This is a genomic window from Demequina subtropica (genome assembly GCF_000971235.1).
Taxonomy (GTDB): domain Bacteria; phylum Actinomycetota; class Actinomycetes; order Actinomycetales; family Demequinaceae; genus Demequina; species Demequina subtropica.
Genome location: NZ_BBMB01000006.1, coordinates 115,690 through 226,736 on the forward strand (window position 1 = coordinate 115,690; position 111,047 = coordinate 226,736).

Annotated in this window: 101 protein-coding genes, 3 tRNA genes and 1 pseudogene; 29 read left to right on the forward strand and 76 right to left on the reverse strand. The window is 72.2% G+C overall.

Annotated features, from left to right (window positions below):
* Positions 1 to 158: 158 nt before the first annotated feature.
* Positions 159 to 1,625, forward strand: a complete 1,467-nt coding sequence (locus AOM06_RS06535) for a glycoside hydrolase family 43 protein (protein ID WP_062303946.1) — start codon at positions 159 to 161, stop codon at positions 1,623 to 1,625.
* A gap of 58 nt (positions 1,626 to 1,683) precedes the next feature.
* Here the strand turns inward: AOM06_RS06535 and AOM06_RS06540 are convergent, their stop codons facing one another.
* From AOM06_RS06540 to AOM06_RS06565, 6 genes are all read right to left on the reverse strand, one after another.
* Positions 1,684 to 6,597: a LamG-like jellyroll fold domain-containing protein gene (locus AOM06_RS06540; RefSeq protein ID WP_169747729.1), complete on the reverse strand. Its 4,914-nt coding sequence runs from the start codon at positions 6,595 to 6,597 to the stop codon at positions 1,684 to 1,686.
* A 90-nt stretch (positions 6,598 to 6,687) separates the two neighbouring features.
* Complete coding sequence (locus AOM06_RS06545; RefSeq protein ID WP_062303947.1) at positions 6,688 to 8,634, reverse strand: glycoside hydrolase family 127 protein; 1,947 nt, start codon at positions 8,632 to 8,634, stop codon at positions 6,688 to 6,690.
* 3 nt (positions 8,635 to 8,637) lie between these two features.
* Positions 8,638 to 9,456: a carbohydrate ABC transporter permease gene (locus AOM06_RS06550; RefSeq protein ID WP_062303948.1), complete on the reverse strand. Its 819-nt coding sequence runs from the start codon at positions 9,454 to 9,456 to the stop codon at positions 8,638 to 8,640.
* Complete coding sequence (locus tag AOM06_RS06555) at positions 9,453 to 10,436, reverse strand: carbohydrate ABC transporter permease (protein WP_228372879.1); 984 nt, start codon at positions 10,434 to 10,436, stop codon at positions 9,453 to 9,455. The genes AOM06_RS06550 and AOM06_RS06555 overlap by 4 nt, the downstream gene beginning before the upstream one ends.
* A 49-nt stretch (positions 10,437 to 10,485) precedes the next feature.
* Complete coding sequence (locus AOM06_RS06560; protein WP_062303949.1) at positions 10,486 to 11,751, reverse strand: sugar ABC transporter substrate-binding protein; 1,266 nt, start codon at positions 11,749 to 11,751, stop codon at positions 10,486 to 10,488.
* 41 nt (positions 11,752 to 11,792) lie between these two features.
* Positions 11,793 to 12,821, reverse strand: a complete 1,029-nt coding sequence (locus AOM06_RS06565; RefSeq protein ID WP_062303950.1) for a LacI family DNA-binding transcriptional regulator — start codon at positions 12,819 to 12,821, stop codon at positions 11,793 to 11,795.
* Positions 12,822 to 13,005: 184 nt separating this feature from the next.
* Between AOM06_RS06565 and AOM06_RS06570 the strand changes: the two genes are divergently transcribed.
* A complete protein-coding gene (locus AOM06_RS06570; RefSeq protein ID WP_228372880.1) occupies positions 13,006 to 13,842 on the forward strand; it encodes an HAD hydrolase family protein in 837 nt (278 codons plus the stop codon).
* A gap of 3 nt (positions 13,843 to 13,845) precedes the next feature.
* Here the strand turns inward: AOM06_RS06570 and AOM06_RS06575 are convergent, their stop codons facing one another.
* From AOM06_RS06575 to AOM06_RS06655, 18 genes and pseudogenes are all read right to left on the reverse strand, one after another.
* Positions 13,846 to 14,202 (reverse strand): GntR family transcriptional regulator, encoded by a 357-nt coding sequence (locus AOM06_RS06575; protein ID WP_062303951.1) that lies wholly within the window; start codon positions 14,200 to 14,202, stop codon positions 13,846 to 13,848.
* Positions 14,186 to 15,184, reverse strand: coding sequence for an SdpI family protein (locus AOM06_RS06580; protein ID WP_062303952.1), 999 nt, complete (start codon positions 15,182 to 15,184; stop codon positions 14,186 to 14,188). The genes AOM06_RS06575 and AOM06_RS06580 overlap by 17 nt, the downstream gene beginning before the upstream one ends.
* Before the next feature lie 72 nt (positions 15,185 to 15,256).
* Positions 15,257 to 15,688 (reverse strand): DUF1801 domain-containing protein, encoded by a 432-nt coding sequence (locus AOM06_RS06585; RefSeq protein WP_062303953.1) that lies wholly within the window; start codon positions 15,686 to 15,688, stop codon positions 15,257 to 15,259.
* 105 nt (positions 15,689 to 15,793) lie between these two features.
* Positions 15,794 to 15,866: transfer RNA gene (locus tag AOM06_RS06590), tRNA-Ala, on the reverse strand.
* Positions 15,867 to 15,932: 66 nt separating this feature from the next.
* Complete coding sequence (locus AOM06_RS06595; RefSeq protein WP_062303954.1) at positions 15,933 to 16,562, reverse strand: histidine phosphatase family protein; 630 nt, start codon at positions 16,560 to 16,562, stop codon at positions 15,933 to 15,935.
* Positions 16,559 to 17,179, reverse strand: coding sequence for a histidine phosphatase family protein (locus AOM06_RS06600; RefSeq protein ID WP_062303955.1), 621 nt, complete (start codon positions 17,177 to 17,179; stop codon positions 16,559 to 16,561). The genes AOM06_RS06595 and AOM06_RS06600 overlap by 4 nt, the downstream gene beginning before the upstream one ends.
* Positions 17,176 to 17,538 carry a ribosome silencing factor gene (rsfS, locus tag AOM06_RS06605; RefSeq protein ID WP_062303956.1) on the reverse strand — a complete coding sequence of 121 codons (363 nt, stop codon included), beginning with the start codon at positions 17,536 to 17,538 and terminating at the stop codon, positions 17,176 to 17,178. Before rsfS ends, AOM06_RS06600 begins: the two co-directional genes overlap by 4 nt.
* Positions 17,535 to 19,136, reverse strand: a complete 1,602-nt coding sequence (locus AOM06_RS06610) for a hypothetical protein (RefSeq protein ID WP_156163606.1) — start codon at positions 19,134 to 19,136, stop codon at positions 17,535 to 17,537. The genes rsfS and AOM06_RS06610 overlap by 4 nt, the downstream gene beginning before the upstream one ends.
* Complete coding sequence (nadD, locus tag AOM06_RS06615) at positions 19,129 to 19,725, reverse strand: nicotinate-nucleotide adenylyltransferase (protein ID WP_062303958.1); 597 nt, start codon at positions 19,723 to 19,725, stop codon at positions 19,129 to 19,131. The genes AOM06_RS06610 and nadD overlap by 8 nt, the downstream gene beginning before the upstream one ends.
* A 1-nt stretch (position 19,726) precedes the next feature.
* Positions 19,727 to 19,873: a hypothetical protein gene (locus AOM06_RS14935; RefSeq protein WP_169746829.1), complete on the reverse strand. Its 147-nt coding sequence runs from the start codon at positions 19,871 to 19,873 to the stop codon at positions 19,727 to 19,729.
* Positions 19,874 to 19,940: 67 nt separating this feature from the next.
* Positions 19,941 to 21,224 carry a glutamate-5-semialdehyde dehydrogenase gene (locus tag AOM06_RS06620; protein ID WP_062303959.1) on the reverse strand — a complete coding sequence of 428 codons (1,284 nt, stop codon included), beginning with the start codon at positions 21,222 to 21,224 and terminating at the stop codon, positions 19,941 to 19,943.
* A 191-nt stretch (positions 21,225 to 21,415) separates the two neighbouring features.
* The gene (locus tag AOM06_RS06625; RefSeq protein ID WP_062303960.1) at positions 21,416 to 24,163 is read right to left on the reverse strand and encodes a cation-translocating P-type ATPase; all 2,748 of its coding nucleotides are present in this window, start codon (positions 24,161 to 24,163) and stop codon (positions 21,416 to 21,418) included.
* 111 nt (positions 24,164 to 24,274) lie between these two features.
* Entirely contained in the window at positions 24,275 to 25,597 is a 1,323-nt protein-coding gene (locus AOM06_RS06630) for a DUF2252 domain-containing protein (protein ID WP_062303961.1), read from the reverse strand.
* Between the two features lie 68 nt (positions 25,598 to 25,665).
* Complete coding sequence (gene proB, locus AOM06_RS06635; protein WP_062303962.1) at positions 25,666 to 26,781, reverse strand: glutamate 5-kinase; 1,116 nt, start codon at positions 26,779 to 26,781, stop codon at positions 25,666 to 25,668.
* A 34-nt stretch (positions 26,782 to 26,815) separates the two neighbouring features.
* Positions 26,816 to 28,342, reverse strand: coding sequence for a GTPase ObgE (obgE, locus tag AOM06_RS06640; RefSeq protein ID WP_062303963.1), 1,527 nt, complete (start codon positions 28,340 to 28,342; stop codon positions 26,816 to 26,818).
* Between the two features lie 130 nt (positions 28,343 to 28,472).
* Positions 28,473 to 28,724, reverse strand: coding sequence for a 50S ribosomal protein L27 (gene rpmA, locus AOM06_RS06645; RefSeq protein WP_062303964.1), 252 nt, complete (start codon positions 28,722 to 28,724; stop codon positions 28,473 to 28,475).
* A 14-nt stretch (positions 28,725 to 28,738) separates the two neighbouring features.
* On the reverse strand, positions 28,739 to 29,047 hold the full coding sequence (rplU, locus tag AOM06_RS06650) for a 50S ribosomal protein L21 (protein WP_062299802.1): 309 nt from the start codon (positions 29,045 to 29,047) through the stop codon (positions 28,739 to 28,741).
* A 348-nt stretch (positions 29,048 to 29,395) separates the two neighbouring features.
* Positions 29,396 to 31,804, reverse strand: a pseudogene (locus AOM06_RS06655) (Rne/Rng family ribonuclease); the annotation flags it as partial.
* Between the two features lie 449 nt (positions 31,805 to 32,253).
* Here AOM06_RS06655 and AOM06_RS06660 point away from each other — a divergent pair.
* Genes AOM06_RS06660 through AOM06_RS06680 form a run of 5 tightly spaced genes read left to right on the forward strand, consistent with a single transcriptional unit; the run spans position 32,254 to position 39,624 of the window.
* A complete protein-coding gene (locus AOM06_RS06660; protein WP_062303966.1) occupies positions 32,254 to 33,726 on the forward strand; it encodes a cytochrome ubiquinol oxidase subunit I in 1,473 nt (490 codons plus the stop codon).
* 13 nt (positions 33,727 to 33,739) lie between these two features.
* Positions 33,740 to 34,762 carry a cytochrome d ubiquinol oxidase subunit II gene (gene cydB / locus AOM06_RS06665; protein ID WP_062303967.1) on the forward strand — a complete coding sequence of 341 codons (1,023 nt, stop codon included), beginning with the start codon at positions 33,740 to 33,742 and terminating at the stop codon, positions 34,760 to 34,762.
* 8 nt (positions 34,763 to 34,770) lie between these two features.
* On the forward strand, positions 34,771 to 36,363 hold the full coding sequence (locus AOM06_RS06670; protein ID WP_062303968.1) for an ABC transporter ATP-binding protein/permease: 1,593 nt from the start codon (positions 34,771 to 34,773) through the stop codon (positions 36,361 to 36,363).
* Positions 36,360 to 38,003 carry a thiol reductant ABC exporter subunit CydC gene (gene cydC / locus AOM06_RS06675; protein ID WP_228372882.1) on the forward strand — a complete coding sequence of 548 codons (1,644 nt, stop codon included), beginning with the start codon at positions 36,360 to 36,362 and terminating at the stop codon, positions 38,001 to 38,003. Before AOM06_RS06670 ends, cydC begins: the two co-directional genes overlap by 4 nt.
* A gap of 25 nt (positions 38,004 to 38,028) precedes the next feature.
* Entirely contained in the window at positions 38,029 to 39,624 is a 1,596-nt protein-coding gene (locus AOM06_RS06680; protein ID WP_169747730.1) for a GAF domain-containing sensor histidine kinase, read from the forward strand.
* Here the strand turns inward: AOM06_RS06680 and AOM06_RS06685 are convergent.
* From AOM06_RS06685 to AOM06_RS06720, 8 genes are all read right to left on the reverse strand, one after another.
* Positions 39,621 to 40,238 (reverse strand): response regulator, encoded by a 618-nt coding sequence (locus tag AOM06_RS06685; RefSeq protein WP_062299823.1) that lies wholly within the window; start codon positions 40,236 to 40,238, stop codon positions 39,621 to 39,623. The two genes, AOM06_RS06680 and AOM06_RS06685, sit on opposite strands and share 4 nt — an antisense overlap.
* Positions 40,239 to 40,259: 21 nt before the next feature.
* Positions 40,260 to 41,189: a bifunctional DNA-formamidopyrimidine glycosylase/DNA-(apurinic or apyrimidinic site) lyase gene (mutM, locus tag AOM06_RS06690; RefSeq protein ID WP_062303970.1), complete on the reverse strand. Its 930-nt coding sequence runs from the start codon at positions 41,187 to 41,189 to the stop codon at positions 40,260 to 40,262.
* Positions 41,190 to 41,213: 24 nt separating this feature from the next.
* Positions 41,214 to 41,912: a ribonuclease III gene (gene rnc / locus AOM06_RS06695; protein WP_062303971.1), complete on the reverse strand. Its 699-nt coding sequence runs from the start codon at positions 41,910 to 41,912 to the stop codon at positions 41,214 to 41,216.
* Positions 41,913 to 41,941: 29 nt separating this feature from the next.
* On the reverse strand, positions 41,942 to 42,136 hold the full coding sequence (gene rpmF / locus AOM06_RS06700) for a 50S ribosomal protein L32 (protein ID WP_062288819.1): 195 nt from the start codon (positions 42,134 to 42,136) through the stop codon (positions 41,942 to 41,944).
* A 2-nt stretch (positions 42,137 to 42,138) separates the two neighbouring features.
* Positions 42,139 to 42,696 (reverse strand): YceD family protein, encoded by a 558-nt coding sequence (locus tag AOM06_RS06705; RefSeq protein ID WP_062303972.1) that lies wholly within the window; start codon positions 42,694 to 42,696, stop codon positions 42,139 to 42,141.
* Between the two features lie 175 nt (positions 42,697 to 42,871).
* Positions 42,872 to 43,351 carry a pantetheine-phosphate adenylyltransferase gene (gene coaD / locus AOM06_RS06710; protein WP_062303973.1) on the reverse strand — a complete coding sequence of 160 codons (480 nt, stop codon included), beginning with the start codon at positions 43,349 to 43,351 and terminating at the stop codon, positions 42,872 to 42,874.
* Complete coding sequence (rsmD, locus tag AOM06_RS06715; protein WP_062303974.1) at positions 43,348 to 43,929, reverse strand: 16S rRNA (guanine(966)-N(2))-methyltransferase RsmD; 582 nt, start codon at positions 43,927 to 43,929, stop codon at positions 43,348 to 43,350. Before rsmD ends, coaD begins: the two co-directional genes overlap by 4 nt.
* A 28-nt stretch (positions 43,930 to 43,957) precedes the next feature.
* Complete coding sequence (locus AOM06_RS06720) at positions 43,958 to 45,202, reverse strand: AGE family epimerase/isomerase (RefSeq protein WP_062303975.1); 1,245 nt, start codon at positions 45,200 to 45,202, stop codon at positions 43,958 to 43,960.
* A 127-nt stretch (positions 45,203 to 45,329) separates the two neighbouring features.
* On the opposite strand from AOM06_RS06720, the gene AOM06_RS06725 reads away from it, so the two are divergent.
* Positions 45,330 to 47,117 (forward strand): cellulase family glycosylhydrolase, encoded by a 1,788-nt coding sequence (locus AOM06_RS06725; protein WP_062303976.1) that lies wholly within the window; start codon positions 45,330 to 45,332, stop codon positions 47,115 to 47,117.
* A gap of 220 nt (positions 47,118 to 47,337) precedes the next feature.
* Here the strand turns inward: AOM06_RS06725 and AOM06_RS06730 are convergent, their stop codons facing one another.
* Together AOM06_RS06730 and AOM06_RS06735 are read right to left on the reverse strand one after the other, a co-directional pair.
* Positions 47,338 to 49,575, reverse strand: coding sequence for an ATP-dependent DNA helicase RecG (locus AOM06_RS06730; protein ID WP_062303977.1), 2,238 nt, complete (start codon positions 49,573 to 49,575; stop codon positions 47,338 to 47,340).
* Positions 49,572 to 51,086, reverse strand: coding sequence for a DAK2 domain-containing protein (locus tag AOM06_RS06735; protein WP_062303978.1), 1,515 nt, complete (start codon positions 51,084 to 51,086; stop codon positions 49,572 to 49,574). Before AOM06_RS06735 ends, AOM06_RS06730 begins: the two co-directional genes overlap by 4 nt.
* Positions 51,087 to 51,308: 222 nt before the next feature.
* Between AOM06_RS06735 and rpmB the strand changes: the two genes are divergently transcribed.
* Positions 51,309 to 51,500 carry a 50S ribosomal protein L28 gene (gene rpmB, locus AOM06_RS06740; protein ID WP_042216526.1) on the forward strand — a complete coding sequence of 64 codons (192 nt, stop codon included), beginning with the start codon at positions 51,309 to 51,311 and terminating at the stop codon, positions 51,498 to 51,500.
* A gap of 132 nt (positions 51,501 to 51,632) precedes the next feature.
* Here rpmB and AOM06_RS06745 read toward each other — a convergent pair whose 3' ends face one another.
* The 6 genes from AOM06_RS06745 to AOM06_RS06770 form a co-directional block, all read right to left on the reverse strand.
* Positions 51,633 to 52,574 carry a thiamine-phosphate kinase gene (locus AOM06_RS06745; RefSeq protein WP_062303979.1) on the reverse strand — a complete coding sequence of 314 codons (942 nt, stop codon included), beginning with the start codon at positions 52,572 to 52,574 and terminating at the stop codon, positions 51,633 to 51,635.
* 87 nt (positions 52,575 to 52,661) lie between these two features.
* Positions 52,662 to 53,636: an NAD(P)-dependent alcohol dehydrogenase gene (locus AOM06_RS06750; RefSeq protein ID WP_062303980.1), complete on the reverse strand. Its 975-nt coding sequence runs from the start codon at positions 53,634 to 53,636 to the stop codon at positions 52,662 to 52,664.
* Positions 53,633 to 54,349, reverse strand: coding sequence for a DUF4386 domain-containing protein (locus AOM06_RS06755; RefSeq protein ID WP_062303981.1), 717 nt, complete (start codon positions 54,347 to 54,349; stop codon positions 53,633 to 53,635). Before AOM06_RS06755 ends, AOM06_RS06750 begins: the two co-directional genes overlap by 4 nt.
* Before the next feature lie 79 nt (positions 54,350 to 54,428).
* The gene (locus tag AOM06_RS06760; RefSeq protein WP_062303982.1) at positions 54,429 to 54,653 is read right to left on the reverse strand and encodes a helix-turn-helix transcriptional regulator; all 225 of its coding nucleotides are present in this window, start codon (positions 54,651 to 54,653) and stop codon (positions 54,429 to 54,431) included.
* Positions 54,653 to 55,099: a hypothetical protein gene (locus AOM06_RS06765; RefSeq protein ID WP_062303983.1), complete on the reverse strand. Its 447-nt coding sequence runs from the start codon at positions 55,097 to 55,099 to the stop codon at positions 54,653 to 54,655. Before AOM06_RS06765 ends, AOM06_RS06760 begins: the two co-directional genes overlap by 1 nt.
* 93 nt (positions 55,100 to 55,192) lie before the next feature.
* On the reverse strand, positions 55,193 to 56,548 hold the full coding sequence (locus tag AOM06_RS06770) for an MATE family efflux transporter (RefSeq protein WP_169747732.1): 1,356 nt from the start codon (positions 56,546 to 56,548) through the stop codon (positions 55,193 to 55,195).
* Between the two features lie 99 nt (positions 56,549 to 56,647).
* Between AOM06_RS06770 and AOM06_RS06775 the strand changes: the two genes are divergently transcribed.
* The 3 genes from AOM06_RS06775 to AOM06_RS06785 all read left to right on the forward strand — a co-directional run bounded on the left by AOM06_RS06775 (position 56,648) and on the right by AOM06_RS06785 (position 59,580).
* Complete coding sequence (locus tag AOM06_RS06775) at positions 56,648 to 57,814, forward strand: GGDEF domain-containing protein (RefSeq protein WP_062303985.1); 1,167 nt, start codon at positions 56,648 to 56,650, stop codon at positions 57,812 to 57,814.
* Positions 57,815 to 57,912: 98 nt separating this feature from the next.
* Entirely contained in the window at positions 57,913 to 59,109 is a 1,197-nt protein-coding gene (locus AOM06_RS06780) for a GGDEF domain-containing protein (RefSeq protein ID WP_156163609.1), read from the forward strand.
* Positions 59,110 to 59,118: 9 nt separating this feature from the next.
* Positions 59,119 to 59,580, forward strand: coding sequence for a DUF3515 family protein (locus AOM06_RS06785; protein ID WP_062303987.1), 462 nt, complete (start codon positions 59,119 to 59,121; stop codon positions 59,578 to 59,580).
* A gap of 124 nt (positions 59,581 to 59,704) precedes the next feature.
* Here AOM06_RS06785 and AOM06_RS06790 read toward each other — a convergent pair whose 3' ends face one another.
* From AOM06_RS06790 to murA, 4 genes are read right to left on the reverse strand one after another with little or no spacing between them, the layout of a single operon-like run.
* A complete protein-coding gene (locus tag AOM06_RS06790; RefSeq protein ID WP_062303988.1) occupies positions 59,705 to 60,793 on the reverse strand; it encodes a D-alanine--D-alanine ligase family protein in 1,089 nt (362 codons plus the stop codon).
* A complete protein-coding gene (locus tag AOM06_RS06795; RefSeq protein WP_062303989.1) occupies positions 60,793 to 61,794 on the reverse strand; it encodes an NAD(P)H-dependent glycerol-3-phosphate dehydrogenase in 1,002 nt (333 codons plus the stop codon). The genes AOM06_RS06790 and AOM06_RS06795 overlap by 1 nt, the downstream gene beginning before the upstream one ends.
* Entirely contained in the window at positions 61,791 to 62,513 is a 723-nt protein-coding gene (locus AOM06_RS06800; protein ID WP_062303990.1) for a lysophospholipid acyltransferase family protein, read from the reverse strand. Before AOM06_RS06800 ends, AOM06_RS06795 begins: the two co-directional genes overlap by 4 nt.
* Positions 62,514 to 62,516: 3 nt before the next feature.
* Entirely contained in the window at positions 62,517 to 63,827 is a 1,311-nt protein-coding gene (gene murA, locus AOM06_RS06805; RefSeq protein ID WP_062303991.1) for a UDP-N-acetylglucosamine 1-carboxyvinyltransferase, read from the reverse strand.
* 64 nt (positions 63,828 to 63,891) lie between these two features.
* On the opposite strand from murA, the gene AOM06_RS06810 reads away from it, so the two are divergent.
* A complete protein-coding gene (locus AOM06_RS06810; RefSeq protein WP_062304047.1) occupies positions 63,892 to 64,764 on the forward strand; it encodes a PfkB family carbohydrate kinase in 873 nt (290 codons plus the stop codon).
* Between the two features lie 31 nt (positions 64,765 to 64,795).
* On the opposite strand, the gene AOM06_RS06815 is transcribed toward AOM06_RS06810, so the two are convergent.
* The 4 genes from AOM06_RS06815 to leuC all read right to left on the reverse strand — a co-directional run bounded on the left by AOM06_RS06815 (position 64,796) and on the right by leuC (position 68,429).
* Positions 64,796 to 65,404: a nucleoside/nucleotide kinase family protein gene (locus AOM06_RS06815; RefSeq protein ID WP_062303992.1), complete on the reverse strand. Its 609-nt coding sequence runs from the start codon at positions 65,402 to 65,404 to the stop codon at positions 64,796 to 64,798.
* Complete coding sequence (locus tag AOM06_RS06820; protein WP_062303993.1) at positions 65,401 to 66,237, reverse strand: CPBP family intramembrane glutamic endopeptidase; 837 nt, start codon at positions 66,235 to 66,237, stop codon at positions 65,401 to 65,403. The genes AOM06_RS06815 and AOM06_RS06820 overlap by 4 nt, the downstream gene beginning before the upstream one ends.
* Before the next feature lie 108 nt (positions 66,238 to 66,345).
* Positions 66,346 to 66,987, reverse strand: coding sequence for a 3-isopropylmalate dehydratase small subunit (gene leuD / locus AOM06_RS06825; protein ID WP_062303994.1), 642 nt, complete (start codon positions 66,985 to 66,987; stop codon positions 66,346 to 66,348).
* Between the two features lie 17 nt (positions 66,988 to 67,004).
* Complete coding sequence (gene leuC / locus AOM06_RS06830) at positions 67,005 to 68,429, reverse strand: 3-isopropylmalate dehydratase large subunit (RefSeq protein ID WP_062304048.1); 1,425 nt, start codon at positions 68,427 to 68,429, stop codon at positions 67,005 to 67,007.
* Positions 68,430 to 68,485: 56 nt separating this feature from the next.
* Between leuC and AOM06_RS06835 the strand changes: the two genes are divergently transcribed.
* From AOM06_RS06835 to AOM06_RS06845, 3 genes are all read left to right on the forward strand, one after another.
* Complete coding sequence (locus tag AOM06_RS06835; RefSeq protein ID WP_062303995.1) at positions 68,486 to 69,208, forward strand: IclR family transcriptional regulator; 723 nt, start codon at positions 68,486 to 68,488, stop codon at positions 69,206 to 69,208.
* A gap of 60 nt (positions 69,209 to 69,268) precedes the next feature.
* On the forward strand, positions 69,269 to 69,796 hold the full coding sequence (locus AOM06_RS06840) for a flavodoxin family protein (RefSeq protein WP_062303996.1): 528 nt from the start codon (positions 69,269 to 69,271) through the stop codon (positions 69,794 to 69,796).
* Positions 69,797 to 69,963: 167 nt separating this feature from the next.
* Positions 69,964 to 72,033 carry an acyltransferase family protein gene (locus AOM06_RS06845; protein ID WP_062303997.1) on the forward strand — a complete coding sequence of 690 codons (2,070 nt, stop codon included), beginning with the start codon at positions 69,964 to 69,966 and terminating at the stop codon, positions 72,031 to 72,033.
* A gap of 198 nt (positions 72,034 to 72,231) precedes the next feature.
* On the opposite strand, the gene AOM06_RS06850 is transcribed toward AOM06_RS06845, so the two are convergent.
* The 5 genes from AOM06_RS06850 to AOM06_RS06870 form a co-directional block, all read right to left on the reverse strand.
* Positions 72,232 to 73,290 carry a hypothetical protein gene (locus tag AOM06_RS06850; RefSeq protein ID WP_062303998.1) on the reverse strand — a complete coding sequence of 353 codons (1,059 nt, stop codon included), beginning with the start codon at positions 73,288 to 73,290 and terminating at the stop codon, positions 72,232 to 72,234.
* Between the two features lie 30 nt (positions 73,291 to 73,320).
* Positions 73,321 to 73,884, reverse strand: coding sequence for an RNA polymerase sigma factor (locus tag AOM06_RS06855; RefSeq protein WP_062303999.1), 564 nt, complete (start codon positions 73,882 to 73,884; stop codon positions 73,321 to 73,323).
* Between the two features lie 206 nt (positions 73,885 to 74,090).
* Complete coding sequence (locus AOM06_RS06860) at positions 74,091 to 75,131, reverse strand: hypothetical protein (RefSeq protein ID WP_062304000.1); 1,041 nt, start codon at positions 75,129 to 75,131, stop codon at positions 74,091 to 74,093.
* Positions 75,132 to 75,178: 47 nt separating this feature from the next.
* The gene (locus tag AOM06_RS06865; protein ID WP_062304001.1) at positions 75,179 to 75,730 is read right to left on the reverse strand and encodes an RNA polymerase sigma factor; all 552 of its coding nucleotides are present in this window, start codon (positions 75,728 to 75,730) and stop codon (positions 75,179 to 75,181) included.
* A gap of 171 nt (positions 75,731 to 75,901) precedes the next feature.
* Positions 75,902 to 75,974 (reverse strand) — tRNA-Glu (locus AOM06_RS06870).
* A gap of 184 nt (positions 75,975 to 76,158) precedes the next feature.
* On the opposite strand from AOM06_RS06870, the gene AOM06_RS06875 reads away from it, so the two are divergent.
* On the forward strand, positions 76,159 to 77,073 hold the full coding sequence (locus AOM06_RS06875) for an aminoglycoside phosphotransferase family protein (protein WP_062304002.1): 915 nt from the start codon (positions 76,159 to 76,161) through the stop codon (positions 77,071 to 77,073).
* Positions 77,074 to 77,207: 134 nt separating this feature from the next.
* Positions 77,208 to 79,361, forward strand: coding sequence for an ATP-dependent Clp protease ATP-binding subunit (locus AOM06_RS06880; protein ID WP_062304003.1), 2,154 nt, complete (start codon positions 77,208 to 77,210; stop codon positions 79,359 to 79,361).
* A gap of 55 nt (positions 79,362 to 79,416) precedes the next feature.
* On the opposite strand, the gene AOM06_RS06885 is transcribed toward AOM06_RS06880, so the two are convergent.
* The 3 genes from AOM06_RS06885 to AOM06_RS06895 form a co-directional block, all read right to left on the reverse strand.
* Positions 79,417 to 79,488: transfer RNA gene (locus tag AOM06_RS06885), tRNA-Gln, on the reverse strand.
* Positions 79,489 to 79,548: 60 nt separating this feature from the next.
* Positions 79,549 to 79,989, reverse strand: coding sequence for a hypothetical protein (locus tag AOM06_RS06890; RefSeq protein WP_062304004.1), 441 nt, complete (start codon positions 79,987 to 79,989; stop codon positions 79,549 to 79,551).
* A 117-nt stretch (positions 79,990 to 80,106) separates the two neighbouring features.
* Positions 80,107 to 80,628, reverse strand: a complete 522-nt coding sequence (locus tag AOM06_RS06895) for a MarR family winged helix-turn-helix transcriptional regulator (protein ID WP_062304005.1) — start codon at positions 80,626 to 80,628, stop codon at positions 80,107 to 80,109.
* Positions 80,629 to 80,727: 99 nt separating this feature from the next.
* Here AOM06_RS06895 and AOM06_RS06900 point away from each other — a divergent pair, with 99 nt between their 5' ends.
* Positions 80,728 to 81,354 (forward strand): NADPH-dependent F420 reductase, encoded by a 627-nt coding sequence (locus AOM06_RS06900; RefSeq protein ID WP_062304006.1) that lies wholly within the window; start codon positions 80,728 to 80,730, stop codon positions 81,352 to 81,354.
* A 63-nt stretch (positions 81,355 to 81,417) separates the two neighbouring features.
* On the opposite strand, the gene AOM06_RS06905 is transcribed toward AOM06_RS06900, so the two are convergent.
* From AOM06_RS06905 to AOM06_RS06935, 7 genes are read right to left on the reverse strand one after another with little or no spacing between them, the layout of a single operon-like run.
* Positions 81,418 to 83,136 (reverse strand): glycoside hydrolase family 3 N-terminal domain-containing protein, encoded by a 1,719-nt coding sequence (locus AOM06_RS06905; RefSeq protein WP_062304007.1) that lies wholly within the window; start codon positions 83,134 to 83,136, stop codon positions 81,418 to 81,420.
* Positions 83,133 to 84,158, reverse strand: a complete 1,026-nt coding sequence (locus AOM06_RS06910) for an ABC transporter ATP-binding protein (RefSeq protein WP_062304008.1) — start codon at positions 84,156 to 84,158, stop codon at positions 83,133 to 83,135. Before AOM06_RS06910 ends, AOM06_RS06905 begins: the two co-directional genes overlap by 4 nt.
* On the reverse strand, positions 84,155 to 85,162 hold the full coding sequence (locus AOM06_RS06915) for an ABC transporter ATP-binding protein (RefSeq protein ID WP_062304009.1): 1,008 nt from the start codon (positions 85,160 to 85,162) through the stop codon (positions 84,155 to 84,157). Before AOM06_RS06915 ends, AOM06_RS06910 begins: the two co-directional genes overlap by 4 nt.
* On the reverse strand, positions 85,159 to 86,019 hold the full coding sequence (locus AOM06_RS06920) for an ABC transporter permease (RefSeq protein WP_062304010.1): 861 nt from the start codon (positions 86,017 to 86,019) through the stop codon (positions 85,159 to 85,161). Before AOM06_RS06920 ends, AOM06_RS06915 begins: the two co-directional genes overlap by 4 nt.
* A complete protein-coding gene (locus tag AOM06_RS06925) occupies positions 86,003 to 86,956 on the reverse strand; it encodes an ABC transporter permease (RefSeq protein ID WP_062304011.1) in 954 nt (317 codons plus the stop codon). The genes AOM06_RS06920 and AOM06_RS06925 overlap by 17 nt, the downstream gene beginning before the upstream one ends.
* Positions 86,953 to 88,524, reverse strand: coding sequence for an ABC transporter substrate-binding protein (locus tag AOM06_RS06930; RefSeq protein WP_062304012.1), 1,572 nt, complete (start codon positions 88,522 to 88,524; stop codon positions 86,953 to 86,955). Before AOM06_RS06930 ends, AOM06_RS06925 begins: the two co-directional genes overlap by 4 nt.
* A gap of 39 nt (positions 88,525 to 88,563) precedes the next feature.
* The gene (locus AOM06_RS06935) at positions 88,564 to 89,256 is read right to left on the reverse strand and encodes a tyrosine-protein phosphatase (protein ID WP_169747733.1); all 693 of its coding nucleotides are present in this window, start codon (positions 89,254 to 89,256) and stop codon (positions 88,564 to 88,566) included.
* 134 nt (positions 89,257 to 89,390) lie between these two features.
* Between AOM06_RS06935 and AOM06_RS06940 the strand changes: the two genes are divergently transcribed.
* Complete coding sequence (locus AOM06_RS06940; protein WP_062304014.1) at positions 89,391 to 90,011, forward strand: TetR/AcrR family transcriptional regulator; 621 nt, start codon at positions 89,391 to 89,393, stop codon at positions 90,009 to 90,011.
* Between the two features lie 3 nt (positions 90,012 to 90,014).
* Here AOM06_RS06940 and AOM06_RS06945 read toward each other — a convergent pair whose 3' ends face one another.
* Genes AOM06_RS06945 through AOM06_RS06955 form a run of 3 tightly spaced genes read right to left on the reverse strand, consistent with a single transcriptional unit; the run spans position 90,015 to position 93,068 of the window.
* Positions 90,015 to 90,740 carry an HAD family hydrolase gene (locus tag AOM06_RS06945; protein ID WP_062304015.1) on the reverse strand — a complete coding sequence of 242 codons (726 nt, stop codon included), beginning with the start codon at positions 90,738 to 90,740 and terminating at the stop codon, positions 90,015 to 90,017.
* Between the two features lie 12 nt (positions 90,741 to 90,752).
* Positions 90,753 to 92,234: a glutamate--tRNA ligase gene (gene gltX, locus AOM06_RS06950; protein ID WP_062304016.1), complete on the reverse strand. Its 1,482-nt coding sequence runs from the start codon at positions 92,232 to 92,234 to the stop codon at positions 90,753 to 90,755.
* A gap of 51 nt (positions 92,235 to 92,285) precedes the next feature.
* Positions 92,286 to 93,068, reverse strand: coding sequence for a fumarylacetoacetate hydrolase family protein (locus AOM06_RS06955; protein WP_062304017.1), 783 nt, complete (start codon positions 93,066 to 93,068; stop codon positions 92,286 to 92,288).
* A 74-nt stretch (positions 93,069 to 93,142) separates the two neighbouring features.
* On the opposite strand from AOM06_RS06955, the gene AOM06_RS06960 reads away from it, so the two are divergent.
* Both AOM06_RS06960 and AOM06_RS06965 read left to right on the forward strand, forming a co-directional pair.
* On the forward strand, positions 93,143 to 94,180 hold the full coding sequence (locus AOM06_RS06960) for a heparan-alpha-glucosaminide N-acetyltransferase domain-containing protein (protein ID WP_062304018.1): 1,038 nt from the start codon (positions 93,143 to 93,145) through the stop codon (positions 94,178 to 94,180).
* Positions 94,177 to 95,115 (forward strand): prenyltransferase/squalene oxidase repeat-containing protein, encoded by a 939-nt coding sequence (locus tag AOM06_RS06965; protein WP_062304019.1) that lies wholly within the window; start codon positions 94,177 to 94,179, stop codon positions 95,113 to 95,115. The genes AOM06_RS06960 and AOM06_RS06965 overlap by 4 nt, the downstream gene beginning before the upstream one ends.
* 5 nt (positions 95,116 to 95,120) lie before the next feature.
* On the opposite strand, the gene AOM06_RS06970 is transcribed toward AOM06_RS06965, so the two are convergent.
* Positions 95,121 to 96,671 carry an insulinase family protein gene (locus AOM06_RS06970; protein WP_062304020.1) on the reverse strand — a complete coding sequence of 517 codons (1,551 nt, stop codon included), beginning with the start codon at positions 96,669 to 96,671 and terminating at the stop codon, positions 95,121 to 95,123.
* 81 nt (positions 96,672 to 96,752) lie between these two features.
* Here AOM06_RS06970 and AOM06_RS06975 point away from each other — a divergent pair, with 81 nt between their 5' ends.
* Together AOM06_RS06975 and AOM06_RS06980 are read left to right on the forward strand one after the other, a co-directional pair.
* The gene (locus AOM06_RS06975) at positions 96,753 to 97,631 is read left to right on the forward strand and encodes a hypothetical protein (protein WP_062304021.1); all 879 of its coding nucleotides are present in this window, start codon (positions 96,753 to 96,755) and stop codon (positions 97,629 to 97,631) included.
* Positions 97,632 to 97,860: 229 nt separating this feature from the next.
* Entirely contained in the window at positions 97,861 to 98,625 is a 765-nt protein-coding gene (locus AOM06_RS06980) for a LamG domain-containing protein (RefSeq protein WP_062304022.1), read from the forward strand.
* Here AOM06_RS06980 and AOM06_RS06985 read toward each other — a convergent pair.
* From AOM06_RS06985 to rnhA, 3 genes are all read right to left on the reverse strand, one after another.
* Positions 98,574 to 99,692, reverse strand: a complete 1,119-nt coding sequence (locus AOM06_RS06985; protein ID WP_062304023.1) for an O-antigen ligase family protein — start codon at positions 99,690 to 99,692, stop codon at positions 98,574 to 98,576. The two genes, AOM06_RS06980 and AOM06_RS06985, sit on opposite strands and share 52 nt — an antisense overlap.
* Positions 99,689 to 100,681 (reverse strand): hypothetical protein, encoded by a 993-nt coding sequence (locus AOM06_RS06990; RefSeq protein ID WP_062304024.1) that lies wholly within the window; start codon positions 100,679 to 100,681, stop codon positions 99,689 to 99,691. The genes AOM06_RS06985 and AOM06_RS06990 overlap by 4 nt, the downstream gene beginning before the upstream one ends.
* Before the next feature lie 274 nt (positions 100,682 to 100,955).
* Positions 100,956 to 101,402, reverse strand: coding sequence for a ribonuclease HI (gene rnhA / locus AOM06_RS06995; protein ID WP_439644727.1), 447 nt, complete (start codon positions 101,400 to 101,402; stop codon positions 100,956 to 100,958).
* Between the two features lie 64 nt (positions 101,403 to 101,466).
* On the opposite strand from rnhA, the gene ybaK reads away from it, so the two are divergent.
* The 4 genes from ybaK to AOM06_RS07015 all read left to right on the forward strand — a co-directional run bounded on the left by ybaK (position 101,467) and on the right by AOM06_RS07015 (position 103,938).
* Positions 101,467 to 101,967, forward strand: coding sequence for a Cys-tRNA(Pro) deacylase (gene ybaK, locus AOM06_RS07000; RefSeq protein WP_062304025.1), 501 nt, complete (start codon positions 101,467 to 101,469; stop codon positions 101,965 to 101,967).
* Positions 101,967 to 102,701 (forward strand): YggS family pyridoxal phosphate-dependent enzyme, encoded by a 735-nt coding sequence (locus tag AOM06_RS07005; protein ID WP_062304026.1) that lies wholly within the window; start codon positions 101,967 to 101,969, stop codon positions 102,699 to 102,701. Before ybaK ends, AOM06_RS07005 begins: the two co-directional genes overlap by 1 nt.
* Positions 102,702 to 102,796: 95 nt before the next feature.
* Positions 102,797 to 103,138: a YciI family protein gene (locus tag AOM06_RS07010; RefSeq protein WP_062304027.1), complete on the forward strand. Its 342-nt coding sequence runs from the start codon at positions 102,797 to 102,799 to the stop codon at positions 103,136 to 103,138.
* Positions 103,139 to 103,221: 83 nt separating this feature from the next.
* Positions 103,222 to 103,938 carry a VIT1/CCC1 transporter family protein gene (locus AOM06_RS07015; protein WP_062304028.1) on the forward strand — a complete coding sequence of 239 codons (717 nt, stop codon included), beginning with the start codon at positions 103,222 to 103,224 and terminating at the stop codon, positions 103,936 to 103,938.
* 54 nt (positions 103,939 to 103,992) lie between these two features.
* Here the strand turns inward: AOM06_RS07015 and lplAB are convergent, their stop codons facing one another.
* Together lplAB and cimA are read right to left on the reverse strand one after the other, a co-directional pair.
* Entirely contained in the window at positions 103,993 to 105,039 is a 1,047-nt protein-coding gene (lplAB, locus tag AOM06_RS07020; RefSeq protein WP_062304050.1) for a lipoate-protein ligase LplAB, read from the reverse strand.
* A gap of 178 nt (positions 105,040 to 105,217) precedes the next feature.
* On the reverse strand, positions 105,218 to 106,819 hold the full coding sequence (gene cimA / locus AOM06_RS07025) for a citramalate synthase (RefSeq protein ID WP_062304029.1): 1,602 nt from the start codon (positions 106,817 to 106,819) through the stop codon (positions 105,218 to 105,220).
* 264 nt (positions 106,820 to 107,083) lie between these two features.
* Between cimA and AOM06_RS07030 the strand changes: the two genes are divergently transcribed.
* A complete protein-coding gene (locus AOM06_RS07030) occupies positions 107,084 to 108,052 on the forward strand; it encodes a dioxygenase family protein (protein ID WP_062304030.1) in 969 nt (322 codons plus the stop codon).
* 116 nt (positions 108,053 to 108,168) lie between these two features.
* Here the strand turns inward: AOM06_RS07030 and AOM06_RS07035 are convergent, their stop codons facing one another.
* The 4 genes from AOM06_RS07035 to AOM06_RS07050 all read right to left on the reverse strand — a co-directional run bounded on the left by AOM06_RS07035 (position 108,169) and on the right by AOM06_RS07050 (position 110,893).
* Positions 108,169 to 108,411 (reverse strand): hypothetical protein, encoded by a 243-nt coding sequence (locus tag AOM06_RS07035; RefSeq protein ID WP_062304031.1) that lies wholly within the window; start codon positions 108,409 to 108,411, stop codon positions 108,169 to 108,171.
* A 45-nt stretch (positions 108,412 to 108,456) separates the two neighbouring features.
* Positions 108,457 to 108,672 carry a hypothetical protein gene (locus AOM06_RS07040; protein ID WP_062304032.1) on the reverse strand — a complete coding sequence of 72 codons (216 nt, stop codon included), beginning with the start codon at positions 108,670 to 108,672 and terminating at the stop codon, positions 108,457 to 108,459.
* 40 nt (positions 108,673 to 108,712) lie between these two features.
* On the reverse strand, positions 108,713 to 108,982 hold the full coding sequence (locus tag AOM06_RS07045) for a hypothetical protein (RefSeq protein WP_062304033.1): 270 nt from the start codon (positions 108,980 to 108,982) through the stop codon (positions 108,713 to 108,715).
* Positions 108,983 to 109,159: 177 nt separating this feature from the next.
* Positions 109,160 to 110,893, reverse strand: coding sequence for an AfsR/SARP family transcriptional regulator (locus AOM06_RS07050; RefSeq protein ID WP_156163611.1), 1,734 nt, complete (start codon positions 110,891 to 110,893; stop codon positions 109,160 to 109,162).
* Positions 110,894 to 111,047 lie beyond the last annotated feature (154 nt).

Consider the following 111,047-nt stretch of genomic DNA (forward strand, 5'->3'; position numbering starts at 1 on the left):
CCCCCGACAGCGGGGGCGCCGATCCCCCCGGCGCCCCCGCTGCTCCTTGCGCGGGCTCGGGCGCGGTTTGACGCGCCAATTTACATCGTTGTAGAGTCGCGGGACCTTGGCGACATCCCTCGCCTAGCGAACTGTCCGACGACGCACAGGAGCCTTCCGTGACCCGCACCCGCGCCGCCGCTGCGGCCGCCACCCTCGCCGCCGCCACCCTCTCGCTCAGCGCCTGCGGCGCATCGTCCGAGGGCGGCCTCCCCGACCTCGCGGCGCCCACCTTCACCGACGTGACCGTCCATGACCCGTCCGTGGTGACCTCGGACGACCAGATCTGGGTGTTCGGCTCCCACGCCGCTTCGGCCTACACGACCGACCTCATGAGCTGGACGCAGAACTCCATGAGCGTCGGCGACGCCGATGCCGCGGGCCTGTTCGACGACATCCGCACCGAGCTGGCCGAGACCTTCGAGTGGGCGCAGTCCGAGACGCTGTGGGCCGCGGACGTCGTCGAGCTGCCGGACGGCCGCTACGCGATGTACTACAACGCCTGCGAGGGCAGCTCGGCACGCTCCGCGCTGGGCGTCGCCATCGCCGACGAGGTCGACGGCCCGTACGTCAACCAGGAGATCCTCCTCAAGTCCGGGATGTGGGACGAGGAGTCCGAGAACCCCGGCGAGATCTACGACGCCACCCTCCACCCCAACACCGTCGACCCGGACGCGTTCTACGACGAGGACGGGAACCTCTGGATGGTCTACGGCTCGTACTCGGGCGGCATCTTCATCCTCGAGATGGACGAGGAGACCGGCCTGCCCCTCGAGGGCCAGGGCTACGGCACGCACCTGGTCGGCGGCAACCACTCGCGCATCGAGGCGCCGAACATCCGCTTCGACGAGGAGACGGGCTACTACTACCTGTTCCTCTCGTTCGGCGGCCTGGACGCCTCGGGCGGCTACGAGCTGCGCGTCGCGCGCTCCGAGAGCCCCGACGGCCCGTACGTCGATGCCGAGGGCAACGACATGTCGACCGTCGCGGGCGCTCCCGGGACCGTGTTCGACGACGCGTCGATCGAGCCGTACGGCGTCAAGGTGATCGGCGGCTACGAGTGGGCGGACGGCCCTGGCATGGGCGGCGATGCCGGCTACGTCTCCCCCGGCCACAACACCTGGTACGACGACCCGGACACCGGCGAGACGTTCCTCATCTTCCACTCGCGCTTCATCGGCACCGAGGAGATGCACAACGTCCGCGTGCACCAGCTGTACATGAACGCCGACGGCTGGCCCGTGCTGTCGCCCGAGCGCTACGCGGGCGAGAGCCTCGTCGCGGCCAGCGAGGACGATGCGGCGGGCACCTACCAGGTGGTGACCTTCGACAAGGTGATCTCGCCGCTGGTCCCCACCTCCGTCGAGGTGACGCTCGCCGAGGACGGGACCGTCGCGGGCGCGCTCGAGGGCACGTGGGAGCTGTCCGGCGACCAGGACCTCACGCTCACCGCCGGCGACGCGACCTACACGGGCGTGCTCGCGCCCGTGTGGAACCCGACCGCCGAGGCGTGGACGTGGGGCCTCACCGTGACCTCCGGGCAGGGCGTGCCCCTGTGGGGCCGCCAGGACGTCGACGCGGCCTGACGGACGCGGCACAGGGGCCGGGCACGCACCGTGCCCGGCCCCTGGCATGTCCGGGGTGCTATCCCCTGTCGGTGAGGCGCGACACCGTGATCCGATCGATGATCGGCGAGGTGTCGGCCCGGAGAGGGATGCCCGGCCAGTTGTCCTCGGCGTAGGTCGTTCCGTCGAAGTTGGGCTGCTCCTCCGAGCCGAAGGCGATGGTGTTCTCCCCCGCGACGAGGTCGAGCACCAGCGTCCGCTCCCAGAAGCTGTTCTCGTGGAACGTCGGCACGAACAGCACCGACTCCGGCTCGCCCCCGTTCACCGAGATGAGCGCGCGGCGCGCCATCGGGTTGGGGTTGTAGTGCGTCGCCGGCACCTGCTCCGGGTTGGAGAAGCGCACCACCACCGCGTGCGGTCCCGCCTCGGCGGCGTCGACGGAGAAGGTCAACGTGCTGACGTTCCCCGGCGCCCCGCCGATGCCATCGACGGCCTGACCGCCCTCGGCCAGCGAGAGATCCACCACATGGGCTTCGCCCTCGAGGGTCGCGTCCTCGGCCTGGTACGCGACCGCGCCGAGACGCCCCTTCGAGGCGCCCACGAGCAGGCGGTCGACCGTCGCCGGCCCCGTGACGACGACCTTGTTGACACCGCCCATGAGGTGGACGGCAGCCGAGGTCGAGGCCCGCAGATCCATGACCTGCTCGCCGTTGACCGCCACGGAGCCCTTCGCGACGCCGCTCGTGTCGAGCGACAGCGAGTGCTCGCCGTCGACGTCGCCGTAGACCCAGAAGGTCGCGGTCTCGCCGAGCTTCAGCTGCACGGCGCCGGACCCGGAGACCCCGCCCCGGTACTTCGGCGTCACGGACGTGTCCGCGAGCTCGGCCTCGTAGGCGTCCACCGCATCGTCGCCCGCCGCGCGGGTGAGCGTGATGCGGTCGACGATGGCGTCGCCCTGGGTCGCACCCGTGCCGTCGAGGCTCCGCGCGGACAGCGTGAGCGTGTGCTCGCCCGCGGTGAGATCGACCGTGGTGTCGGCGTGGTCCCACACCACCCACTTGTAGCCGAGCGTGAGGAACAGCTCCTGCTCGTCGGCGCCGTCGACCGTGAGGAACACGTTGGTGGGTCCCTGCTCCGCGACCAGCCCGTAGGTGTTGAGGCTGTTGGCGAAGACCGAGAGGTCGTACGCCCCGTCGTCGGGCACGTCGACGGTGAAGTCGAGCGCGACGTCGGAGCCGGTCCGCAGGCCGCCGACGTTGTACGCCCCCGACGTGTAGAACAGGTCGACGCGCGCAGGCGTGCCCTCGGGGCCGTTGACGCTGTAGCCGGAGCCCGTGTGCGCGGCGTCCTCGGCCTCGTACGAGGCCGACCATGCCGGCGACGCGGAGCCCGCGGCCGCGGAACCCTGAGGCGTCACGACGATCTCGTATGCCGAGGACTCCTTCAGCGCGGGCAGCGCACCCTCGCCGAACTCGAACGAGGCCTTGCCGTCGACCACGGGCAGCACCATCTCGGCGAGCGTCTCGGGCTGCGCCGAGTCGCCGATCTGACCGGTCCACGCGATCTCACGGACCCAGACGCGCACCTTGCCCGTGAAGCTCGCGGGCAGGCCGACCAGGTCCACCGGAGCGGCGCCGGCGGCCCCGCCGATGATCGCCCGCACCTGCTTCCTGCCGGTGTCGAGCGCGGCGACGCCCTGGAGCGTGTAGTTGTCGCCCGGCCATGGCGGGGTGACCTCGAGGGTCTGCCCCGTCATCTGTGCGTACTCGTGGTACAGCCACCACTGCCCGTTGCCGCGGTTGGACTGCACCGCGGAGTCGGAGAGGTTGCCGTCGATGTTCCAGAACGCGATCTGCGCGTCGACCTTGGAGTCCTCGATCGCGGAGATCCACTGGATCATCTGGCCGGGAACCGACGTGTGGTAGTTGAACGCGTACTCGTTGATGTTGATCGGCAGCTCGGTGCCCTCGTACGAGGTGCCCGCGAATGCGGCCGCCTCCCAGCCCCGGAACCTCTCCACCGAGTCGCGGATCGCCTGCGGGTGCGACAGCTCGTGCCACGTGATGATGTCCGGGACGGTGTCCTCCTCGACCACGTGGGCGAGGTATCCCTGCATCTGCCCGAACAGCACCGAGGTTCCCGGTCCCGCGACCCGGAGGTCGGGGAACGCGGCCTTGATGGTGCGGTAGGACTCGTCCCAGGCGGCGAAGTAGTCCGTCGGGTCGCTGAGCCACGACGTGCCGTCGAGGCTCCACTGCCCGGTGCCGAACATGTTCCCCTCGGGCTCGTTGAACGGCTCGATCACCAGGTGGGCGCGCTGGTCCGCGGGGATCTGCGCGATCATCTCGAGCTGGTCCGCCAGGACCCCGCGGTAGGACTCGAGCTTCTCCTCGGGAGTGTCGCCCGGCCACTCGTAGGGGAACCCGCGATACCAGTCGGTGATGCGCAGGTAGACGTCGCCGCCGGTGGTCTCCGCCAAGGTCGGGAGGACCTCGAGCGCATCTGCTCCGGGTTGCTGCGCGCCGTCCTGCGCCTTGGTCGAGACGGTGCGGATGCCCATGCCCTCGATGAGGTTCTCCGTGGGCATGCCGTCCCCGTAGAGGCCGTAGAGCACGCCCGCGGCGCCGCCCATGAAGTCGCCCGTGGTCGTTCCCGCGTCGATGGCGATCTGGCCGCGGTGCACGGTGACCTCCGCGGTGACGGGGTAGCCGCCCGCGTCTCCCGACACGGTGAAGGTGCCCTCGGCCGTGTACGCGGCCTCGGGGACCTCGTCCCACGTGATCGGGACGTCGCGGTCGTAGCCGTCGGAGAAGGACGCCGATGCGGCGGCCGGGAGCGCGGGGGCCCCGCCCACGAGCGTGCGGACGGAGAACGCGTCCTCCGCGAGCGCCTCCAGCGTCGGGATGCCGCGGGTGACCAGCGACGCGACCTCCTCGGGCGTGAGCGCCGCGCGGTAGACGCGGAACTCGTCGATCGCGCCGTCGAAGGCAGGATCGGGGTAGAACGATCCTCCGATGCGACCCGCGTTCGCCGCGGTCGCGCTCAACAGCTCTCCCGCGGTGATGTCGGTGGCCACGGACGCGAGCGCGACACCGTCGAGGTACGTGGTCATGACGCCCGCCGTGGTGTCGAGCGTGGTCGTGACCGTCGCCCACTCCCCGGTGCGCAGCGCGCCGACGCCCGTGATCTGGTCCTCGGCGGAGCCCCCACCACCGGTAGTGATGGCGGTGCGCATGTTGCCGTCCGAGTTCGACGGCGTCCAGAACACGTATCGGGTCGTGCTGGTGCCCAGCCCGTAGAGCCACTGCCAGGCCGCACCGCCGTCCCACCGCAGGCGCGACGAGACGGTGAGGTCGGTCGCGCCGTCGAGGATGTCGCGGGGCACGGTCACCGCGCCGCCGGTGAGGTCGAGCGCGTCGCCCTCGACCCCCGCCACGATCCCCGTGGAGCCGACGATGGCGCCGTCGAGGTTGTTGCCCGAGGAGTCGGGCACGATGCCGTCGGTGACGTCGTCCATCGTGTAGAGCAGGTCGGGCGCAGCGAGCGCGCCCGGCTCGAGCGACTCCACCTGGGCCGCGGTGAGCGCGCCGCGGTAGATGCGGAAGTCGTCGACCTCGCCGTCGAAGGTGGGGTCCCACCAGAACACCGAGCCGCCCAGGTAGCCGCCCGTGTCGTTGCCAGGGTCGACCAGGGCGTCGGCCGTGATGGTGGTGCTCGCGCTGCCGACCGCGACGCCGTCGACATACGTGGTCAGGAGGTCCGCAGCGGAGTCGAGCGTGACCGTGACGGTGCTCCACTCGTCCGTCGCGAGGGGCTCTGTCGCGAGCACCTGCGCCTCGGCGGCGTCGCCGCCGACCGTGATCCCCGTGCGCAGCGCCCCGCCGAACGCCTCACCCGTGCGCGGGATCGCATAGAGGTACCTCGAGAACGTGGTCCCGACCCCGAAGAGCCAGCCCCAGTCGTGGGTGCCGTCCCAGCGCACACGCGCCGCGACGGTGAGATCCGCGCTGCCGTCGATCACGCCGCGCGGGAACGTGACGTAGCCGCCGCTGAGGTCGAGCGCCGCGCCGTCGAGGCCCTCCGAGGCCTCGGCCGCGCCGGACAGCGTGCCGTCCCAGCCGTTGCCGGACACGTCGGCGACCACGCCGTCGGCGACGTCGTCCATCGTCCAGTGGAGGTCGGGAGCCGTCTCGTCGACCGCGGGGGCCGGCTCCGGCTCGGGCTCCGGCGGGACGTACTCGACGCCCACGAGCGCGGCCACCTGCTCGCCGTCGAGCGCGGTGCGGAACAGCTGGAAGTCGTCGACCGCGCCCTTGAAGGTCGGGTCGTTGTAGAACGAGCCGCCGATCGAGCCGGACGATGCGGCGGCCGCGTCGACGAGCACACCCGCGGTGATCTCGGTCGACGCGGAGGCGACGGTCACGCCGTCGAGGTACGTGGTGAGGCGGTCCGCCTCGGCGTCGAGGACCACGGTGACGGTGCTCCACTCCCCCGTGGCCATCGCCGCAGGGAAGTCGACGATCGCCTCGACCCCGGGCCCGCCGACGGTGACGGCGCTGCGCATCACCTGCGTGGTGCCGGCACGGGGCGTGGTGAACAGATAGCGCGTGGTGTCCGTGCCGAGGCCGAACAGCCACTGCCAGTCTCCGGGCTCGTCCCAGCGCGCGCGGACCGACACCGTGAGGTCCGTCGCGCCCGCGAGGGGGCCTCCGGGGATCGTCACGGTGCCGCCGGTGAGCGCGAGCGCCGCACCGTCGTCGGCTCCATCGGTGACGCCGGTCGAGCCGACGATCACGCCGTCCCAGCCGTTCACCGACGAGTCCGGGACCGTCCCTCCCGCGACATCGTCCATCGTGTAGTGCAGGTCGGGGGCCGGTACGTCGACCGCCGCCGCCGGCGTGGCCGTCGCGACGCCGGCCGCTCCCAGCGCCAGCGCCGACGCCACCGCCGTCCATCGTGCCCATGACGGGCCTTGCCTGGTGAGCTCTCGCATCATCGAGCACCTCTCTGTGACTCTTCGGGGATGCCGACGGCTGAGGGACGCCGGCCTCACGCGCCCGCCAGCGAGAAGCGGACGCGAGGTCTATCGGGGCGGGGCGACCTCCCAGACGGCAGGCAGCATCACGCGCATCTGCGACGGCGCGCGTTCACCCCAGCGGTGGTAGGGCACCAACGGGAGATCGAAGCCGACCTCGGACGCCGGGTCCGTCGGCCGTCGCGACGCGAACGGGGGCGTCGCAGGGGCCGCCGCGGGCTCGCGACGGCGCGTGGCGGCGATGACGGCCCCGTCGCCCGCCGCGCGGGGCGCGCCGGTCGCGTCGACGCGCACGTCCTCGATCCCGACGCCCTCGGGAAGGTCGGTCGACTCGAGGCACAGCACGAGCGGGCCCCTCTCGACCGCGACGGTGCCGCGCATCGCATCGATGCGGGGGTCGGGCCAGACGATGCGCGGGTCCAGGTCGAGGTCGAGCACCACGACGTCCCCGGCCGTCCAGGTGCGCCGCGCCTCCCACCAGCCCGGCGCCACCTCGGTACGGGTGCCCGTCGCGTCGGTCACGGTCGCGTGCCGCGCCCAGGCCGGGACGCGCAGCCGCAACGCCACGGGCTCCTGCGGCGCCTCGACCACCGCGACGTCGACGCGACCGTCGTCCGGGTAGCGCGTCGCCACCTCGAGCCGCATCCGTCCCGACGACAGCGCGACGTCCACGGAGCCGGGCGAGTACAGCAGCAGGGTCAGGGCGTCGTCCTCGACCATCGCGGCGTAGGTGTGCAGCGCCGCGAAGGTGCGTGCCACGTTCGTCGGGCAGCACGACACGTCGAACCACGGCGCACGGACACCGCCCTCGGCACGGTGGTTCACCCCGTCGCCGGCGTACTCGGCACCTGCGACCCTGACGTGCAGCGGGTTCGCATAGAAGAAGCGCGTGCCGCCCTGATCCGCAGCCGCGGCCACGACGTTGTAGAGCGTCCTCTCGATGAGGTCGGCGTACCGGACCTCCCCCGACGCGAGCAGGAGCCGCCACGACAGCATCACGGACCCGACGCCCGCGCAGGTCTCGCAGTAGGCGCGGTCGGGCGGCAGCTCCCAGTCCTCGCCGAAACCCTCGTCCTGATGCCGCGACCCCATGCCGCCTGTGATGTATGTGCGCCGCTCGACGGTGGTGGCCCACTGGCCCTCGAGCGCCGCGAGGAGCTCGCGGTCGCCGGTTTCGACCGCGACGTCGACGGCGCCCGCCGCGAGGTAGAGCGCACGCACCGCGTGGCCGCGGAGCACCGTGCCCTCGCGCACGGGCACGTCGTCCTGGAAGTACTCGTCCGAGAGCAGAGGACGGACCGGCAGGGTTCCCCGTCCGCGGCGCTCGACGAACACGCGCGCCTGGTCGAGGTAGCGCCGCTCCCCCATCGCACGGCCCAGCTCCGCGAGGCCGAGCTCGATCTCGGGATGGCCGCACAGGCCCTCGCGCGCGCCGGGCGCGAACTCGCGGCACACATGCTCGGCGGCTCGGCGCGCGGCCGCCACGAGGGCATCCTCGCCGGAGGTCCGCAGGCGGGCGACCGCGGCCTGCATGAGGTGGCCCATGTTGTAGAGCTCGTGGCCCATCGACAGGTCGGAGTACCGCGGCGGCAGGCCCGGATGCCCGAATGCCGTCCCCAGGTAGCCGTCCTCGTCCTGCGCGGCGACGACGCGCGCGACCAGGGCGCCGTACGCGGCGGCGAGCCGCGCATCGTCCCTGCGTCCCAGCTCCCAGGCGATGCCCTCGAGCAGCTTGTAGACCTCCGAGTCCGCGAACTCCCAGCCCGCGCGCTCATCGGTGACGTCGCCGCGCGCGACCCTGTCGAAGTTCTCGAGCCAGCCCAGGCGCTCCATCCAGTCGGCACAGTGCGCGAACGTCGCGGCGGCGTTCACCGCCTGACGCCTGCCCCAGAAGCCGTCCGGGCCCCAGACGACCTCCCGAAGCCCGGCTCCCCTGCGCGAGACGGCGCTCGGCCGGACGGGTGCGGCTGCGCCGCCGTCGCTCCTCTGGTCCACGTGTCAGTCCTTCACCGCTCCGGCGGTGACCCCCGCGGCGACGTACCGTTGGGCGAACACCAGGAGGAACGCGGCCGGGACGGACGCGACCACCGCGGTCGCCATGATCGCGTTCCAGTCCTGGGTGTTGTTGCCCAGGTAGCGGAAGATGCCGATCGTCACCGGTTGGAGGTCGCCTCCACGGTTGAGCGACGAGGCGAACAGGAAGTCGGACCAGGACCAGAGGAAGGCGAAGAGCGCCACCGTGACCACCGAGTTGCGCGAGACAGGGATCACCACGGACCTGAACGTCCGCCACGCGTTCGCGCCGTCGATCCGCGCGGCCTGGATCAGCTCGTTCGGGATCCCCATCATGAACGCCGTGAAGATCAGCACACCGAACGGCACGGCCAGGGTCGAGTCGGCGATGATGAGGCCCGGGATCGTGTCCAGCAGACCCCATTCGTTGAAGACCAGGTAGAACCCCATCGCCATGATGATCCCGGGGATCATCTGCGCGACCAGGAGGACGAAGTTCAGGGTGCTCCCGCCCCTCGGGAACAGCTTCGCGAGAGCGAACCCTGCCGGCGCGGCCACCACGAGCGTGAGGGCCACGGTGCCCAGACCGATGATGAGGCTCGTCCCCAGGTAGGGCAGCTGCTCGTGGATGACCTTGTCGTAGCCGGCGAAGGTCGCGTCGATCGGGACCAGGTTGGGCGGGTCCTTGCGCAGCAGATGAGGCGGCGTGAGGGAGACGTTGATCATCCAGTAGAGCGGGAACAGCATGATGGCCGTGAGGATCAGCGCGATCACGGTGGTGACGGCGCGGCGTGACCGGGTCATGAGCGGAGCGCCTTCCTCTGGGCACGGATGTAGAACAGCCCGAACACGAACGCGATGAGGATGAGCACGTTCGCCACGGCTGCCGCGAGGCTGAGCTCGGGCGATCCCCCTCCGAAGCCGAGGCGGTACGACCAGATCGCGAGCGTGGTCGACGAGTCGCCCGGCCCGCCGCGCGTCATGACCCAGATGATGTCGAACACCTTGAGCGTGTAGACCAGGCCCAGCAGCAGCGTGATGGCGCTGACCGGGCGAAGCAGCGGGAACGTGATGTGCCAGAAGATCGACCAGCGGCCGGCACCGTCGAGCGCGGCCGCCTCGTAGACCTCTCCCGGGATCGCCTGCAGGCCCGCGTACAGCAGCACCAGGTTGAACGGGATCCCGATCCAGATGTTGGTGATGATGACCGACACGAGCGACCAGTCCGGCGAGGTGAGCCAGAAGACAGGGTCGAGGCCGAGCGTCTGCAGGAAGGAGTTGACGACGCCCGAGTCGGAGTTGAGCATCCAGGCCCAGACCGACGAGGACACGAGCAGCGGCAGGAGCCAGGGCACCAGGAAGAGCGCGCGCAGCGTCGCCGCAAGCGGGAACCGCCGGAAGAAGAAGACCGCGAGCGCGAGCCCGATGGAGTACTGGAACACCAGCGAGAGCCCGGTGAACAGGACGGTGTTCCACAGCGCGGTCGGGAAGGTGGGATCGGTGAAGATCTCGCGGTAGTTATCGAGCCCCACGAACTCGGCGCCGCCCGTGATGAACGAGCGCAGCGTGTAGTCGCGCAGGCTGAGGTCGACGTTGCGCCACAGCGGCAGCGCGTAGAACAGGACGAGGTACAGCGTGACGGGGGTGAGGAACAGCCACGCCACGAGCTGCTGCCGCCGCGCGGCGCGGCGCCGCTCGCCCGGCGAGGGGACGGCCGGAGCCGCCCCCTCGCCGTCGCGAGGACGGTCAGCTGACGCGGGGGTTCGTGTCGCCGACATGGTCATCGAGGACCTCCACTAGGGGGATGTGCGAGACGAGGCCGTGGCTCACGGCTCAGCCCAGCTTGGACGCGGCCTCCAACTGCGCGGTCGCGAGCGCGTCCTCAGGCGACGAGCCGCCGCTCAGCGCGACCTGGATCGCGGTGTAGAGCTGCTCCGAGATGATCGGGTACTTGATGCCCAGGTTGTCGGCGGTGCGGGGCTTCGCGTCCGCCACCGCCTGGACCCAGAACTCGTTGGCGCCGGCGGTGTCCGCCGCGGCCTGCGCCGAGGCGCCCTCGGCGGTCGGCGCGACGTAGCCGAGCGCGGTCGCGCCCGAGTCGCCGTTCGCGAGGCACTCGACGATCTGCGCGGACGTGGCGTAGCGCGACTCGTCCTCCTGGATCGGCAGCGTCATGAACTCGCCTCCCGTGGGCGCCGGTGCGGCGCCGCCGTCCATCGCCGGGATCTGGATCACCTCGTAGCCGTTCTCGTCGGCCGCGCCCTGGAACCACGAGCCGTTCTCGGCGAATCCGAAGTCGCCCGTGAGGAACTCGTCCCACGAGGTCCCCTGCGTGTTGGTGAGCACGGACTGCGGCGCGAGGCCGTCCGCGACCCAGTCGGTCCACAGCGTGAGCGCCGCGACCGACTGCTCGGAGTCGAGCGCGGTGAGGTCGGCATCGGCGCCCCAGAACCAGGGCAGGAACTGGAAGGAGCCCTCCTCCGTGCCGACCGCGGAGAACGTGATGCCCTTGTGTCCGGCGTCGACCACCTGCTGGATCGCCGCGGTGAGAGACTCCCAGTCCGTCACGGACGCGATGTCGACACCCGCCTCCTCGAGGACCGTCGGGTTGTAGTACAGGCCCAGCGTGTTCGCGCCGACGGGCACGCCGTACACCTCGCCGTCGATCTCGCCTGCGGTCAGGATGTTCTCCTGGATGCTCGACGTGTCGAGACCGTTCTCCGCGGCCGTGGTGAGCAGGCCGGCATCGGCGAGGGTCGACACCTTCGGGTTGTCGACCATCGCGATGTCGGGCAGGTTCGAGGCCGCGGTGGTGAGGTCCTTCACGGTGTCGCCCGTGTTGCCGGAGTTGCGCTCGATGGTGATGCCGAGCTCGTCGGCGCACGCGTCGATCGCCTGCGCCCAGGTGCTCTGGTCGTCGCGGTCCGGGTACGGGTCCCACAGCGTGAAGGTGCCGCCTGCTGCCGGGGCGTCCGTGCCCGCGCCCGTCGGGGCGTCCGACGAGCCGGGGGCGGTGTCGGACGAGCAGCCGGCGAGCGCGCCCGCTGCGATCGCCGCGGTCGCGAACGCGACGGCGGCCTTGGTGCTGGTGTTGCTCATCGTTCCTCCTTGAACGTGAACCCGGGGACGGGTCGGTGGGGTCAGCCCCGCGAGGCTGGGGGTGGTGCGATGGATCCGCGGTCGTGGATGGTGGGCGGGATCAGCTCGACAAGATGAGGAGCCGCTCCCGCGGGATCGCCCTCGATTCGAGCGACGAGCTGCTCCACAGCCCGCCGCCCCAGCTCGTCCGCGGCGCTGTCGACCGCCGAGAACGGAAGCGAGAAGGTCCGTGCGAAGTCGTCCGAGTAGCGGCCGAGCACGGAGATGTCGGCGGGGCTCGACAGGCCCCTGGCGGCGAGCACCGACGGCAGCGCAGCCGCCGCGGCCTCGTTGTTCAGCAGCAGCCCCGTCGCGCCGGGATGGGTGTCGAGGTACCGGTTCAGGTCCTCGCCGATCGCGGGCTGGCTCGAGGCGCCGAAGTACCGATGCAGCTCGATGCCGCGTTCGTCTGCGCGCGCCTGCGCGCCGTCCGCCAGACGCCACACGTAGGCGCCTCCACGCGCGACCACATGCTCCGGCTGGGACACGAGGATGAGCTCGCGATGGCCGGCGTCCGCCATCGCGTCGACCATGATCCGCCCGCTCGCGACGAAGTCGAGGTCGAAGACGTCGATGCCGTCGCACTGCTCGGGCAGCCCGACGGTCGCGCCCGGCTGAAGCGCCTCGCGCAGGAAGCCGAGCCTGTCGTCGTGCTCCGCGACGTTGAGCAGCACGAAGCCGTCGACCATCCGGGACGTCGAGAGGCGCTTGAGCGCGTTGACCCCGTCCTCCTCCGAGACCAGGAGCGTGTCGTAGCCGAGCTCGCCGGCACGATTGGTGACGCCGAGGATGTACTGCAGCATCGCGGGTGCGAACTCGTCCGACAGGAACCGCCCGAGCAGTCCGATCACCTTCGTCTGCGAGGTCGCGAGCGCGCGCGCCCCGGCGTTCGGCGTGTACCCGAGCTCGTCGACCGCGTCGAGGACGCGCTGGACCACCGCGGGCGAGATGGTCCGCTTGCCGCTGAGCGCGTAGGACGCGGTCGAGCGGGACACCCCCGCCACCCTCGCGACGTCACCGATGGTCACCATCGACGCTGACTCCTTCGTCGTTGAACGAGTGCTGCACACCTGTATCGAACCGGTTCGACTCGACGCGACCGACGATATAGCGAACCGGTTCGACAGCGCAATGGCGGATTCTCCCCGTGACCGAATCGTGATGTTCGTCCCGGTCGCGCCGATGCGACCGTCGACGCCGCCTAGGGTGAGGGGCGTGACCTCCCCCGCCCCCGCATCGTCCCGCCGCGCGATCTTCCTCGACGTCGACGGCACCTACGCCCACCACGGCGTCGTCCCCGAGGCCCACGCGGACGCGGTGCGCGCGGCGCGCGCCGCGGGCCACCTGGTGCTGCTGTGCACGGGACGCCCGGTGTCGCTCCTTCCCGAGCGCATCACGGCGGCCGGCTTCGACGGCTACGTGGCCGGCGCCGGCGCGTACGCGATCGTGGGCGAGCGGGTGCTGCTCGACACGCGCTTCCCCGCCGCGCTCGCCGCACGGTCCCTCGATGAGCTCGCCGCCGCCGGCGCGCTGTTCCTGCTCGAGGGCCCGCATGCGACCCACGCGCACCCCGCGACCGTCGACGCCATGGCGGCACACCTGCCCCAGCGCGGGGAGCAGGGCGCCGGCCGACGCGACCTCACCGCGGCGATCACGCGCACCGAGGACCTCACCGGCGTCCCGTTCGGCAAGATCACCACGTTCCACGCGGACGTCCCCGTCCACGCGATCGCCGAGGCCATCGGCCCCGAGGTGGCGGTGATCCCGAGCTCGATCCCCGACCTCGGCCCCGGCGCGGGCGAGATCTTCCTCGCCCACGTGCACAAGGCCGTGGGCGTCGCGGCCGTGGTCGAGCACCTGGGCCTCGCCCGCGAGCAGGTGATCGCGTTCGGGGACGGCCTCAACGACGTCGAGATGCTCCAGTACGCCGGCACCGGCGTGGCCATCGAGGGCGGGGACGACGCCGCGCTCGCCGTCGCCGACCGCACCGCCGCCGGGCCCCGCGAGGCCGGGCTCGCGAGGGCGTTCGCGGAGCTCGGGCTCCTCGGCTAGGCCTCAGGCCTCCTCGGCCGCCGTCCTCACGAGCGCGGCAAGTGCCTCGGGCCCCACCCCGAGCGCGTGCGCGCGTGCGGCGAGCGCCGACGCCTCGGCCCGCAGCTCGGTGAGGGCGTCGGCCCGCGCGGAGACCACGGCGCCGCGGCCGCGCCGCATCTCCACCAGGCCCTCGTCACGCAGGAGCTGGTACGCCTTGAGCACCGTGTGGAGGTTGACGTCGAGCGCCTCCGCGACGTCGCGCGCGGACGGCAGCCGCTCCCCCGCGGCGAGCCTGCCGGCGGCCGCCTCGCGACGCACCGAGCCCGCGATCTGGTCGTAGAGCGGGGCGCTCGACTCGGGGTCAATCCTGAGCAGCACGAGCGTCCTCCGCGACGGCGGCGAGCACGGCCGCGGCGGTGCCGGCATCGTCGAGCGTGACCACGAAGCGCCGGCCCGAACGGCGCGTCACCTCGAGCGCCTGCCCCGAGCGCAGCACCACGGCGGTCGCCCCGGGGATGTGGCGGATGCCGTAGCCGCCGTACTGGGAGAGTCCCGACACCTCGATCGCCGCGGCCGAGGCCACGTCCTCGACCGGCACCCGCATCCGGACCAGGCGCGCAGCGGAGCGCACGGTGAGCCCGGAGGAGTCCACGCGCACGTGGAAGACGGTGAACGATGCGGCCGCGAACGCGAGCACCAGGGCGAGGATCGAGACGACGATCGCCACCGCGGCGTCGCCGACCACCCAGTTCGCGACGGCCGCCAGCGTCGCGACCACCACTCCGGCGACGATCGCGGCGAGCGCGGCGGCACGCATCTCGGAGCGCCCCACCCACACGGCGCGCTCCCCCGGCGCGAGCGCGAGGGGCCGTGCAGGCGCGGCGGGCGCCGCGGTCGCCTCGTGCCGAGGCTGCGCGAACCACCCGACGAGCCCGAGCGCCAGCGCGGCGCCGAGGCCCCAGCCCAGGACCGGCAGGATCGACGGCGCATCGACCGCGTCCGACAGCCCGCGCTGGATCGCAAGCGATCCCACCATGAGGACGCCCATGAGCGTCGCGAGGCCGAGCGCCACGGCCGGCAGGAGACGGAGCACGAAGCCCCGCTCCCCGCGACGGATCGAGCGCAGCACGGAGGATCCGAGCGCGATCGGCAGGACGCCGCCGACCAGGCCCGTCATGACCGGCACGAGCGTGGGCGAGGAGAAGCCGTCGGGACCGCTCGCGCCCCAGTGGGTGGCCGCCGGGTCGGGCACGTCGCCGAGCATCCCGAGCTCCGCGAGCACCGCCGCCACGCAGAGGACCGCGGGCGCGACCACGCCCACCGTCGCCGCCCTGCCGTACGCACCGTCGTTCGCCGCCATCACCGCTCCTCGGTAGTTGTTATAGATTAACTATAACACTTCAGCGGGGCATGCCGCGGAGCCTGCCGCCGCTCAGGAGAGGCGCACCGCCTCCGCCGCCATCTCCGTGATCACCCCGAGGTCCACACCCTCGAGGCTGCGGAACGTGACGGCGGCCGCCCCGACCTTGACCCGCCCCAGGCGATCGGCGTAGCGGTGCGCGAGGTACGCCCCCTCCGCGACCGCGTTGACGTAGAGGCTCACATGGTTCTTCTGCTCGGCGAGCCCGATGAGGAACCACTCCACCGCCTCGCCCCGCGGGCGCGGCTGCACGATGTCGCCGTAGCCGACGATCGCCTGCTCGGTCCCGCCCCAGAACACGCCGCGCCAGAGCGCCCTCGGGATGCCGGGCATCCCGGCCCGGAGCGCGGCATCGACGGCGGTCAGCAGCTCGGCCCGCGGACCGGCCGCCAGGAACGCGTCGACGTCCTCGTCGGTGCGCCGCACGGGGGTGGGATTGGTCATCGCGGGCCTCCTCGGACATCGTGCCACGGCCGCGCATCGTCCCGGGAGACACGAAAGGCCGCCCCGAAGGGCGGCCTTTCGATCAAGTGCTGTCTCAACACTTCGTGGAGCTGAGGGGACTCGAACCCCTGACCCCCTGCATGCCATGCAGGTGCGCTACCAGCTGCGCCACAGCCCCGTCATCCTTGCGGATTCCGTGCTCCTGAGAGCAAGAAAGATATTAGCCCAGATTCTTCGCCAAGTGTTAATCGGCCTCGGGCAGGCTCTCTGCCAGGGACGATGCGGCGGAGTGGCCGTAGCGCGCGAGGGACCAGCGACCGGGCCCGCCCTCGAGGACGTTCCAGTGCGCGTGCGGGAGCTTGCCGAGCACCTGCGAGTGGACGTCGAGACCCAGCAGCGCGAGCGAGCCGAGCATGATCGCGGAGCCGTGGCTCACCACCACGACCAGGCGCGCGCCCTCGCACGCCGCGATCAGGCCCTCCGCCACCCGCTCCGCGACATCGCGGGCCCTGCCCCAGCCCTCGATCTCCGGGTCGAGGCCCCGCATGCGCCGCTCGTAGCCCTCAGGCCAGCGCGCCCGCACCTCGTCCCAGGTGAGCCCCTCCCACGCGCCGTAGGAGCGCTGCGTGAGGCGCGCGTCGGGCATCGCGGGCACCCCCGTGACGGCGGACAGCTCCGCCGCGGTGTCGGCCGCGCGCAGCAGGGGCGAGGACACGATGCGGTCAGGGATCCCGTACTCACGCGCGAGCGCCTGGGCCGCGACCCTGGCATCGGCCCGCCCCTCGTCCCCGAGCGGCACGTCGAGCGAGCCCTGGAGGCGACCCTCGGCGTTGAAGCCGGTCCGGCCGTGACGCATCAGCACGAGGACGGTCATAGCGTCCTCCCCGGCGCGGGCGCTCCCACGTTGTGAGCCTCGAGCGACCACCCGCCGCCGGCGGCCGGGACCAGCCGCGACCACGCGGCGTTGTGGAGGCTGCCGAGCGTCCGTCCCTCGAAGGGCAGGCCGAGCAGCGCGAGGAGCAGCATGCGTCCCGAGGAGCCGTGCGCGACGAACACGAGGTCACCCGCCACGCTCGCGGTCCAGTCCTCGACCGCCGCGACCATGCGCACCGCCACCTCCGCGTGGCTCTCGTATCCGTCGAAATCCGGCTCGAAGCCGGCACGCCAGGCCGCGTCCTCATCGGGGTAGCGCTCGGCCCGCTCGTGGCCCAGGAGGCCCTCCCACGGCCCGTAGCGCCGCTCGGCGAGGCGCGCATCCCGATGCAGCGCGACCGGCCGGTCGCCCACGATGATCCGCGCGGTCTCGGCCGCGCGGTCCAGATGGGAGGACACGACCACGGCGTCGTCCGCGAGCTCCGGCCACAGGGACGATGCGGCGGCGTGCGCCTGCGCGCGACCCGTCGAGTTGAGCGGGATGTCGGTGGACCCCTGGAGCCGACCTTCGCGGTTCCAGTCGGTCTGGCCGTGACGGACCAGGAAGAGCCGCGTCACTCCCCCAGCCCGAGGTCGATGACCGGGCAGTCCTTCCAGAGCCGCTCGAGCTCGTAGTACCCGCGCTCTTCGTCGTGCATCACGTGGACGATCACGTCGTTGAAGTCGAGCAGCGCCCAGCGTCCCTCGCGGATGCCCTCGCGCCGCGCCGCCTTCGCCCCGAGCCCGTGCAGCGCCTCCTCGACGGCCTCGGCCACCGCGACCACCTGGCGCTCGTTCGACGCCGATGCGATGACGAACGCGTCCGCGAGCGGCAGGTGCGCCGACACGTCCAGCGCGACGATGTCCTCGGCCTTCTTCGCATCGGCGGCACGCGCGGCGGCACGCACCAGCTCGAGCGCCCTCTCCGTGGCCGTCATCCGGCGTTCCCCGTGAGGTGCCAGACCAGCACGCCGAGCAGGAAGGCCACCGCGCCGATCACCGCGAGGTGCGCCCACGCGAAGTGGTGCGCGCCCTCCTCGGAGTCCTCGGGCATCGGGCGGCGCAGGTACTCGACCGCCGTGGTGTCCGTCTCGCGCGGGGCGTCGCCCACCTGACCGGACGGCGCGGTGCCGGCGGAGGTCGCCGACCCCGCGTAGCCATGCATGATCTTGGTGAAGTCGGGGACCGGGATGTCCTCGGACGGCGCGTAGTCCGCGACCTCGCGCGGCTGAGCCTGCGCGAGCGGGTGCGAGTCCCACACCGTGGGAGCGGATGCGGCGGCCGGGGCCACGGGGCGCAGGCCGGCCGGCACGATCGCCGCTCCCCCGGTCGGGGTCGACAGCGCGGGCTCCGCCTGCGTCGCGACGGGTGCGACCGTCGGCTCGGGCGCCACCGGGGCCGCCACGGTCTCGCCATAGCCGGGCGTGATGTCCTCGTGCGCCGCGTGGGCGTACACCTCGGCCGGGTCGAGCACCTCGGTGGCCTGAGCGTCGGGGCCCTGCGCCGACGGGGCCCAGAACGGGTCGAAGGCGGTGGGCTCCTCGGGCTCCGCGTCCGGCTCGGCCTCGTGATCGGCCTCGGACTCGGCGGGCTCGGGCTCCTCGAGGTGCTCGTGGACCTCCTCGACCGTGCGCGCCTCGTCGGCGGCGTGCACCCGGTGGATCTGCTGCGTCGCGTTGATCCCGGCCATCGCCTGGGCGGTGAGCCTGCGGATCTCCGCGGCGGGGTCCTCCGGGGCCTCCGCGTAGGAGACCTCGTCCTCGGCGTGCTCCTGCTCGAGCGGACCGGCAGGGGCCTCCTCGGCGAAGGACTCGCCCTCGCCCTGCTGGCGCTCCTCGAGGCGCCGCGCCTGGAGCGAGCCGGGCGGGAACAGGTGGCGGTACTCCTCGGGGATCGCGTCGATCGCGCCGCTCGGCAGCGGCTCCTCCGACGGCGCCGGCTGCGCGTGCTCCTCCTCGGCCGGGGCGGGCTGCTGGGCCGCGGCGACCTCCGCCGCGAAGCCCTCCCACGGGGCCGCGAGCTGCACGGGCTCCGCCGGGGCCTCCGGCTCCGGCTCCTCGGCGGGCTCGGGCTCGATGATCGCTTCCGGCTCGGGCTCCGGCTCCTCCGCAACCGCGGGCTCGGGCTCCGGCTCCTCCGCAACCGCGGGCTCGGGCTCGGGCTCGGGCTCGATGATCGCTTCCGGCTCGGCCTCGACGACGGTCTCCGGCTCGATCTCCGGCTCCGGCTCGACCTCGGGCTCGGGCTCCGCGACGCGGCGGCGAGCGATGAGCTCCTGCGCGTCGAGCATCTCGGGCGTCATCGCGGGCAGCTGGCCCGTGGCGATGAGCTCCTCCTCGCGCGTCCAGGTCTCGAGGGGACGCGCGGCGCGCTCGAGCTCACGGCGCTCCTTGCGCGTGAGAGGCGTGCCGTCGGGGTGCGTGTCGGGACCCGCGACCTGGGCGGGGATGGGCGTGGTGGGCTGGTCCGGGGCGGCCTGCCTGGCCTCGGCCTCGCGGCGCTCTCTGCGCGACAAAGGCCTGCCCTGGTCAGTCATCAAGTCCTCCGTAGTAGAGCCCGTTCTCGGCGATGTAGTCGGCCACGGATCGGGGTACAAGGTAGCGGATCGGCAACCCGGCCCTCACCCGGCGACGCACATCGGTAGACGATATCGCCAGGGCGGGAGCCTCCACCAGGATATGCGGCGTGTCGCCCTCAGCCAATGAGTGACCTGGCCGTGTCACGCCCACGAATGTCGCGAGCTCGAGAAGCCTCTCCGGCTCCCTCCACTCCGCCAGCCGGGCGATCGCATCGGCCCCGGTGATGAAGAACAGCTCCGCGTCGGGCCGCTGCTCGCGCAGGTCCGTGAGCGTGTCCACCGTGTAGGTCACGCCGCCGCGCTCGATGTCGACGGGCGACACGGCGAAGCGCTCGTCCTCGCGCGCCGCGAGCTCGCACATCGCGAGCCGATGCGCGGGCGTCTCGGTGTCGTACCCCTGCTTGAAGGGCTGCGAGTGCGCCGGCGTCAGCAGGATCTGATCAAGGCCCAACCGCGCGCACACCTCCGAGGCCGCGGCGAGATGTCCGTGATGGATCGGGTCGAACGTGCCGCCCAGCACGCCCACGCGAGCGAGGGGCGTGCTCACCTCAGTGGCGCGTGCCGACGCTCCGGAACGCGTACGTCACGAACAGCAACCCCATGAGCGCGGTGAACGCGAGCAGACCGATCGCCTCGGCCGGGATGGGCAGCTCGTTGACGACGTGCGACGTGGTCTCGACGGCCTCGGTGATCATGGGGACTCCTCCTGTTGTCTTCCGCGATTATGGCACCGATGCTTGGTGCCGGTCGCGCATCGTGCCGTCAGGGGCGGATGTGGCCCTCGCCGTATGCGACCCAGGTGGTCGTGGTGAGCTCGCCGAGGCCCATCGGGCCGCGCGCGTGGAGCTTCTGGGTCGAGATGCCGATCTCGGCGCCGAGCCCGAACTCGCCGCCGTCGGTGAAGCGTGTCGAGGCGTTGACCATGACCGCCGCGGAGTCGATGTGCGCGACGAAGTGCTGCGCCGCGTCGATGTCGTTGGTGACGATCGCCTCCGTGTGCCCCGTCGAGTAGCGCGCGATGTGCTGGAGCGCCTCGTCCATCGAGTCGACGACCTTGACCGCGATGTCGAGCGACAGGTACTCGGTCGCCCAGTCCTCCTCGGTCGCGGGGACGGTGGGGACGTTCGCGGGCGCGAGGTCAGCCGCCGCATCGTCGGCATGAAGCGTGACGCCGGCGTGGTGGAGCTCCTCGAGGATCACCGGAAGGTTGTCGGCGCAGTCCTTGTGGACCAGCAGCGTCTCCGCGGCGTTGCACACGCCCACGCGATGGGTCTTGGAGTTGAGCACGATCGCGACCGAGCGCTCGAGCGGCGCCGAGGCGTCGAGGTAGACGTGGCAGTTGCCCTCCCCCGTCTCGATCGCCGGCACCGTCGACTCGCGGACCACGGTCTGGATAAGGTCGCGGCCGCCGCGCGGGACGAGCACGTCGACCAGCCCTCGAGCGTTCATCAGCACCTTCGCGCCGGCGCGCCCGTACGCGTCGATCGACTGCACGGCGTCACGCGGAAGGCCCACGGACTCGAGCGCGTCCTGGAGCACCGCGACGATGACCTCGTTGGAGCTCGCCGCCGCCGAGCCGCCGCGCAGCACCGCCGCGTTGCCGGACTTGAGAGAGAGACCCGCGGCGTCGACGGTGACGTTGGGCCGCGCCTCGTAGATCATGCCGACCACGCCCATGGGCACGGCCTTCTGGATCAGGCGGATGCCGTTGGGCAACGTGGATCCGCGCTTGATCTCGCCCACCGGGTCGGGCAGCGTCGCCACGTACCGCAGCGCCTCCGCGATCTTGCCGATGCGGCCCTCGTCGAGCGCGAGGCGGTCGAGCAGGCCCGGGCTCATGTCGTTCGCGCGGCCTCGCTCGAGGTCCTGGGCGTTCGCCTCGACGATGCGCGCCGCCTGGGCGACCAGCGCATCGGCCATCGCGTGAAGGGCGTCGTTCTTGACGGTGGTGGTCGCAGTCGCGAGCGCGCGCGACGCGAGCTTCGCGCGGCGGCAGGCCTCGAGGACGGCGGACTCGATGTCGGTGGGGATCGCGGTCTCGGTCATGTCTGTCGAGTGTAGGAGCCCGGAAGGCGCCTGCCCAGGGCGAGCTGGCACCACGTGCGGACCCACTCCCGGCTCCGCCACACATGACAGGCTCCCGACGCCACCGAGACACTCGAAGCGGCACGACACGCCCACGACACGCGGACCGCTGTGTGGCGGAGCCGCAGATCGGTGTGGCGGAGCCGCAGGAGCTAGCGACCCCGCGCGGGCGCGACCGCCTCGGCGACCGTGGGCGCGACGCGCTCCACGCGCGTCCGGCGGTACGCCTTGTCGATCTCGACCACCACCATGAGCGCGGCCGTCAGCCCGAGGCACGCGAGCCACTCCCACCCCGTGAGCGACGAGGTCTGGAGCCAGCTCTGCATGAACCCGAGCTCGGTGGCGAGGACGATGAACGCGACCGGCCACAGCAGCAGCCGCGTGCCGTGCTCCCACGGCCCGGTGAGCCCCGACTCGGGGTCGCGGCGCAGCTGGAGCCCCGTGGTGAGGGTGCCGAACGCGACGATGACGAAGGCCATGGTCATCGGCTGCGACGCCTCGTCAGGCGAGAGCTCGTCCTGCCCCGCGAGAAGCGGCACCAGGGCCGCGACGAAGAGCGCGCCGCCGTAGATCAGCCACCTCACGACGTTGCGCGGCGACGCGATGCCGGCCGAGGGATCGCGCGGCGGGCGCTGCATGAGGCCCGGCTGCTCGGGCTCCAGGAGGATCACGAGCACCGCGAAGATCGCGACCGCGAAGTTGAGCACCAGCACCATGACGGGCGTGAGGGCGACGCCCTCGTTGAGGTTCATGAGGCTCGCGACCACGAAGAGGAGCAGCAGAGCGATGAGCTGCGACATCTGGAACGTGAGGTAGGACGTGATCTTCGCGTAGACCACGCGGCCGAGCCGCACCGCCTTCACCAGGGTCGCGAAGTTGTCGTCGGTGAGCACCAGCTTGGCGGCCTGCTTGGTGACCTCGGAGCCCGACCCCATCGCGACGCCGATGTCCGCCTGCTTGATGGCCGCCGCATCGTTCACCGCGTCGCCGGTCATGGCGACCACCTCGCCGCGCGCCTGGAGCCGCTGGACCAGACGGAGCTTGTCCTGCGGGGTGACGCGCCCGAACACCGAGAGGTCGTCGAGCCGCGCGTCGAGCTCGTCGTCCGTGAGGGCCGCGAGCGCGGCGCCGGAGAGCCCGTCCCCCGGGAGGTCGAGCTCGCGCCCGATCGCGGCCGCGGTGACGACGTGGTCCCCGGTGATCATCCGGACGTCGATGCCGGCCGCGTGCGCCTCGTCGACCGCGACCTTCGCCTCGGGACGGAGGGGATCCACGATGCCGACCACGCCGACGAAGCCCAGCTCGCTCACCGCCGCCATGGGGTCCGCGAGCACGGCCTCCTCCTCGGTGGGCTCGTAGACCCGCAGCGCGAGCGCGAGCGTGCGCAGGCCCTGGGACGAGCGGTACTCGATCTCCCCGGTGACGTCGTCCGCGAGCTCCTCGACGGGAACGGTCTCGCGGGTGGGCAGGATCGCGCGGGTGGAGCGCGCGAGCAGAACGTCCGGTGCCCCCTTGACCACGCCGATGAGCCGCCGCTCGCCGCCCCACGCGACGTGATGGAACGTCGCCATGAACTTGTAGTCGGAGTCGAACGGCACCTCGGCCTCGCGCGGGAAGCGCCGCTTGACCTCGGGCACGTCGACGCCGAGCTTCTCGGCCAGCACCACGAAGGCCGCCTCGGTGGGATCGCCGACCACGACGCCGTCGGCGCTCACGGTCGCGTCGTTGGGCAGCGCGAGCGCGTAGGCGATCGGGGCGCCGAGCGGGACCTCGTCGCCCTGAGAGCGGCGCACGCGACCGTCGAACGAGTAGCCGGAGCCGTCGACGGTGAACGTCTCGCCGCCCACCCACACGCTGCGGGCCATCATCTGGTTCATCGTGAGGGTGCCGGTCTTGTCGGAGCAGATCGCGCTGGTCGCGCCGAGCGTCTCGACGTCGTTGAGCGAGGCGACCACGGCCTTGGCCTCGGTGAGCCGCGAGGCGCCCCACGAGAGCATCCCCTGGACGAAGGTCGGCAGACCCGTCGGGATCGCGGAGATCGCCACCGCGGTGCCGAGGAACATGAGCTCCGAGAACGACTGGCCGCGCGCGATGCCGAGCCCGACGATCACCACCACGGCGCCCCACGCGACGGCGCCGATGATGCGGGTGAGCGCGGACAGCTCGCGCTGCAGCGGCGACTGGACACGCTCGACCGTGGCGAGCATCGTCGCGATCGCGCCCATCTCGGTGTCCATGCCGGTCGCGACCACGAGCGCCGTCGCGGTGCCGCGCGTGACGGACGTGTTCTGGAAGAGCATCGACCGCCGGTCGCCCAACGCGGTGTCGGGATCGGGCAGCGCGTCGGCGGACTTCTCGATGGGCGCGCTCTCCCCCGTGAGCGCCGCCTCCTGCGTCTCGAGCGTGGTCGCGCGGACGATGCGGGCATCGGCGGGCACGATGTCCCCCGCCTCGAGCTCGATGACGTCGCCGGGGACCAGGTCGGGGGCGGGCACCTGGACCACCGCGCCGTCGCGGCGCACACGCACCTGCGGCACCTGCATCGTCGCGAGCGCGTCGACGCTCGCCTGCGCCTTGCGCTCCTGACTCGCGCCGGACCACACGTTGAACACCACGAGCAGGCCCACCATGATCGCGGTCGACACCTCGCCGATGGCCGCGGAGATCGCGGTGACGGCGACGAGCATGAGGTTCATCGGGTCCACGAGCTGGCGCAAGGCGAGCTGCCAGAGCGTGGCCGCCTTCGCCGCGGTGAGCGCGTTGGGCCCGTAGCGCGCGAGCCGCTCCGCCGCCTCGCCGCCGGTCAGCCCGTCGAGCCCCGTCCCCAGCTCGGCGGCCACCGTCGCTGCCTCCATCGACCACCACGCGGTGCCGGTCTTCTCTGCCGAATCCGTGCTCATACCAGGCCCCCTGCCTCGCTCACCTGAGTCTAGGGGCGGCTTGCCCGCCGCCGCGAGGCGAGCAGAGGGCCCAGAGACGCCGCGTTCTCGCGACCGCCTGTGCGTGCCGGATCACAGTCCGGGCGTCGACGGGACCCGCCCCGAGGCGATACCCGCCTCGTGCCGCGCGAAGTCTGCGTCGTTGAGCTTCGCGTAGCCGCTCGCGAAGTGCTCGAACACGTGATCGGCGGTGTCGTCGGCGCCCAGGTAGGCGGAGATCTCGGCGGCCGCGCCGCTCCGGGCGTGCCCGAGCGCGAGCGCCGCGCCGCAGTGCCACGCGTAGCGCGCGAGGTGGGCCACGTCCATCTCGTCGATCTCCAAGGACGCCTTGCCGTCCCAGAGCTGGCGCACGTAGAAGTCCACCCCGCTCCCATCGCCGCGCTCGTAGCGCGACCAGCCGAGGAGGATATCGCCGGCGGTCTGCATGAGCTGCTGCCCACGCACCACCCGCTCGCCCGCGTTGCTCCCACCCGTGCCGCCCTGCTCGTGCTCCAGCACCGACGCGGTCGCCTCCTTGAACTGGAGGAAGAGCGGCTCTCCCTGCGGTGACTCCAGCAGCACCAGCAGGCAGCGCGTTCCCACGCTCCCCACCCCGACGACCTTCATCGCGAGGTCCGTGAAGCGGTAGTCGCGGAGCACGGCGGCGTAGTGAGGCGGCAGCGAGGCGCGGTACCGCTCGAAGAACTCTGCGGTGCGCTCTCGGTTCATGCCGTCGAGCGCCTCGTCGATCCTGCTCACCACCGGCGGATGCGGAACGATGCGCCGGCGCCCGTCCTCCACGGCGGTGAGGCGCTTGAGCGCGCGCAGGCTGTCACGCCGCGTCGCCTTCGACAAGAACGCCTCCGACCGTCTCCGGGAGGCCGCACCGCCCCCGGAGGCGAGCGCCTCCGCGTCGAGGCGCCGGTACCGCAGCGCGAGCGGGCTCAGCGCGGCGACCTCGCGCATCGTCTCCCTGTAGCCCCGGGTCGCCTCCCGCGTCGCGTGACGCGTCCCCTGGTGCGGGAGACCGCTGACGCGGCCGGCCACCGTCACGCTCGCGGCAAGCCTCTTGAGATCCCACTCGAACGGGCCTGGGGCGGTCTCGTCGAAGTCGTTGAGATCGAACACCAGCCGTCGGTCGGGCGCCTTGAAGAACCCGAAGTTGGACAGGTGCGCGTCCCCCGCGAGCTGCACCGTGAGCCCCGAGCGCGGGAGCCTCGCCAGGTCCGCCGCCATGATCGCCGCGGCGCCGCGGTAGAACGCGAACGGCGATACGCCCATGCGCCCATGGCGGATCGGCACGAGCGACGCGACGCGGTGCGCATCCTGTTCCGCGAGGATCGCGATCGGATCGGCGCGATCGCCCTCGCCCGGCACCGCCCTGTGCGCCTCGAGCGGCACCTCGGTCGCGGCCATCGCACCCCCCCCCTGCCTCGAGCTCCCCCGCCGTCGAGTGTAGGAAGCGCGCGCGACGCCCGCGCGGGCTACAGCACCACGAGGTGGTCGATGTGGATGAGCTCGCGCGCGTACGCCTCGCCCAGCACCTCGCCCAGGGCCTCTGTGGAGAGCCCCTTCATGCGGTCCGCCTCGTCCGAGGAGAAGCCGGCGAAGCCGCGCGCGACGAGCGCGCCGTCGAGCGCGAGCAGGTCCACGGGCTCCCCCGCCTCGAAGTCGCCCCGGATCTCCACCACGCCTGCCGCGAGCAGCGATGCCTGACGGCCGCGCAGCGCGCGCACCGCGCCGTCGTCGAGGACGATGCCTCCGCGCGTCTTCGCGGCGTCGGCGAGCCACTGCAGGCGCGTGGTCTCGGCCTTGCCCGTGGGGTGGAACAGCGTGCCCACGTCCTCACCCGCGACGGCGCGCGCCGCATCGTGCGCCCCGGCGAGGACCACCCGGACGCCCGACGCGGTCGCAAGCGACGCCGCCTCGATCTTGGTGATCATGCCGCCCGTGCCCACGGCTGAGCCTCGCCGCGAGATGTCGATGCCGTGAAGGTCGTCCGCGCCACGGACCTCGGAGATCCGCCTCGCTCCGGGGCTGTCAGGAGCCGCCGTGTACAGCGCGTCGACGTCGGTGAGCAGCACCAGCGCGTCCGCGCGCACGGCGGTCGCGACGAGCGCGGCGAGCCGATCGTTGTCGCCGAACCGGATCTCGTCCGTCGCGACCGTGTCGTTCTCGTTGATGATGGGCACCACGCCGAGCGCGAGCAGCGACTCGAGCGCGCGCCGCGCGTTGCCGTAGTGGGCGCGGCGGACCATGTCGTCCGCCGTGAGCAGCACCTGGCCGACCGTGAGGCCGTAGCGCGCGAACGCGACCGTGTACGCGTGGACCAGCTTGCCCTGTCCCACGGACGCGGCGGCCTGCTGCAGCTCGAGGTTCGTCGGCCGCGCGCCCAGACCCAGCGGGCCGATGCCCGCCGCGATGGAGCCCGACGTCACCAGCAGCACCTCGCGGCCGCCGACCCGGGCCTCGCCCAGCACGTCCACGAGCGCGCCCAGGCGGGCCTCGTCGAGCTGTCCCCCCGGCCCCGTGAGCGACGACGAACCGACCTTGACGACGATGCGCCGTGCCTGCGCCACAGCGGTGCGCGCCTCGCTCACGTGACCTCCCGGGGGACGGATACCTGCGAGAAGGCTACTCGTCGTCCTGGGACGGATCGGTCCAGTGACCCGCGTCGCGCTCGGTCCACAGCTCCTTGCGGGCCTCCGCGCGGGCGTCCATCTTCTCCTTGAACTCCTGGCGCTTCTCCGCGCGCGTGGCGCGGTGGTGGCGCTCGTGCTGCTCGATGCGCAGGTCGGAGCCGCGCTGGCCCAGCAGCTCCGCGCCGGCCATCATCGTGGGCTCCCAGTCGAACATGATGCCGCCGACGCGCGGGCCGATGACGACCTCGCAGCCCGGGGTCGCGCCGGCCTTGAACAGCCGCTCCTCGACGCCGGCCTTCGCGAGCCGGTCGGCCAGGTAGCCCACCGCCTCGTCGTTGGCGAAGTTGGTCTGCTTGACCCAGCGCTCGACCTTGGCGCCGCGCACCTGGTAGTAGTCCTCGGCGCCGTCGCGCACGTGCGTCACGGTGAAGCCGGACTCGTCGACCGCCTTGGGGCGGATGACGATGGGCGCCTTCTCGAGGACGGGCACCTTCGCGCGCTCCTCCGCCACCATGGCGGCGAGCGCGAAGCCCAGCTCGCGGAGGCCCTCGTGGCTCACGGCGCTCACCTCGAAGATGGGCATCCCGCGCTCCTCGAGGTCGGGTCGCACGATCTCGGCGAGGTCCTTGCCGTCGGGGATGTCGACCTTGTTGAGGATCACGATCTGCGGGCGCTCGGCGAGCGGCACGCCGCTGATCGCCTCGTCGCCCGAGTACGCGCGCAGCTCCTTCGAGATGATGTCGAGGTCGCGCAGCGGGTCGCGCTCGGTCTCGAGGGTCGCCGTGTCGAGCACGTGCGCGATCACGGAGCAGCGCTCGATGTGGCGCAGGAAGTCGTGTCCCAGGCCCTTGCCCTCGGAGGCGCCCTCGATCAGGCCGGGAACGTCGGCGATCGTGTACTTGGTGCCGCCGGACTCGACCACGCCCAGGTTCGGCACGAGCGTGGTGAACGGGTAGTCCGCGATCTTGGGGCGCACGCGGCTCATCGCGGCGATGATCGAGGACTTGCCCGCGCTCGGGAAGCCCACGAGCGCCACGTCGGCGATCGACTTGAGCTCGAGGACGGCCGTCGCCTCCTCGCCGGGCTCGCCCAGCAGCGCGAAGCCGGGGGCCTTGCGCTTCTGCGTGGCCAGGGCCGCGTTGCCGAGGCCACCGCGGCCGCCCTGGGCGAGGACGTACTCGGCTCCCTCGCCCACGAGGTCAGCGAGGACCTCGCCGTCCTTCGTCTTGACGATGGTGCCGCTGGGGACGCCCAGGCGCAGGTCGGCGGCGTTCGCGCCATGGCGCATGTCGCCCGCGCCCTGCTTGCCGTTCTCCGCCGTGCGGTGCGGCGCGTGGTGGTAGTCGAGCAGCGTGGTGACCTGCGGGTCCACCACGAGCACGACCGAGCCGCCGCGGCCGCCGTTGCCGCCGTCGGGGCCGCCGAGCGGCTTGAACTTCTCGCGGTGCACGGAGGCGACGCCGTGGCCACCGTTGCCCGCCGTGACGTGAAGCGTCACGCGGTCGACGAACGATGCCATGGGTGCCTCCTGAGACGTGGCCGGACGATGCGCGCTCGAGCGAGCGCCGCATCGTCCTCAGCCTAGATATGAGTCAGGGGCGTCGCCTCGCGGCGCCGCCCCTGACTGGAAAAGCTCTGTGGTCGAGTGCTTACGCCTCGACGATGTCGATGACCTTGCGGCCACGACGCTGACCGAACTGCACCGCACCGGCGGTCAGCGCGAACAGGGTGTCATCCTTGCCGCGACCGACGTTGAGGCCGGGGTGGAAGTGGGTGCCACGCTGGCGGACGATGATCTCGCCGGCGTTGACGACCTGACCACCGAAGCGCTTCACGCCCAGGTACTGGGCGTTCGAGTCACGACCGTTGCGCGAGGAGCTCGCGCCCTTCTTGTGTGCCATGAGTGTCTCCTCGCTTACTTGATGCCGGTGACCTTGAGGCGCGTGAGGTCCTGGCGGTGACCAATGCGCTTGCGGTAACCAGTCTTGTTCTTGTACTTGAGGATGGTGATCTTCGGGCCGCGCTCGTCGCGCACCACCTCAGCGGTCACCTTCACCTTGGAGAGCGCCTTCGCGTCGGCGGTGACCTTGTCACCGTCGACGAGCAGCACCGGAGCGAGCTCGACGGTCGAACCGGCGTCTGCCTTCAGACGGTCGACCACGACGATGTCGCCCACGGAGACCTTCTCCTGGCGGCCACCGGCCTTCACAATCGCGTACACCATGATTTTTCCTCGTGAAACTCGTTGATGAACCCCAGACGGGGTCAGATTTCCTGCCGCAGCCGCTCCCCAGAGGGCGCAGGCAGGGCCTCAGCGCTCGGCGCGCCGACGTACAAATGTACCCGCTTCACCACGGCCCGGTCAAACCGAGAGCCATGATCGGCGAGTCGCTCCCCCGACCGTGTTGACGGCCTCCAAGGAGCTCGCTGCGACCTGCCGTTCCCGGCAGGTCCGCAGATCATTCTACCGGGCCTGCCGGGCCCCGGAACGCCACGTAGGGCGCAAGCCGCCCAGAAGCGAACGAGGCGCGCCCCTCGCGGGACGCGCCTCGTTCGCGATGCTGGTGCGGGCCTACTGGCCGTTCTGCTCCGCGTCGGGCTCGGGCAGCACGATCGGCACGTCGATGACCTTGTCCGCGTCGCCCGCGTCGGTCACGACCTCGTCGTGGTGGTGCGCCTTCTCGGCGGCCGCGGCGATCGAGGCCAGCGTCGCCTTGACGGCGGCACGCGCCTCCTCGCGGTCGTCGAGCGCATGGGTCTCGCCCTGGACGGGACCGTGGTGCACCTCGGGCTCGGGCTGCTGCGTGGGCTCGGGCTGCTGCTGCTTCTGCTGCTGGCCACCCTGCTGGCCCTGGCTCTGGCCCTTGTTCTGCTGACCGCCGCGCGAGCCGCGCGAACGGCGCGTCTCGGGCTGCTTCTCGCTCGCCTCCGCGACGGGCTCGCCGTGGACCAGGAAGCCACGGCCCTTGCAGTGCTCGCAGGTCTCGGAGAACGCCTCGACCAGGCCCTGACCCACGCGCTTACGGGTCATCTGCACCAGGCCCAGCGAGGTGACCTCGGCCACCTGGTGCTTGGTGCGGTCGCGGCCCAGGCACTCGATGAGGCGGCGCAGCACGCGGTCGCGGTTGGCCTCGAGCAGCATGTCGACGAAGTCGATGACGATGATGCCGCCGATGTCGCGCAGGCGCAGCTGGCGGACGATCTCCTCGGCCGCCTCGAGGTTGTTGAGCGTCATCGTCTCCTCGAGCGTGCCGCCCTTGCCGACGAACTTGCCCGTGTTGACGTCGATGACCGTCATCGCCTCGGTGCGGTCGATCACGAGCGAGCCGCCCGAGGGCAGCCAGACCTTGCGGTCCATGCCCTTGGCGAGCTGCTCGTCGATCCGCGACTCCGCGAACACGTCGCGGTCGCCGACGAACTTGTGGAGGCGCGGCATGAGGTCCGGCGCCACCTGGCCCACGTACATCGAGAGCGAGTTCCACGTGTCGTCGCCCTGGATGGTGAGCGAGTCGAAGTCCTCGTTGAAGATGTCGCGGACCACGCGGATGGCCATGTCGGGCTCGCCGCGCAGCAGCTTCGGGGCCTTGGTGCCGGGCTTGGACTCGTCGAGGATGGTCTGCCACTGGCGCTTGAGGCGCTCGACGTCGGCGCGCAGCTCCTCCTCCGAGGCACCCTCGGCCGCGGTGCGGACGATCACGCCGGCGTCCGAGGGGATGACCTCGCGCAGCAGCTTCTTGAGGCGGTTGCGCTCGGTGTCGGGGAGCTTGCGGGAGATGCCCGTGACGCCGCCGCCGGGGACGTACACGAGGAAGCGTCCCGCGAGCGAGATCTGCGACGTGACGCGCGCACCCTTGTGCCCGATCGGGTCCTTGGTGACCTGCACCATGACGGTGTCGCCCGGCTTGAGCGCGAGCTCGATGCGCTTGGCCTTGCCCTCGAGGCCGGCGGCGTCCCAGTTGACCTCGCCGGCGTAGAGCACCGCGTTCCGGCCACGGCCGATGTCGACGAACGCGGCCTCCATGCCCGGCAGCACGTTCTGGATGCGGCCCAGGTAGACGTTGCCGGCCATCGACTGCTGCGCCTGGTGCGACACGTAGTGCTCGACCAGCACATCGTCCTCGAGCACGGCGATCTGGACGCGGGCGTCCTTCTCGCGCACCACCATCGAGCGCTTGACGGACTCGCGGCGTGCGAGGAACTCGGCCTCGGAGATCACGGGGCGGCGGCGCTGGCCGTCGCGGGAGTCGCGGCGACGCTGGCGCTTCGCCTGGAGGCGGGTCGAGCCCTGGAGCTGATCGTCGCCCGACGAGGAGCCGCCGGACGAGCCGGAGCCGGAACCCGACCCCGAGCCGGAGCGCGAGCCACGGCTGCGGCGGCGACGGCGGCGCGAGCCACCCTCACCCTCGCCGTCGCCCTCGCCTGCGGCATCGGCCTGGTCGCCCTCGGCCTGCTCGGCGGGCCTGTCGGTGTCGCCCTGCTCGGCAGGCGCGTCCTCGCCGCCCTCAGCGGCCTCGCCGCCCTCGCCGGGCTTCTTCTTGCCACGACCACGGCCGCCGCGGCGACGGCGACGGCGCGCCGCGCCCTCGGAGTCGTCGTCCGTGCCGGAGCCATCGCCCTCGGACGGGGCCTCGGCCACGTCCGCAGGCTTCTCGGCGGGCTTGTCCGTGGGCTTGTCGGCGGACTTGTCGCCGCCGTCGGCCTTCTGGCCGGCCTGCTCGGCGGACTCCTCGGCGGGCTTGTCGGCCTTGGGCTTCTTCTTCGCGGTCGAACGCTTCCGCTTCGGCTTGTCCTCGCCGCCGTCACCACTGGACGATGCGGCGGGCGCCGCGGGCTCGGGCGCCGAGAACGGCGACGCCGGGGGCGGCGTCACGGCGGCCGGAGGGCCGGCCGGCGCCGACGCACGGCGCGAACGGGTGGGCTCGGGCGCCTGGAACAGCGGCGCGGCCACGGGGCTTTCGGGGGTGGTGTTTTCCTCGCTCACGCGGGTACCTCGAATCGAGACCGCCCACACGCGGTCCCGACATCATCGTCGTTCGCGGCTCACGGTTGGTGGCCACGGAAGTCTGCTGGTCGCGGCGGACAGCGGCGATGGTGAGCGCCTATCCCCGATTTCCCACCTGCGGCCTGTAGGCCGGCGAGATCGGTCGAGACTGGCTGCTACGTCCTTGCTGCGTCTGTCGCGCGGTTGGCGTCCGGTGTGGCTGGACGTCTGACCTGCCCGCCATTGTGTCACAGGCCGCTCGGATCCCGGGCATCCGCGGGCCCGCGCGCCGCATTTTCCGGTCCGGCACAACGCCGTGATCCCTGACATCGGGCGCCCGGTGAGCGACGATGCTGGTGGAGGCAGGTCGGGCGGGACCATCGTCCCGATGCGACGAAGGTCCCTGCGCACTAGTTTCTCTGCTTAAGTAACCAAGGAGGTCCCCGCCCATGGAAGCGCTCGAGCTTGCGCGCTGGCAGTTCGGCATCACGACTGTCTATCACTTCATCCTGGTGCCGCTCACCATCGGACTCTCGGTCCTCGTCGCGATCATGCAGACGGCCTGGGTGCGCACCGGCAACGAGAAGTGGCTCCGCCTGACGAAGTTCTACGGGAAGCTGCTGCTCATCAACTTCTCGCTGGGCATCGCCACCGGCATCGTCCAGGAGTTCCAGTTCGGCATGAGCTGGTCCGAGTACTCGCGCTTCGTGGGCGACGTGTTCGGCGCGCCGCTCGCGATGGAGGCGCTGCTCGCGTTCTTCCTCGAGTCGACGTTCCTGGGCCTGTGGATCTTCGGCTGGGACCGCCTCCCCAAGAAGCTGCACCTGCTCACGGTGTGGGCGTTCGCGATCGGCTCGACGCTCTCGGCCTACTTCATCATCGCCGCCAACTCGTGGATGCAGCACCCGGTGGGCGCGGAGTACAACCCCGAGACGGGTCGTGCCGAGATGACCGACATCGGCGCGGTGCTCACCAACAACACGACGCTCGTCGCGTTCCCGCACGTCATCGCCACGGCGTTCCTGGTGGCCGGCACGTTCGTGGCCGGCATCGCGGTGTACTGGATGTTCCGCCGTCAGCGCGAGGACGCGGGCCACGCCGACCTCCCCATGTACCGCACCGCAGCGCGGTTCGGCGCGCTCGTCATGATCATCTCGGGCATCGCGGTGATCGTCACCGGCGACCTCCAGGCGAAGCTCATGTTCAAGCAGCAGCCGATCAAGATGGCCGCGGCCGAGGGCCTGTGCGAGTCGGAGCAGCCGGCCGCGTTCTCGATCCTCACGATCGGCAACCTCGCGGGTGACGACTGCGACTCGGTCAACCACATCATCACCATCCCCGGCCTGCTGTCGTACATGGCTACGGGCGACTGGAACGCGGAGGTCACCGGCCTCGACGAGCTCCAGGAGCAGTACGCCGAGCGCTACGGCGCGACGACGGCGGACGGCGAGGAGATCACCTACCAGCCCAACCTCGCGGTGACCTACTGGTCGTTCCGCCTCATGATCGGGCTCGCGGCCTTCTCCGCCGCGCTCGCGCTCGGGATCTTCTGGTACACCCGGAAGAAGGGCGCCGCCCTCCCCAAGTGGATGAGCACGCTCGCGATCGTGTCGCTACCGATGCCGTTCGCCGCGGCGAGCTTCGGCTGGATATTCACGGAGATGGGCCGCCAGCCGTTCGTGGTGGCGCCGAACCCGACCGGGTCCGACCAGGTCATGCTCATGACGCAGTTCGGCGTCTCGTCGTCGGTCAGCGCCGGCGAGATCCTCACCTCGATGATCACCTTCACCGTGGTCTACGCCGTGCTCGCCGTGTTCTGGTTCCGCCTCATGCAGCGGTACGCCGTCGAGGGCGCGCCGCAGGTCGAGGAGCCCACCGTCCGATCCGACGACGACGCGACCCCGCTGTCGTTCGCGTACTGAGGAGTCCCCGCTCATGTCTCTTCCTGAGTTCTGGTTCATCCTGATCGCCGTCCTGTGGACGGGCTACCTGGTCCTCGAGGGCTTCGACTTCGGCGTCGGCATGCTCATGCCGATCATCGGCCGGTCCAACAAGGGCCGCCGCGTGGTGCTCAACACCATCGGCCCCGTGTGGGACGGCAACGAGGTGTGGCTGCTCACCGCGGGCGGCGCGATGTTCGCGGCCTTCCCCGAGTGGTACGCGACCCTGTTCTCCGGCTTCTACCTGCCGCTGCTGCTCATCCTGGTCGCGCTCATCGTCCGCGCGGTCGCGATCGAGTACCGCGGCAAGATCAACGACCAGACCTGGCGCACCCGCTGGGACTACGTGATCATCGGCTCGGCGTGGGTGCCCTCGATCCTCTGGGGCGTCGCGTTCGCGAACCTGGTCCGCGGCGTCAACCTCGACGCGGACCACCAGTACGCCGGCAACTTCTTCGACCTGCTCAACCCGTTCGCGCTGCTCGGTGGCCTGGTCACCCTCGCGATCTTCCTGTCCCACGGCGCGATCTTCCTGTCGCTCAAGACCGACGGCGAGATCCGTGAGCGTTCGGAGGCGTTCGCCCGCAAGGCGTCGCTCGTGGCCATCGTGGTGGCAGGCGTGTGGGCCGTGTGGGCGCAGCTCGCCTACTCGCGCAACACCTGGACCTGGGCGGCCGTCGCGCTCGCCGCGGTCGCGCTCGTGGGCGCATGGTTCGCCACGCTCAAGGGCCGCTTCGGCTGGGCGTTCGTCTCGAACGCGATCGCGATCGTGGGCGCCGTGGTGCTGATCTTCGGCGCGATGTTCCCGAACGTCATGCCGGCGCTCGACGAGGCGAACTCGCTCACCATCGACAACGCCTCGTCCACCGACTACACGCTCACGGTGATGACCTGGGTCGCGGTCGTGATGACGCCCGTGGTGCTCGCCTACCAGGCCTGGACCTACTGGGTGTTCCGCAAGCGCCTGTCGATGGAGCACATCCCCGAGCACAACGAGCTCACCTTCACGAAGGGCTGACCCGCTCGATGAAGCCCATCGATCCGAGGCTCATCCGTCGGATCGGCCCGGCCCGCCGTTACATCCTCGTGACGGCGGGTCTGGGCTTTCTGACGGCGCTGCTGATCCTTGCCCAGGCGCTGCTCATCGCGCGCCTGCTCGCGCCCGTCCTCTCCCCCACCGATCTCGCCGAGGACGGCCTGCACTGGTGGGGCCGCCTCATGCCGGAAGGCACACGGACGCTCGCGACCGGGCTCAGCTTGCTGGCGCTCGTGGTGCTCTCGCGCACCGCGGTGGCGTGGCTCCAGGAGCGGCTCGCCCACCGGGCCGGCGTGCGCGTCATCTCGCAGCTGCGCGAGATGGTCGTCGACCACGTCGCCTCGCGCGGGCCCCGCTGGGACTCGGGCGGTCGCACGGCACAGGTCGCGACGCTCGTCACGCGCGGGCTCGACGACCTGCTGCCCTACTTCGTGCGCTACCTCCCCCAGCTCGCGCTCGCGCTCACCGTGACGCCCGTGATGCTCGTGGTGCTGCTGGGCCTCGATTGGCTCTCGGCCGTGATCGCCGCCGCCACCCTGCCGCTCGTGCCGATGTTCATGATCCTGGTCGGTCTGGTGACGCAGGAGCGCTCGGCACGTCACCTCGAGGCGATGCAGCGGCTCGGCGCCCGCACGCTCGACCTCATCGAGGGCCTGCCCACGCTCAAGGCGCTCGGGCGCGAGCGCGGCCCCGCCACGCGCGTCCGGGAGCTGGGCGAGGCGCAGCGTCGCGCCACCATGGGCTCGCTGAGGGTCGCGTTCCTCTCCGGCATGGTCCTCGAGCTGCTCACCACGCTCGCGGTCGCGATCATCGCGGTCACCATGGGCTTCCGGCTCATCGCGGGCGGCATCGGCATCGAGACCGCGCTCGCGGTGCTGGTGCTCGCGCCCGAGGTCTACCTGCCCCTGCGCAACGTCGGCATGCACTTCCACGCGTCCGCGGACGGCCTCGCGGCCGCCGACGCCGCCTTCGCGCTGCTCGACGAGGACGCCGATGCCCCGGCGCGTGCCTCCCTCGGCGTCGCGCCCGACCCCCGTGGGAAGGTGCTTGACGTGGCCGGGCTCGCCGTCGCGACCCCCGACGGCTCGCGTCGCGCGCCCGCGGACCTCTCCTTCACGGCCGCGCCGGGCCGGATCACCGCGCTGCGGGGCCCGAACGGCGAGGGCAAGTCCACCGCTCTGCTCGCCCTTACGGGGCTGCTGACGCCCTCCGCCGGCACCGTGGCCGTCGGGGGCACGCCCGTCGTCACGGACGCCGCGGCCGTCGACGAGGCCTCGTGGCTCGCTCACGTCGCGTGGGTGCCCCAGCGCCCGGACCTCGGGCCCGCGGGGCGCACGCTGTCGCTGGGTCAGCGTCAGCGCACCGCGCTGGCACGCGCATTCGACTCGGACCGCGCGCTCGTCCTTCTCGACGAGCCGACCTCGCACCTCGACCGCGCGTCGCGCGCGGACGTCATCGCACGGATGCGCGCGCTCGCCGACGCGGGCGCGACGGTCGTGGTCGCCACGCACGAGGCCGAGGTGCTCGACGCCGCCGACGCCGTCGTCGAGGTCACCGCCGCGAGGACGGGGCCCGCCGCATGAGCGCGCGCGAGCTCACCGACATGGCGGCGCTGCGCGCGGCGATCCGCGACACGGGCGTGACCCGCTGGGCCATTGCGCGCGCTGTGCTCGCGGGGACGCTGGCGCTCGGCTCGGCCGTCGGGCTCGCGGCGGTGTCCGCGTGGCTCATCGCCAAGGCCGCGCAGATGCCCTCCCCCGCGGACGTCGCGCTCGCGGCGACCGTGGTGCGCCTCTTCGGCATCTCACGGGGCCTGTTCCGCTACCTCGAGCGGCTCGCGAGCCACGACGCGGCGCTGCGCGGCGTGGTGACGTTGCGGGAACGCACGTACGAACGGCTCGCCGGCTCGGGCGCACGCGTGGTCCTCGGCCTGCGCCGGGGCGACATCGTGGCGCGCATGGGCGCGGACCTCGACGCCATCGGCGACGCCGTGGTGCGGGCCCTCATCCCCCTGGCGGTCGCGGGCACGGTCTCCGCGATCTCGGTCGCGATCGTCGCGGTGATCATGCCCGTCGCGGGCGTGATCCTCGCGCTCTGCGTGGTGCTCGCGGGCGCCGTCCCCGCGGTGCTCACCGCGCGGTCCGCGCGGATCGCGGCGGTCGAGGGCACGCGTGCGCGCGCCGAGGTGAGCGCCGCGGCGCTGTCCGCGATGGACGGCGCGACCGAGCACCGCGTGTGGGGCACGCTCGGCGAGGCATCGGGGGCGCTGCGCACCGCCGATGCCGAGGCCGAGCACGCGCACGAGCTCGCCTCGCGTCCCGCGGCGTGGGCCGCCGGTGCGCAGACCTTCTTCACGGGCGTCGCGCTCGTCGCGCTGCTCGCGCTCGGGGTGCTCGCCGCGGACGCGGGAGACCTCGACGGGCCGTTCGCCGCCGTCGTCGCGCTGCTGCCGCTCGCGGCCTTCGAGGCGGTGGGCGCCGTCCCGCCCGCGGTCCAGCAGTACTTCCGCTCCGCCGCCGCCGCGCGCCGCCTCGCCGAGCTCACCGAGGTCGAGGACCGGACGGATGCCGGGCCGGCCCCGGCGCCCCGCGCATCGTCGCTCGAGCTGGACCACCTGAGCGTCGCCTGGCCCGGCATGGAGCCGACCCGGCCCGTGAGCGCCTCGGTCGCGCCGGGCGGCGTGCTGGCCGTGGTGGGGCGCTCGGGCGTGGGCAAGACGACGCTGCTGGCGACGCTCGCGGGAGCGCTGCCGCCGGCGGCGGGCCACGCGACCGTGGGAGGCGCCCCCTCCTCCCCCGCGCTCACGGGCACCACGGTCGCCATGACGGCGGAGGACGCCCACGTCTTCGGCACCACGGTGCTCGAGAACCTGCGCGTCGCTCGCGGAGACGTCGACGAGGCTCAGGCGTGGGACGTCCTCGCCCTCGTGGGGCTCGATCCCTGGGTGCGGGGCCTGCCGTCAGGGCTCCACACCGAGCTCGGCGCGGGCGGGCGCACCGTCTCGGGCGGCGAGCGACGCCGCCTCCTGCTCGCGCGCACCGCGCTGACGAGCGCGCCCGTGGTGCTCATCGATGAGCCCGCGGAGCATCTGGACGACGCGGGCGCGGACGCGTTGCGCGCGATGGTGACACGGATGCGCGGCGAGGGCCGTACGGTTGTCCTCGTCACCCATGACCTCTCGCTCCTCGACCTTGCGGATTCGGTGGTGACCCTCGATGACTGACCCGTCCCCCCCGAAGGAGTCCCGCTTGTCGGACGCCATGACCGACGCGATCGTGTCGCTCAACCTCGAGCTCGACCTCGATCACACGCTCGACATGCTGCTCACCGCGCTCGTCGACCAGACCGGCGCGAAGTTCGCGGCGATCAACGTGCTCGATGACGAGGGCATCAGCGTCGACTTCCACTACAAGGGCATGCCCGAGGGTGTGTGGGAGCACATCAGGCGCGCCCCGAACGCCGTGGGCGTGCTCGGACAGATCCCCGACGAGGGCACGCTGGTGCTCGCGGACCTCACGCAGCACCCCGCGTTCCAGGGCATGCCCAAGCACCACCCGCCGATGGGGTCCTTCCTGGGGACCGCGCTCCGGGTGCGCGGCAGCGTCTTCGGCTACCTCTACCTCGCGAGCAAGCCGGGCGAGTTCACGCCCGAGGACGAGGCCGCCGTCGAGGCTCTCGCGGCCGCCGCGTCCGTCGCGATCGACAACGCAGTGCTGTACGAGAAGGCTCTTGCGCGCGAGCGGTGGCTGACGGCCTCGCAGGACATCACCACGGCGCTGCTCGCGGACCCGGGCGACGAGGAGGTCTTCGAGACCATCGTCCAGTCCGCGAAAGACCTCGCCGGGGCGGTCAACGTCGCGCTCGTGCTGCCCGGCGTCGATGAGAACTGGACCATGGAGATCACCGCGGGCCCGCGCTCTCTCGAGCTGCTGGGCCTCGAGCTGCCGGCGCAGGGGCGCGCGATCGAGGCGATCCGCTCGGGCGAGGGCGTCATCGCGACGGAGCCTCCGGGGTCGATCGTGCTCGAGGCCGTCCAGGAGTTCGGTCCCACGATGTACGCGCCGCTGTCCGCCGAGCACAAGCCCGTGGGCCTGCTCATGCTGTGGCGCGACCGAGGCATGCCGTCGTTCACGTTCGAGGACCTCGAGATCGCGCAGCGCTTCGCGACGCAGGCCGCCATGGCGTTGTCCGTCGCGGAGCTGTCGCACGTGAAGAACATGACGACTCTCCTCGAGGAGCGCCAGCGCCTCGCGGACGACCTCCACGACTTCGTGTCGCAGGAGCTCTTCGCGACCGCGATGCAGATCGAGTCGATCGCCGCGGACTCCGAGCCGCGGCTCTCCGCGCGCCTGCTGCGCACGCTCGATCACGTCAAGCGCGCGCAGCGCGAGGTCCGCGGCGTCATGAGCTCCCTGGCCGGGCACCGCACGTCCGAGCCCATCTCCGAGCGCATCCGGCGCGAGATCGTCATGGGCACGGACTCGCTCGGCTTCGCCCCGCGCGTCCAGGTCGACTGGGCGCAGCTGTCCCACGCCATCGCGGGCGATCCGTCGCTCTCGGACGACGTGGTCGCGGTGGTACGCGAGCTGCTCTCGAACGTCGCACGGCACTCCGAGGCGTCCGAGGTCTACATGGCGATCTCGGGCGCGGACGGGCGCGTCGCCGTCACCGTCTCAGACGACGGCATCGGTCCCGGCGGCGCGACCAACCGCCACTCGGGCACGTCGAACCTGGCCAACCGCGCGCTGCGCCGCAACGGCACCTTCACGCTCGCTCCCTCGCGACCGGGAGCGGTCCGCCCCGGCACGGTCGCCGAGTGGAACGTCGAGGCCGCGGGCCGCTAGCCGCGGAACGAGTGCGCGCGCTTGGCGGTCGCCCACGCGACCACCTGCGTGCGACGCTGCAGGCCCATCTTCGCGAGGACGCTCGTGACGTGGTTCTTCACGGTCTTCTCGGCGATGCCGAGCTTCTCCGCGATCTCGCGGTTCGCGAGCCCGGCGCCGACCAGGTCGAGCACACGACGCTCCATCGGGGTGAGGCGCGCGACCACATCGTCCTCGTGGACCGAGATGTGCTGGCCGTGCTCGCGGCCCGAGGCCGCGTCGCGCACGGCCTTGAGGACCTCGTGCGAGTCGGCGGTCTTGGCGAGGAACACGTCGGCGCCCGCGTTGCGCGCGGCGGCGCGTGCCTCGTCGTCGTCGTAGGAGGTCAGCACCACGATGTGGGTCTCGGGCAGCTTCGCGCGCACGTGGTTGATGACGTCGAGCCCCGTCCCGTCGGGGAGGCGGAGGTCGGAGAGGATCACCTGCGGACGCACGGCCTCGGCACGGCGCACGGCCTGCGCCACAGTCGAGGCCTCGGCGACGACGGCGATGCCGTCGGCGCGCTCGAGGATGTCGCAGATTCCGCGTCGGACGACCTCGTGGTCGTCGAGCACCAGCACCGTGATGTCAGACATAGGGGAAATGATACTGCGGTCCTAGGACCCGGGACCTGCGCGACGCGCTGACCAACGGCGCTGGCAGCGCGCGCACCAGTGCGTGGACCTGCCGCCGATGGTCGCCCGGCGGATCAGGGACCCGCACCTCGAGCACTGCTCGCCCGCACGCCCGTAGGCCTCGAGCGAACGTGAGAAGTAGCCCGACTCGCCGTTCACGTTGACGTAGAGCGCATCGAAGCTGGTGCCGCCCTGGGCGAGCGCGCGGCCCATGACCTCCCGGGCCGCCGCGAGGACCGCGCGGGACTGTGACGCGGTGACCGCGTGAGCGGGACGCTCGGGATGGACGCGCGCGAGCCACAACGCCTCGTCCGCGTAGATGTTGCCGATGCCGCTCACCGCCGTCTGATCGAGCAGCACCTGCTTGATCCCCCGCGAGCCCCGTCGGAGAGCGCGGATGGCTGACCGCTCGTCCAGTTCGGGGTCGAGCGCGTCACGACCGATGTGCGCGACGGACGCCGGCAGCAGCGGGAGCGGCGTGCCCTCTCCCCCGGGCCCGCCGTCGGGCGTCGGCACCAGCGCCTCGACATGGAGGTAGCCGAACGTGCGCTGGTCGAGGAAGTCGAGCACGAGCGCCGGCGACGAGAGCATGAGCCGGGCGCGGCAGTGCCGGTGCGGGTCCGGCGTGTCGGTATGGACGCGGAACTGGCCCGACATCCCCAGGTGCGCCGACAGCGCGAGGACGGGCGCATCGTCCGCGGGTTCGGGTGCGAGCTCGCACCACAGGAACTTGCCGCGCCGCACGATGCGCGACAGCGTGAGGCCCGTGACCTCGGCGGTGAACTCGGCGGGGCCGCCCGGGAGCAGGCGCACGCACGAGTCGCGGTAGATCTCGACGGCTTCGATGCGCGTCCCGGCGACGAGCGCGTCGAGGCCTCGGCGGACCACCTCGACCTCGGGCAGCTCGGGCAACGCGATCCTTGGACGCCGACGGCGTCAGTCGACCGTGGTGATGGCGGCGTACGCCTCGGCGGCCGCGTCCTGCTCGGCGTGCTTCTTGGCGGTGCCGGTGCCGGAGCCCTTCGGCTCGCCGGCGATGAGGACGGTGGCGGTGAAGCGGCGCGCGTGGTCCGGTCCCTCACCGGTGACGGCGTAGACGGGGCTGCCGAGGCCGCGCTCGGCGCAGGCCTCCTGCAGGGAGGTCTTCCAGTCGAGAGCCACGCCGGACGTGGCGGCGGCCTCGAGGCTCGGCCCCAGGAGGCGCAGGATCGCCTCGCGGGTGACGTCGATGCCGTGCGAGAGGTAGATCGCGCCGAGGATCGCCTCGAAGGCGTCGCACAGGATCGAGTCCTTGTCGTTCCCGCCGGTGGCGCGCTCGCCCTTGCCCAGCAGGATGCACGGGCCCAGGCCGATCTCGCGGGCCACGACGGCGAGGGCACGCTGCGAGACGCATGCGGCCCGCATCTTCGCGAGCTCGCCCTCGGGCAGGTCGGGGTGGGCGTGGTAGAGGCGGTCCGTCACGACCACCCCGAGGACGGAGTCGCCCAGGAACTCCAGACGCTCGTTCGTCGGGAGGCCGCCGGCCTCGTACGCGAACGAGCGGTGGGTGAGCGCGAGCACCAGCAGGTCGGGGTCCACGAGGACACCCAACCTGCTGATCAGGGCGTCAGCTGACTGCTGCCCTGGAATGCTCATACGCTCGCGTCACGCCACCGCGCGCGGGCTCAGCCCGCGTGCTCGGTGCGCAGCGCCTCGACGTACTGGCGCCCGTTGTAGGCACCGCACGACGGGCACGCGGTGTGCTGCAGCTTGTCGGCCTTGCACTGGGGGCACGTCGAAAGGTCGGCAGCGGTCGTCTTCCACTGCGAGCGACGTGCACGCGTGTTGCTGCGCGACATCTTGCGCTTCGGAACAGCCACGGCTAACTCTCTTTCTCGTCGGTAAAGCTCTGGAGTGCGGCCCACCTCGGGTCCAGCACCTCGTGCGCGTGATCGGGATCATCCGCGAGCCGCGCGCCACACTGGTCGCACAGCCCCGGGCAAGCCGGGTCACACAGCGGTGTGAACGGGAGGCTTGTCACCACCGCGTCCCTCACCACCTGCTCGAGCTCGAGGTTCTCACCGTCGAACTCGAACACGTCCTCTGAAGCCTCGTCCTCGCCCGCGGTGCGCGAGTCGGGGTGCTCGAACAGTCCCTGGACCGGCGCCGCAATCTCTTGCCGCACCTCGTCCAGGCATCGTCCGCACTCCCCGATCGCCGTCCCGTGGACGGTTCCGGAGACCCAGATGCCCTCCTGCACGGATTCGAGGCTCAGCCCGAGCCTCACCTCCGCACCTTCGGGCACTCCGATCAGATCGGTGCCGAGGACCGCGGGGGCCGGGAAGCCTTCGGAGACGATGCGCTGCGCGCCTGGGCGCCGCACGATGTCTCGAACAGAGAAGGTGTACGGCGAGGCGGCAGGGCGTGAAGTGTGAGCCACACGCGCCTCCTGGTCGTTCCGGTCCGCGGGGACCTCGGCCCGCGCCTGTCGGCAGGGCCAGCCCACAACTGTACGCGATGCGGGCGGATTCGGCCAACCCGGGTGGGCGGCCGAGGCACCATCCTCCCATGCGCGGGCGACCCGGCGGGACGGCGAGCCCAGCCGAGCGGCCCCGCTACTGGCGCGAGAGCGCCTCGGTGACCGCGTCGACCACGCCGTCGGGCACGTAGCGGCCGATGGCGCCGCCGTGGCGCGCGACGTCCCTCACCAGGGACGATGCGACGTGGCTCAGCGCATTGTCGCCCGTGATGAAGACGGTCTCGATGCCCGTGAGCGAGCGGTTCATGAGCGCCATGGGGCGCTCGTAGTCGTAGTCCGCGCCGCCGCGCAGCCCCTTGACGATGACCCCGGCGCCGATGTCCTTGCAGAAGTCGACGAGCAGCCCGTCGACCGGCGTCACCTCGACGCCGTCGATCGGCTGCACCGCACGCCGGGCCAGCTCGACGCGCGTGTCGAGGTCGAGCAGCGGCGTCTTGGTCGAGTTGTGGGCGACGGCGATGACGACCCTGGAGAACATCGAGCGCGCACGCGTGGCGATGTCGACGTGGCCCCACGTCACCGGGTCGAACGTGCCGGGGAAGACTGCGGTGGTCATGCCTCGACGCTACCGCCCTCGCGGACCGCCTCCAACCGTTCCGCGTAGTGGATCGCGGTCTCGCCGTAGGCCTTCGACCGCACCCCCTCGAGGCCCTCCGGCCACGGCGGATCGCCGGCCCGGGAGGCCCACTCGAGCACCACGACCCCGCCGTCGGCGAGCCGCGCCTCGACGCCCTCGAGGACCGCCGCGAGGTCCTCGCGGACGATGTCGTAGGGAGGGTCGAGCAGTATCACGTCGTACGGCTCCCCGGGGCGCGACAGGAACGGCCGCACGCGCTCCTTCACCACGGTCGCGGACCCGGCGGCCCCGAGGTCGCGCACGTTGCCGCGCAGCACGGACACGGCCTTCGCATCCGCCTCGACGAGCGTGGCCGATGCGGCGCCGCGGCTCAGCGCCTCGAGCCCGAGCGCGCCGGAGCCCGCGAACAGGTCGAGCACGCGCGCCCCGCGCAGGTGGTCCTGGTGGTCGAGCCGGCTGAACACCGCCTCGCGCACGCGGTCCGTGGTCGGGCGTGTGCCGCGCGGCGGCACGGCGAGCCTGCGACCGCCCCAACGGCCGGCGATGATCCTGGTCACCGCACCAGCCTACGGGGCCGGTCGGACCTCACGGCTCGATGCGACGCAGCACCTCGAGGCACGCACGGGCGTTGTGATACGGGCACTTCCACGGCCCCATCTTGAGGTCGCCCGTGCCGCCCGCGAGCGGACGGTTGCTCGCGTCGAGCCTCGCGTGCCACTCGCCGTGAGCGCGGTCCACCACATGCTGCTCGATGAAGTCCCACGCACGGATCGCCGCGCGGCGGTCCTCGGCGCGGCCGCCCAGCTGGAAGGCGTTGAGCCACCCCACCACGCCCTCGGCCTGCGGCCACCAGTGGCGATCCCGATCGGTGGGCCCGTCCGCCGTGCCGGCGTACAGCACGGCGCCGTCGCCGTCGACGCCGTGGAGGCGCACCGCCTCCGCGAGCGCGAGGGAGGCCTCGCGCGTGCGCCACTCGAGGTCCGCATCGTCCACGCCGTGGGCCGTGAGCGCCTCCCACGCGTCCCACAGCAGCCACGAGGTCTCGATGTCGTGCCCGTAGGAGACGCCATCGGAGCAGCGGTCCCAGGCCTCGTCGAAGTACAGAGCGCAGTGGGCGAAGGGCGCCTCGACCACGATGCAGTCGAGGGTGGTGCGCAGCAGCGTCTCGAGCGCCTCGCGCGCCGCGAGATCCGCGGACGCGCGGAGCAGCTCGGTGAGCGCCTCGAGCACGTGGAGGTTGGTGTTCATCGACTTGGGCACGTCGGGGTCGAGCTCGGACAGCGCGGTGCGGTCGGTGGGCGTCCAGTCGCGCGCACGGGCCTCGACGTAGCCGCCGTACTCGCGATCGCGCGCCTCGGAGTCGAGCGTGCCGGCGAGCCACAGCGCGCGCTCGAGGGCGTCCTCGTCACCGGTGACGCGCGCCCAGCAGGCGAGCGCGTAGACGGTGAAGGCCTGCGCGTAGATCTGCTTGCGGTCGTCGATCACCGCGCCCTGCGCGTCGATCGACCAGAAGACGCCGCCCGCCTGCGGGTCCCACATCGGGCCGGTGAGCTGCGCCAGCGCGCGCCTAGCCGTCGCGAGGTGACGCTCGCGGTCCGCGGGGACCGCCTCGGCCGCTGCGGAGAAGGTCCAGAGGATGCGTGCCGCGAGCACGGCATGGCGCGGCAGGTCGTCGAGGTAGTCCAGATCGTCGCTCACCCCGCCGCGCAGGGAGCCGTCCTCCGCGAAGGCGTGCGCCTCCCAGAACGGCAGGATCCCTTGCGACAGCTCGCGCGACGCGAGGTCGCGCAGGGCGGACAGCTGACGATCGGCGCTGATGGCTTCCGTCATACGCAGAACTGTAAGCGCTCTCACGCGGGACCTCGGACACCGTGTGACGGAGGCCTCATCCTCTTCCGCGGGCGCGTCTGAGGGCGCCGCTAGGCTGACGTCAGTCGAGGGACCAGGAGGTTTGTGCGTGGACGCGAGGAAGCAGCTGGCACGGGTGCCGCTCTGGGGATGGGTCGCGGCCGGCGTGCTGGTCGCGGTCATCGTCACGGCCGCGGTGGCGAGCGCGACGGGCGGCGACGATGAGCCGCCGGCCGCCGAGGCCTCCCCCGCCACGAGCGCATCGACGGTGGCGACGGCGACCAGAGAGGCCCCGGCGCCCACCGCCTCGGCCTGTTCCGCAACGGCCACCGTCACCGGCTCGTGGGAAGGCGGCTTCCAGAGCGACGTCACCGTCACCGCCGAGGCGCCGATCATGGGGTGGACCGTCACGCTCGAGCTCGCCGAAGCGACCGTCACCGGCTCGTGGAGCTCGACGCTCGCGATCGGGTCCACGGGCGGCGTCACGGTCGGCCCCGTCGACTACAACACCGAGCTCGCCGAGGGCGCGAGCACCGTCTTCGGCTTCACCGCCGACGGCGAGGCGCCCGAGTCGATCACCGTGACCTGTCAGGCCGAGGGCTCCGGCGCGGCCGCGCCCGCCGCATCGTCCACCCCGGACGATGCGCCCGCGGGGGACGTCCCGGCCGCGAGGGGCGGCGACGGCGACGACTGGCTGCGCGCCGACAGCGCGAGCATCGTCGACCTCGACGGCAACCCGGTGTGGCTCACCGGCGCGAACTGGTTCGGCTTCAACACCGCGGAGCGCGTGCTGCACGGCCTGTGGACCGCGGACATGGAGGCGGTGCTGGACCAGGTCGCGCAGCGCGGCATCAACGTGCTCCGCGTGCCGATCTCGACCGAGCTGCTGCTCGAGTGGAAGGACGGCCAGGCGGAGATCTCGGGGAGCGTCAACCAGGCCGGGCCGCAGGCGGGCCTGGACACGCTCGAGGTCTTCGACGCGTTCCTCGCGGGATGCAAGGAGCGCGGGGTCAAGGTGATCCTCGACGTGCACTCCGCGCTCGCCGACAACTCGGGCCACCTCGCCCCGGTGTGGTTCGCGGGCGGTGTCACCGCGGAGGACTTCGTCGCGGGCTGGGAGTGGGTCGCCAAGCGCTACCGCGACGACGACACGATCCTCGCCTTCGACCTCGAGAACGAGCCTCACGGGCTGCCGAGCGAGAGCCCTCGCGCCACCTGGGGCGGGGGTGACGCCGCGACCGACTGGCAGGCCGTGTCGCAGGATCTCGCCCTGAGGATCCTCGCGATCCACCCGGATGTGCTCGTCATGGTGGAGGGCATCGAGGCCTATCCCAAGGCCGGGGCCTCGTGGTCCTCGACGAACGCCGCGGACTACGACATCACGTGGTGGGGCGGCAACCTCCGGGGCGTCGCCGATGCGCCGGTCGACCTCGGCTCCTTCCAGGACCGGCTGGTGTACTCCCCCCATGAGTACGGGCCGCTCGTCTACGAGCAGCCGTGGTTCACGTCCTCCTTCTCCAAGGCGAGCCTCGAGCGCGACGTCTGGGAGCCCAACTGGCTGTACCTCGACTCCGAGGGCATCGCGCCGCTGCTCATCGGCGAGTGGGGCGGGCGCCTGGGTCAGGACGAGCGCCAGGACCGCTGGATGGCCGCGGTGCGCGACCTCATCGTCGAGCGCCGCCTGGCGCACACCTTCTGGTGCGTCAACCCCAACTCGGGAGACACGGGCGGGCTGCTGCTCGACGACTGGGCGACGTGGGACGAGGAGAAGTACGCGCTGCTCGAGCCGGCGCTGTGGCAGGACGACGACGGGCGGTTCGTCTCGCTCGACCACCAGGTGCCGCTCCCGGGTGGGATCACCGTGACCGAGTTCTACGCGGACGGCGGGAGCCTGTAGCCCCAGCGCGTCCCCTCCTGGAAAGGGGCATCCACGGTCGCCTTCCGGCCGACGATGCGCGCCATGGGGCGCCCGTGGTCGTCACCGCGCGAAGGGCGCGAGGATCGCGCGCAGAAGCACGGTCGCCGCCGCTCTGCCCTCCGCTGACGACGCGGAGCCCGCGCGCGACATCGCGCCGCCCGACCCGGTGAGGCATCCGCATGCCAGCGACGCTCGGCGGTCACGAGCGGGTGAGGAAGTCCTCGCGCTCCGGGTCGAGCAGCTCCGCGATCGCGACCGCGAGCTCGGGGTGTCCCGACAGCGCCGGGTCCGCCTCGACCAGGGCCGTCGCCTCCTCGCGCGCCTCCTCGATGACCCTCGCGTCGCGCACCACCCGCAGCAGCCGGAGGGAGTTGCGCCCGCCCGACTGCGCCGCGCCCAGCACATCGCCCTCGCGCCGCAGCTCGAGGTCCTTCTCGGCGAGCTCGAAGCCGTCGGTGGTGGCCGCGAGCGCGGACAGCCGCTCGTGCGCGAGGGTCCCCTGCTCGGAGTGCGAGACCAGCAGGCAGATGCTCGCCTTGTCGCCGCGGCCCACGCGCCCGCGCAGCTGGTGGAGCTGCGAGATCCCGAAGTGCTGCGCGTCGAGGATCACCATCGCCGTGGCCTCGGGGACGTCGACGCCGACCTCGATCACGGTGGTCGCCACGAGCACCGGCGCCTCACCGGAGGCGAAGCGCGCCATCGCGGCGTCCTTCTCCTCCGGGGCGAGCCGGCCGTGCATGACCGAGACGCCGACGCCCGCGAGCGCATCCGTGGCACGCAGCTGCTCCGCGACCTCCATGACGGCCGCGAGCGGCGGGCGCTCGGCGCCGGAGCCCTCGCCCGCATCGTCCGCCTCGAGGGCGTCCAGGGGCACGTCCTCGGCCTCCTCCTCGCTGTCGCCGTCGATACGGGGGCAGACCACGTAGGCCCGCCCGCCACGATCGACCTCCTCGCGCACGCGCGCCCAGACGCGGTCGATCCACGCCGCGTTGCCCGCCGGGACCAGGTGCGTCACGGTCTCCTGCCGGCCCGCCGGGCGGTCGCTGAGCACCGAGGTCTCGAGGTCCCCGAACACGGTCATCGCGACGGTGCGCGGGATCGGGGTCGCCGTCATCACGAGCGTGTGCGGGACCCGCTCGCCGCGCGAGCGCAGCGCGTCGCGCTGCTCGACCCCGAACCGGTGCTGCTCGTCGACCACCACGAGGCCCAGGTCCGCGAACTGGACCGTCTCGCTCAGGAGCGCATGGGTCCCGACCACGATGCCCGCGGCCCCCGAGGCCGCCTCCGCAAGCGCCGCTCGCCGCTCGCGCGAGCCCTGCGAGCCCGTGAGCAGCACCACGCGCGTCGCATCGTCCGCCGCGGTGAGCATCCCGCCGTGGGCGAGCGGTCCCATAAGCGCGCGCAGCGAGCGCGCGTGCTGAGCCGCCAGCACCTCGGTGGGCGCGAGCAGCGCCGCCTGCCCTCCCGCGTCGACCACCTGGAGCATCGCGCGCAGCGCGACCACCGTCTTGCCGGCGCCCACATCGCCCTGGAGCAGGCGGAGCATCGGGGTGTCGCGCGCGAGGTCGGACGCGACGGCCTCGCCCACCGCGACCTGACCCGCCGTGAGCGCGTACGGCAGCCGGGCGTCGAGCGCGGCCACCAGGCCGCCGTCGCGTGCAGGGCGCGGCGTGGCCGACAGCGCCTCATGGTCCGCGCGGCGCCTGGCGAGCGCGGTCTGCAGGACCAGCGCCTCCTCGAAGCGCAGCCGCTCGCGCCCACGAGCGAAGTCCGCCTCGGTGTCGGGGACGTGGACGAGCCGCAACGCCTCGAGGAGCGTCGGCAATCCGCGACGCTCCCGCAGCTCCACCGGCAGCGGGTCAGGCACGTCCGCCTCGGTGAGCGGGTCGAGCACCGCGCGCACCGCGCGGCCGATGCGCCACGTGGGCACGCTCGCGACGGCCGGATAGATCGGGATGGGGCGGGAGGCCTCGGCCAGGGCGGCGTCCTCGTCGGCGGCGTCGACCCCGACCAGGACGTAGTCGGGATGGGTGAGCTGACGGCGTCCGCGGTAGTCGCCGACCGTGCCGGTGAACAGGCCGCGACGTCCCGCGCGGAGCTTGTCCTCGTGCATGCGCAGCACCCCGGCGCGCTTGGCGAAGAACGTGAGCTGGAGGCTGTCGCGCCCGTCGGTGACGATCGCCTCGAGCATGGCCCCGCCGCGCGAGCGCATCTGCCGCACGGTCGTCGTCCGGACCTGCGCCATGACCGTGACGTGCTCGCCGACCCGCAGCTCGGCGAGGGGGGTCATCTCGCCCGGCGCGCCGTAGCGACGCGGGTAGTGGCGCAGCAGGTCTCCCGTGGTGGCCAGCCCGAGCTTCTCGAGCGAGCCCGCGGTGCGCGCGCCGAGGACCTTCGCGAGCGGCTCGGCCAGCCGTCCGGGCTCGCTCCCAGTCACGCGGGCGCCCGCTCGACGCCGATGAGGATGGGCGGCCACTCCTGGCCGCCGCGATAGACCGCGACCTCCGCTCCGGGTGAGCGTGCCTCGACGGACGCACGGGCCTCGTCGCCCACCGCGGGGTCGATGCCGCGCGCGAGCACGAGCGTCACCACCTCGGTGTCGGGGCCGATGAGGCCGTCCAGGTCCTCGTCGAGAGCATCGCCGGTGCTCTCCCCCACCGTCGTTGTCGCGACGGCCGCGCGCATGAGCTGTTCGACGTCCTCGCCCGGCGTCGCGAGCGCCGAGGCGGCGACGCCTGCGATCACGTGCGCCTCGTGGCTCGTGTCGACGATCACCAGGTCGGGCTTGCCTCGCTTGTCGGCGAGCTCGTGGGCGGCGCCGAGCAGCGCACCGTCACCCGCGATGACGATGGCCTCCGCGCCCGAGGCATCGCGGACCGCGCGCTTGAGGTCGCGCTTGCGAAGCGCGCCCGGATCGGGGACCACGAGCACCACGGCGCCGGCGTCGGCGAGCGGCTCCGCCAGCCCGGGGCAGGTGGTGAGCGCGACCACGCCGGTCGCGGCACGGTCCTGCACCACACTCATCGCGATCGACCGCACCACGATCTGGTGCGCTTCGACGCTCTCGGCGATCGCGACCGCGTCCGCGGGGTGGTCGGTGTGGACGTGGGCGTGCAGCAGGCCCATGCCGGCGGTCACGGTGGTGGAGTCGCCGACCTCCCCCAGCCTCGTCACCAGGCCGGCGCGCGAGTCCTCGTCGCGATCGGCCACGAACATCACCTCGTAGGCGCCGCCGTGCGCCTCACCGTGGCCCGGGTGACCCGGCTGCACCACCTGGTGACGATGCCCCGGGATCCCCCACGCGACCTCGGGATGATGGGCGAGGGCATCGGCTCCCGCGATGGTCTCGGCGAGCATCTCGAGCTGGAGCACCAGCGCGGCCGCCCCGGCGTCCACCACGCCCGCGGCCCGCGCGCTCGGGAGCTGCTCGGTGGTGAGACGCAGCCCCTCGCGTGCGCCGTCGACGGCGGCCACGATGGCGTCCTCGCGGGTGCCCGCGCGCGCCGCGACGGCGGTCGACGCTCGCGCGGCCGCGCGAGCGACGGTCAGGATGGTGCCCTCGACGGGAGTGCCGACGGCGGCGTATGCGGCCTCCGACGCGCGCGAGAGGGCGTCGGCGATCCCGGCGGCGTCGATGGACTCGAGACCGCCCTTCGCGTCGACCACCCGCAGCAGCGCCGACAGGTACTGGCTCACGATCACGCCCGAGTTCCCGCGGGCACCGAGCAACGCGCCGCGGGCGAAGGCCGCGGCCACGTCACGATGCGAGGCGTCGGCGGGGAGACGCGCGATCGCCCGGTTGCCCTCCTGGAGGGTGAGGTACACGTTGGTGCCGGTGTCGGCATCGGCGACCGGGAAGACGTTGATGGCGTCGAGGGTGCCGCGCGAACGGCGCACGGCGTCCAAGCCGGACCCGAGCCAGCGGCGCAGGGCATGCGCTTCGCTCACGGGTCACCTCCGACTGTCGAGCCGCGTGGGGTCGCCGCTCGCGTACTATCGTGGCACGGCCCACCGACGCCGCGGACATCCCTCCCGGTACACGCCGCGCTAGTCGTCGGGTTTGCCGCAATCCCGGTTCTTCGGTTAACCTATTGCGGTTGCCCGAGCACCCGGGCCCCCAAGCTTTGCCGGTCGAATCGTCGACCTGCGCCAGAAACTAGGAGAACTATCGTGGCTGCCACCTGCGACGTCTGCGCCAAGGGACCGTCCTTCGGTCACAGCATCTCGCACTCGCACCGCCGCACCAAGCGTCGCTGGAACCCGAACATCCAGCGCGTGCGTGCCGTGGTCGCGGGTACCCCCAAGCGACTCAACGTGTGCACCTCGTGCCTCAAGGCCGGCAAGGTCCAGCGCGCCATCTGATGGATCCGCGCCTTGGCGCGGTTCGGCGCGGCTGACAGCCGACCTCATCCCGAGACGGACGTCCTCTCCTCCGAGGACGTCCGTTTTCGTATGCCCGGACGGCCGCGCAGGGCGCACACGTCGGCGCCCCACTCAGCCCCCGAAGTGGTCCCAGCCCAGCGTGCCGGGCACCTCGCCGTCGACGCGCACGCCCGCGAACGCGTCGGTGGTCTCCCCCACCACGGTCCAGCCGGCAGGCACGGCCGACTCCCGGGGGAAGACCGCGAGCATGTGATGGTCCTCGCCGCCGGTGAGCGCCCACGGCCGCGGGTCGACCTGGAGCTCGATCGCGGCGAAGCGGGCGCCCTCGTGGAGGGGCACGTCCTCGGCTCGGATGTCGATACCGACGTCCGAGCGGCGGGCGATGCGCGATGCGTCCCGCAGCAGACCGTCGGAGATGTCCATGAGCGCGGTCGCGCCATGCAGCGCGGCCTCGAGCCCGGCGCCGATGCGGGGGCGCGGGCGGAGGAACAGCCCGATCGACTCCTCGTCGATCCGGCGCCCCTCGGTCAGCTGGACGTAGCCGGCGGCGGCCGCGCCGAGCGGTGACGAGACCGCGACGACCTGACCGGGGAGCGCATCGTCCCTGGTGATCGGCTCGGTGCCGTGGGTCTCGCCCAGCACCGTGACGCACACGGAGACCTCGCTGGCCCCCGACAGGTCACCGCCGACCACGCCGACGCCATGCGGCTCGCACGCCTCCCGAAGGCCGTCGGCGAAGCGCATCACCCAGTCGGCCTCGAGCGATGCGGGCGCCGCGAGCGTGATCTGCAGCGCGGTCGGCACCGCGCCCATCGCGTCGATGTCGGCGAGGTTCTGCATCGCCGCGCGCCAGCCCACGTCCTCGGGCGTCGACCAGTCCATGCGGAAGTGGCGCCCCTCGACGAGGATGTCCGACGACACCACGAGGTCGCCGTCGACCGCGACCACCGCCGCATCGTCACCCGGGCCGAGGATCTCGGCGTCGGACACGGGCAGCCGCGGGGCGAAGGCCGCGATGAGCGCGTCCTCCCCCATCTCGCCGATCGTCGTCATGGCGTCAAGCGTAGGGCGGGACGATGCAGGACCTCGCCAGGCGCGGGACGCCCGGCCGGGCGGGGACCCGGCGGGGCATCGGGCGCGTCACGCGACCTGCACCACGAGCTTGCCGGCGACGTGCTGCGCCTCGAGCCGCGCGAACGCCTCCGCGGTGCGCTCCAACGGATACGTCGCGGCGATGACGGGGCGCACCCGCCCGGCCTCGATCCAGGCTGCGACCCGACCGAGGTTCTCGGTCGACGGCTCGGTCCCGACCACCGCCACGCGGCGCCGCGCGAACGGGCCGGACAGCTTCGCGCGGAAGATGGCCCACGCGGGACCCAGCACCGGCCCGCCACCGAGCCCTCCGGCGGCGAGGTAGACGCCGTCGCGGGCGAGGATGCGCCGCAGTCGGGGCACCGACGTGGTGCCCACCGTGTCGTACACGACGTCGAATACCTCGCCGCACTCGCGCACGTCCTCCCGCGTGTAGTCGATCACCCGGTCCGCGCCGAGCAACGACACCATCGCGGCGTTGGCGCCCGAGCACACCGCCACGACCCGGCTGGCACCGAGGACGCGGGCGATCTGCACCGCCATGTGACCCACCCCTCCCGAGGCGCCGATCACCAGGACGCGCTTGCCCTCGCACCCTCCGCCGTCCTCGAGACCGCCGAGCGCCGTGATCGCGGCGATCGGCACCGCGGCCGCCTCCGCGTCGGTGGCGCCGCCGGGCGTGCGCGCGATCTTCGACGACTCGGCCACCGCGAAGTCGGCGCAGCCGCCGAAGCCGAGGAAGCCGAACACGCGGTCGCCGACGGCGAAGCCCTCGACGCCCGGACCGACCGCGTCGACCTCGCCCGCCGCATCGGCGCCGACCACGCGCGTGCCCGGCGACCGCAGGCCGAAGCTGAACCGCGCGAGCCACGGGTCGCCGCGGTAGATGTGCCAGTCCCACGGGTTGAGCCCGGCCGCCGTCACCCGGATGCGCACCTGGCCTTCGCCGGGTTCGGGGATGGGGATCTCGCGCAGCTCGTGCGTCTCGGGTCCTGCGTACGTGGAGTAGGTCACCGCCTTCATGGCACGACCACCACCTTTCCATTCGGGGCCGCTGGAGCGGCGACGGAGGTGTCGGGCCTGATCCCGACGATGAGGAGGTAGGCGATGATCCAGAGCTCGCCCGCCGTCGCCGGGAACGTGAGGCCCTCGACCAGCGCCGCCGGGGCGTCGGCCCACCCGTAGCCGACGAAAGCCGACGCGACGTACCCGACGCCGCCGACCGTGAGCAGCCAGCCCAGGATCGCGGGCATGCGGCCGGTCGTGAGGACCGCCCAGCCCATCGGGATGAGCCACAGCCCGAAGAACACCGCGCCGACGCCCCAGGCGTGGTCGCTGATCTCGTACAGGAGCTGGACCGTGCCGGCCGCGTCCCCGGCAGGGGCCAGGGCAGGGTCCGCGGCGACCGCGTTCGCCGTCGCCATCGCGGCGGCAGAGGTCATGATCGCGGCCGAGTTGAGCAGGCCGTAGGCGGCGATCGATGCGCCTGCCACGGGCGCCTCACGGCGCCACAGGGCCAGGAACCCGATCGCGGCGAGCGCCTGCGTCAGCACGATGCCCAGCTCGAGCACCACCAGCGCGTGCGCTGCGCCGGCGTCGTCGGTCAGGTGGGCGAGGGTGGTCGCCGGGTCGTCGGCGACGATCTCGGGACGCAGCCACAGGAACCCGATCATGCCGGTGACGGCGAGACCGAGGTAGGCGGCGCCCGTGAGGCGGGCGGTGCGGATGAGGGACATGGTGGGTCTCCATCGTCGAGAAGGCGCGCTCAGGCGTCCGCGTCGCACCTGGTGCGCGCGGGGAGGGTCTCCACGAGGGCTAGGCGGCCTCGTCGGGGTACTGGAAGACCGCGTCGAGCGGGACCTCGAGGGCCCGCGCGATCTGGAAGGCCATCTCGAGCGAGGGCGAGTAGCGGCCCTGCTCGATGGCGATGACCGTCTGGCGGGTGACGCCGATGCGCGCCGCCAGATCGGCCTGGGTCATCTCTCCGTGCGCGAACCGCAGCGCGCGGATCGCGTTGGTGACCTTGGTGGACCGTCCCATCAGAGCCCGGTCCGGTAGGCGTGGATGCGGCTGCCCGCCGCGATGACGCCGGCGAGCAGCCCGGCGAGGAACAGGGTGTTGGCCGGCCAGAACCGGTCGACGTCGAGCATGAGCAGGATGGTCGCGACGAAGCCGCCGAGCGAGGACATCGTGTACGCGCGTGCGTTCCCGAAGCGCTCGATCAGCTTGTCGCGCTCGTCGCCGTCCTCGAAGTCGGGCTTCTCCCCCGCGACCTCCGCCTTGATGCCGGTGGCGATCGCGGACGCGATGACGCCGAGGATGATGAACACGATGAGCGAGCCCCAGGCCCACAGCATCGGCGTGACCCACGAGACCTCCTCGAGAGGACGGTCGGCGGCCTGCGTGAGGATGACGGTGAAGTAGACGAGGCCGACGAGCGGGAACACGACGAGCGTGGCCCACACGGTGCGTTCGGTCATGGTCATGGCATCCCCCCGGATGTCAAAGGTTCTTGACACCTCGAAGGTAAGCCTGGCTTGACACGGTGTCAAGAGTTCTTGACATTGTTCGTGACAGGATCAGGCGTGGGCCGTCGCGAGCCACGCGCCCCGGCGCGTGACGCGAAGGTACGAGAACCCGAGGAATACCCCGCGCGCGACGTTGAACAGCAGGAACGCGCGCCAGAGGTCGTCGTTGCGGGGGTCCCCGACCCACGCGATTCCCGCGAGGAGCGTCGGCACGAAGACCAGCGCGGCGGAGGCGGCCATGGTGGTGACCATCGAGCGCGTCCTCCCCGAGCCGAGGAAGACGCCGTCGAACAGGTACGCGAGCGACGACGCGAGCGGGAGCCACACGACCCAGCCGATGTATGCGTCCGCGGCCTCGGTCACCGAGGGGATCGACGTGAGCACCGCGATGAAGGGCCCCGACGCGACCAGGTACAGGAGCGTGAAGACCGCGCCGATCGCCACGGCGGGCAACGCCGACGCGACCACCGCGCGGTGGAAGGCCGGCACGTCGCGGCGGCCGATCTCGCGCGACACCATCGCCTCGGCGGCGTGCGCGTACCCGTCCTGGCCGTAGCTCGACAGCAGCATGAGCTGCATGAGGATCGCGTTGGCGGCCAGGATGTCGGGCCCCAGCCGCGCACCGTACGCCGTCACGAAGGTCAGCACCGAGTACAGGATCGCGGTGCGCACGAAGAGGTCGCCGTTCATCGCCGCGAGGCGCCGCCACCCGCTCCGCAGCCCACGTCCGCGCCAGCGCCGCACGGCCGCTCGCACGGGGGCGGAGACGGCCCTCCACCACAGCACGACCGCGAGCGCGAGCCCGAGCCACTCCGCGATCACCGTCGCCGCGGCCGCCCCCGCGGAACCCCATCCGAGGCCGCCGACGAACGCGATGTCGAGCACCAGGTTGACGACGTTGACGGTCGCGACGATCGCCAGGGGCCGCCGCGTGTCACCCGAGCCGACGAACCACCCCGAGACCACCAGCGTGAGCAGCGCGGCGGGCACGGACGCCATCCGGATCCAGGCGTACTGGATCGCGAGGTCGCGCACGTCGCCCGCGGGCGCGAGGACGGCCATGATCGCGGGGATCGCGACCCATTGCGCCAGGACGGCACCTCCGCCGATCGCGAGCGCGAGGATCGCGGCACGCTGCGCATGGGCGACCGCCGCATCGTCCTGGCCGGCGCCGAGCGCACGGCCCACGAGCGAGGTGGTCCCCGTGCGCAGGAACCCGACGAGCCACATGACCGCGCTCAGGACGGTCGAGCCGAGCGCCACCGCGCCGATGTGCGTCGCGTCCGAGAAGTGCCCCAGCATGGCGGTGTCGACGAGCCCGACGAGGGGCACCGTGACGTTGCCGACGATCGCCGGCCACGCGAGCGCGAAGGCGCGCCGATGCGGCAACGGGCGGAGCGCGATCACCAGGTGACGGTACACCGATGCGCGCCGCGCGAGCTCCGCGCGTCAAGTCCTGGCCAAATCCCCTGTACGTGGGCATGATCCGAGCGGTAACCTGCCTCGGTGCTCGATCCGCTGACCCTGCGCGTCGCCATGACCGCGGTGGCGGCGACGCTGCTCGTGCTGTCCTACACCGGCGTCTACCTCCGCCACCGCTCCCGCTTCGCTGCATGGTGGTCCGCGGCGCTCATCGCGGTCGCGGCCAGCACCACGCTGTACCTGTTCAACGGTAGCGAGGCGCAGACGTTCAGCGTGCCCATCGCCAACGCCCTCGGCGTGCTCGGCGCGGTCTGCACGTGGGCCGCCGCCCGATCGCTCCGCGGTCGCGCGACCGGCTGGGGCCCGGTGCTCGTCGGCCCCGCCGCCACGATGCTCGTGACGCAGCTCGACTCCCCCACCACCGATACGTGGGCGGGCGGCGCCGCCTTCCTCACCGCGATGGCCGTCTACTTCGGCCTCGCCGCGCACGCCATGCGCGAGGTCCGGATCGAGCACCGAGACTCGAGCGGCCGCTACTCGTCGGCGAGCGCGGACCGGGCCACCACGGTGCTCGGCACGACGGTGGGCGCGCTGAGCGCGGTCTACGCGCTCCGCGCCGCGCTGTTCGTGTCCGTCGGGCCCGACGCGCGGCTCTTCGAGACCCTGGTCGGCACCGTCCCCGTCACCATCGCCCTGATCGTGGCGCTCGTGGTGGTGACGTTCACCATGACCGAGCTGAGCCAGGCCGAAAGGGTCTTCGACCTCGAGCTCCGCGCCACCCGCGACAGCCTCACCCGGCTCTGGAACCGCGCCGAGTTCGTCCGCCGTGCCGCGCTGCGCGTCGCGCAGCGCAACGAGCTCACCGCGATCGTCGTGGCGGACCTCGACCACTTCAAGGCGCTCAACGACGCGCACGGCCATGCGGCCGGGGACCGCGCGCTCGCCGCCTTCGGCGCCGCGGTCCGCCATGCGCTCGGACCCCGGGACCTCGCCGGCCGGCTGGGCGGCGAGGAGTTCGCGCTGCTCATCGCCACGAGCGACGTCGGCACGGCCCGGGCCCGCGTCGAGGCCCTCCGGCTCGAGTACACGGTCGCCACATCCGATCAGGACGCCACGCCCACCGTGAGCTGCGGCGTGGCCTTCGCGAGCGCGCGCGAGCCGCTCTCGGAAGCGCTGCAGCGCGCCGACGCGGCCATGTACCAGGCGAAGCGCGAAGGCCGCGACCGAGTGGTGGTCGACTCCGTCGCGTGACGGCGAAACGATGCCCCCCAGGGTGTGACCAAACCCATACCCCGGGAGGTCCGAATCGTCGCAACCAGCGCTCGCGCGGAGGTTAACCTGACACCGCTATGGATGAAATGACACTTAATGTCGCGCTGACCCTCGTGTCGTTGACGGTATTGGTGCTCTCGATCTTCGCGGTGTATCTCCGCGACCGTAGCCGGTACGCCGCCTGGTGGATCGGCCTGCTCATCTCGGCGGCGCTCAGCAACGCCATGAGCCTGGTGATCACCGACCAGAACGCGCTCATCACGGTGCCCCCTGCCAACGCGGCGGGAGTGTACTCCGCCGCGTGCGCGTGGGCCGCCTCCAGGGCCCTGCGCGGCGCACGCACCGGTTGGCGCCTCACGCTCCCGGGCGTGGCAGCAGCGTCCGTCGCATCCGCCATCGAGGCGCACGAGCTCGGCTACTGGGCCGGCAGCACCGTCACGCTGCTGTGCATGACCGTGTACTTCGTGCTCTCCGCTCGGGACCTGTGGATGCTCCGAGACTCGCACGCGCGAGCAGAGGGCGACGTGTCCGCCTCGGCCGGGACCATGGCCATCACAGGGCTCGCCGTCGGAGCCTCGGCCCTCGCCACCTTCTACGTGTGGCGCACCGTGCTCTTCGTCGCGTTGGGGCCGGAGGACCCGTTCTTCGCCGCCTACGCCGGCGTGAGCGCGAATGCGCTCGCGGTGCTGTTCCTCCTCATCATCATCACGTTCACCTTGAGCGAGCTGAGCCAGGTCGAGCGCGTCGTCGACCTGCAGATGCGCGCGACGCTCGACACGCTCACCGGTCTGTGGAACCGCGACGAGTTCACGCGACGCGCGGCCGTCCGGCTCCGCGGGCATGCCGGCGGCGCGACCGTGGTGGTCGCCGACGTCGACCGCTTCAAGCAGCTCAACGACACGTGCGGCCACGCGGCCGGGGACCGCGCCCTCGCCGCGTTCGGGGCGACCCTGCGCGATGGCATCGGCGCACGGGACCTTGCGGGGCGGATCGGTGGCGAGGAGTTCGGGATCGTGTTCGCGACCGGCGACACGCAGTCCGTTCTCACTCACCTCTCCGAGATCCGCGGGGCGTACGCTCGCGCCACGGCGGCCGATGTCGAGACCATGCCCACGGTGAGCTACGGCGTGGCGGTGGTCGAGCCTGGAGAGCGCCTGGATTCGGCGATCCACCGCGCCGACGCCGCGATGTACCGCGCGAAGCGCGAGGGGCGCGACCGGATCGTGGTCGCCGAGCGGCCACGCACGGACGGCGCATCGTCCCAGGCCGCCTAGGCTCGGTGCATGGTCCGCCGTCCTCAACTGCTCACGCTCGCACTGCTGACGGTCCCCCTCGCGGCCTGCACCGCCCCGCTCACGGTCGAGCCGGCGCCGTACGCCGCCGATCCCGACTGCGCACGGATCATGCTCGCCGTGCCCGACGTGGTCGGCGGCCTCGAGTATCGCGAGACCACGTCGCAGGCCACCGCGTCGTGGGGCGAGGAGTTCCCGCTCGTCATGCGGTGCGGCGTCGAGCCGCCAGGGCCGACCACCGAGCAGTGCATCGCGGTCGAGACCTCGAGCGGCACCGTCGACTGGCTCGTGATCGACGAGGACACGCGGTGGCGGACCGTGACCTTCGGCCGCTCCCCCGCCGTCGAGCTGCTCGTGCCCAAGGAGCGGGCGCAGGACGCGATCGGGGACGTGCTCGCCGAGGTCTCTCCCGCGGCGTCGCGCGCGCCGTCCAACGGCCTCGAGTGCCGCTGACCGCCGACCGCCCACATCTGACAGAGCGAACGGAATCGGCTGCGACACGCCGCGCGCATGCGGATGTGAAGGAGTCCAGGACGGCGTGTCGAGCCCAGATCCGTTGGGGGTGTCGGGACGGGCGTCAGCGCAGACCGACCGGGCGCTCGAGCGCCACGGTCAGCAGGGTCTCGATGAGCTCGCCGTACGGGATCCCTGCGGCGGCCGCCATGCGCGGGTACATCGAGGTGGTGGTGAATCCGGGCATCGTGTTGATCTCGTTGACCACCACGCCGCCCGCGTCCGTCACGAACACGTCCACACGGGCGAGCGACTCCGCGCCGATCGCCCGGAAGGCGCGCTTGGCGAAGTCCGCGACCGTCGCGGCGACCGCGGGCTCGAGCGAGGTCGGGCACAGCAGCGTCACGGCGGCCTCGTCGAGGTACTTCGCGTCGAAGTCGTAGAAGTCGTGATCGCCGCCCGTGATGATCTCTCCCGGGGGCGAGGTCAGCAGGCCCGACGCGGTCGCGAGCACCGCGGTCTCGATCTCGCGTCCCACCACGGCCGCCTCGATGAGCACCTTCGGGTCGTGCTTCTGCGCCCCGGCGACGGCCGCGTCGAGCGCGTCCCAGGACGACACCTTCGAGATGCCCATCGACGATCCGGCACGCGCGGGCTTGACGAACACGGGCAGGCCCAGCGCCTCGATCGCCTCGCGCTGCGCCTCGATGCCGCGCTCGGGGGTGACCACCACATCGGGCGTCACGGGCAGGCCGGCGTCCGCGAAGATCGTCTTCATGAACTGCTTGTCCATCCCTGCCGCCGAGGCGAGCACGCCCGACCCGACGTAGCGGACGTCGACCAGCTCGAGCGCGCCCTGGACCGTGCCGTCCTCGCCCCACGGCCCGTGCAGGAGCGGGAACACGACGTCGATCTCGCCCAGCGAGCGCAGCGCGCCGTCCTCGACCACGCGCCACTCGCGTGATCCCGCCTCGAACGGGGGGATCACCACGGCATCGGACGCGGGGACGTCCGGCATCTCGCCGTCGACGATGCGCCAGTCGGCGGCGTCGTCCGACACGAGCGTCCAGCGGCCCTCGCGGGTGATGCCGATCGCGATCACGTCCCAGCGGCCGCGGTCGATCGCGCCGAGCACGCCTCCCGCGGTCACGCAGGACACGCCGTGCTCGGTCGAGCGCCCGCCGAAGACCACGGCGACGGTCGGGTTGCCCATCAGTCGACCTCCGCCTTGCGCGGGCGCGTGATGAGCGCCTCGATCACCGCGTGCACCGGCGCCTCTCCCTCGAGCATCGTCACCACCCCGTCGCAGATCGGGACGTCCACGCCCGCCCCGGCGGCGAGCTCCTGGACGGCCGCCGCGGTCTTGACGCCCTCAGCGGTGCCGCGCGTCAGCGAGATCGCCTCGTCGAGCGTGCTCCCCCGCCCCAGGTGAGCCCCGAGCGTGTGGTTGCGCGACAGCGGCGAGGCGCACGTCGCGATGAGGTCGCCCATGCCCGCGAGGCCGGAGAAGGTCTCCGGGCGCGCGCCGATCGCGAGACCCAGGCGCGTGATCTCCGCGAGCCCTCGCGTGATGACGGTCGCGGTGGTGTTGTGGCCGAAGCCCAGCCCGTCGGTGATGCCCACACCCACCGCGATGACGTTCTTGTACGCGCCGCACAGCTCGACGCCCACGACATCGTCGTTCGTGTAGGGGCGGAAGTAGGACGATGCGGTCGACGCCGCCACCAGCTCGGCCGCCTCCGCGTCGGCGGAGGCCACGACCGTCGCGGTCGGCTGGCGCTGCGCGATCTCGCGCGCCAGGTTGGGCCCGGAGACCACGGCGATGCGCTCGGGCGCGAGCGCCCAGACCTCGGAGAGCACCTCGGACATGCGCTCGTGGGTGCCCTGCTCGATGCCCTTCATGAGCGACACGGCGACGGCGCCGTCGGGCACCAGGTCACGGAACGGCGCGACGATGCCTCGGACGTGCTGCGCCGGCACCGCGACCGCCACGATGTCCGCGCCCGCGAGCGCCTCCTCGACGTCCGTGGTGGCGTGGATGCCCGCGGGCAGCTCGACGCCGGGGATCGAGCCCTCGTGGCGACGGTCGTCTCGCACGGAGCGGATCACCTCGGGATCGCGCCCCCACAGGGTCACGTCGGTCCCCGCATCGGCGAGCACGGCCGCGAAGGTGGTGCCCCAGGCGCCGGCGCCGAGCACCGCCGCACGGGTCATCGGGCGGGCCGCCCGTCGCCCTTGGCACGCATGTCGTAGGGCTCGTCCGGCGGCGTCTCGCCTCGAATCTCCGCGACCATGCCTGTCAGCGTAGTCATGATGCGATCCGTGGCCTCGCGCAGCGTCGCGGTGTCGAGGTCCCCGCCGCGCAGGTCGTCGAGGTCGACGGGCGGACCCGCGACCACGGTGATGGTCTTGCGCGGGAACGGGTGGATCATCTTGCCGTAGCGCGGGAGCAGACGATGCGCTCCCCACTGGGCGATGGGCACCACGGGGACGCCGGTCGAGAGCGCCATGCGCGCGACACCGGTGCGCGCCGCCATGGGCCACAGCTCGGGGTCGCGGGTGAGCGTGCCCTCGGGGAACATCGCGATCATGTCGCCGCGCTCGAGCACCTCGACCGCGGCGTCGACGGCCTCAGCGGCACGCGACGTGCCGCGGTGCACCGGGATCTGGTCGAAGCCGCGCAGCAGCCAGCCGATGAACGACGCGCGGAACAGGCTCTCCTTCGCGAGGATGCGCGGCGGATGCCCGTTGTTGTAGAGGAAGTGCGCCAGCGTGAGCGGGTCAGCATAGGACACGTGGTTGGACACCGCGATGAACCCGCTGTCCATCGGCAGGTGCTCGGCGCCGTGCCAGTCCTTGCGGGTGGCCGAGGTGAGCAGCGCCTGCAGCGGGCGCGCCGCGTTGCGGTAGAAGCGTGACGGAGGCGTGGGCACGGCCTACTCGACCTCCGCCCCGAGGGCTGCGAGCTTGCCTCGGAAGTTCTCGTAGCCGCGGTCGATGATCCCGATGCCGCGCACGGTGGACGTGCCCTCGGCCGTGAGCGCCGCGATGAGGTGCGAGAAGCCTCCGCGCAGGTCCGGCACCTCGATGTCCGCCGCCTTGAGCGGCGTCGGGCCCGAGATTACGGCCGAGTGCTGGAAGTTGCGCGCGCCGAACCGGCACGCGACGTCGCCCAGGCACTCGCGGAACAGCTGGACCTGCGCACCCATCTGGTTGAGCGCGTCGGTGAAGCCGAAGCGGTTCTCGTAGACCGTCTCGTGGACGATGCTGAGGCCCTTGGCCTGCGTGAGCGCGACGACGAGCGGCTGCTGCCAGTCGGTCATGAAGCCCGGGTGGACGTCCGTCTGGAGGGCGATCGGCTTGAGGTCGCAGCCCGGGTGGTAGAAGCGGATGCCGTCCCGCACCACCTCGAACTCGCCTCCCACCTTGCGGAAGACGTTGAGGAACATGCCCATGGTGCGCTGCTGCGCGCCGTGGACGAAGATGTCGCCCTTGGTCGCGAGCGCGGCGGCGGCCCACGAGCCCACCTCGATGCGGTCGGTGAGCGCGACGTGGTCGTAGCCGCGCAGCCGCTCGACACCCTCGATGGTGATGGACCGGTCGGTGGACACCGAGATGATCGCGCCCATCTTCTGGAGCGTGTCGATGAGGTCCTTGATCTCGGGCTCGACGGCGGCACCCTCGAGGTGCGTGATGCCCTCGGCCATCACCGCGGTGAGCAGCAGCTGCTCGGTCGCGCCCACCGACGGGTACTCGAGCCTGTGCTTGATGCCCTTGAGCCCGTGGGGCGCCGTGAGATAGAGGCCGTCCTCCATCTGCGTGACGGTCGCGCCGAACTTCTGGAGGATCTCCAGGTGGAAGTCGATCGGGCGGTCGCCGATGCGGCATCCGCCCAGGTCCGGGATGACCGCCTCGCCCAGGCGGTGCAGCAGCGGCCCGCACAGGAGGATCGGGATGCGGGACGAGCCCGCGTGGGCGGCGATCTGCGCCGCGTCCGCGCGCACCAGGCTCGAGGTGTCCATCGCGAGGACCCCCGAGTCGACGTCGTAGTCCACGCCCACGCCGTGCAGGCGGAGCAGCGAGGAGACGACGGCGACGTCGCGGATATCAGGCACATTGCGCAGGGTCGACGGGGTCGATCCCAGCAACGCGGCCACCATGGCCTTGGAGACGAAGTTCTTCGCGCCGCGGACGGAGATCTCGCCCGTGAGGGGGCGCCCGCCGGTCACCCGGATGGAGTCGGTCATGGCGCCTATCTTCCCCCATGCCCGCCCCGAGGTCTGCATCGGCAGGTGTCGCTACGCTGTCGGCGTGACCGCCGCCGCACTGTTCGCCGGGCTCGCGACGCTCGACATCGTCCAGCTGGTCGAGCGCCTCCCCGCGCCCAACGAGAAGGTCGCGGCGCTCGAGTTCTCGGTCTGCGCCGGCGGCCCGGCGACCAACGCCGCGGTCGCCTTCGCACGATGCGGCGGCTCCCCCACGCTCGTCACGGCGCTTCCCCGGCACGAGCTCACGGACGTGATGCGCGCCGATCTGGCGCGGAGCGGGGTCTCGATCCTCGAGGCGGCCGCCTACGACGGCCCGCCCGTGACCGCCTCGATCATGGTCACGCGTTCCACCGGGGACCGCGCCGTGGTGTCGCCCTCGGGCGTGGCCACCCGCGGAGGCCTCGCGCCGCACGTCGAGGCGTCGCTCGACGGCGTCGGCGCCGTGCTGATCGACGGCTACTTCCCGGAGATCTCCCTGCCGCTCGCCGCACGTGCCCGCGCGGCCGGCATCCCCGTGATCCTCGATGCCGGGTCCCACAAGCCGCACACCGACGCGATGGTCGCGGCGTGCGACATCGCCGTCGTGTCCGACGACTACGCCCCGCCGGGGACGTCCGGCCGGCCCGACCGCGTCTTCGCCCACCTGGCCGGGCTCGGTGCGGCCGCGGCGGTGATCACCCGCGGGCCCGAGTCGGTGCTCTACCGGACCACGGCAGGTGAGGGCGAGGTCCCCGCCGTCGCCGTCTCGCCCGTCGTGGACACCCTCGGCGCCGGCGACTTCTTCCACGGGGCGCTCGCGTGGCGCATCGCCGCGCACGGCAGGGACGACGCCCGGCTCCCGGAGGACCTCCGCGTCGCCGCGTCGGTGGTCGCGGAGTCGCTCGGGAGCTTCGGCACGCGCGCCTGGCTCGGCTGACCCGCCGCCGCCCTCTCACTTCCTCACGGGGTCAGGCGATCACCACGTCGGCGCTGCCCCGCGAGCCCTCCACCAGGCGCGCGTTTGCCGCGTCCACCGTGTCGACCCAGCGTTCGGCGTCCCCCCGCTCGCGCCCGGTCGCGACGCGACGGTCGACGAGCCGCGCGCGGGCGACCTCCCAGGGCGTGCCCAGGAACCACAGCTCGTCGAGCGCGGGCCCGACGCGCTCCCACCCACCCGTCCGCAGGCCCAGGTAGTTGCCCTCGGTGACGATGAGCCTCGCGGAGGCATGGATCGGCAGCTCGCCGGCCACCACGTCGTGGAGCGCGCGGTCGTAGTCGGGCGCGAGCACATCCTCGCGCGCCTCGCGCACCCGGGTCAGGAGCGCGACGTACCCCTCGACGTCGAACGTGTCGGGCGCGCCCTTGCGTGCGGCGAGACCGCGGGAGTCGAGCTCCGATGCCGGCAGGTGGAACCCGTCCATCGGCAGGTAGGCCGCGGGCAGCCCACCCGTCTCGAGGGCCGCGACGAGCGCACGCGCGAGCGTGGACTTGCCCGCACCCGGCGGGCCCGCGATCCCCAGGATCGCCCGCCGCTCCGCGGCGAGGTCCGCCGCGCGCGCGACCAGGTCCGCCCTCATGGCGCCGTCACGAACACGTCGAGGAGGTCCGGATGGTGCGCGTGCACGAGCACCGCGAAGACGATCGCGTCGAACAGGAGGTGCACCGTCACCACATAGGGCAGCGACTTCGTGCGCGCGAAGATCCAGCCCTGCACCAGGGCGAACGGGACGGTGAGCAGGGGACCCCACTCGCGATAGCCCAGCTCCCACAGGAAGCTCACGAAGACGATCGCCTGCAGCGCGTTGGCGAGGGGCATCGGGAAGTGGGCGCGCAGCAGCGCGAAGACCACGCAGATGAAGAACAGCTCGTCCCACAGCCCGACCGCGTTCACGCCGACGAAGAGCCTGGCGATCTCTCCCCCGCCGTCCAGCGCGGGCCAGTTCCGGTAGGCCCCCGACGACAGGAAGTAGTAGGGAAGCACCAGGTATGCGACGGCGATCACGACGGCGAGGTAGATCCACATCGTCCGGCTCCACCGCTGCCCCGTCCCGATCGGGAAGCTGATGGTCCGGTCGCGGAAGGCGAGCCGGGAGATCAGCGCGGGCACGAGCACCGCGAGCGAGAGCGCGACGGTGAACCGCAGCATGCCCGCGTCGGAGAGGTCAGCGCGGAGCGGGATGGTCGAGACGATCGTCTGGCCCAGCGCGATGAGCGCGAGGTCCCGCCCGAGCCTCCGGTCCGCCGCAAGGCCGAGCGCGACGCCCGCGAGAAGCGGCGCGTACGCGAGCGGGCGCACGTGGACCGCGAACAGCAGCACGGCCGCGCCGCACACGAGCGCTGCCGCACCCACGCGGGCGGCGCTCCGCGCATCGGCCCGCAGCGCTGGCACCTGAGGCGCGGCCACTGTCATGATCCCGACTCTGCCAGACCGGGGATCACCGAAGGAGCGCACCCGCCGACGCGACGAGGGCCGCACCCCGGGTGGGGTGCGGCCCTCGTGGACGATGCGGGCGCCGGGTCAGGCGTCGACCGGTCGCGCGGCCTCGATGTGGACGCTCGGGAGGTGCTTGGCCGGCAGGGTCTGCGGGCGCCAGCCGGCACGCGTGCCCTCGAACGCGGTGATGTCCTCCTCATGCTGGAGCGTGAGGCCGATGTCGTCGAGACCCTCCATGAGGCGCCAGCGGACGTAGTCGTCGATCTCGAACGGCACCGTCAGCTCGCCGCACGTGACGGTGCGGTCCTCGAGGGACACCGTGATCTGCTTGCCCGGCTCGGCGTCGAGCAGCTTCCACAGCAGCTCGATGTTCTCCTGCGACACCACGGCCGCGAGGAGACCCTGCTTGCCGGAGTTGCCGCGGAAGATGTCCGCGAAGCGCGAGGCGATGACCACCTTGAAGCCGTAGTCCTTGAGCGCCCACACGGCGTGCTCGCGCGACGAGCCCGTGCCGAAGTCGGGGCCCGCGACCAGGACGCTGCCGTTCTTGTACTCGTCCTTGTTGAGGATGAAGTCGGCGTCGCCGCGCCAGGCCGCGAACAGCGCGTCCTCGAAGCCCGTGCGGGTGATGCGCTTGAGGTAGACCGCGGGGATGATCTGGTCGGTGTCGACGTTCGAGCGGCGCAGCGGGACGCCGACGCCGGTGTGGGTGGTGAACTTCTCCATGTCGGGTTCCTCTCGGGTCAGACCAGCGCCGCGGGGGCGTCGACCAGGTCGTCGGGGCTGGACAGCGTGCCGCGCACCGCGGTCGCCGCGGCGACGAGCGGGGACACGAGGTGGGTGCGACCGCCCTTGCCCTGGCGGCCCTCGAAGTTGCGGTTCGACGTCGACGCCGAGCGCTCCTGCGGGCGCAGCTGGTCGGGGTTCATGCCGAGGCACATCGAGCAGCCCGCGTTGCGCCACTCGGCTCCGAAGTCCTTGAAGATCGTGTCGAGCCCCTCGGCCTCGGCCTGGAGACGCACGCGCGCCGAGCCGGGGACCACGAGCAGGCGGACCCCCTCGGCCTTGGTGCGACCCTTGAGGATCGCCGCCGCGGCGCGCAGGTCCTCGATGCGACCGTTGGTGCACGAGCCGAGGAAGACCGTGTCGACCGGGATCTCGCGGAACGGGGTGCCCGGCGTGAGGCCCATGTACTCGAGCGCGTTCGCCGCGGCCTCGCGCTCGGCCTCGTCGGCGAAGTCCTCCGGGTTCGGCACGGACGCGCTCAGCGGCAGGCCCTGGCCCGGGTTGGTGCCCCACGTGATGAACGGCTCGAGGTCGTTCGCGTCGAGGTCGACCTCGGCGTCGAAGACCGCATCGTCATCGGTGACCAGCGTGCGCCAGAACTCGACGGCCTCGTCCCAGTCCGCGCCCTCGGGGGCGTGCGGGCGGCCCTTCACGTAGTCGAACGTCGTCTCGTCGGGCGCGATGATGCCCGCGCGGGCACCGGCCTCGATCGACATGTTGCAGATGGTCATGCGCGCCTCCATGGACAGCGCACGGATCGCGTCGCCGCGGTACTCGAGCACGTAGCCCTGGCCGCCGCCGGTGCCGATCTTCGCGATGATCGCGAGGATGATGTCCTTCGCGGTCGAGCCCTTGGGGAGCGTGCCGTTCACGTTGATCGCCATGGTCTTGAAGGGCTTGAGCGGCAGCGTCTGGGTCGCGAGCACGTGCTCGACCTCGGACGTGCCGATGCCGAACGCGAGCGAGCCGAACGCGCCGTGCGTGGACGTGTGCGAGTCTCCGCACACCACGGTCATGCCCGGCATCGTGAGGCCCAGCTGCGGGCCGACCACGTGGACGATGCCCTGGTCCGCGTCGCCGAGCGAGTGGATGCGGATCCCGAACTCGGCGGCGTTCTCGCGCAGCTTGTTGACCTGCTTGCGGCTCGTCTCGTCCGCGATGGGAAGGTCGATGTCGAGCGTGGGCGTGTTGTGGTCCTCGGTGGCGATCGTGAGGTCCGGGCGGCGCACCTGGCGGCCCGCGAGCCGCAGGCCCTCGAAGGCCTGAGGCGACGTCACCTCGTGGCACATGTGGAGGTCGATGTAGATGAGGTCCGGCGCGCCGTCCTCCCCCTTCCTCACGAGGTGGTTGTCCCACAGCTTCTCGGCAAGGGTGGTTCCCATCGCGCTCTCCTTCGCCTGCGTCGACATCTCATGTTTTGAGACGGTAGTATCGATCCGTGGACAATCATAGCGGAGTCGGAGTCATTGACAAGGCGGCGGCGATCCTCGGCGCGCTCGAGCAGGGACCCGCCACCCTCGCCGAGCTGGTCGCGAGCACGCACCTCGCGCGACCGACCGTGCATCGGCTGGCGCTCGCGCTCGAGCATCATCACCTGGTGGGCCGCGACGCGACGGGGGCGTTCGTCCTGGGCCGCCGGTTCGCGCAGCTCGCGGCCTCCGTCAACGAGGACCGGCTCGTGTCGGCCGCGCAGCCCGTGCTCACCGTCCTGCGCGACCGCACCGGGGAGTCCTCGCAGCTGTACCGCCCGCACGGCGACGAGCGCATCTGCATCGCGGCGGCCGACCGTCCCGTGGGGCTGCGCGACTCGATCCCCGTGGGCACCACCATGACGATGACGGCGGGCTCCGCCGCCAAGGTCCTGCTGGCGTGGGCCGACGCGGAACGCATGCACCGCGGGCTCGCCGTCGCGCGGTTCACGGCCGCGGAGCTCGACCGCGTGCGGCAGAACGGGTACGCCGAGAGCGCCGGCGAGCGCGAGCCCGGCGTCGCCTCCGTCTCCGCGCCGGTGTGGGGCGCGGCGGGCACCGTGATCGCCGCGGTCTCCATCTCCGGCCCCGTCGAGCGCCTCACCTCCTCCCCCGGCACGCTCCACGCCGCCGCGGTAGTCGATGCGGCGCGCCAGCTCACCGAGGTGCTGCAGCGCACGGTCATCGCCTGACCGCCTCTGCAGTGACATAGGTCCCTTGCACGCGCGCGCCCGCGCGCTCACCCTGACGGCATGGACGTCGTCGTCTACGAATCGCTCTACGGCAACACCGCCGCGGTCGCTCGTGCCATCGCCGAGGGCCTCGGCGATGACGCGCGCGCCCTGAGCACCCGCGAGGCGACCCCCGAGATCGTCGCCGGGGCCCGCATCGTCGTCGCGGGCGCACCGGTGCACGGGATGAGCCTTCCCTCCGAGCGGTCCCGCGCGTCCGCGGCCGCCAAGCCCCAGGGCGAGGGCCATCTCGCCGCGGACCTCGACCACCCGTCGATGCGCTCATGGCTCGCCGGGATGGCGCACGGTCCGCGCCTCGCCGCCGCCTTCGACACCCGGATCCGGGGCCCGCTCGGCCACGGCGGCGCCAAGGCCATCGCGCACGCGCTCGAGGCGGCCGGCCTGACCCTGCTCGACGAGCCGCGGGGCTTCACGGTCCACCTGCACACCACCTCCTCCACGCCCGCCGCGCTCCTCGCCGAGGGCGAGCTCGACGCGGCGCGCGCATGGGGCACCCACCTGCGGGAGGTGGCCGCGAGCCGGACCTGAGCAGGCGGGGCCACGGGCACTCTCGTGGGCCGCGACCCGCGCGGTAGTCTTGTGCGACTTGCCAGAAGCCCGACCGGGGCTCGACAGACTTACGAAACATGGATTCCACCACCACCTCAGCACGCACCTCCGCCCCCACTCCCGCACGCGCGCAAGAAGGCACCGTCATGCGCCCCGAGATCCAGGCGCTGCGTGCCGCGGCGATCCTCGCGGTGGTCGTCTACCACCTGTGGCCCCACCGACTCACCGGCGGGTACGTCGGCGTCGACGTGTTCTTCGTAGTCTCCGGCTACCTCATCACCGCGCACCTGATCCGAGACCTGGCGCGCGGGACCCGCGCGCCGTTCGCGTTCTGGGCACGCCGCATCCGGCGCCTCATGCCCGCATCGCTTCTCACGCTCCTGGTCGCGGGGATCCTCACGATCCTGTTCGTCCCGGTGACGGTTCGCGACGGCTTCCTCACGGATGTGGTCGCCAGTGCGTTCTACGTGCAGAACTGGCACCTCGCCGCCTCGAGCGTCGACTATCTCTCCGCGACGGCACCGCCGTCGCTCGTGCAGCACTTCTGGACCCTCTCGGTCGAAGAGCAGTTTTACGTCGTGTGGCCGCTCGTGCTCCTCGCGGCCGGAGCCGTGCTGCGCCGCCGTGCGCGTTACTCGGTCGCGGGCACCACCCTCGTGCTCGCGAGCATCGCCTTCATCGCATCGTTCGCCTACGGCTGGTACGCCGCTGTCACGGACCCGACGCCCTCCTTCTTCATCACCACGGGCCGCATCTGGGAGTTCGCGATCGGAGCGATGCTCGCCGCCTACGTCGCGCTGCGCGGCGGTCGCGTGCCGGGCCTGGAGATGCCCGCGCCTGCGGCGACCGCCACCGCATGGGCCGGGTGGGCGCTCATCGCGCTCTCCTTCGTCGCGTTCACCTCCACGACGCTGCACCCCGGCCCCATGACACTGATCCCCGTCGTCGGCACGGCGCTCATCCTCGCGGCGGGAGACCCCGCGGGCCGTATCGCGCCGCGCGCGCTCGTGAGCCTCCGACCGGTCCAGCGCATCGGCGACTGGTCCTACTCGCTCTACCTCTGGCACTGGCCGCTCATCGCGCTTGCGCCCTTCGTGGTCGACGATGCGACGTCCAAGCCGGTCACGCTGTCGATCCTGGCCGCATCGTTCGTGCTCGCGTACGCGTCGTACCGATGGGTCGAGCGCCCCGTGCTCGACGGAAAGGTGCCAGGGCTCGAGACCACGGCGCGTGCGATGATCGCGATGGCGATCGGCATGGCGATCGTCGTGGCTGCCCCGTTCGTGGTCCAGCACCGCGACGCGCAGGCTCGCGAGGCGGGACTCGAGCAGCTCGAGCAGCTCGAGGACGCGTCCTCAGCAGCGAACGCGTGCCGCGGAGCGGAAGGCGTCACGGACCCCGAGTGCGCGGGCCAGACCCCAGACGACGTCGTGCCAGCACTCGAGGTCGCGCCCGATGACTGGGGCACGGCATACGCGGATGCGGACTGCGGCTCGCCGAGCCGCAAGGGCACGAGGCTGATCACCTGCGAGCATGTCGGCGGCGACGGCAGCGGCGCGAAGGTCCTCCTCGTCGGCGACTCCCACGCCCGCCACCTCTTCCCCATGGGCGCGGCTCTCGCCGACGAGCACGACTGGACGCTCACGCTCGCCTACAAGACTGGATGCCCGTACTCGGACCACATCCGCACGACCAAGGACGCCGCGGCCGGGCAGGCCTGCGCGACGTGGAACGACTCGGTCGACGCGATGATCGCCGACGACGGCTTCGACCTCGTCATCACGAGCCAGTGGGCCTCGGCCAAGAACCAGGGCACTCATGCCGAGGCCACCGCCGGCTTCGTCGACAAGTGGACGACCGTGGTCGACAGCGGCGCGCGCGTGCTCGCGGTCAAGGATCTCCCGGCGCCGAGCGGCGACACGCTCGCTTGCCTCGCACAGACAGCCGAGCCCTGGGACGACGCATGCACCAACGCCGAGGCGGAGGCCCTAAGGTTCGACCCGCTGGTCGAGGCCGCGGACGCCTTCGACTCTTCGCAGGTGCAGGCGGTCGATCTCGATGACGCGTACTGCTGGGACGGGACCTGCCACGCCGTGGTCGCTGGCGCGATCGTCTACGGCGACCGCGACGGGCACATGACGGCCACGTGGTCGCGCACCCTCGCCCCGGTGCTCGACGCACGTGTCCCTGCGGAGTTCCTCACGGCCCACTCCTAAGCGGCCCTCGAAGGGCGCGCTGCTGCGTGCCCTCCCCCGACGGCCGCACGGCCTCGAGCAGGCGGGCACGCAGTTGCGCGCGCGACGGTGCGCGCGAGCACACGTGCAGGCGCGACGGGCCCACGCCGGGACACAACGACGGCGGGGCCCCGCGCCGCCTCGCGCAGGGCCCCGCCGTCGTCTCGTGCCAGGTCGGGATCAACGACCGCCGGTGGCCGCCGTCCGCGTTGTGGTGCCGGAACCGCGGGCCCCGCGCTCACCGTCCGAGCCACGGTCCGCCCCGCGCTCACGGGACGGCGCGTCGAACCCATCGGTGGTCCGCTCGTCGGACCGGTCGCGGTCGATGCGGCGCTCCGGGTCATCCGCCTCAGTCTTCTCGGCGACCTCGGGGCGCTCGGACTGCTGGGGCTTCGACGTACGATCGGGCGCCGGGACAACGGCGTCCTCGTCCACCGTCGCAAGCTCGGGGACCTTCACGTCGGACTCTTCGGTGGGCTCGGCCGCGCTCACCTTGTCGTGCCGACGCTCGACGTCACGATGCGCGAACCACGAGTGTCGGAGGTCCCGGTAGCGGTCCGCCACGCCCTGGCCGAAGTCGCGACCCTCGGCGTCGGTCGTCGCCATCCAGTCGATGATGTCGCGAAGGCACTCGTGGACCTCGTCCGAGGCGCCCGGACCCTCCGCGAGGACATCGCCCCCAGAGACCTCGGACGCCTCGCCACCCTCGGCCTCGTCCTCAGCGTCCAGCTCCTCGTCGGCGGCGGCGATCTCGTCGGCGGAGAGCACGTCGGCGACGATCTCGTCAACGAGCGCGAGCGCGCCCTCGTCATCGCCCTCGTCGACCACGCGCACAGCCTCGGCGAGGCGCTCGTCCATGCCGCCGTCACCCCAACCGATGCGCTCGAGCGCTCGGTCGAGGCCGTAGAGCACATCTCCCGGCGCGGACTCATCGGCCGCAGCGGTGCCGCCGACAAGCGCCGCGACCACGAGGGCCGCGCCACCCGCGATCGCGGCCCGGAGACGCATCGTGCGACGCGGTGCGGGGCGCGCGGCCTGCGCGCCGTCGGTGGCGACATCTGCCGCGGCGCTCGCCAGCACGGCGCCCACGCGGTCGGCGTCCTCCGCGGCGGGCGCGACGTTGAGCGCGCGCAGCTCGCCGAGCGGAGCGGTGAGGTCGGCCAGGCTCGCGGAGTCCTTGCCGGCGATCAACCGGTCGAGGTCGCGGGCCGTCTGGTCTGAGTTCTCATCATGCGTCATGCCCTCATATCGACGGGAGGCGCTTCGCCGTTACGCCGATGCATCGATCGAGGTCAGGGATCGGCGCAGCGCGGCGATCGCCCGATGCTGGGTCACCCGCACGGCGGCGTTCGTGATGCCGAGCGCGGCCGCAGTCTCCGCGCCGGACAGGCCCGCGACCACGCGAAGGAGCAGCACGTCCCGCTGGCGCTCGGACAGGCCCGCGAGCAGCCGCTCGACGCCCTCGCTCTGGAGGCGCAGCACCGCCTGATACTCGGCGCTGGGAAGCACATCGTGCCACCCCTGCGCCAGCGACTCGTCTCGCACGGGGACCTCGGGCCGACGCCCGGCCCTGCGCACCGCGTCCACCATGCGCCGATGCGCGATGGCGAAGACCCACGCACGCAGGTCAGACTCATCGCCCTCGAATCGGTGGAGGCCTCGTGCGACGTCGAGGAACGTGTCAGCCGCCTCGTCCTCCGGGGACGGCGACCGTCGTGCCGCGAGGTAGCCGCGGACGGGTCCCGCGAGCTCGCGGTACAGCGCGGTCCACGCCCATTGCTCGCCGATCCGGGCCGCCGCGAGGGTCGTGTCGAATGCCGGTCCGAGCGTCATGCGAGGGAACCGCCGAAGTCGTTGTCGAGCCGAGCGTGAGGGGACATGGCCGGAGACGCTAGCACGCGCGCCGCATCGCGACGCAAACCGGACGCAACCGCGTATCGCGCGCCCGTCGGAGGCCGCGCCGGCAGCCCACCACCCGGGTTGAACAGGCAGGACAGCGCCCCGAACCGTGAGGTTCGGGGCGCCGGAGCGGTGAGCTCCTACGGCCGCTTTGGGGAAAACGCCTGCTCGGAGCCGCTCTGCTTGTCGGGCATGGGGGATGCGCCGACATCTTCGGTGCCAGCGCTGACGCCGCACGCGCCATCGCCGGCCGAATCCATCTGCCAGGAGTCCTGCGAACCCGACGCGGACCTGCCCGACCAGTCCTGCGTGGCCTGGCCCCCGTCCGACCAGCGGTCTCCCGACCACGAGGCCGGCGCGGCATCGCCGCCGCGGTCCCCCGACCACGACCACGACCCGCCGTCGCTCACCACCGCGCCCTCACCCGCGGAGGCCGCGGAGGAGTCCTGCGGGGCGGCGCCCATCCGGGCTGTTCCGCCGGCGTCCTTCTCCGCGCCCGCGTCCCGGGCGTCGATCACGGGCTCCCGGGGCGGAACGTCCGTCGTCGGGATGCTGCGCACACGCTCGGCCACGTGCGTGCCGAAGTCGGGAGCCGCGAAGTCAGCCGTCTCCATCCACTCGAGCATGTCCGTGACGCTCCGGCGGACCTCGTCCGACGCCTCCGCGGTCTCCGCGCGGAGCGCGCGCGCCGCGTCGAGCAGGGCCTCGGAGGACTCGGTGTCGATGTCCGCGGCCTCCGCGACGTGCTCGATCGCGTCGCCGTAGTCGCCCTTGCTGTCGAGCCGCAGCGCCTCGGCGACGCGCTCGTGCGCGCCGCCGTCGCGCAGCCCGAGCCGCTCGAACGCGCGATCGATCGAGTAGAGGGGATCGCCCGGCGCCGCCGGGTCGGCTGCCGCCGCGCCGGCCGCGGTGCCCCCGATGAGCAGCGCAAGCGCGCTCATCGAGGCGATGCGCGAGCTCCAGGGCGACGAAGCCACCGCGGGCTCGCGGCTGAGGGGGGTGCGCGAGCCCGCGGCGACGTGGGCGAGAGCAGCACCGACACGCGCGGCATGAGCCGGCTCCGGGGCGATCACCAGCGCCCGCAGCGTCGCGACCGCGGGACCGAGGTCGGCGAGCTCCGCGGGCGCGTCGCCTCGCAGCAGCCGGTCGATCGCCCGGTCCTCGTCGGTGGTGCTCGTCACGGCACTGCCATCGGATGCGCGCGCAGTTCCGTTACATCGGGCTCCGCTCAGCGCTGGCGATCATGCGCTCGGCGCAGCGCCCCGAGCGCACGATGCTGCGCCACCTTGACCGCCGACTCGGACTTCCCCACCACCCGCGCGGTCTCGCGCACCGAGAGCTGGCCGACCAGCCGGAGCAGGAGGATCTGCCGCTGGTCCTCGGACAGTCCCTCGAGCAGCGCACGGGCGTCGTCGAGCCCGTCGCGCAGCAGCGCCTGCTGCTCGGCGCTCGCGGTCACCTCCGACGCGGTGACCTCGTCCGAGCTCCCAGCCGCCGCGACCGGGCGGACGCTCGCGCGGCGGTACGCGTCGACCATGCGGCGGTGCGCGATCGAGAACACCCACGCACGGAAGTCGCGCTCGTCGCCGTCGAAGCCTCCGATGCCGCGCGCGACGTGCAGGAAGGTCTCGGAAGCCTCGTCCTCCGGCTCGGGAGATCCGCGTCCAGCGAGGTAGCCCCTCACAGGGCCGGAGAGGTCGGCATAGAGCGCGGTCCACGCCCAGTCCTCCCCGGAGCGGGCTGCCGCGAGCACGGCCGCGAACGCGGGGCCGAGCGTCATGCGCGGGCTCCCGCGGCCTCTGCGACGGGAGGACACGGCATGGTTCCCGACGCTAACACGGCGATCCGAACTTGGGCAGACCCGACATTTCCAACGTCGTAGAACCAGGGAGGAGGCGTCCCCGGACGCAGAAGAACCCCCTCGCCACGACGGACGAGGGGGTTCTGGTAGTAGCCCCGACGGGATTCGAACCCGCGCTACCGCCTTGAGAGGGCGGCGTGCTAGGCCGCTACACAACGGGGCCCCTAGCTGCTTCAGTCACCCTTACCGGGCGGCTGGCGCGAGATAAAACTTTACAGCACACCCTGCGCGGATTCCAAATCCGCTCGGCCATGTCGCCGAAGTCGACCTCGCACCAGGGACGATGCTACCGCCCGGGGGCCTGCACCGCACACGACCCACGCGCCGCGCGGCCGTAGCCTGGGGACATGAGCACCCGAGACGGCTCCACGGGCGCCATCCGCGTGCCCGACGGTCTCTCATGGTGGGCCGCGACGCCGGGCGGCGCCGACTGGCTGCTGTCGCTCCCGGGGCTGGTCGCCGACTGCGCCCGCGAGTGGGACCTGACGCTCGACCCGCCGTTCGAGCCGGGCACCGTCGCCTGGGTCGCCCCCGCCACCCTCGCCGGCGGGCGCGGCGCCGTGCTCAAGGTCGGCCGCCTCGACGGCGAGAGCGATCTCGAGGCCGATGCCCTGGCGCACTGGTCCGGAGTCGGGGCCGTGCGGCTGCTCGCTCACGATCGCGAGCGCGGGGCCCTGCTCATGGAGCGATGCGAGCCTGGCACCCGGCTGTGGAGCATCGCCGACGAGGACCGCGCATTCGGCATCGCCGCGGGCGTGTTCCGCGAGCTGTGGCGCCCTGCGCCCGAGGAGGCCCCGTTCCGCACGGTGGCCGACCAGGCGGAGCGATGGGCGCGCGTGCTCCCCGAGCGCTGGGAGCGGCACGGTCACCCCTGCCCGCGGCGCCTGATCGACCACGCGGTGGACCTCGCCACCGCGCTGGCGCGGTCGCAGCCCGAGCAGGTGCTCTGCCACCAGGACGCCCACGGCGGCAACATGCTCCTGGACGGCAGGCGCTGGGTCGCCATCGACCCGAAGCCGGTCGTGGGCGAGCGGGCATTCGACCTCGCCTCGTCGCTGCGCGACCGGCGCCCGACGCTGCTGGCGGCGGCCGACCCGAGGGCCGTGGTCGCACGACGCCTCGACCTCTACGTCGACCAGCTCGGGGTGGAACGCGAGCGAGCACGCGGCTGGGGCATCGTCCACGCGCTCGCCTGGGGCCTCACCGATGACGGGGCCTCCCCCGAGCTGCTCGCGTGCGCGGAGGCTCTCGAGGCCGCCTGAGCAGGCGCAGCATCCGCGCGCCGGGCCCCTCCCCCGCGCCGCCTCGCGCTCTTGCCCCTCGCGCACGCGTTATGTAAAGGTGAGTGGAAGCGACTCAACTATTGCCACACGGCTCGCATCAGCAGGAGGTTCACATGTCCGCACAGCCCTACGCCCCCGACGCGCAGGAGCAGCAGAGCGCCCTCGAGCAGTTCGGCCAAGACTTCACGGCCCTCGCCGAGCAGGGCGCGCTCGACCCCGTCATCGGACGCGACGAGGAGATCCGGCGCGTCATGCAGGTGCTCACGCGTCGCACCAAGAACAACGCCGTGCTCATCGGCGAGCCCGGCGTCGGCAAGACCGCGATCGTCGAGGGCCTGGCCCAGCGCATCGTGGCCGGCGACGTGCCCTCCTCGCTCAAGGACCGCCGCGTCATCGAGATCGCCATGAGCTCGCTCGTCGCGGGCGCGGCCTTCCGCGGCCAGTTCGAGGAGCGCCTCAAGGGCATCCTCAAGGAGGTGGAGGAGTCGGAGGGCAGGATCATCCTGTTCGTCGACGAGCTCCACACCATCGTGGGAGCCGGGCGCGCGGAGGGCTCCGTGGACGCCGGCAACATCCTCAAGCCCATGCTCGCGCGCGGCAGGCTGCGCATGATCGGCGCCACGACCCTCAACGAGTACCGCGAGCACGTCGAGACCGACAGCGCGCTCGAGCGGCGCTTCCAGCCGGTGTACGTCGGCGAGCCGAGCATCGAGGACACGGTCGCGATCCTGCGCGGGCTTCAGGAGAAGTACGAGGTCCACCACGGCGTGAAGATCACCGACGAGGCGATCGTGCAGTCCGCCAAGCTCTCCGACCGCTTCATCACGGAGCGCTTCCTGCCGGACAAGGCCGTGGACCTCATCGACGAGGCTACGTCCGCGCTGAAGATGCAGCTCGACTCCATGCCGATCGAGCTCGACCGCTCGCGGCGTCGCATCATGCAGCTCGAGATCGAGCGCACCCAGGTGGCGAAGGACAAGCACGAGGCCGCCAAGCAGCGCCGCGAGGAGATCGACGCGGAGATCGCGCGCCTGCGCGAGGACTCGGACCGCCTCAACATGCGCTGGGCCCGCGAGAAGGACCTCATCGTGCGAGTCTCGGCCGCCACCGAGCGCCTCGAGAGCCTGCGCGGCGACCTCGACCGCGCCGAGCGCTACGGCGAGCTCGAGCGCGCAGGCCGCATCCGCTACGGCGAGATGCCGGCCGCGGAGAAGGAGATCGCGACGGCGCGCGCCGAGCTCGACGCCATCCCCGCGGAGGAGCGCATGCTCCGCGAGGAGGTCACCGGCGAGGACATCGCAGGCGTGGTCGCGAAGTGGACCGGCGTGCCGGTCGAGAAGCTGCTCACGGACGAGTCGAGCAAGCTCGGGCACCTCGAGGACCGGCTCCACGAGCGCGTGGTGGGCCAGCATCGTGCCATCGCGAGCGTCGCGGACGCGATCCGTCGCGCCCGCGCCGGGATCTCGGACGCGAACCGCCCCATCGGCTCGTTCCTGTTCCTCGGCCCCACGGGCGTGGGCAAGACCGAGCTCGCACGCGCCCTCGCGGAGCAGCTCTTCGACGACGAGCGCGCCATGATCCGCATCGACATGTCCGAGTACATGGAGTCCCATGCGGTGAGCCGGCTCATCGGCTCGCCCCCGGGCTACGTGGGCTACGACCAGGGCGGCCAGCTCACGGAGGCCGTGCGCCGGCGTCCGTACAGCATCGTCCTGTTCGACGAGGTCGAGAAGGCCCACCCCGACGTCTGGAACGTCCTGCTCCAGGTGCTCGACGACGGCCGCCTCACCGACGGCCGCGGGCGGACCGTCAACTTCACCAACACCATCATCGTGATGACGTCGAACCTCGGCTCGGACATCGTGCTCGCATGGGACGGCGAGGACCGGGCGGCGCTCGAGGCCTCGCTGCAGGAGGTGCTACGGCGCGCCTTCCGGCCTGAGTTCCTCAACCGGCTCGACGACGTGGTGGTCTTCGACCGCATCGACCCTGCCGCGATGGAGGGCATCGTCGGGACCGAGCTCGCGAAGAACGTCGCGCGCCTGGCCGAGGCGAAGGACATCGTCCTCACGGTGGACGATGCGCTGCGCGCCTCGCTCGCGCGGGACGGGTTCGACCCCGCGTTCGGAGCGCGCCCGCTCAAGCGGCTCATCCAGACGCGGCTGCTCAACGCGCTCGCGAAGGAGATCGTGGACGGACGGGTCCGCGAGGGGGACCACGTGACCGCGGGGTGGGACGGGAGCGCCGTGACGCTCACCGTCTCCTGACGGCCCCGGACAAAGCGAGAGGCCCCGCCATCAGGCGGGGCCTCTCGTCTTAAGGCTGGGCTACAAGGATTCGAACCTCAACTAACGGAACCAGAAACCGTCGTGCTGCCAGTTACACCATAGCCCACTGCGTTCCAGCGGAACGGAGAACAACTCTACCCGACTCCGCCGCAGAACCCAAATCGCCTCATCCGGCCGCGTGTCGGAGCGAGTCGAGGACCATCACCCCGGCCGAGTCCGCACCACAGTAGTGGCCCTGCGCGCCGAAGTACGTGTCGTCGTCGTTGCCGCCCGGCAGATCGGCGAGCACCGCGACCGTTCCCGCCCCCGTCACCGCATCTCCGGGGCCGAAGTCGACTCCGTCGATATCCGCGCCACCGCCGTCGCCGGGGACGGTGCCCGGCGGCCACACGATCCACGGCACGCCCGCACCGTCCCGATCGCGGTCGAGCATGAGGCACCCGTTCTCGAGCGCGACGATCGTGCCGCTCACCTCGAGCCGCGCGCCGGGGACGTAGCCAGGCTCGTCCTGGCGTGCCAGGTATCCCAGCGGGTTCGTGTCGACCGCATCGCCGCCGCAACCCGCGAGCACCGCGACGGCGCACGCGGCGGCGGCGCTACGGGTCAACGCGCGCGATCTCATCGAGCACCACCACCCCGACGAGCCTCGTCATGCGCTCACGGTACGCCCTGAGCGTTGCGATCGGGCAGGTAGGTCACCGGATCGTGACGCGACGGCGCGGCGCTACCCCGCCGTCGCGTCGGTCTCGGCCCGGCGCGCACCTCCTCGCGCCCACGGGAAGCGCGGATCGTCGGCGAGCGCCTCGAGCACCGGTTCGAGCGCCTCGGCGAGCGCCTCGAGCTGGGGCTCGCTCAGCCGGCCGATGACCTCGGCACGCACGAGCGCCAGGTGGCCCGGCAGCGCCAGGAGCAGCGCCTTGCGGCCATCGCGCGTGAGCCGGATGTTCGACGCGCGCGCGTCGCCCGGGCACGGCACTCGCTCGACGAGCCCGCGCGCCTCCATGCGCGACACCACCTTCGACAGCCGCGGGAGCGTGGCATAGGTGCGCACCGCGAGGTCGCTCGTGCGCAGGGTCAGCTCCGGCGCGGTGTTGAGCGCGCTCAGCGCCATGAACTCGAAGTGCGTGATGCCGGAGTCCGCCTGGAGCTGCGCGTCGAGGGCCGCCGGCAGCAGCTGCGAGGTACCGACGAGCGCGAGCCATGCCCGCGACTCGGCGTCGTTCATGCGGGGCACGCGCGTGGTCATGCCGCCATCTTAGCGTTACTTGCCACGGCAACCAAGTACCGCTATGTTGGTTAACGAGGCAACCAAACGATCCGCCGCATCGGCGGGAAGGAGCACACCATGACCACCACCGTCACCGTCATCGGCACCGGCAACATCGGCTCGGCCGTCGCGCGTCTCGCGACCCAGGCAGGCGCAAGCGTGCAGCTGCTGGGCCGCGACCATGACAAGACCGCAGCCGTGGCCGCCGAGGTCGGCGCGACCGCCGGCGTCGTGGGCGACGCGATCACGGGCGAGATCGTCGTGCTCGCCGTCCCCTACCCCGCTCTCGCCGAGCTCGCGGCGGCCTACGGCGCCCAGCTCGACGGCCGCATCGTCGTCGAGACCACCAACCCGCTCGACTTCTCGACCTTCGATGCGCTCGTGGTCCCGGCGGACTCCTCGGCGACCGCCGAGCTCGCGGGTGCGGTCCCCGGCGCGCGCGTGCTCAAGGCCTTCAACACCAACTTCGCGGCAACCCTCGCCGCCGGCACCGTGGACGGCGCGCCGACCACTGTGCTCGTGGCGGGCGACGACGAGTCCGCGCGCGACGCGCTGATCGCTCTGGTCGAGGCCGCGGGCCTGCGCGGCCTCGCGGTGGGCGGCCTCAAGCGCGCCCGCGAGCTCGAGGCCATCGGCTTCACCCAGCTCGTGCTCGCCGTCCAGGAGAAGCTCGCCTGGACCGGCGCGCTCGCGCCGCGCGGCTGAGCCCACCCCGCAGCAGCACGACGCCCCCGCACCCCGTCCAGGGATGCGGGGGCGTCGCCCGTGCTACAGCACCTCGGTAAGACCGCACCTCGCGTTGGCGTTCGCGGTGCCGAGGAACGGCTCCGCTCCCACGATGCCGTCCACCGCGGCGCGGACCGCCGCCTCGCTCGGGGTGTAGCAGTTGACCAGCGCGCCCACCATCGGAGCATCGGCCAGGTGCGTCGGCACGCCGAAGGAGACGAGCACCGTGGGCACCTGGCCCGCCCACCACGGCGCCGCCGGGCCCATGGCCATCGGCCAGCGCAGCCGCGACACCGTCGACTGCGCCCCGGCACCGACGTAGTGCGCGACCACCACGGCGGCGTCGAACTCGCCCTCGGCCGCCACGTTGCCCTCGGCGATCACCCTCATGTAGTCGCCGAGGCTGCGGACCGGCGGCAGCTTCCCGGGGAACGAGACCTCGAAGCCCGCGGCCGCGAGCTCCGCCGCCATCCACCGCGCGATCGGCAGGTGCTCCACGGGGATGGGGAACTCCGGGTTGCTCGCGAGCTCGGAGTTGACGACGAGCCGGATCCGGCGGTGCGTCTCGGGGCGCAGCGGGAGCACACCCTTGTCGAGGACGAGCGTCGCCGAGCGGCGCGCCACGTCCGCGCCGATGGCACGATGCGCGGCACGGTCGACCTCGGGCCGCTCCTGCGGCACGGCCCCGGGACCGCACAGCCCCATCGACACCTTGAGCGCGAGCACACGCGTCACGGCCTCATCGACGCGCGTGGGCGAGATGCGCCCGTCCTGCGCGCCGGCGAGGACGGCCGCGACGTCCGCCTCCGCGTCCCGCAGGAACAGCAGCAGGTCGCAGCCCGCGACCACCGAGTCGACGAGCAGGTCCGCCCGCCTGCCCTGGCTCGTGAAGCCGACCATGTGCGTGGCATCGGTGACGGCGACCCCGTTGAACCCGAGCTCCTCGCGCAGCAGCGTCGTGGTGATCTCCGGCGCGAGCGTCGCCGGGCGGACCCGCGCGTCGTCGCCGAGCAGCTCGCGCGTGAGCGCGGGCAGCGCGATGTGCCCGATCATCACGGTGGGCACGCCCGCCTCGATCAGCGAGCCGTACACACGGCCGAACGTGCCGCGCCACTCCCCCGCATCGAGCGTGTTGACCGTCGCGACGACGTGCTGATCGCGCTCGTCGACGCCGTCGCCCGGGAAGTGCTTGGCGCAGGTCGCGAAGCCGAGACCGGCCGCGCCCTCGGCCGCGCCCCGGTGGTACGCGGCGGCGTACTCGGCGACGTCCGCCGCCGTGTCGCCGAATGCGCGGTGCGACGCGACGGCGTTGCGCCAGTTGACATGGATGTCCGCGACGGGAGCGAAGGCCCAGTTCGTGGCCGCCGCGAGACCCTCGCGGGCGCACACGCGCCCCAGGTCCTCGGCCGTGACCGGATCGCCGGTGGCGACGCACTGGAGCGGGGCGCCGATGAGGGTGCCGTCCTTCGCGGCGCCGTCGCCGCCGAACTCGAGGTTCGCGCCGACGAGCAGCGGGACGTCCGAGACTCCGTTGAGCCGATCGACGAATGCCGCGACCTCGTCGGCCGTGCCGCTGCCGGGACGCACGCCCGCGAACTGGTAGCGCTCGACCAGCGCGACGGACTCGTCGTCCAGCTCGGTGTGGGCGACGAAGAGCTGGCCCACCTTCGCCTCGAGAGGCATGGCCGCGACGCGCGCGCGCACCCAGGCCTGCTGCTGGGGGGTGAGCGAGTACGGTGCGGCGGCGAGGTCGGTGGTCATGCGAGAACTCCTTCGATGGCGACGTCGACGGGCTCGGCGGTGCGAGCCGCGCCTCCGAGGGGGTGATGGCAGGCCACGCCGCGTCCCGGCCCGGCGATCGTGAGCGGCGGCCGCTCGGCGCCGCACAGGTCGGTCGCGGCGAGGCAGCGGTCGCGGAACGAGCATCCGGCGGGCCTGATGCGGGGCGAGGGCGGGTCCGCGTCGGTCATGCCCGGATCACCCAGGGGCACGCCGGGCTCGGGCACGGCCGCGCGCAGCGCCGCCGTGTAGTGGTGCGCGGGCGCGGCGAGCACGTCCTCGGTCGGGCCGATCTCGCACAGCTGCCCCATGTGGAGCACCGCGACGGTGTCGCTGACGTTGCGGACCACCGCGAGGTCGTGGGAGATGAACAGCATCGCCACGTCCTGCTCGTCTACCACGCGGCGCAGCACGTTGAGCACCGTCGCCTGCACCGACACGTCGAGCGCGGACACGGCCTCGTCGGCGATCAGCACCGCGGGCTCGCTCGCGAGCGCTCGCGCGATCGAGACGCGCTGCGCCTGACCGCCCGAGATCTCCCCGGGCTTGCGCGGGCCGAGCGTGTCGGCGTCGAGACCCACCATGGTGAGGAGCTCCCGCACGCGCATGCGCCGCTCCTCCTTCGCGACGCCGCGATTGCGCAGCGGCTCCGCGACGTTCGCCTCCACGGTCATGAACGGGTTGAGCGAGCCCACAGGGTTCTGGAACACCATCTGGACGTCGCCGCAGGTCGCCCGGTCGCGCGCCGTGCGGTCGCCGGCCTGGGCCTCGCCGCGAAGCAGCACCTCCCCTGCCTCGGGTCCGACGAGGCCCACGACGGCCTTCGCGATGGTCGACTTCCCGGACCCTGACTCGCCCACGAGGGCGAGCGTCTCGCCAGCCCGCATGGCGAAGCTGACGTCGTTGACCGCGTAGACGGTCGAGCGGCCCGAGGTGAAGCGCACCTCGAGGTCGCGCACCTCGAGCACGGGGGTCTCATCCGCGGGGGTGGTTGCCTCGGTCACTTGGTGGCCTCCTGCTCGTCGGCGACCGCCCAGCAGTGGGCGGTGTGGCCGTCGGCGACGGCCACGGCCGGGGGTCGTTGGGTCGCGCAGCGGTCCTGCGCCACGGGACAGCGCGCGGCGAACGGGCATCCGGCGCGCGGGGCGCTGAGCGGCGGCAGGCTGCCGCCGATCGCGGGCAGCTCGCGCTGGACGGGGCCGGTCAGGCGCGGGATCGCGGCGAGGAGCCCCTTCGTGTACGGGTGCGCGGGCGTCGAGGCGACGATGGAGGTCGGCCCGGTCTCCATGACCCGTCCGGCGTACATGACGACCGTTCGGTCGGTGCGGTCCGCGAGCAGGCCCAGGTCGTGCGTGACGAGCACGAGGCCCATGCCTGACTCCGCACGGACCTGCTCGAGGAGGTCGAGGACGCGACGCTGCACGGTGACATCGAGCGCCGTGGTGGGCTCGTCCGCCAGGAGCACGTCAGGGTGCGCGGCGATGGCCGCCGCGATGCCGACGCGCTGGAGCATGCCGCCCGAGAACTCCCCCGGGTACGCCATCGCACGCGCCTCGGGGTCGGGCACGCCCACCTGGCGGAGCAGGTCGACCGCATGCGCCTGCGCGTCCTTCGCGGGCACCCGCCGACGGTTGGTGACCGCCTCGACGATCTGCTTCCACACGCGCACGGTCGGGTTGAGCGAACGCATCGGGTCCTGGTAGATCATCGACGCGAGCGAGCCGGCGCGCGAGCGGATCTCGCCGTCCGAGGCCGCGAGCTGGTCCTTGCCCGAGACGCGCACGGCGCCGCGGATATCGACCACCGTGCCGCGCGGGCGGATCCCGAGGATGGTGCGCGCGAGCACGGACTTGCCGGAGCCCGACTCGCCGACGATTCCGATCGCCTCGCCCCGGCGGACCTCGAGCGAGACCCCTTCGAGGACGTAGGTGACCTTGTCGCCCGAGATGAAGTCGACCTCGAGATCCTCGACCTCGAGGACGGGCGCCTCCGTTGCGGTGGCGGTCATGAGTACCTCTCCTTCGCGCGCTCCCCGATCGTCGTGATCGCCATGACAGTCGCGGCGAGCGCGAGCGCGGGAGCAAGGGTGATCCACGGTGCCGTGGCGAGATCGGAGCGGCCCTCGGCGATGATGCCGCCCCAGGACGGCGCGGGTGCCGCGAGCCCGTAGCCGAGGAAGCTGAGCGAGCCCTCGGCGACGATCGCGGCGGTCATCGCCGTGAAGGCGTACGAGACGAGCGCCGGCGCGACGGCCGGGAGCACCGCGCGCACGAGGATCCGCGGGGTCGGGGTGTCGATGAGCACGGCCGCCTTGACGTAGTCGCGCTCCCGCACGGTCAGCGCGATGGAGCGCGTGACGCGGGCGAAGGCGGGGATCATGAGCAGGCCGATGGTGGTGCCGATGCTGGTGATGGACGGCCCCCGGAAGCTCACGATGGTGATGATGAGCAGCAGCGCGGGGATCGCGAGCACGGCGTCGATGAGGAATCCGATGACGTTGTCGAGCGCGCCGCGGAAGTAGCCGGCCGCGACGCCGATGAGCGTGCCTCCGACGGCGCCGACGCCCAGCGTGATGACGGCGACCACGAGCGAGTTCTGCGCGCCCGCGACGGTGCGCGCGAACACGTCGCGGCCGTTGCCGTCCGTGCCGAAGGGGTGGGCGAGGCTCGGCTCGAGCTTGGCGCCAAGGAAGTCCTGGTAGTACGGGTCGAGAAGCGGGGTGGCGATCGACACGAGCGTCAGGACGGCCAGCAGGATCAGCCAGCCGGCGGATGCCGCCGTCGCCACCGTGTCGATCCGACGCCTCCGGCGGGTGGCGCGGACCGCGGCGAGCACGCCGCGATCAACCTCAGGTGCGAGCGTCATGGGCGATCCTCGGGTCGATGAGTCGGTAGCTCAGGTCGACGAGCAGCGTCGCGGTCACCATGGCGGCAGCCAGGATGATCGTGGTGCTCTCGATGACCGGGTAGTCGCGCTGGCCGATGGCGGTCGAGACGTAGCGGCCCATCCCAGGGATGGCGTACATCGTCTCGACGACGAGCGTGCCGCCGAGTGCCATGCCGAGGTTGAGGCCGACCAGCGTCACCAGCGGCAGCGAGGCCGGGCGCAGCGCCCGGGTGAGCAGCAGACGCGTGGGCTTCATCCCGCGCGCCTGGGCCGCGTGGATGTAGGTGCTCTCGAGCACGTCGTCGGCGTCGGCCCGCAGCGCCCGCAGGTAGACCGCGGCCTCGGCGAGCGCCATCGTGGTCACCGGAAGGATCAGGTGGGTGAGGTGGCCCAGCGGATCCTCGGAGAACGGCACCCAGCCGGTGGCCGGCAGCACGCGGAGCACCACGGCGAACACGTAGATCAGCAGCATGCCGAGCACGAAGCCGGGCATGGACAGCAGCACGAACGCGAGCGCCTGGGACACCCGGTCGAGGATGGAGCCGGGGCGCCACGCGGAGCGCAGCGCCACGGGCAGCGAGATGACGAGCGCGAGCACCAGCGAGACCGCGACGAGCTCGAGCGTCACGGGCAGCCGCTCCGCGAGCTGGCCCGTGACGGCCGCATCGGTGATGATCGACGTGCCCAGATCACCGTGGAGCAGGCCGTCGAGCCAGTTCCACAGGCGCGTGAGCGGATCCGCGCCCAGGTTGTACCTGTCGTTGAACGCGGCGATCTCCTCGTCGGTCGCCTCGAGGCCGAGCGCGGCCATCGCAGGCGAGCCGGGGAGCATCAACGGCATCGACATCGCGAGAACCGCGACGAGGAGCAGGACGCCGAGCGCCCTGACTCCCCGCCGCGCTATGAAGCGGATCATTCCGCCGCGTGCCACATCAGACGGGTCTGGATGGACACCTGCGGGCGGTTGGTGAAGTCCTCGACGCCCTGGAGGGTCTCGGGGTTGTAGATCACGCCCGCGAGGTTCTCCGTGTACATCACGATCGGGGCGTCATCCCACACCGCGGCCGCGACCGAGTTGAGGAGCACGCCACGGGCATCGTGGTCGGTCTCGCCGGCGAGCTCGGCGAGCATCGCGTCGACATCCTCGTTCGAGTAGCCCATGAAGTTCGCGAGGCCGCCGGTACCCACGAGCATCGACAGGTTGGTGTCGATGTTGCCGAACAGCGAGGTGGTGAAGTCGAGCATCTGGTACTCGCCGGAGTACAGCGCCGCGCCCCACGTGGCCATGTCGGAGGACTGGATGGTCATGGTGATGCCCACCTCGGCGAGCATCTGCTGCATCGCGGCGGCGCGGGCGGCGGCCTCGCCGCGACCGTCGGTGAGGTACGCGAACTCGAAGCCGCCGATCTCGTCGACGATGGCCTTCGCGGCCTCAGGGTCGTACGCCGGCTGCGGGTCGGTGATGTCGTAGCCCGAGGTGCTCTGGAGCACGCTCGTCGCGACCGCACCCGTGCCGTCGTTCGCGACGGCGAGCAGCGCCTGCGGGTCGATCGCGAGCGCGACCGCCTGACGGGCCTCGACCGAGTCGAACGGCGCGACGTACGAGTTGAACAGGCCGAACGAGGTGGCCGAGTTTCCGGTCGAGGTGGCGAGGCCGTCCGCCTCGGCGCCGGTGAACTGGCTCGGGACCTCCGACCAGATGGCGTCGACGGCGCCCGAGACGAGCGACTGGTAGCGCGAGTCGGCGTCGGGGAGGATCTGGAACTCGATGGTGTCCGCGTGAGCGGCCTCGCCCCAGTAGTCCTCGCGCTTCGTCATCGTGATCCCGGTGCCGGCCGAGTACTCGGTGGTGACGTAGGGGCCGGTGCCGAGCGGGAAGCCGAACTCGTCGGTCGCGGTGGTCGACGCGATCTGCCCCAGGTCGCGCGTGAAGTACTGCGAGAACGACGCGTTGGGCGCGACGAGCGTGAAGCGGACCTCGGTCGCGGAGACCTCCTCCATGCTGGCGATGGTCGCGACCGTCGCGCGCGAGGCCGAGGTCTCCTCCGTTCCCGCGCGGGTAACGTGGGCGATGACCGCCGCCGCGTCGAGGACGCTGCCGTCGGAGAAGGTGACGCCGTCGCGCAGCGTGAGCAGCCACTCGGTGGAGGTCTCGTCCGCCGGCTCGAAGGACACGGCGAGGAAGGGCACCAGCTCGCCGGACTCGTCGTACTGCATGAGCGCGTCGAAGATCGAGTTCGCGACGGACTGGACCGTCTGCGAGGAGATCGCGCCCGAGGCCGGGTCGAGCGAGGTGATGTCGCGGTCGAGGCCGTAGACGATGGTGCCGCCGTCGACAGGCGTCGCGACCTCAGCCGCGGCGGTCGTGTCGGTCGAGGCCGATCCGGCGGGGTCGGCGGAGTCGGACGGCGCGCATGCCGCCGCGGTGAACGCGAGGCTCGCGGTGAGCGCGCCGAGACCGACGAGCTTGAGGGTGGAGGGCATCCTGGTTCCTTTTCTGGTGAGTACCGCTGAGGTGGGCTGCTAGCAGGTGGAGACGGTCGGCATCGCAAGGGCGTCGAGGGTCTCGGGGCTCACGCCGCCGCCCTCGAGGTAGCGGCGCACGCCGCCCTTGGCGTCAATGGCGTCGAGCGCGAGCGCGAGGTCCTCGGTCCTGACGTCGAACGGCATACGGGCGACCAGCTCGGCCGAGATGAGGCCGGCCGCGACCATCGCGTCCGACAGCCCGGCTCCCTGGTCGTTCGTGCGCCGGTAGTCCTCGAGGATCTCCGTTCGCGGGTGGCCGGCGAGCTCGCGCAGCATCGCGGACACCAGCCCCGTGCGGTCGCGGCCGCCGGCGCATGCGACGAGCACATCGCCGTCGGCCTCCGCGATCGCGGTGATGACGCGGGCGAAGCCCGCCTGTGCGCGCTCGACCATCTGGACGTACATCGCGCCGAAGTCGATCTCGGCGATCTCGTACGCACGGGTGCCGGGCTTCACCGCGGCAGCGCCGGGAACCAGGTCGATGTGCACACGGGTCCAGCCGTCGCCCAGCCATGCGGCATCGATGCGCTCATGCGCGCTGCGAAGGTCGATCCAGCAGATCCCCGCGGGCGGCGCGGCGAGCTCGGGGGCCCGGAACTCGGGGGCGGCGGAACGGTAGATGCGCTTGTCGCCGATCGTCACGATCGGCCTTGCGTTGAAGGCCCAGGTCAGGGCGGGTTCGTGGTGCATGGCCATGAATATGGCGAAGTGACATGACTGCCAATTGACATGACTGCCAACAACGGGCGAACCTTGGATGACGGGATGGTGAACTCGCTTCGCGGCGTTCGCCCTGCTACGTCGGTATGAGGAAAGAATGGCGTATGACCAGCGCAAGCACTGAGATCGACCCCCAGGCGACGTCCCTGCGCGACCGCAAGAAGTACTTGGCGTACGTCGCGATCCAGAAGGCGGGGACCGACCTCATCGCCGCCCAGGGCCTCGCCGACACGACCATCGAGCAGATCGCCGACCGCGCCGGCGTCTCGCCGCGCACGGTGCACCGCTACTTCCGCACCAAGGAGGCGGTGCTGTTCTCGCGGATCGCGCACCCGATGGTCGTCAAGGCGTTCCTCGAGGCACCCGCGGACGTCGACGTGCTCACCGCCCTGCGCCACGCGCTGCTCGACCCGATGATGAGCGACCACGATCCCGAGCGCCTCGAGCGACGCGCACTGCGCGCGAGGCTCATGGACACGCCCGCCGTCAGGCGCTTCGCCGTCGAGACCACGGAGGAGCTCGCGGAGGACATCCGCCGCGCGGCGCTCTCCCGCCTCGACGGCGACGACGACGCGTTCCTCAAGGCCGAGCTGGCCGCGGCCGTGGTGCGGTCCATCATGCTCTCGGGCTACTCGGGGACGCCTCTCGCCGCGGACCTCTTCGAGGGATGGGCGCACGCGATGGCCGGGCTCGCCGCGGACTACGAGGCGAACGCCGAGCGCTGACGCCTACAGCCCGAGCGCCCCCGGAAGGCCCTCGAGCGTCGTGATCCGCACGAGCCCGTCGCGCGGCACGCCGTCCCCGCACAGCCCCTCGAGGTCGCGCGAATGCGCGCCCGGTCGCTCGATCCATACCCCTACCGCGAGACCCGCGGCGACCGCAGCCTGGGCGTCCACATCGAACTCGTCGCCCACGTAGGCGACCTCCGCCGGCGCGAGCCCCAGGCGCTCGCACGCGAGCGCGTACACCCGCGGGTCCGGCTTGCCGAAGCCGAGCGTGTCGACGCCGACGAGCATCGGCACCCGCGCGAGCCCCGCCGCGGCCAGCTTCTCGGTCTGATAGGCATGCGCGGCGTTGGACAGCGCACCGAACGGGATGCCCGCCTCGTCCAGGACGTCCAGCGCACCCGCCGCGTCCTCATGCGCCAGCCAGCCGGCCCGGAAGGCGCGCTCGAACCCGGCGTTCCAGGCGTCGTAGCCTGCGTCGTCGAGCATCGGCCCGCCGAACTCCTCATGAAGAGCGTTCGCGCGCCGATGACGCTGCTCGCGATAGCTCACCTCGCCGCGCGTGTGGGCGCGGTACCAGCCGCCCACGTCCTCCCGCCACACCCGCAGCAGCTCACCATGGTCGACGTCGCCCAGGTACTCGGCTGCGACCGATGCGAGCGCGTGCCGGAACGCCCCGCGGGTGTCGACGAGCGTGTCGTCGACGTCGAAGAGGACGCCCCTGATCATGCGGAGGGCGCCTCAGATGGTCGCGCGCAGGTTGCGCAGCCGGGCGAGCGCGTGGTCCTTGCCCAGGATCTCCATCGACTCGAACAGCGGCGGCGACACCAGGCGGCCGGTGACCGCGACGCGCAGCGGGCCGAAGGCGAAGCGCGGCTTGATGCCCATCTCGTCGACGAGCCTCGCCTTGAGCGCCTCCTGCTGCGCCTCAGGGCCGAAGTCCTCGAGCCCCTCGAGCACCTCGATGGAGGCGTCCAGGATCTCCGCGGCGTTCTCCGGCAGCTTGGCGCGCGCGGCGTCCTCGACCACCACGGCCGCATCGTCGATGAAAAGGAAGCCGAGCATGCCCGGAGCCTCGCCCAGCAGCGTCATGCGGGTCTGTACGAGCGGGATCGCCTCGGCGAGGATCTGCTCCTCGTTCGGCGACAGCCCCGAGACCTCGGCCGACGAGATGTAGCCGGCGGCGTGCAGGTACGGCAGCACGCGCACCGCGAACTCTCCCGTGGGCAGCATGCGCATGTGCTCGGCGTTGATGGCCTCGGCCTTCTTGAGGTCGAAGCGGGCCGGGTTGGGGTTGACGTCCGCGATGTCGAACGCCTCGATCATCTCCTTGACCGTGAACACGTCGCGGTCGGGCGCGATGCTCCAGCCCAGCAGCGCGAGGTAGTTGAGCAGCCCCTCGGGCAGGAAGCCGCGCTCGCGGTGGTGGAACAGGTTCGACTCGGGGTCGCGCTTGGACAGCTTCTTGGTGCCCTCGCCGAGCACCATGGGCATGTGCGCGTACGCCGGCACCGCGTCGGCGATGCCCAGGTCCACCATCGCTCGCCACAGCACGATCTGCCGCGGGGTCGAGGACAGCAGGTCCTCGCCGCGCAGCACGTGCGTGATCTTCATCAGCGCGTCGTCGACCGGGTTGACCAGCGTGTACAGCGGGATGCCGTTCGCGCGGACGATGACGTAGTCCGGCACGGTGCCCGCGGGGAAGGTCACGGTGCCGCGGATGAGGTCCTCGACGACGATGTCCTCGTCGGGCATGCGCATGCGCAGCACGGGCTCGCGGCCCTCCGCGCGGTAGGCGGCCTTCTGCTCCTCGGTGAGGTCGCGGTCGAAGCCGTCGTAGCCCAGCTGCGGCGAGCGGCCCGCGGCCTTGTGACGCTCCTCGATCTCGGCGGGCGTCGAGAAGGACTCGTAGGCGTAGCCGCCCTCGACCAGCTTCTCCACCACCTGCGCGTGCAGGTCGTGGCGCTCGGACTGGCGATAGGGACCGTACGGGCCGGGCTTGTCCGGGCCCTCGTCGTAGTCGATCCCCATCCAGCTCATCGCGTCGAGGAGCATCTCGTAGCTCTCCTGCGAGTCGCGCTCGGCATCGGTGTCCTCGATGCGGAAGACCATGTCGCCGCCGGTGTGGCGGGCGTAGGCCCAGTTGAACAGCGCCGTGCGGACCATGCCCACGTGGGGCAGGCCGGTGGGCGACGGGGAGAAGCGGACGCGGACCTTGCTCATGAGTACTTCCTTGGAACGAGACGATGCGGGGGTGGGTTGGGGCGGCGCGCGTCAGCCGCGCCGGATGACGGGGTTGCGCAGGACGCCGAGGTCCTCGACCTCGACCTCGACCACGTCGCCGTGGTTCAGGGTGGTGACGCCCGCGGGGGTGCCGGTGAGGATGACGTCGCCGGGCAGCAGCGTGGTGACCTCGGACACGAGCGACACCACGGTCGCGACGTCCGTGATCATGTCCGCCGAGTGGCCCTCCTGCACGGTCTCGCCGTTGATGCGGCCGTACACGCGGACGTCGTCGTGCGCGAGCTCCGTCTCGATCCAGGGGCCGAGCGGCAGCGACGTGTCGAAGCCCTTGGCGCGGAACCACTGCTTCTCCTGGCGCTGGACGTCGCGCGCGGTCACGTCGTTGGCGCACGTGTAGCCGTAGATGTACTGCTCGGCGTTCTCGGGGCTGACGTCCTTGCACACGCGCGAGATCACGATCGCGAGCTCGGCCTCGAGCTGGACGTCCTCGGCGTAGTGCGGCAGCACGATCGGGTCGTCGGGACCCACCACGGCCGTGTTGGGCTTGAGGAACAGCAGCGGGAGGTCGTCGACCTCGTTGCCGAGCTCCTTCGCGTGCTCCGCGTAGTTGCGGCCCAGGCACACGATCTTCGAGCGCGGGATGACGGGAGCGAGCAGGCGGACGTCGTCGGTGAGCTTGATCCGCTCGCCGGTGACGGAGCCCGGCGTGTACATGGGGTCGCCGGTGAGGACCACGAGCTCCTCGTTGCCCGCCTCCCCGTCGACGATCGCGTACTGGGGCTCTGATCCGGTGGTGAAACGGGCGATACGCATGGGCTCCAGCCTAGTCGTTCGCGGATGTCGCGCCTGCTGGGTCCCTTCCCCTGCCCCTGCCTACGATGGGCCGCATGGGACAGGCCGCGGGGCGCATCGTCGGGCTCGACGTCGCGCGCGGCCTCGCCGTGCTCGGCATGGTCGCGGCGCATGTGGGCGACGACGGCACGCGCGGCGCAGACGCCGACGGCTGGGCGTGGCTCGTGCTCGCGCACGGCCGCCCCTCGGCGCTCTTCGCGGTGCTCACCGGCGTGACGATGTCGATCATGCTCGCGGGCGCGGGCGGCAGGGACGATGCGCGGGCCGTGCGGCGCACGCGTGCCCGCATCGCGGCCCGCGCGGGCGTCCTCGTGGTGCTCGGGCTGCTCGTGTCGCAGCTCTCCACCGGTGTCGACATCGTCCTGGTGAACCTGGGCCTCATCATGCTCATGGCCGTCCCGCTGCTGCGTGCGCCCTCCTGGGTTCTCCTCGCGGGCGCGGCGACGGCCTTCGCGGTGGGACGGGTGCTGGTCGCCGCGGTCCAGCCCGAGGGCTGGTGGTACGACGCCCCGGTGGTCGGCCGGCTATGGAGCTACCACTACCCCGCCCTGTCGTGGATCGGGTACGCGTTGCTGGGGCTCGCGGTGGGACGCATGGCGCTGCGCGAGGCGCGGGTCCAGGGGCTCCTCGTCGGCATGGGATCCGTCGGGCTAGGCGCGTCCCTCGCGATCCGCATCGTCGCAGGAGACGGTCCCGTGACGGGGCTGGGCGCGCACACGTACACGCCGCTCGAGATGACCGCCAACTCCGCGGTCGCGCTCGCCGTGATCGGCGGGGCGTGCTGGCTCACGCCGCGCATGCGCGCCGTGCTCAGCCCGGTCGAGGCGCTCGGCTCGATGGCGCTCTCAGGCTACGTGCTGCATCTGCTCATCATCGCGGCCGTCGGCAGCGAGATGGTCTACGAGCCCTCGAACGTCGCGCTCATCGTCCTCGAGGCCGTGCTGCTCGCGACCGCGTGGGCGTGGCGCCGCTGGCAGGGCCAGGGGCCGCTCGAGCGGGGCCTCACGCGCGTCTCGAACGCCGCGGGAGACGCCGCCACGCGTGGCCTCCCCGCCGAGGCTGGCTCGCGATGAGCGTCCTCGACTGGCTCATGGCGGGAGACCCCGCGATCCGCTGGCAGACGATGCGCGACCTCCTGGGCGCGGATCCGGAGGAGGTCGCGGCCGAGCGGGCCCGGGTGGCGCACGAGGGATGGGGCGCACGCCTCCTCGCGCTGCAGGAGCCCGACGGCTCGTGGGCCGGCGGGGCATGGTTCCCTGCGGGCGACCGCGACCCGGACGACGGCCAGCCATGGACCTCGACCGCGCACGTGCTGGTGCTGCTCACGCTCCTGGGCGCCGACCCCGATGCCCGCCCCCTGCGCGCGGCCGCGGAGCGCGCCTTCGCCTCCGTGCGGTGGGAGGACAACGACGCGGCGTTCCTCGACGGCGAGGACGAGGCCTGCACGCTCGCCACGACCATCCTCGTGGGCGCGTACCTCGGGCATGACATGGCGGGCCCGACCGCGCGGCTCGTCGCGGACCACCGGGCCGACGGCGGGTGGAACTGCGATCCCCCGTCGCTGTCGACGCGCTCGAGCTTCCACTCGACGCTGCTCGCGCTCGAGGCGCTGGAGGCACAGCATCGCGCGCGTGGCCTCGACCCCGCCGCGCTCGAGGCCGTCGACGACGCCCGCGAGTACCTGCTGGTGCGCTCGCTCATGCGCGGTCGGCGCTCGGGCGCCGTGGTGGACCCCGCCTACCAGCGCTTCTCGTTCCCCCCGTACTGGCACTACGACGTGCTGCGCGCGCTCGACCATCTGCGCGCCGCCGACGCGCCGCGCGACCCACGGCTCGCGGACGCGATCGCGCTGGTGCGATCACGCCAGTCCGCGACGGGCCTGTGGCCGCTCGAGAACACGCACCGCGGCGCTGTGCCGTTCGTGATGGAGGACGGCGACGGACGCCCCAGCCGATGGAACACGCTGCGCGCATCGCGCGTGCTGCGGTGGTGGGAGGGGCAGGCGTAGGCGCGTCAGGAGGCCGGCGCGCCGCCGGGCTGGAGGTCCCTGACCTCGTAGACCGCTCCCGCGGGCACGCGCTCCCTGAGGGCGTCGACGGCCTTGGCGCCGCCGCGCCACCGGCCCGGCTCGATGACGAAGCCGGCGCCGTTCTCCCCGGTGAGGTCCCAGTGCCCGCAGTCGACGCACACCCCGGCGAGCGCGATCGCGTCCCAGCGCAGCTCGACGATCCCGAGCTCCGGCGCGAGCATCAGGATGCGCTCGGGATCGAAGATCAGCTGCGCGCCGCGCATGCCAGAGAACCAGCGAGGCGAGAGCATCTCGACGCTGTCCGGCATGAAGGCCTTGACGCGCGCCGCGGTGCTCATCGACTCGTAGTGGCCCTCGGGCTCGCGGGCCCACGGGAGGCCGAGCCGCTCCGAGAGCTGCTCGGGCGTGATCTCGTCGTCGATCTCGCCGAGCGACACCAGCAGGGTCTCGACCGCGCCGGCGATCGCCTCACGCACCCGGTCGAGCGGGACCGCGGCCATGTCGACCGCGTCGATCGCGGCCGGCTCGACCCCGTGACGCAGGAGGTTCATGGCCGCGTCGTCGAGGTGGGCGATCTGCGCCCCGCTGTGCGCGGTGATGTTCTCGTCCTCCTCGAGGATCGCCGCCATGAGCTCGTCCGAGGGACCCTCCGCCGCGAGCGTGCGGAGGATCTCCACGGCCGCGACGGCGGTCGCGAGGATGTCCTCGCGGCGCGGGTCGAGCGCGACCACCGCCCAGCGCGTGGTCGCATCGGTCCGCGCCACGAACGCGTCGACGCTGTACACCAGGTGCCGCTCGGTGCGCAGCTGGTCGAGCAGCGTGCGCTGGATCGCGGCGCCCGCGACGTACACCGCGCCGCGCTCGGACGCGTCGAGGGCGAACGAGAGCGCGAGCGGCGCGGCGCCTCCCCCGAGCCATCCGTGGCGCCGATGCCCGAGCGGCGCGATCGCCGCACGCTCGGGCAGGGGACGTGCCGCCGGCAGGTCGACGCCGAGGCCGTCCGGGACTGGCCCGGTGAAGGTCAGCACGGCGTTGCCGGCGTGCAGCCAGGTCGCGGCCCACTCGAGCGCCTGCTCACGGCTCAGCGACCGGTGCGCAGGCATCCCCAGGTCGAGCAGACCCAGGGTCGAGGCGCCGAAGCGGTCCAGGAGCGGGCCCGCGCCTGTCGTCTCGTCGCCCTCGCCCAGCTCCGCGGCGATGATGCGGCGCTGCTCCGCGACCACCGCGTCGTCGATCGCGTCCAGGTCCCTGATGGCCGCGGCGACACGTCCGAGGAAGTCCGCCACGGCGGCCTCGGCACCCTCGGCGTAGAACGTGACGCGGTCCTCCTCGGTCGACGCGTTGTGCGTCACGCTCACCCGTCCGACCCTGCTCATCACGAGGTGCTCGACCAGGTGCGTGACGCCGGCGGTCCGAGCGAGCTCGTCGCGACGTCCGACCGCGAACGCGAGGGTTCCGGTGAACGTGGACCTGATGTCGGACCACAGCACCGGGATGCCTCGGTGGTCGGTCGTCTGCAGGGTCGGGATAGCCATGCGACCATCATGGCGGCCGTGGCGCGACGCCCGGGTGAGCGCCGCATCGGTCGGCACGCGTGTCGCGCGACAATAGGAGCCATGACGGTCCTCGACTCCCCCACCCTTGCGCGCGCCGAGTGGGCGCCGCTGGCGGCGGCGCATGCCGAGGCCGCGGACGCCCTCACCGCCGGCCACCGCGAGCGCAAGGGCCGCGGCGAGAGCCACGCGATCGAGGACTTCCTGTTCGAGTACTACGCGACGCGCCCGTCGCATCTGCGCCGGTGGCATCCGGGTCCAGGCGTGGTGCTCGAGGACGCCGAGGACCACGCGTCCTGGCGTTTCTACCGGACGGAGCGCGGGCGAACCCAGCTCGATGTCGATGCGTTCATGGAGGCACGCGGCACCGCGGTGGACCTCATCGAGCGTCTGCTGCGGGCGACGGCGGACAGGCCTGCGAGGCTCGGCTGCTTCGGGCTCCACGAATGGGCCATGGCGTACCGGGTCGGCGAGGGGATCCGGCACCCGCTCCCCCTGCGGCTGGGCCAGGACGGCACCGATGCCGTGGTCGAGTCCCACCCCATCGCGTGCAGCCACTTCGACGCGTTCCGGTTCTTCACCCCCGAGGCCGTGCCGCTGAACCGCCTCCAGCCCACGCGGGAGACGCAGGCCCAGCTCGAGCAGCCCGGCTGCCTCCACGCGACGATGGACCTCTACAAGTGGGCCGCCAAGCTGGCCCCGGCCATCCCGTCGAGCCTCCAGCTCGAGGCCTTCGTCCTCGCGCTCGAGGTCCGCAGGGTCGACATGCAGGCGTCGCCATACGACGTGTCGTCGTACGGGCTGCCCGCCATCGCGATCGAGACGCCCGAAGGCAAGCGCGAGTACGTCGAGCGCCAGCGCGACTTCGCATCGCGCGGCGCGGTCCTGCGCGGGCGCATCGTCGACGCCATCACGCGGCTGCGGGACGCGGCGGCCGCCTGACGCCTGCCGTGCCCGCGGTCGGCCCCGATCCGGCCGCGGGGGGTGCAGCCGGACCGGGACCTGCCGCGCCGCGCGCCCTCAACGACCGCGGGGCTCATCGCCCACTCGCGGCCTTCGCGCTGGCCGGCGTCGATCGATGTCGACTGCCATACGGTGCCACCCCGCACGTATGGCCAACGTAAGCACCGCGCGGCCCGCGCACGTAGTCTCGACAGGGACGGGAGGCCGCATGGAGACCCGATGGGACAGGATCGAGAGGTTCGCCGGAGATCCCCTCGACACGTCGCTGTGGGTCCCCGACTACCTGCCGCACTGGACCACGCCGGAACGCTCGGGCGCGCGCTACCGCTTCACCGATGCGGGCCTCGCGCTCCTCATCGAGCACGATCAGCATGCCTGGCGGCCCGAGGATGGGGACTTCCGCGTCTCGCACCTGCAGACCGGCGAGTTCGCGGGCCCGCTCGGGAGCGACGTCGGCCAGCATCGCGTCGGGCACGACCTTCGCGTGGTGACGGAGAGGACGATGCGGCGGCTCTGGACCCCGCCGCGCGCCGGCGCGGTCGAGGTGGTCGCGTCCGCGAGCGCCGACCCGACATGCATGCTCGGGATCTGGCTCGTGGGCCACGAGTCCACCGGTCCGCGGGACTCGGGCGAGATCTGCATCGCGGAGGTCTTCGGCGACCGGGTCTCCCCCGCATCGTCCACCGTGCGCGTCGGGATCAAGGCGCATCACGATGACCGCCTGGTCACGGATCTGCGCGATGTGGCGGCGGCGTTCGATGCCGCCACGCCTCACGTCTACGGCGCGACGTGGGACTCCGAGGGCACGGAGATCACCCTCGACGGCACGGCCGTGTACGGCACGGATCAGGTGCTCGGCTACCCGCTTCAGCTCATGCTCGACCTCTGGGAGTTCCCGCACGGGCGACGCGACGCCGCCGCCTATCCGAAGGTCGCGACCCTCCACGAGGTGCGGCTCCGCACCGACGACTGAGCGGTGTCGGGACCGCGGCCCGGCTCGGTCAGCGCGAATGCGCCCAGCACGGCGGCAACCACGGCGATCGCCGTGATCCGCAACGAGAAGTCGAGCATCCCGCCCGCGACCAGCACGAGCGACGCGAGCGCATAGCCGGGATCCACACGGTCCGCCGTGCGCACCAGGATCATCCCAGCGCTGATGACCGCGGTCAGCAGCAGGAGGCCCACGAGGCCGTACTCGACGCCCCACTGGAGCGGCTCGAGGTGCGCGTGGGCGGTCGGCCGCCCGGGGCCCTGCGCGAGGTAGGCCGCCGTCGGCGCGCCCTCGCCGACGATGGGGCTCGCCGCGAAGCGCTCCCACGCCTCGGCCCAGATCAGCGGCCGGTCGCCCACCCCCTCGGCCGCCGTACGCCAGGCGATGACGCCGCCGGCGCCGACGACCGCGACGGCGGCGATCACGGCACGATGCGCACCGCGGCTCGACAGCGCCCACACGACCGCCACGGTGGCCCCGACCACAAGCGCCGTGCGGCTCCCGGTCGCGATCACCCCGACGCACAGGAGCCCGAGCGCGGCCGCCCATCCGGCGCGCCCCTCGTCCATCCAGGCGCGCACCACGAGCACCGCGGCGGCGACCAGCAGGAGTCCGAGCGCGTTCGGGGATCCGAGCAGCCCTCCCGCACGCGGCGCGGCATCGGCCCCGACCGCCAGGTGCACGACGGCCTGGCCGATCGCCACCGCCGCCGCGAGGCACGCGACGACGACGAGCCCGACGATCCATCCCTCGCGTTCGTCGCGCGAGAGCGACGCCGCGACCAGCGTCGCCAGCACCACCACGACCGCGAGCACCGGGACGCGCACGGATTCCAGCGTCCACCCGAGACGCATCGGACCGTCGACGAGCAGCCAAGCCACCAGCACCGCGGTCGCCCCGCCGAGCAGCGCGGGATGCGGCGCTCGGCGGCCCACGGTCGCCATACCGAGGCCGAGCAGCACCACCGTGACAGCCATGTCCCGTGCGCTGGTGCCGCCGCTCGTGGCGACCGCCCACGCGAACGCGGCCAGGAGCAGCAGCGCGCTCACGCCGCGGCCTCGCCGTCCCCGCCACCCTTGCGACGGTTCGAGCGGATCTTGGCCACCGCGCCCCACAGCCCCAGCACCGCGACCGCGAAACCGACGAACACGCCGAGGTAGTCGACCGGCTCCTTGAGCCTGTCCCAGAACGATGCGGGTGCACCCGAAGCCCGCGCGGAGGCCTGTGTCTCGACCCCGGTCTCGACGGAGTACGTGCCCGCCTCGCCGCGCACGGTCGCGGTGAACGCGAGCAGCACCGGGCCGGCCTCCTCCGGGGTGACCGTCCAGCGGGCCCGCGCGACGTCGCTCATGGCGTCCGCCACCGTCATCGTCCGCGCACCACCCATCGCGAACGCGACCGGGCCCCCGCCCCCAGCCTGCGCGGCCGACGCCGCGTTCTGACGGCGGATCGTGACGGCCGCCGACCCGGGTGCGGCCACGAGGTCGAGCTCGACGGCGATGTCGTCGCCGTGCCCGTGGAGCGGCACCTCCACGCTGACCTCGTAGTCACGATCGACCTGCATGTGCTCCGGAACCACGGCCGCGACGTGCGCGGCCTCAGCCGCGACCTCGTCGACCGCACGCTGGACTGGATGGACCTCGACGTCGACCACGACGGGTTCGTTGGCCGTCCTCATATCGACCTCGCGGCCCTCGCCGTCCCTCACGGTCGGCACGATCGTCACGGTGAGACTCTGCTCGCCGGCCATGAGCGGAGTGACCGCCCACGACCAGACGAGCTCGTATGTTCCATCGCCCCGCGCGGTGCTCGCGTCGATCGACTGCCGCGACGACGAGGTGCGGCGGACCTCGAACGCACCCGGCGCCGTCTCAAGCTCTGCCTCGTTGGTCCAGGACACGAGCACCGTGGCATCGCCCCGCTCGATGGCCTCGCCCACCACGGCGGTGAACCGTAGCTCCGCCTCCTCGAACTGTGCCAGCTCGTCGCGATCGAAGGTCACGGCGTACTTCGCGGCCGTGAGGGAGTCCGGGCTCAACAGCTCGTCGGTGGGGCCGCCCCCCTCGCCAGGTGGACGCCCGTCACCCGGCTTGCCACCGTCGCCCGGTGGGTAAACGGCCGCGTAAAGCGGTGCGGCCGCTGGCGCCAAGAGGCCGAGCAGGGCCACCACCAGCGCCACCAAGACTGCGCGTCGGCGTTGCGTCGCTCGAGCTGCCCCCTGCACGGCCTCCTCCCCGTATCGCCTGATCAGGGATGATCGCCCGACCATCGTAGGCACGGGTCATGCGCGCGGTCCATCCCGCGCGCGGAGGTCAGCGCGCCGCGGCCGCTCCCTTGTTGGCGAGCTCGTCGGCCTTCTCGTTGCCGGGATCGCCGGCGTGGCCCTTGACCCACACCCACGTGATGTCGTGCCGGCCCAGCTGCTCGTCGAGCGCCTGCCACAGCTCCACGTTCTTCACGGGCTTCTTGTCCGAGGTCTTCCAGCCGTTGCGCTTCCAGCCCTTCATCCAGGTCTGGGCGCCGTTCTTCACGTACTGCGAGTCGACGTGGAGCGTCACCTTGCAGGACCGGTTGAGCGCCTTGAGGCCCTCGATGACCGCGGTGAGCTCCATGCGGTTGTTCGTGGTGACCTTCTCGCCGCCGAAGAGCTCGCGCTCGTGCCCGCCGGCCCTCATCCACACGCCCCAACCGCCGAGGCCGGGATTGCCCTTGCAGGCGCCGTCGGTCCACATGTGCACTTCGGTCAGGGTCTCGGTCACCCGGACACGGTACCCGGGCGGCGGCCTCGCGGACGCCAGCCACCGCATCGTCCACAATGGACCCATGTCCCGCAAGCACGCCGCCGGAGGCTCGACGCCTGCCGTCCATGCGCTGCTCGAGGCCGGCGTCGAGCACACCCTCCACCCGTACGAGCACGATCCCGCGACCGACCTCAGCTACGGCCTGGAGGCCGCTGCGGCGCTCGGGGTGGACGCGGACCAGGTCTTCAAGACGCTGTGCGCCTACGTCGACGGCCGGCTGTGCTTGGGGCTGGTCCCGGTGAGCGGGATGCTCGACCTCAAGGCGCTCGCGCATGCGTTCGGCGGCAAGAAGGCGGAGATGGCGCCGCCCGCGGAGGCCGAGCGCGCCACCGGCTACGTCGTGGGCGGGATCTCGCCCATCGGCCAGCGCAAGGCGCTTCCCACCGCGGTCGACGAGACCGTCGAGCTGTGGGACACCGTGTACGTCTCCGGCGGTCGGCGCGGGCTCGACATCGCGCTCGCCCCCGCCGACCTCATCGCCGTGACGCGCGCCGTCGCGGCCCCGATCGCGAAGGACTCCTGATGGACCTCTCTCCCGCCCCCGCCGGCTGGGACCACGCCGCCGCCCTCGAGGAGGTCAAGGCGCGCGTCCACATCGCCGAGGCCACGTGGGGCCGGGCGGGCTCCGGGGTCCGGGTGCTGGTCGCCACCAAGACCTGGGACGCCGATGCGGCGACCGCCGTGGTCCGCGCGGGCGGCATCCTGGTGGGAGAGTCGCGGATGCAGGAGCTCGAGGCCAAGGGCGACGCGCTCCGCGCCTCAGGCGCGCGCGTGCACGTCATCGGCCAGCTGCAGCGGAACAAGGCCGCGGTCGCGGTCCGGTACGCGGACTGCGTCCAGACCGTCGACCACGCGCGGCTCGCCGAGCGCCTCTCGCGCCTGTGCGTCGAGGCAGAGCGGGAGCTCGAGGTGATGATCCAGGTCAACGTCTCGGGCGAGGAGTCGAAGGCGGGCGTCCATCCCGACGAGGCCCTCGCGATCGCATCCGCGGTGCAGGCCCTTCCGGCGCTCACGGTGACGGGCTTCATGACCATCGGGTTGAACTCGCCCGACGAGGCCGCGGTGCGCGAGGGCTACGCGCGCCTGCGCGAGATCCGCGACCAGGCGCTCATCCGCTCCGAGCGCGGCAGCATGGGGCTCGGCGCGGCCTGGGAGCTGTCGATGGGCATGTCCCAGGACCTCGAGTGGGCGATCGCCGAGGGCGCCACCATGGTGCGCGTCGGCACGGCCGTGATGGGTCCGCGCGCCGCGAACTGAGCCGCCCCGGCTCGCGCCGAGGCCCGAGCGATGTGAGACTGGCGGGAGCATCAGGCACCGTGCCGACGAGGGGGATGGCGCAGAGAGGAGCCCCCATGCCCCGCTACCACCTGGCGATGTACTACGAGCAGGAGTCCGGTGAGTTCCCCGACGACCTTCAGCAGATCATCGCCGAGATGGAGCGGTTCGAGGAGGAGCTCCGCGAACGCGGCATCCTGGTGACGTCCGCCGGCTTCGCTCCCTCCCTCGAGGCACGCGTGGTGGTCTCCGGCCCGGATGGCGGCGAGACCTCGGAGGGCACCTACCTTCCGGGTCCGGTGCAGTCCGGCGGCTTCTGGCTCATCGAGGCGCCCAACATGGGCGACGCGATCGTATGGGCGGAGCGCTTCAGCCGCGTGCTCCGTCTGCCAGTCGAGGTGCGCGAGGTCCGCCTCTGACCCCGGCCCGCGGGGCGCGCGCGAAAAGTTAGGCAAGGTTTCACTCCCTGGCGACGATGCCAGGAGGTTCCTACCCTTGACGGGTGACCGAGACCCCCCACCACACCGCATCGTTCCCCGACGAGGACGCCGTCTCCGGGCGGCTCAACGCGCTGCGCGCGGGCGTGCTCGGCGCCAACGACGGCATCGTCTCGATCGCGGCGCTGCTGGTCGGCGTGGTGGCCGCGACGAACGACGCGACCGTCATCCTCACGACCGCCCTCGCCGGCATCGCCGCGGGCGCCCTCTCGATGGGCGTGGGCGAGTACGTCTCCGTCTCCAGCCAACGCGACGCGGAGCGGGCCCAGCTCGAGCGCGAGAAGGCATGGCACGACCACCGCCCCGAATGGGAGCTCGACCAGCTCACGCGCCTCCACATGGAGACCGGGATGTCCGAGGCGACCGCACGCGCGGCCGCCATCGAGCAGACCGCGTTCGACCCCCTCGCGGCTCACGCGCGCGCCCACCTCGGCATCGATCCCGAGGAGCTCGTCAACCCGTGGCATGCCGCGTTCGCATCGCTGTTCGCCTTCACGCTCGGCGGCATCTTCCCGCTCCTCACCGCGGTGCTCGCGCCGGACGCGCTCAAGGTGCCGCTCACGTTCCTCGTCGTGATCATCGCGCTGGCCGTCTCCGGGACGGTGTCCGCGCGTCTCGGTCACGCGCCGCGTCTCCGCGCGATCGTCCGCAACGTGGTCGGCGGCTCGCTCGCGATGGCGATCACCTACGGCATCGGCACCTTCGCGGGCGTGCACCTGTAGGACCCTGCGCGGCGCGCTCGGCGTCCGCCGATGCCGGTGGACGCCCCCTCGCGTCTACGGCACGAGCTTGAGCCACTCCTCGGTCGCGAACTTCGACTCGACGCGCTCCTGAGCGAGCGCGATCTCCGCCTCGGTCACCTCGCCCGGCTGCGTCGCATAGCGTCCGCGGAAGTGGTCGAGGAACGAGTCGATGACGGCCCCACGCTCCATGCCCGTCTGGCTGCGCAGCGGGTCGACGCGCTTGTTGGCGCTCTTGGTGCCCTTGTCGGAGAGCTTCTCGCGACCGATCCGCAGCACCTCGAGCATCGCGTCCGCGTCGATGTCGTACGCCATGGTGACGTGATGGAGGACCGCGCCGGCGGCGTAGCGCTTCTGCGCGGCTCCCGCGATCTTGCCGGCGGGCGAGGCGATGTCGTTGATCGGCACGTAGGTCGCCTCGATGCCGAGCTCGCGCAGCGCGCCCAGGACCCAGTCGTCGAGGAATGCGTACGACTGCTCGAAGCTCAGGCCCTCGACCAACGAGGTGGGCACGTGCAGCGAGTACGTGATGGTGTTGCCCGGCTGGACGAACATCGCGCCGCCGCCCGAGACGCGCCGGACCACCGTCATGCCGTGCTTGGCCGCGCCATCGTCGTCGATCTCGTTGCGCCACGACTGGAACGAGCCGATGATCACGGCGTTCGCACCCCACTCCCACACGCGCAGCGTGGGTCCGCGGCGGCCGGCGGCCACCTCCTCCGAGAGGACCTCGTCGAGCGACATCTGCATGTACGGGTCGCGCGGGACGTCGTGGATGACGTCGAACGTGTGGTCGTGCCAGCTGGTCGCATGCCCGAGCGCGCGCCGCACCGCGATGCCCACGGCCTCGGGCGTGAACCCGATGAAGGTCGCGTCGCCGGCGGCCCGCTGCACCGCGGCTGCGAGCTGCGCGACGGTCGCGGTGGCGGCGATCCCGTGCAGCGCGCGCGTGATGTCGAGGATCGCCTCGGCGGGCTCGAGGAAGAAGTCCCCGGAGATCACCACGCTCGTGATCGTGTCGTTCTCGATCTCGACGTCCGCGACCACGAGCTTGCCGCCAGGAACCTTGTACTCACCATGCATGCGGACCATTCTCCCCCGCCCCCGGCCGGGCTCGGGACGCTCAGCACTCCGCACACCCGGCGATGCCGGCCTCGCGGGACACTCACCTCCGCGCGGCGGAGCTCAGCGTCCCGCGAGCGGGCGCCCGAGCGGATTGAGGAGTGCTGAGCGTCCCGGCCGGAGAGGGGGACGATGCGGCCTACGGGTTCGGCGAGACGCCCGCCTTGAGCAGCCCGTAGAACAGCGAGTCGGTGAGCGCCTCCCATGACGCCTCGACCATGTTCGGCCCCACGCCCACGGTGCGCCACTGCACCCCCGTCTCGGTGTCGACGGTGGTGATGAGCACGCGGGTCACCGCGTCGGTGCCGTGCGCCGCGTCCATGATGCGCACCTTGAAGTCCGTGAGGTCGAAGCGCTGGATCTCGGGGTAGGCGCCCGCGAGCGCGGTCCGCAGCGCATGGTCCAGCGCGTTGACGGGGCCGTTGCCCTCGCCGACCGTGACGAAGCGCTGACCGCCGCCGGCACGCAGCTTGATGACCGCCTCGGCGTCCGCGTCGCGCGGGTTGCCCGGCGCGGACGAGACCCGCACGCGCCACGTCTCGGTCTCCCAGTACTTGGGCGCGTCGCCGAGCTCCCACCGCAGCAGCAGCTCGAACGAGGCATCGGCGGCGTCGAACGTGTACCCCTGCGCCTCGGCGTGCTTCACGCGATCCGTCACACGGCCCAGCACGTCGGGCCGGCCCGCGAGGTCGAAGCCCAGCTCCTTGCCCTTGAGCTCGATCGAGGCGCGCCCCGCCATCTCGGACACCAGCATGCGCATGTCGTTGCCCACGTACTCGGGCTGAGTGTGCTGGTAGAGGTCCGGGTCGACCTTGATCGCGGAGGCGTGCAGCCCCGCTTTGTGGGCGAAGGCCGAGGCACCCACATACGGCTGGCGCGCGAACGGCGCGATGTTGGTGATCTCCGAGATCGCGTGCGCGATCCGCGTGGACTCGCGCAGGCCGTCACCCTTGAGGGCGATCATGCCGCGCTTGATCTCGAGGTTGGCGGCCACCGCGACCAGGTCGGCGTTGCCGGTCCGCTCGCCGTAGCCGTTGACGCATCCCTGCACGTGGCTGACGCCTGCCGCCACCGCCGCCATCGAGTTCGCGACGGCGCAGCCCGAGTCGTTGTGCGCGTGCATGCCCAGCTGAGCCGCCGTGCGCGCACGCACCTCGGTGACGATGCGCGTCACGTCATCGGGCAGCATGCCGCCGTTCGTGTCGCACAGGACCAGGGACGATGCGCCGCCGGCCTCGCCGGCGAGCAGCGCCTTGAGCGAGTACTCGGGGTCGAACCGGTAGCCGTCGAAGAAGTGCTCGGCATCGAGCACCACCCGTCGGCCCTCGCCCACCAGGAACGCGACGGTCTCCTCGATCATCGCGAGGTTCTCGTCGCCCGAGACGCGCAGCGCCCGCTCCGCGTGACGGATGTCGGACTTCGCGACGAGCGTGATGATCGGCGCCTCGGAGTCGAGCAGCGCCCGCACCTGCGGGTCGGAGGCCGCCGAGGTCCCCGCCCGGCGCGTCATGCCGAAGGCGGCGAACTGCGCGTTCTTGAACGACAGCTCCTTGGCGACCAGCCCGAAGAACTCGGTGTCCTTGGGCACCGCTCCCGGCCACCCGCCCTCGATCACGCCGACGCCCATCTCGTCGAGCAGCGGGGCGATCGCCATCTTGTCCGCGACGGACAGGTTCATGCCCTCCTGCTGCGCGCCGTCGCGCAGCGTCGTGTCGTAGATCTCGACCGTGAGATCCGTCATCGTCGTCAGCTCCTCAAGTCCGGCGTGGCCCGTCTCCCAACAAAAAAGCCTCCCAGGGGTGCGGGAGGCTGCGCGTCGGGGTTCGACCCGACGCGCTACAGAATGATGATCGCGGTACGCATCGCACGCCATTGTGGCACACAACGAGGACGATGCGGCCGGCAGGTCGCCGGGACCTCCCAGCAAACCTGGAGGCACGCGCGCCAGACTGGCCACGGATCGGCACCGCCGACCGTCCCCGCCACGCGAGAGAGGCCCAGTCCCATGACGCGCATCCCCGAACCCGTCGACACCCCCGCGGGACCGACCTACGAAGGCCGGCCGCTCGCACGCCCCGACGAGGAGGTGGTCGACCAGGGCATCTCCTTCGACCTCGGCACGCTGGTGAGCCGCCGCGGCATCGTGGGCCTGTTCGGGCTCGGCGCGGGCGCGGCGGTGCTCGCCGCCTGCTCGCCTTCCGCCGGCGGCGCGTCCTCCTCGTCCGGCTCGTCGCTCACGGAGATCCCCGACGAGACCGCGGGACCGTACCCCGGGGACGGCTCGAACGGCCCGGACGTGCTCGAGGACTCCGGCATCGTCCGACGCGACATCCGCAGCTCGATCGGCGGCAGCGACCCCGTTCCCGGCGTGCCGCTCGACTTCACCTTCACGGTGCTCGACATGGCCAACGGGGGCGCGCCGATGGTCGGCGCCGCCGTCTACGCGTGGCACTGCAGCGCTGCGGGCCTGTACTCCATGTACTCGGACGGCGTCACCGACGAGACGTGGCTGCGCGGCGTCCAGGTGACCGACGACAACGGCGACGTCACGTTCACCTCGGTGATGCCCGGCTGCTACACGGGCCGCTGGACCCACATCCACTTCGAGGTCTACGCGAGCGTCGACGACATCGAGGACTCGTCGAAGGCGATCGCCACCTCGCAGATGGCCTTCCCCCAGAACGTGCTCGACGCGGTCTACGCGCTCGACACCTACGACGGCTCCGCGGCCAACCTGGCACAGCTCTCGCTCGCGACCGACAACGTGTTCGGCGACGACGGCGGCGTCCACCAGATGGGGACGCTCAAGGGCGATCCCGACGCCGGCTACACGGCGGCCCTCACCGTCCCGATCGACACGTCCACGCAGCCCACGGGCGGCACCATGGCCGGCGGCGGCGACACGCCGCAGGGTGGTCCGGGCGGCGGACCCGGGGGCGACGGCGGTGATCGGCCCGCCGCACCACCGTCGTAGGACGCACACAGGGACGATGCGGCGCGGCGGCGTCGCATCGTCCCTGCGGCGGTGCGGTGGCGGCGGGCGGACAGGATGTCGCTTCTCGGCGAGATCCGTCCCCTCCTCCATGCGGCTCAGGCGATGATGAAGGGCCTGATGCCTCCCGAGTCGAGGGTGTGGCGCGCACGCCAGTCCCTCGGGTCGTGCAGCCGTTCCCGCTCGTGCAGGCCGCGGATCTGGCGGCGGCGCTCGACGCGCGAACGGTGTCGGGCCTCGGTCGCCGCGTCGCGGCGGCGAAGGAGGCGGTCGGCGAGGCTACGGCGAGGGGCTTCGTCCCCGATGCCCAGCTCGTAGCCGCGGATGGTGGCGGCGGTCATCTCAAGTCCCTCCTCGGACTCTCGAATCGGATGATGGAGGCACGCCTACAGGAGGCGCGCGAAGGTCGGCAGCGCGAACGAGTCGCCGATCACCTGCTGGACCCGCTCGGCCGCGGGCAGCGCGGACGCGCGGTGACGGCGCAGCGCGCGACGGCGCCGAGCGGCGGCGAAGCGGTCCGCGACCTCGCGAAGCGAGTCGCGCACGCTGTGGTGAAGATCGGTGACATGGGCGGTGCCGTGTGCAGCGGGTGCAACGGACATGATGGTTCTCCCTGGGTGTGATCCGGTGGACGATGAGGTCTCAGGCGATGAGGCGGAAGGCGCCGCGACCCGTGGACTCGGCCTCGAGCCGGGCGTGACGGTCGGCGATCCGCTCCATGAGCGCGGAGCGGGCGACCGACCACGCGCGCAGGCGCGCGATCTCGGTTCCGCTCCAGTCGACGAGCGCAGCGGCGGCTCCGGGCGCGAAGCCCTTGACCGCCTCGGCGAGCCGCTCGAGCTCGACCTTGTGCGCGGACGTTCCCTCCTCGGCGAGCCTGGGGCCGAGGTCTGCGGTGATCGGAATGGACATGACACCCTCCTTTCGCTGGTTCGTGCGGTGTCGATGTCAGGATGCGCGCGGCCCGTGTGATGGGTCGTGTGACGCACGTCACATACCGGAAATACACCAGAAATGGGGGCAGGAGCAGGCGCGTCGGGCGCGCGCGACCCCATGGTCGCCCGGCAGTCACCGACGATGCCGCTCGCGTCAGGCGGGCACGCGGACGCCACCGCGCAGCTGCTCGAGGACGACCTCGGCGCGGCGAAGGAGCAGCGGCATATCGCCCCGGGCGGCGACCTGCAGGGCCACCTCCGCGTGCGCGAGAGCACGTTCGGCATCGCCGTGCGCGAGAGCGACCTCGGCATCGGTCACCTGGACCTCCGCCTCGAGCCACTTGTACGAGTCGTTGATGCGCTTGCAGGCGGTGCCGGCGTGGTCGAGCCAGGGCATGGCGGCCTCGGTGTCCCCCTCCGCCACATAGGTGAGGCCCATCACCTTCGCGGTGACGCCTTCCCAGCAGGGGTCCTCGAGCTGACGCGCGAGCGCGTAGGACGACTCGATGTCCACGCGCACGGCGGCCGGAGCCTCGCCCTTCGCGAGCCGCACGTGCGCATGCCATGCCTCGGGCCATGGCCGGATCGCCGTCCACCGCTCGCTCTGCGCCTGCCGTTGCGCCTCCTTCGCCCATCGCTCGGCGGCGGCGAGCCAGCCTGAGAGATAGGCCGCGCGCGCGGCGTGCGCCATCGCCCAGATGCCGCGCTTCACGCTGCCGGTCTCCCGGCACAGGTCGATGGCCTCGTCGAAGCGTTCGAGCGAGGCGTCGAGCCGGCCCCAGTCGGACAGGTGCACGGCGTCGTACGCGGCCACCGCGGCGCGGACCCGCGGATAGGGCGCGGCGGTCTCCCAGGCCAGCGCGAGGCCCTCCACCGCGCACTCGCGACGGGCGGCGAGCACGTCCACGTAGGCGAGCTCGGCGAGCGCCTTCGCCGCGATCTCCTGCTCCCCTGCGGCCGTGGCTGCCTCGCGCGACGCGTCGAGCACGATCGCGCCCTCGTCGTCGTACCCGCGCGCCGCATGGACCAGCGCGCTCCCGAGCTCGAAGAGGCAGGTAGCCGTGAGCCTGCCGTCACCGGCGCCCTCGGCCGCCGCCACGGCACCGCGAAGCGTCGCGATCCCGCTGCCGGCGGCGCCGGCGCCTACCGCGGCGCAGCCCGCCGTGAGCAAGGACTCGGCCGTCGCGACGGACGACACCCCGGCGGTGTTGGGCGTCACCGGCGGGCGCGCGGCAGCGCTGAGCGCGGGGCTGGGCGGCACGCCGAGCTCGCGGAGGAACGCGGCCTCGGTCGACGCGACATGGCGATGCGCCGAGATCCGATCGCCTGCGGCGATGAACGCCTTCACGAGGAGGACATGAGGTCCCTCCTCGAGGGGCAAGGTGTCGACCATCGCAGACGCGAGGGTCAAGGCACGCGCGTGGTCGTGCGTCGACATGGCGCGCAGCACCTCCTTGCGCAGCGCGCCGATGACGTCGCCACCCACCCGTTGCCGCTCCACGAGCAGCCACGTGTCGAAGGCCGGCGAGGCCTGCACATCGATCCCCTCAAGGAAGAGCCCGCGTGGCGCCGGGTCGGTGAGCCTGCCCGCGGCCACGACCTCGGTGTCGATCTGCGTGCCGGGGTCGAGCCCCGCGACCACGGGGTTGCCCAGGAGCGCCTCGGGCATGCCCAGGCGGCGGCGCAGCTCCGCGAGCGACCAGCGCAAGGCGCCCATGGGGTCGTCCGCCTCCGCGAAGAGCTCGGACACCAGCTGCTGGCGCGACAACGGATCCTGCGACCGCACGATCCGTGCGAGCAGGGCCCAGCACTTCGCGCCGCGAGGGCCTGGGAGGGTCAACCCATCCCGCAGGAGCCGGGGCTGACCGATCAGGCGGATCGCGAGCATCGCCCACCGCGTTCAGACACGCGTACCAGGCTACGTCCGATTTGTCGGGGTCGGAAGGCCACTCGGGAAGCGGCTGGCACCACCTCTTCGACGCCGCCACGGCCCCCAGGACGACGAAAGCCCCCCAGCATTGCTGGGGGGCTTTCGTGAATGG

Coding starts and splice junctions, on each gene's coding strand:
- cimA (WP_062304029.1), bottom strand. CDS start 106,819: ATGACGGATCTCACGGTCGAGATCTACGACACGACGCTGCGCGACGGC.
- AOM06_RS06975 (WP_062304021.1), top strand. CDS start 96,753: ATGACGGTCCTCGACTCCCCCACCCTTGCGCGCGCCGAGTGGGCGCCG.
- murA (WP_062303991.1), bottom strand. CDS start 63,827: ATGACCGACTCCATCCGGGTGACCGGCGGGCGCCCCCTCACGGGCGAG.
- AOM06_RS06560 (WP_062303949.1), bottom strand. CDS start 11,751: ATGAGCAACACCAGCACCAAGGCCGCCGTCGCGTTCGCGACCGCGGCG.
- AOM06_RS06580 (WP_062303952.1), bottom strand. CDS start 15,184: ATGGCGGCGAACGACGGTGCGTACGGCAGGGCGGCGACGGTGGGCGTG.
- AOM06_RS14935 (WP_169746829.1), bottom strand. CDS start 19,873: ATGATCACCGAGGCCGTCGAGACCACGTCGCACGTCGTCAACGAGCTG.
- coaD (WP_062303973.1), bottom strand. CDS start 43,351: ATGACCACCGCAGTCTTCCCCGGCACGTTCGACCCGGTGACGTGGGGC.
- AOM06_RS06755 (WP_062303981.1), bottom strand. CDS start 54,349: ATGTCCCTCATCCGCACCGCCCGCCTCACGGGCGCCGCCTACCTCGGT.
- AOM06_RS07040 (WP_062304032.1), bottom strand. CDS start 108,672: ATGTCCGTTGCACCCGCTGCACACGGCACCGCCCATGTCACCGATCTT.
- AOM06_RS07050 (WP_156163611.1), bottom strand. CDS start 110,893: ATGCTCGCGATCCGCCTGATCGGTCAGCCCCGGCTCCTGCGGGATGGG.
- AOM06_RS06595 (WP_062303954.1), bottom strand. CDS start 16,562: ATGACCGTCCTCGTGCTGATGCGTCACGGCCGGACCGGCTTCAACGCC.
- rsfS (WP_062303956.1), bottom strand. CDS start 17,538: ATGACGGCCACGGAGAGGGCGCTCGAGCTGGTGCGTGCCGCCGCGCGT.
- AOM06_RS06630 (WP_062303961.1), bottom strand. CDS start 25,597: ATGGCCGCGACCGAGGTGCCGCTCGAGGCGCACAGGGCGGTGCCGGGC.
- AOM06_RS06785 (WP_062303987.1), top strand. CDS start 59,119: ATGGTCCGCCGTCCTCAACTGCTCACGCTCGCACTGCTGACGGTCCCC.
- AOM06_RS06905 (WP_062304007.1), bottom strand. CDS start 83,136: ATGACCACCGACCTCGCCGCCGCACCGTACTCGCTCACCCCCCAGCAG.
- gltX (WP_062304016.1), bottom strand. CDS start 92,234: ATGAGCAAGGTCCGCGTCCGCTTCTCCCCGTCGCCCACCGGCCTGCCC.
- AOM06_RS07030 (WP_062304030.1), top strand. CDS start 107,084: ATGACGCGCATCCCCGAACCCGTCGACACCCCCGCGGGACCGACCTAC.
- AOM06_RS07045 (WP_062304033.1), bottom strand. CDS start 108,982: ATGTCCATTCCGATCACCGCAGACCTCGGCCCCAGGCTCGCCGAGGAG.
- AOM06_RS06660 (WP_062303966.1), top strand. CDS start 32,254: ATGGAAGCGCTCGAGCTTGCGCGCTGGCAGTTCGGCATCACGACTGTC.
- AOM06_RS06980 (WP_062304022.1), top strand. CDS start 97,861: ATGGAGACCCGATGGGACAGGATCGAGAGGTTCGCCGGAGATCCCCTC.
- AOM06_RS06795 (WP_062303989.1), bottom strand. CDS start 61,794: ATGACCCGTGCGGCGGTGCTCGGCGCCGGCGCCTGGGGCACCACCTTC.
- AOM06_RS06585 (WP_062303953.1), bottom strand. CDS start 15,688: ATGACCAATCCCACCCCCGTGCGGCGCACCGACGAGGACGTCGACGCG.
- AOM06_RS06550 (WP_062303948.1), bottom strand. CDS start 9,456: ATGACCCGGTCACGCCGCGCCGTCACCACCGTGATCGCGCTGATCCTC.
- rpmA (WP_062303964.1), bottom strand. CDS start 28,724: ATGGCACACAAGAAGGGCGCGAGCTCCTCGCGCAACGGTCGTGACTCG.
- AOM06_RS06865 (WP_062304001.1), bottom strand. CDS start 75,730: ATGACGCTCGGCCCCGCGTTCGCGGCCGTGCTCGCGGCAGCCCGCTCC.
- cydB (WP_062303967.1), top strand. CDS start 33,740: ATGTCTCTTCCTGAGTTCTGGTTCATCCTGATCGCCGTCCTGTGGACG.
- AOM06_RS06620 (WP_062303959.1), bottom strand. CDS start 21,224: ATGACCGAGACCGCGATCCCCACCGACATCGAGTCCGCCGTCCTCGAG.
- AOM06_RS06625 (WP_062303960.1), bottom strand. CDS start 24,163: ATGAGCACGGATTCGGCAGAGAAGACCGGCACCGCGTGGTGGTCGATG.
- AOM06_RS06960 (WP_062304018.1), top strand. CDS start 93,143: ATGGGACAGGCCGCGGGGCGCATCGTCGGGCTCGACGTCGCGCGCGGC.
- lplAB (WP_062304050.1), bottom strand. CDS start 105,039: ATGCATGGTGAGTACAAGGTTCCTGGCGGCAAGCTCGTGGTCGCGGAC.
- ybaK (WP_062304025.1), top strand. CDS start 101,467: ATGTCCCGCAAGCACGCCGCCGGAGGCTCGACGCCTGCCGTCCATGCG.
- AOM06_RS06565 (WP_062303950.1), bottom strand. CDS start 12,821: ATGGTGACCATCGGTGACGTCGCGAGGGTGGCGGGGGTGTCCCGCTCG.
- AOM06_RS06540 (WP_169747729.1), bottom strand. CDS start 6,597: ATGCGAGAGCTCACCAGGCAAGGCCCGTCATGGGCACGATGGACGGCG.
- AOM06_RS06900 (WP_062304006.1), top strand. CDS start 80,728: ATGACCACCACCGTCACCGTCATCGGCACCGGCAACATCGGCTCGGCC.
- AOM06_RS07005 (WP_062304026.1), top strand. CDS start 101,967: ATGGACCTCTCTCCCGCCCCCGCCGGCTGGGACCACGCCGCCGCCCTC.
- AOM06_RS07010 (WP_062304027.1), top strand. CDS start 102,797: ATGCCCCGCTACCACCTGGCGATGTACTACGAGCAGGAGTCCGGTGAG.
- rnc (WP_062303971.1), bottom strand. CDS start 41,912: ATGAGCATTCCAGGGCAGCAGTCAGCTGACGCCCTGATCAGCAGGTTG.
- AOM06_RS06610 (WP_156163606.1), bottom strand. CDS start 19,136: ATGACTGACCAGGGCAGGCCTTTGTCGCGCAGAGAGCGCCGCGAGGCC.
- AOM06_RS06845 (WP_062303997.1), top strand. CDS start 69,964: ATGCGCCCCGAGATCCAGGCGCTGCGTGCCGCGGCGATCCTCGCGGTG.
- AOM06_RS06685 (WP_062299823.1), bottom strand. CDS start 40,238: ATGTCTGACATCACGGTGCTGGTGCTCGACGACCACGAGGTCGTCCGA.
- AOM06_RS06820 (WP_062303993.1), bottom strand. CDS start 66,237: ATGACAGTGGCCGCGCCTCAGGTGCCAGCGCTGCGGGCCGATGCGCGG.
- AOM06_RS06555 (WP_228372879.1), bottom strand. CDS start 10,436: ATGACCATGTCGGCGACACGAACCCCCGCGTCAGCTGACCGTCCTCGC.
- AOM06_RS06880 (WP_062304003.1), top strand. CDS start 77,208: ATGTCCGCACAGCCCTACGCCCCCGACGCGCAGGAGCAGCAGAGCGCC.
- AOM06_RS06935 (WP_169747733.1), bottom strand. CDS start 89,256: ATGCACCACGAACCCGCCCTGACCTGGGCCTTCAACGCAAGGCCGATC.
- AOM06_RS06765 (WP_062303983.1), bottom strand. CDS start 55,099: ATGACCATGACCGAACGCACCGTGTGGGCCACGCTCGTCGTGTTCCCG.
- cydC (WP_228372882.1), top strand. CDS start 36,360: ATGAGCGCGCGCGAGCTCACCGACATGGCGGCGCTGCGCGCGGCGATC.
- AOM06_RS06745 (WP_062303979.1), bottom strand. CDS start 52,574: ATGACGACGATCGGCGAGATGGGGGAGGACGCGCTCATCGCGGCCTTC.
- leuD (WP_062303994.1), bottom strand. CDS start 66,987: ATGGAGAAGTTCACCACCCACACCGGCGTCGGCGTCCCGCTGCGCCGC.
- AOM06_RS06965 (WP_062304019.1), top strand. CDS start 94,177: ATGAGCGTCCTCGACTGGCTCATGGCGGGAGACCCCGCGATCCGCTGG.
- AOM06_RS06720 (WP_062303975.1), bottom strand. CDS start 45,202: ATGACGGAAGCCATCAGCGCCGATCGTCAGCTGTCCGCCCTGCGCGAC.
- AOM06_RS06895 (WP_062304005.1), bottom strand. CDS start 80,628: ATGACCACGCGCGTGCCCCGCATGAACGACGCCGAGTCGCGGGCATGG.
- AOM06_RS06920 (WP_062304010.1), bottom strand. CDS start 86,019: ATGACGCTCGCACCTGAGGTTGATCGCGGCGTGCTCGCCGCGGTCCGC.
- AOM06_RS06760 (WP_062303982.1), bottom strand. CDS start 54,653: ATGGGACGGTCCACCAAGGTCACCAACGCGATCCGCGCGCTGCGGTTC.
- AOM06_RS06750 (WP_062303980.1), bottom strand. CDS start 53,636: ATGAAGGCGGTGACCTACTCCACGTACGCAGGACCCGAGACGCACGAG.
- AOM06_RS06875 (WP_062304002.1), top strand. CDS start 76,159: ATGAGCACCCGAGACGGCTCCACGGGCGCCATCCGCGTGCCCGACGGT.
- AOM06_RS06840 (WP_062303996.1), top strand. CDS start 69,269: ATGGACGTCGTCGTCTACGAATCGCTCTACGGCAACACCGCCGCGGTC.
- obgE (WP_062303963.1), bottom strand. CDS start 28,342: ATGGCATCGTTCGTCGACCGCGTGACGCTTCACGTCACGGCGGGCAAC.
- AOM06_RS06925 (WP_062304011.1), bottom strand. CDS start 86,956: ATGATCCGCTTCATAGCGCGGCGGGGAGTCAGGGCGCTCGGCGTCCTG.
- AOM06_RS06780 (WP_156163609.1), top strand. CDS start 57,913: ATGGATGAAATGACACTTAATGTCGCGCTGACCCTCGTGTCGTTGACG.
- AOM06_RS06970 (WP_062304020.1), bottom strand. CDS start 96,671: ATGGCTATCCCGACCCTGCAGACGACCGACCACCGAGGCATCCCGGTG.
- AOM06_RS06915 (WP_062304009.1), bottom strand. CDS start 85,162: ATGACCGCCACCGCAACGGAGGCGCCCGTCCTCGAGGTCGAGGATCTC.
- AOM06_RS06855 (WP_062303999.1), bottom strand. CDS start 73,884: ATGACGCTCGGACCGGCATTCGACACGACCCTCGCGGCGGCCCGGATC.
- rplU (WP_062299802.1), bottom strand. CDS start 29,047: ATGGTGTACGCGATTGTGAAGGCCGGTGGCCGCCAGGAGAAGGTCTCC.
- AOM06_RS06815 (WP_062303992.1), bottom strand. CDS start 65,404: ATGAGGGCGGACCTGGTCGCGCGCGCGGCGGACCTCGCCGCGGAGCGG.
- AOM06_RS06930 (WP_062304012.1), bottom strand. CDS start 88,524: ATGCCCTCCACCCTCAAGCTCGTCGGTCTCGGCGCGCTCACCGCGAGC.
- AOM06_RS06790 (WP_062303988.1), bottom strand. CDS start 60,793: ATGGGCAACCCGACCGTCGCCGTGGTCTTCGGCGGGCGCTCGACCGAG.
- leuC (WP_062304048.1), bottom strand. CDS start 68,429: ATGGGAACCACCCTTGCCGAGAAGCTGTGGGACAACCACCTCGTGAGG.
- AOM06_RS06850 (WP_062303998.1), bottom strand. CDS start 73,290: ATGACGCATGATGAGAACTCAGACCAGACGGCCCGCGACCTCGACCGG.
- AOM06_RS06940 (WP_062304014.1), top strand. CDS start 89,391: ATGACCAGCGCAAGCACTGAGATCGACCCCCAGGCGACGTCCCTGCGC.
- AOM06_RS06945 (WP_062304015.1), bottom strand. CDS start 90,740: ATGATCAGGGGCGTCCTCTTCGACGTCGACGACACGCTCGTCGACACC.
- AOM06_RS06670 (WP_062303968.1), top strand. CDS start 34,771: ATGAAGCCCATCGATCCGAGGCTCATCCGTCGGATCGGCCCGGCCCGC.
- AOM06_RS06955 (WP_062304017.1), bottom strand. CDS start 93,068: ATGCGTATCGCCCGTTTCACCACCGGATCAGAGCCCCAGTACGCGATC.
- AOM06_RS07035 (WP_062304031.1), bottom strand. CDS start 108,411: ATGACCGCCGCCACCATCCGCGGCTACGAGCTGGGCATCGGGGACGAA.